Annotated in this window: 96 protein-coding genes and 1 tRNA gene (1 of these 97 running past the window's edge); 68 read left to right on the plus strand and 29 right to left on the minus strand. The window is 38.9% G+C overall.

All coding sequences use genetic code 11. The annotated features are described in order from the left end of the window. Positions 1-230 precede the first annotated feature (230 nt). Positions 231-2,747, minus strand: a complete 2,517-nt coding sequence (locus IQ31_RS11270; RefSeq protein ID WP_145328038.1) for a family 20 glycosylhydrolase — start codon at positions 2,745-2,747, stop codon at positions 231-233. A gap of 140 nt (positions 2,748-2,887) precedes the next feature. Between IQ31_RS11270 and IQ31_RS11275 the strand changes: the two genes are divergently transcribed. Beyond that, positions 2,888-2,959: transfer RNA gene (locus tag IQ31_RS11275), tRNA-Glu, on the plus strand. 121 nt (positions 2,960-3,080) lie between these two features. Here IQ31_RS11275 and IQ31_RS11280 read toward each other — a convergent pair. Further along, entirely contained in the window at positions 3,081-4,064 is a 984-nt protein-coding gene (locus IQ31_RS11280) for an ISAon1 family transposase (RefSeq protein ID WP_236586049.1), read from the minus strand. Continuing rightward, positions 4,057-4,410: an ISAon1 family transposase N-terminal region protein gene (locus IQ31_RS11285; RefSeq protein WP_070569066.1), complete on the minus strand. Its 354-nt coding sequence runs from the start codon at positions 4,408-4,410 to the stop codon at positions 4,057-4,059. The genes IQ31_RS11280 and IQ31_RS11285 overlap by 8 nt, the downstream gene beginning before the upstream one ends. Before the next feature lie 295 nt (positions 4,411-4,705). On the opposite strand from IQ31_RS11285, the gene IQ31_RS11290 reads away from it, so the two are divergent. Beyond that, a complete protein-coding gene (locus IQ31_RS11290) occupies positions 4,706-5,968 on the plus strand; it encodes a site-specific integrase (protein WP_145328039.1) in 1,263 nt (420 codons plus the stop codon). Between the two features lie 710 nt (positions 5,969-6,678). Here IQ31_RS11290 and IQ31_RS11295 read toward each other — a convergent pair. From IQ31_RS11295 to IQ31_RS11320, 6 genes are all read right to left on the minus strand, one after another. Then, positions 6,679-8,220 (minus strand): Fic family protein, encoded by a 1,542-nt coding sequence (locus tag IQ31_RS11295; RefSeq protein WP_070565846.1) that lies wholly within the window; start codon positions 8,218-8,220, stop codon positions 6,679-6,681. 512 nt (positions 8,221-8,732) lie between these two features. Further along, a complete protein-coding gene (locus IQ31_RS27650; RefSeq protein ID WP_115045974.1) occupies positions 8,733-9,050 on the minus strand; it encodes a hypothetical protein in 318 nt (105 codons plus the stop codon). Beyond that, entirely contained in the window at positions 9,043-9,315 is a 273-nt protein-coding gene (locus IQ31_RS11305) for a helix-turn-helix domain-containing protein (RefSeq protein ID WP_145328040.1), read from the minus strand. The genes IQ31_RS27650 and IQ31_RS11305 overlap by 8 nt, the downstream gene beginning before the upstream one ends. Positions 9,316-9,448: 133 nt before the next feature. Then, entirely contained in the window at positions 9,449-10,174 is a 726-nt protein-coding gene (locus tag IQ31_RS11310) for a TMF family protein (protein WP_070565849.1), read from the minus strand. A 749-nt stretch (positions 10,175-10,923) separates the two neighbouring features. Further along, positions 10,924-11,748: a class I SAM-dependent methyltransferase gene (locus IQ31_RS11315; protein ID WP_070565850.1), complete on the minus strand. Its 825-nt coding sequence runs from the start codon at positions 11,746-11,748 to the stop codon at positions 10,924-10,926. 69 nt (positions 11,749-11,817) lie between these two features. Continuing rightward, entirely contained in the window at positions 11,818-12,609 is a 792-nt protein-coding gene (locus IQ31_RS11320) for a helix-turn-helix domain-containing protein (protein ID WP_145328041.1), read from the minus strand. Between the two features lie 319 nt (positions 12,610-12,928). On the opposite strand from IQ31_RS11320, the gene IQ31_RS11325 reads away from it, so the two are divergent. The 3 genes from IQ31_RS11325 (at position 12,929) to IQ31_RS28230 (ending at position 13,916) form a co-directional block, all read left to right on the plus strand. After that, entirely contained in the window at positions 12,929-13,228 is a 300-nt protein-coding gene (locus IQ31_RS11325; protein WP_145328042.1) for a transposase, read from the plus strand. Positions 13,229-13,349: 121 nt separating this feature from the next. Further along, a complete protein-coding gene (locus tag IQ31_RS11330; RefSeq protein ID WP_262886153.1) occupies positions 13,350-13,592 on the plus strand; it encodes an IS3 family transposase in 243 nt (80 codons plus the stop codon). Positions 13,593-13,607: 15 nt separating this feature from the next. Further along, a complete protein-coding gene (locus IQ31_RS28230; RefSeq protein WP_145328146.1) occupies positions 13,608-13,916 on the plus strand; it encodes a DDE-type integrase/transposase/recombinase in 309 nt (102 codons plus the stop codon). Positions 13,917-14,109: 193 nt separating this feature from the next. On the opposite strand, the gene IQ31_RS11340 is transcribed toward IQ31_RS28230, so the two are convergent. Continuing rightward, a complete protein-coding gene (locus tag IQ31_RS11340; protein ID WP_070565854.1) occupies positions 14,110-14,517 on the minus strand; it encodes an Arm DNA-binding domain-containing protein in 408 nt (135 codons plus the stop codon). Between the two features lie 1,564 nt (positions 14,518-16,081). Here IQ31_RS11340 and IQ31_RS11345 point away from each other — a divergent pair. Together IQ31_RS11345 and IQ31_RS11350 are read left to right on the plus strand one after the other, a co-directional pair. Continuing rightward, a complete protein-coding gene (locus tag IQ31_RS11345; RefSeq protein ID WP_244294464.1) occupies positions 16,082-16,954 on the plus strand; it encodes a phosphotransferase in 873 nt (290 codons plus the stop codon). A 164-nt stretch (positions 16,955-17,118) separates the two neighbouring features. Next, a complete protein-coding gene (locus IQ31_RS11350) occupies positions 17,119-17,754 on the plus strand; it encodes a carbonic anhydrase family protein (protein ID WP_070565856.1) in 636 nt (211 codons plus the stop codon). A gap of 293 nt (positions 17,755-18,047) precedes the next feature. Here the strand turns inward: IQ31_RS11350 and IQ31_RS11355 are convergent, their stop codons facing one another. The 3 genes from IQ31_RS11355 to prfB form a co-directional block, all read right to left on the minus strand. Beyond that, a complete protein-coding gene (locus tag IQ31_RS11355) occupies positions 18,048-19,349 on the minus strand; it encodes a nucleotide sugar dehydrogenase (protein ID WP_145328044.1) in 1,302 nt (433 codons plus the stop codon). Between the two features lie 34 nt (positions 19,350-19,383). After that, positions 19,384-20,829 carry a glycosyltransferase family 2 protein gene (locus tag IQ31_RS11360; protein WP_201303443.1) on the minus strand — a complete coding sequence of 482 codons (1,446 nt, stop codon included), beginning with the start codon at positions 20,827-20,829 and terminating at the stop codon, positions 19,384-19,386. Between the two features lie 454 nt (positions 20,830-21,283). Continuing rightward, positions 21,284-22,367 (minus strand): peptide chain release factor 2 gene (gene prfB / locus IQ31_RS11365; RefSeq protein WP_112375267.1). Its coding sequence is split into 2 segments (ribosomal slippage): positions 21,284-22,306 and positions 22,308-22,367, totalling 1,083 coding nucleotides; the frame shifts between segments, so codons are not numbered across the junction. A gap of 218 nt (positions 22,368-22,585) precedes the next feature. On the opposite strand from prfB, the gene pgi reads away from it, so the two are divergent. Then, positions 22,586-24,256, plus strand: a complete 1,671-nt coding sequence (gene pgi / locus IQ31_RS11370) for a glucose-6-phosphate isomerase (protein ID WP_145328045.1) — start codon at positions 22,586-22,588, stop codon at positions 24,254-24,256. A gap of 111 nt (positions 24,257-24,367) precedes the next feature. On the opposite strand, the gene IQ31_RS11375 is transcribed toward pgi, so the two are convergent. Beyond that, positions 24,368-26,305 carry a heavy metal translocating P-type ATPase gene (locus tag IQ31_RS11375; protein ID WP_145328046.1) on the minus strand — a complete coding sequence of 646 codons (1,938 nt, stop codon included), beginning with the start codon at positions 26,303-26,305 and terminating at the stop codon, positions 24,368-24,370. Between the two features lie 261 nt (positions 26,306-26,566). Further along, the gene (locus IQ31_RS11380; RefSeq protein ID WP_088159802.1) at positions 26,567-26,908 is read right to left on the minus strand and encodes a phage holin family protein; all 342 of its coding nucleotides are present in this window, start codon (positions 26,906-26,908) and stop codon (positions 26,567-26,569) included. Positions 26,909-27,367: 459 nt separating this feature from the next. Between IQ31_RS11380 and IQ31_RS11385 the strand changes: the two genes are divergently transcribed. From IQ31_RS11385 to IQ31_RS11425, 9 genes are all read left to right on the plus strand, one after another. Beyond that, positions 27,368-27,793 (plus strand): DUF2147 domain-containing protein, encoded by a 426-nt coding sequence (locus tag IQ31_RS11385; RefSeq protein ID WP_145328047.1) that lies wholly within the window; start codon positions 27,368-27,370, stop codon positions 27,791-27,793. 154 nt (positions 27,794-27,947) lie between these two features. Next, positions 27,948-29,195 (plus strand): ABC transporter permease, encoded by a 1,248-nt coding sequence (locus tag IQ31_RS11390; RefSeq protein WP_088159803.1) that lies wholly within the window; start codon positions 27,948-27,950, stop codon positions 29,193-29,195. A 264-nt stretch (positions 29,196-29,459) separates the two neighbouring features. After that, positions 29,460-30,650: a glycine C-acetyltransferase gene (gene kbl, locus IQ31_RS11395; protein ID WP_075990514.1), complete on the plus strand. Its 1,191-nt coding sequence runs from the start codon at positions 29,460-29,462 to the stop codon at positions 30,648-30,650. A gap of 78 nt (positions 30,651-30,728) precedes the next feature. Further along, on the plus strand, positions 30,729-32,534 hold the full coding sequence (typA, locus tag IQ31_RS11400) for a translational GTPase TypA (protein WP_088159804.1): 1,806 nt from the start codon (positions 30,729-30,731) through the stop codon (positions 32,532-32,534). 223 nt (positions 32,535-32,757) lie between these two features. Next, positions 32,758-35,559: an excinuclease ABC subunit UvrA gene (gene uvrA, locus IQ31_RS11405; protein WP_070565864.1), complete on the plus strand. Its 2,802-nt coding sequence runs from the start codon at positions 32,758-32,760 to the stop codon at positions 35,557-35,559. Between the two features lie 140 nt (positions 35,560-35,699). Next, positions 35,700-37,343: an alkaline phosphatase PafA gene (gene pafA, locus IQ31_RS11410; RefSeq protein WP_088159806.1), complete on the plus strand. Its 1,644-nt coding sequence runs from the start codon at positions 35,700-35,702 to the stop codon at positions 37,341-37,343. Positions 37,344-37,434: 91 nt separating this feature from the next. Further along, positions 37,435-37,875, plus strand: a complete 441-nt coding sequence (locus IQ31_RS11415; RefSeq protein ID WP_046673766.1) for an RrF2 family transcriptional regulator — start codon at positions 37,435-37,437, stop codon at positions 37,873-37,875. Between the two features lie 218 nt (positions 37,876-38,093). After that, positions 38,094-40,880 carry an outer membrane beta-barrel protein gene (locus IQ31_RS11420; RefSeq protein ID WP_145328048.1) on the plus strand — a complete coding sequence of 929 codons (2,787 nt, stop codon included), beginning with the start codon at positions 38,094-38,096 and terminating at the stop codon, positions 40,878-40,880. A gap of 106 nt (positions 40,881-40,986) precedes the next feature. Then, on the plus strand, positions 40,987-41,781 hold the full coding sequence (locus IQ31_RS11425; RefSeq protein WP_244294458.1) for a GLPGLI family protein: 795 nt from the start codon (positions 40,987-40,989) through the stop codon (positions 41,779-41,781). A gap of 83 nt (positions 41,782-41,864) precedes the next feature. On the opposite strand, the gene metG is transcribed toward IQ31_RS11425, so the two are convergent. Continuing rightward, entirely contained in the window at positions 41,865-43,934 is a 2,070-nt protein-coding gene (gene metG, locus IQ31_RS11430; RefSeq protein ID WP_145328049.1) for a methionine--tRNA ligase, read from the minus strand. Between the two features lie 409 nt (positions 43,935-44,343). Between metG and IQ31_RS11435 the strand changes: the two genes are divergently transcribed. After that, entirely contained in the window at positions 44,344-45,246 is a 903-nt protein-coding gene (locus IQ31_RS11435) for a S66 peptidase family protein (protein ID WP_145328050.1), read from the plus strand. A gap of 53 nt (positions 45,247-45,299) precedes the next feature. On the opposite strand, the gene IQ31_RS11440 is transcribed toward IQ31_RS11435, so the two are convergent. After that, a complete protein-coding gene (locus IQ31_RS11440; RefSeq protein ID WP_145328051.1) occupies positions 45,300-46,130 on the minus strand; it encodes a universal stress protein in 831 nt (276 codons plus the stop codon). A 224-nt stretch (positions 46,131-46,354) separates the two neighbouring features. On the opposite strand from IQ31_RS11440, the gene IQ31_RS11445 reads away from it, so the two are divergent. Beyond that, positions 46,355-46,762 (plus strand): DoxX family protein, encoded by a 408-nt coding sequence (locus IQ31_RS11445; RefSeq protein WP_112375279.1) that lies wholly within the window; start codon positions 46,355-46,357, stop codon positions 46,760-46,762. A gap of 146 nt (positions 46,763-46,908) precedes the next feature. On the opposite strand, the gene IQ31_RS11450 is transcribed toward IQ31_RS11445, so the two are convergent. From IQ31_RS11450 to IQ31_RS11460, 3 genes are all read right to left on the minus strand, one after another. Continuing rightward, positions 46,909-47,739: a universal stress protein gene (locus tag IQ31_RS11450; protein WP_145328052.1), complete on the minus strand. Its 831-nt coding sequence runs from the start codon at positions 47,737-47,739 to the stop codon at positions 46,909-46,911. Positions 47,740-48,074: 335 nt separating this feature from the next. Next, entirely contained in the window at positions 48,075-50,195 is a 2,121-nt protein-coding gene (locus IQ31_RS11455; RefSeq protein ID WP_145328053.1) for a carboxy terminal-processing peptidase, read from the minus strand. Positions 50,196-50,403: 208 nt separating this feature from the next. Then, the gene (locus tag IQ31_RS11460) at positions 50,404-51,501 is read right to left on the minus strand and encodes a tetratricopeptide repeat protein (RefSeq protein WP_145328054.1); all 1,098 of its coding nucleotides are present in this window, start codon (positions 51,499-51,501) and stop codon (positions 50,404-50,406) included. A gap of 319 nt (positions 51,502-51,820) precedes the next feature. On the opposite strand from IQ31_RS11460, the gene IQ31_RS11465 reads away from it, so the two are divergent. Further along, on the plus strand, positions 51,821-53,101 hold the full coding sequence (locus tag IQ31_RS11465; protein ID WP_145328055.1) for a replication-associated recombination protein A: 1,281 nt from the start codon (positions 51,821-51,823) through the stop codon (positions 53,099-53,101). 189 nt (positions 53,102-53,290) lie between these two features. Next, positions 53,291-54,799 (plus strand): S41 family peptidase, encoded by a 1,509-nt coding sequence (locus tag IQ31_RS11470; RefSeq protein WP_145328056.1) that lies wholly within the window; start codon positions 53,291-53,293, stop codon positions 54,797-54,799. A 248-nt stretch (positions 54,800-55,047) separates the two neighbouring features. Here IQ31_RS11470 and IQ31_RS11475 read toward each other — a convergent pair whose 3' ends face one another. The 5 genes from IQ31_RS11475 to IQ31_RS11495 all read right to left on the minus strand — a co-directional run bounded on the left by IQ31_RS11475 (position 55,048) and on the right by IQ31_RS11495 (position 59,595). Next, positions 55,048-55,962: a hypothetical protein gene (locus IQ31_RS11475; protein WP_145328057.1), complete on the minus strand. Its 915-nt coding sequence runs from the start codon at positions 55,960-55,962 to the stop codon at positions 55,048-55,050. A gap of 177 nt (positions 55,963-56,139) precedes the next feature. Continuing rightward, positions 56,140-57,768, minus strand: coding sequence for an ABC transporter ATP-binding protein (locus IQ31_RS11480; RefSeq protein ID WP_145328058.1), 1,629 nt, complete (start codon positions 57,766-57,768; stop codon positions 56,140-56,142). A 1-nt stretch (position 57,769) separates the two neighbouring features. Beyond that, the gene (locus IQ31_RS11485) at positions 57,770-58,039 is read right to left on the minus strand and encodes a PqqD family protein (protein ID WP_145328059.1); all 270 of its coding nucleotides are present in this window, start codon (positions 58,037-58,039) and stop codon (positions 57,770-57,772) included. A gap of 182 nt (positions 58,040-58,221) precedes the next feature. Further along, a complete protein-coding gene (locus IQ31_RS11490; protein WP_145328060.1) occupies positions 58,222-58,680 on the minus strand; it encodes a S24 family peptidase in 459 nt (152 codons plus the stop codon). Positions 58,681-58,683: 3 nt separating this feature from the next. Beyond that, a complete protein-coding gene (locus tag IQ31_RS11495) occupies positions 58,684-59,595 on the minus strand; it encodes a DUF5106 domain-containing protein (protein ID WP_145328061.1) in 912 nt (303 codons plus the stop codon). A gap of 466 nt (positions 59,596-60,061) precedes the next feature. Here IQ31_RS11495 and gmd point away from each other — a divergent pair, with 466 nt between their 5' ends. The 10 genes from gmd to IQ31_RS11545 all read left to right on the plus strand — a co-directional run bounded on the left by gmd (position 60,062) and on the right by IQ31_RS11545 (position 72,008). Beyond that, positions 60,062-61,174 (plus strand): GDP-mannose 4,6-dehydratase, encoded by a 1,113-nt coding sequence (gene gmd, locus IQ31_RS11500; protein WP_145328062.1) that lies wholly within the window; start codon positions 60,062-60,064, stop codon positions 61,172-61,174. After that, positions 61,167-62,093: a GDP-L-fucose synthase family protein gene (locus IQ31_RS11505; RefSeq protein WP_145328063.1), complete on the plus strand. Its 927-nt coding sequence runs from the start codon at positions 61,167-61,169 to the stop codon at positions 62,091-62,093. The genes gmd and IQ31_RS11505 overlap by 8 nt, the downstream gene beginning before the upstream one ends. An 86-nt stretch (positions 62,094-62,179) precedes the next feature. Continuing rightward, positions 62,180-64,702, plus strand: coding sequence for an SLBB domain-containing protein (locus tag IQ31_RS11510; RefSeq protein WP_145328064.1), 2,523 nt, complete (start codon positions 62,180-62,182; stop codon positions 64,700-64,702). 4 nt (positions 64,703-64,706) lie between these two features. Continuing rightward, positions 64,707-65,726 carry a lipopolysaccharide biosynthesis protein gene (locus tag IQ31_RS11515; protein ID WP_145328065.1) on the plus strand — a complete coding sequence of 340 codons (1,020 nt, stop codon included), beginning with the start codon at positions 64,707-64,709 and terminating at the stop codon, positions 65,724-65,726. Next, positions 65,716-67,038 carry an oligosaccharide flippase family protein gene (locus IQ31_RS11520; protein ID WP_145328066.1) on the plus strand — a complete coding sequence of 441 codons (1,323 nt, stop codon included), beginning with the start codon at positions 65,716-65,718 and terminating at the stop codon, positions 67,036-67,038. The genes IQ31_RS11515 and IQ31_RS11520 overlap by 11 nt, the downstream gene beginning before the upstream one ends. Beyond that, positions 66,998-67,951 carry a hypothetical protein gene (locus IQ31_RS11525; protein WP_145328067.1) on the plus strand — a complete coding sequence of 318 codons (954 nt, stop codon included), beginning with the start codon at positions 66,998-67,000 and terminating at the stop codon, positions 67,949-67,951. The genes IQ31_RS11520 and IQ31_RS11525 overlap by 41 nt, the downstream gene beginning before the upstream one ends. Before the next feature lie 155 nt (positions 67,952-68,106). Further along, the gene (locus tag IQ31_RS11530; protein ID WP_145328068.1) at positions 68,107-69,063 is read left to right on the plus strand and encodes a hypothetical protein; all 957 of its coding nucleotides are present in this window, start codon (positions 68,107-68,109) and stop codon (positions 69,061-69,063) included. After that, positions 69,044-70,189, plus strand: coding sequence for a glycosyltransferase family 4 protein (locus IQ31_RS11535; protein WP_145328069.1), 1,146 nt, complete (start codon positions 69,044-69,046; stop codon positions 70,187-70,189). Before IQ31_RS11530 ends, IQ31_RS11535 begins: the two co-directional genes overlap by 20 nt. After that, positions 70,186-71,262: a glycosyltransferase family 4 protein gene (locus IQ31_RS11540; protein WP_145328070.1), complete on the plus strand. Its 1,077-nt coding sequence runs from the start codon at positions 70,186-70,188 to the stop codon at positions 71,260-71,262. Before IQ31_RS11535 ends, IQ31_RS11540 begins: the two co-directional genes overlap by 4 nt. Next, a complete protein-coding gene (locus IQ31_RS11545) occupies positions 71,259-72,008 on the plus strand; it encodes a glycosyltransferase family 2 protein (protein ID WP_145328071.1) in 750 nt (249 codons plus the stop codon). Before IQ31_RS11540 ends, IQ31_RS11545 begins: the two co-directional genes overlap by 4 nt. Positions 72,009-72,093: 85 nt before the next feature. On the opposite strand, the gene IQ31_RS11550 is transcribed toward IQ31_RS11545, so the two are convergent. Beyond that, positions 72,094-73,026: a UDP-glucuronic acid decarboxylase family protein gene (locus IQ31_RS11550; RefSeq protein WP_145328072.1), complete on the minus strand. Its 933-nt coding sequence runs from the start codon at positions 73,024-73,026 to the stop codon at positions 72,094-72,096. A gap of 489 nt (positions 73,027-73,515) precedes the next feature. Between IQ31_RS11550 and IQ31_RS11555 the strand changes: the two genes are divergently transcribed. From IQ31_RS11555 to IQ31_RS11580, 6 genes are all read left to right on the plus strand, one after another. Continuing rightward, complete coding sequence (locus tag IQ31_RS11555; RefSeq protein ID WP_145328073.1) at positions 73,516-74,637, plus strand: MraY family glycosyltransferase; 1,122 nt, start codon at positions 73,516-73,518, stop codon at positions 74,635-74,637. Between the two features lie 68 nt (positions 74,638-74,705). Next, positions 74,706-75,227, plus strand: coding sequence for a 3'-5' exonuclease (locus IQ31_RS11560; protein WP_145328074.1), 522 nt, complete (start codon positions 74,706-74,708; stop codon positions 75,225-75,227). A 108-nt stretch (positions 75,228-75,335) separates the two neighbouring features. Beyond that, positions 75,336-75,800 (plus strand): adenylyltransferase/cytidyltransferase family protein, encoded by a 465-nt coding sequence (locus tag IQ31_RS11565; protein WP_208734231.1) that lies wholly within the window; start codon positions 75,336-75,338, stop codon positions 75,798-75,800. A 36-nt stretch (positions 75,801-75,836) separates the two neighbouring features. Continuing rightward, on the plus strand, positions 75,837-76,259 hold the full coding sequence (locus tag IQ31_RS11570) for an adenylyltransferase/cytidyltransferase family protein (protein ID WP_145328075.1): 423 nt from the start codon (positions 75,837-75,839) through the stop codon (positions 76,257-76,259). Positions 76,260-76,264: 5 nt separating this feature from the next. Next, positions 76,265-77,263 carry a mannose-1-phosphate guanylyltransferase gene (locus tag IQ31_RS11575; RefSeq protein WP_145328076.1) on the plus strand — a complete coding sequence of 333 codons (999 nt, stop codon included), beginning with the start codon at positions 76,265-76,267 and terminating at the stop codon, positions 77,261-77,263. Between the two features lie 228 nt (positions 77,264-77,491). Next, entirely contained in the window at positions 77,492-77,989 is a 498-nt protein-coding gene (locus IQ31_RS11580) for a hypothetical protein (RefSeq protein ID WP_145328077.1), read from the plus strand. A gap of 62 nt (positions 77,990-78,051) precedes the next feature. Here the strand turns inward: IQ31_RS11580 and IQ31_RS11585 are convergent, their stop codons facing one another. Further along, positions 78,052-78,663, minus strand: a complete 612-nt coding sequence (locus IQ31_RS11585; protein WP_145328078.1) for a response regulator transcription factor — start codon at positions 78,661-78,663, stop codon at positions 78,052-78,054. Continuing rightward, positions 78,660-80,573 carry a 7TM diverse intracellular signaling domain-containing protein gene (locus IQ31_RS11590; protein WP_145328079.1) on the minus strand — a complete coding sequence of 638 codons (1,914 nt, stop codon included), beginning with the start codon at positions 80,571-80,573 and terminating at the stop codon, positions 78,660-78,662. Before IQ31_RS11590 ends, IQ31_RS11585 begins: the two co-directional genes overlap by 4 nt. 272 nt (positions 80,574-80,845) lie before the next feature. On the opposite strand from IQ31_RS11590, the gene IQ31_RS11595 reads away from it, so the two are divergent. The 30 genes from IQ31_RS11595 to IQ31_RS11740 all read left to right on the plus strand — a co-directional run bounded on the left by IQ31_RS11595 (position 80,846) and on the right by IQ31_RS11740 (position 113,407). Beyond that, positions 80,846-81,250, plus strand: a complete 405-nt coding sequence (locus tag IQ31_RS11595) for a hypothetical protein (RefSeq protein WP_145328080.1) — start codon at positions 80,846-80,848, stop codon at positions 81,248-81,250. Positions 81,251-81,472: 222 nt separating this feature from the next. After that, the gene (locus IQ31_RS11600) at positions 81,473-82,855 is read left to right on the plus strand and encodes a nucleotide sugar dehydrogenase (RefSeq protein WP_145328081.1); all 1,383 of its coding nucleotides are present in this window, start codon (positions 81,473-81,475) and stop codon (positions 82,853-82,855) included. Positions 82,856-82,939: 84 nt separating this feature from the next. Then, positions 82,940-83,446 carry a helix-turn-helix domain-containing protein gene (locus IQ31_RS11605; RefSeq protein ID WP_145328082.1) on the plus strand — a complete coding sequence of 169 codons (507 nt, stop codon included), beginning with the start codon at positions 82,940-82,942 and terminating at the stop codon, positions 83,444-83,446. Positions 83,447-83,590: 144 nt separating this feature from the next. Then, positions 83,591-84,712 (plus strand): non-hydrolyzing UDP-N-acetylglucosamine 2-epimerase, encoded by a 1,122-nt coding sequence (wecB, locus tag IQ31_RS11610; RefSeq protein ID WP_145328083.1) that lies wholly within the window; start codon positions 83,591-83,593, stop codon positions 84,710-84,712. Between the two features lie 8 nt (positions 84,713-84,720). Next, on the plus strand, positions 84,721-85,932 hold the full coding sequence (gene wecC / locus IQ31_RS11615; protein WP_145328084.1) for a UDP-N-acetyl-D-mannosamine dehydrogenase: 1,212 nt from the start codon (positions 84,721-84,723) through the stop codon (positions 85,930-85,932). 4 nt (positions 85,933-85,936) lie between these two features. Continuing rightward, positions 85,937-86,986, plus strand: a complete 1,050-nt coding sequence (gene rfbB / locus IQ31_RS11620) for a dTDP-glucose 4,6-dehydratase (protein ID WP_145328085.1) — start codon at positions 85,937-85,939, stop codon at positions 86,984-86,986. 1 nt (position 86,987) lies between these two features. Continuing rightward, entirely contained in the window at positions 86,988-87,536 is a 549-nt protein-coding gene (rfbC, locus tag IQ31_RS11625) for a dTDP-4-dehydrorhamnose 3,5-epimerase (RefSeq protein WP_145328086.1), read from the plus strand. Then, on the plus strand, positions 87,533-88,381 hold the full coding sequence (rfbD, locus tag IQ31_RS11630; protein WP_145328087.1) for a dTDP-4-dehydrorhamnose reductase: 849 nt from the start codon (positions 87,533-87,535) through the stop codon (positions 88,379-88,381). Before rfbC ends, rfbD begins: the two co-directional genes overlap by 4 nt. Positions 88,382-88,403: 22 nt before the next feature. After that, positions 88,404-89,264 carry a glucose-1-phosphate thymidylyltransferase RfbA gene (rfbA, locus tag IQ31_RS11635; RefSeq protein WP_145328088.1) on the plus strand — a complete coding sequence of 287 codons (861 nt, stop codon included), beginning with the start codon at positions 88,404-88,406 and terminating at the stop codon, positions 89,262-89,264. A 4-nt stretch (positions 89,265-89,268) separates the two neighbouring features. After that, entirely contained in the window at positions 89,269-89,847 is a 579-nt protein-coding gene (locus tag IQ31_RS11640) for an LbetaH domain-containing protein (RefSeq protein ID WP_145328089.1), read from the plus strand. Positions 89,848-89,854: 7 nt separating this feature from the next. Then, on the plus strand, positions 89,855-91,129 hold the full coding sequence (locus tag IQ31_RS11645) for an oligosaccharide flippase family protein (RefSeq protein ID WP_145328090.1): 1,275 nt from the start codon (positions 89,855-89,857) through the stop codon (positions 91,127-91,129). Positions 91,130-91,131: 2 nt separating this feature from the next. Continuing rightward, positions 91,132-92,043, plus strand: coding sequence for a glycosyltransferase family 2 protein (locus tag IQ31_RS11650; protein ID WP_145328091.1), 912 nt, complete (start codon positions 91,132-91,134; stop codon positions 92,041-92,043). Beyond that, positions 92,044-93,156 (plus strand): EpsG family protein, encoded by a 1,113-nt coding sequence (locus tag IQ31_RS28235; protein WP_145328092.1) that lies wholly within the window; start codon positions 92,044-92,046, stop codon positions 93,154-93,156. It begins immediately after the preceding gene. Between the two features lie 7 nt (positions 93,157-93,163). After that, positions 93,164-94,804 carry a DUF4838 domain-containing protein gene (locus IQ31_RS11660; protein WP_145328093.1) on the plus strand — a complete coding sequence of 547 codons (1,641 nt, stop codon included), beginning with the start codon at positions 93,164-93,166 and terminating at the stop codon, positions 94,802-94,804. Between the two features lie 86 nt (positions 94,805-94,890). Further along, a complete protein-coding gene (locus IQ31_RS11665) occupies positions 94,891-95,922 on the plus strand; it encodes a glycosyltransferase (RefSeq protein ID WP_145328094.1) in 1,032 nt (343 codons plus the stop codon). After that, positions 95,919-98,033 (plus strand): bi-domain-containing oxidoreductase, encoded by a 2,115-nt coding sequence (locus tag IQ31_RS11670; protein WP_145328095.1) that lies wholly within the window; start codon positions 95,919-95,921, stop codon positions 98,031-98,033. Before IQ31_RS11665 ends, IQ31_RS11670 begins: the two co-directional genes overlap by 4 nt. A gap of 3 nt (positions 98,034-98,036) precedes the next feature. Further along, positions 98,037-99,917 (plus strand): heparinase II/III family protein, encoded by a 1,881-nt coding sequence (locus IQ31_RS11675; protein ID WP_208734233.1) that lies wholly within the window; start codon positions 98,037-98,039, stop codon positions 99,915-99,917. Next, positions 99,917-101,161, plus strand: coding sequence for a glycosyltransferase family 4 protein (locus tag IQ31_RS11680; protein ID WP_145328096.1), 1,245 nt, complete (start codon positions 99,917-99,919; stop codon positions 101,159-101,161). The genes IQ31_RS11675 and IQ31_RS11680 overlap by 1 nt, the downstream gene beginning before the upstream one ends. Next, positions 101,154-101,768, plus strand: a complete 615-nt coding sequence (locus IQ31_RS11685) for a sugar transferase (protein WP_145328097.1) — start codon at positions 101,154-101,156, stop codon at positions 101,766-101,768. The genes IQ31_RS11680 and IQ31_RS11685 overlap by 8 nt, the downstream gene beginning before the upstream one ends. An 87-nt stretch (positions 101,769-101,855) precedes the next feature. Further along, positions 101,856-102,872, plus strand: a complete 1,017-nt coding sequence (locus IQ31_RS11690) for a 3-oxoacyl-ACP synthase III family protein (protein WP_145328098.1) — start codon at positions 101,856-101,858, stop codon at positions 102,870-102,872. 5 nt (positions 102,873-102,877) lie between these two features. Then, a complete protein-coding gene (locus tag IQ31_RS11695; protein WP_145328099.1) occupies positions 102,878-103,108 on the plus strand; it encodes an acyl carrier protein in 231 nt (76 codons plus the stop codon). 1 nt (position 103,109) lies between these two features. Further along, positions 103,110-103,844 carry an SDR family NAD(P)-dependent oxidoreductase gene (locus tag IQ31_RS11700; protein WP_208734235.1) on the plus strand — a complete coding sequence of 245 codons (735 nt, stop codon included), beginning with the start codon at positions 103,110-103,112 and terminating at the stop codon, positions 103,842-103,844. Then, entirely contained in the window at positions 103,822-104,463 is a 642-nt protein-coding gene (locus IQ31_RS11705) for an acetyltransferase (RefSeq protein ID WP_145328101.1), read from the plus strand. Before IQ31_RS11700 ends, IQ31_RS11705 begins: the two co-directional genes overlap by 23 nt. A 2-nt stretch (positions 104,464-104,465) precedes the next feature. After that, positions 104,466-105,602: a DegT/DnrJ/EryC1/StrS family aminotransferase gene (locus tag IQ31_RS11710; RefSeq protein WP_145328102.1), complete on the plus strand. Its 1,137-nt coding sequence runs from the start codon at positions 104,466-104,468 to the stop codon at positions 105,600-105,602. Between the two features lie 228 nt (positions 105,603-105,830). After that, on the plus strand, positions 105,831-106,613 hold the full coding sequence (locus tag IQ31_RS11715) for a polysaccharide biosynthesis/export family protein (protein ID WP_145328103.1): 783 nt from the start codon (positions 105,831-105,833) through the stop codon (positions 106,611-106,613). A gap of 1 nt (position 106,614) precedes the next feature. Next, the gene (locus IQ31_RS11720; RefSeq protein WP_145328104.1) at positions 106,615-109,017 is read left to right on the plus strand and encodes a GumC family protein; all 2,403 of its coding nucleotides are present in this window, start codon (positions 106,615-106,617) and stop codon (positions 109,015-109,017) included. Positions 109,018-109,148: 131 nt separating this feature from the next. Continuing rightward, positions 109,149-109,841: an outer membrane beta-barrel protein gene (locus IQ31_RS11725; protein ID WP_145328105.1), complete on the plus strand. Its 693-nt coding sequence runs from the start codon at positions 109,149-109,151 to the stop codon at positions 109,839-109,841. 27 nt (positions 109,842-109,868) lie between these two features. Beyond that, positions 109,869-111,164, plus strand: coding sequence for a T9SS ring complex lipoprotein PorK/GldK (gene porK, locus IQ31_RS11730; protein WP_145328106.1), 1,296 nt, complete (start codon positions 109,869-109,871; stop codon positions 111,162-111,164). A gap of 31 nt (positions 111,165-111,195) precedes the next feature. Then, positions 111,196-112,176 (plus strand): type IX secretion system ring subunit PorN/GldN, encoded by a 981-nt coding sequence (porN, locus tag IQ31_RS11735; protein ID WP_145328107.1) that lies wholly within the window; start codon positions 111,196-111,198, stop codon positions 112,174-112,176. 268 nt (positions 112,177-112,444) lie between these two features. Continuing rightward, complete coding sequence (locus IQ31_RS11740) at positions 112,445-113,407, plus strand: nucleotidyltransferase family protein (protein ID WP_244294459.1); 963 nt, start codon at positions 112,445-112,447, stop codon at positions 113,405-113,407. A 47-nt stretch (positions 113,408-113,454) separates the two neighbouring features. Here the strand turns inward: IQ31_RS11740 and IQ31_RS11745 are convergent, their stop codons facing one another. Further along, complete coding sequence (locus IQ31_RS11745) at positions 113,455-114,555, minus strand: nucleotidyltransferase domain-containing protein (RefSeq protein ID WP_145328108.1); 1,101 nt, start codon at positions 114,553-114,555, stop codon at positions 113,455-113,457. A 207-nt stretch (positions 114,556-114,762) separates the two neighbouring features. Here IQ31_RS11745 and IQ31_RS11750 point away from each other — a divergent pair, with 207 nt between their 5' ends. Further along, positions 114,763-115,343: the 5' portion of a polysaccharide biosynthesis protein gene (locus IQ31_RS11750; RefSeq protein ID WP_145328109.1), read on the plus strand. Its footprint extends 1,333 nt past the window's final position; 581 of the gene's 1,914 nt are visible here — the first part of the coding sequence; its start codon is at positions 114,763-114,765; the stop codon falls past the right edge of the window.

The raw sequence follows: 115,343 nt of genomic DNA on the forward strand, positions 1-115,343 counted from the left end.
AACAGTTCTGTGAAATAATCAACAAACAACTCACAAATCTATCGCATAGCCATATTTAATAAAAAAGCTGCCTCAATAAATTTGAGACAGCTTCTATTTTTATGCTATTTTCTTTTATCAGCTTAAGTATCCTTTCATCTAGTGGACGCTGGATCGACTGATGTTATTTTAGGCAGCTTTTTTTTGCGTTATCGACACCAATAGCGTTCACCATGATGAATCCCGATGAATTAATAGCTGATCACATCACCTGACCGTCCTTTGGCATCAAATACTTTAAATAAGTATTTTTTTCCGTTCTGGAAAGGTATCGGACCACTCACCAGTTTTGATTTCAATGTTGGCGTACTTCCATTATCGCTATAATAGACTTTAAACCCAGGATAATCGGTGTTGATAAGAAGCTGGTTACCCTCTTTCTTGATTCCAATTTTTGGAAGTCGATAGGTATAGCCCCCATTTACCCTATCCAGTTTTCTCAATTCATCCTCACCTAATTTTTTGATAAAGGCGGTATACGATTTGCGGTAAGTAGCTTCGTCGAAAGAATCCCCTTTTTCCCAGGCCTGTTCAGGTGCCCAAGCGCGATCGGCAATCGCTATTAATCGTGGAAATATCATTTCCTCAAGACGCTGGTCAGTGGATACCTTTTCTGCCCATAAAGCACCTTTAATACCAAGGAGATTTTTCTTCCCTTCAGCTGTAAGCTGTTCTTTATTGGTGTAAGCCTCTGGTTTAAGATCTTTTCCAGTATCATCCTTCCGTAGATTGATGAAGAAATTTTCAGGAGAGAACGAATAGGTTCTATTCAGATTAACCGTGCCTACCCAGCTGTGTCCTGGATCTGCAAAGTCACGGTCCCAAGACATATCGAGGTAGTTGTTTGCCGCACTCGTGTAAACAACTTTATAACCAGCATTTGCCAATCGATAAGCGAGGTCTTCCTGTCCTTGGCCAGGGAGATTGTTCCATACATTCAAATGGATGCCGGATTTTCCCAGATCGGCATTTACAACCATGCCTTTTCCTTTATTGCGCATACCCATTTCTTCCCATCCCGACATCGTCAATCCTTTTTCTTGAACAAGGCTATTAATTTTGGCAATATACAGTGGCCATACATCGAGTACATTGGCGATATTATTCTCCTTCATAAAGGCCAACACCTTGGGCGATTTCTCCCAAACACCACTTGGCGTTTCGTCGCCGCCCAGATCGATAATTTTCAACGGAACTCCAGCTTGATCATGTATTGCTTTGATTTCATCGATCACCTTGCTCAGGAAGTGATAGGTTGAAGGTAGGGCAGGGTTCATGACATTGTCATTCCAGTTTTGTGCAGAGTTGTAAACGGACTTGTCCTCTGCATCGTCCAGCAAGAACTCCTCTGCCTTCTGTTTATCGCCAAGTTTTGAATAATGGGCAAAACGCGCCCGCATTGCTTTAATCGCTGCACGCGCATGACCAGGAGTTTCTACTTCGGGTATGACATCGATATGTCTTGCCTGTGCATATTTTAAAATTTCAATATAGTCAGCAACACTGTAGAATTGATGCGATTTGGTGGTCGCTCCAGAACCATAAGCAGACTGTATCGCTTTTCCATCCTCAAAATTAGCCGAACGATTGGCTCCGATAGCCGTTAATTCAGGTAGCGAAGGAATTTCCAATCGCCAACCTTCGTCGTCAATGAAGTGGAAATGGAATTTGTTCAACTTGTAAGAAGCCATGAGATCCAATATTCTTAAAACCTCGGCTTTGCTATGGAAATTACGGGCAGCATCCAGCATAAATCCACGGTAGCCATAACGTGGACTATCTTCAATGTTACCGTATGGTAAAGCGATTGATTTTGTGGCTTTATTCCATTGATTGTGATTGATCAACGATTTTAAAGATTGTATGGCATAAAATGCACCGGCTTTATCGGAAGCTTCTATTCGTATACCTTTTGTACCAATCGTCAAGTGATAGGATTCCGGCTTTAAGTTATTTGCTTTGACAATCTCGATGCCACCCTGAGGGCTAGATGAAGCCGTTAGCTTAATACCTGAATATGCTGAAAAAAAGTTTGTCAGAAAGTTCGATTCGCTCGCAAAATCCTTATCGACAAAAAGTTTTGTACCTGTCGATAGATTGAATTTCTCGTTATTATTGATGCTGATATTACTTGGTAAAGGAATGACATGTTGTGCTGCTGTCCCCTCCACAAGCTTGTTTTGATCGTATTTATAAGCAAAGTAATCTGTTTTTTCAGCGTCCGACTGGGGAGCGATTTTAACAGCAGAATAATCCGAAATATTTGTTGCAAGCCCAGTTTTATTATTTTTTAGGTATAGACCAATTGGCCCATCCGTATAATTGACCAGTCCGGTTGTGATAAAATCAATGTGGATCGTATCTTGCGCATTTAATGAAAAGTTATTTTTCTTAAAGCTAACCTGAAAGAGATCCCCGTTTCGGTGGTCTATCGCAAAACGTTTGTCGACCTTATCGGGGTCGATAGATCGGATAAAATTAAACCAAAGGCTCCAGTCGTTGAGTTGAACAGCACTTTTCCCCTTGTTTTTTAAAATTAGGGTAGAAACCGGATTTTTACGGATATTCTCTCCGTCTTTGACCTTCCAGGTGAGCTGCAGTTGATCTGCGATTGCACTCGATTTCTGAGCATAGGCTTGCTGACTTAACAAAGCCAAGCCTAGTCCGGCATAGAGTAACGGTTTTTTGATTTTTTTTAAATTAGTCATGTTGGTTACTTTTTCAATGACTTTAAATATAGCTATTTTAGAGGGTTTTATGATCTATTTCAAAAAAAATGAATAAAAAAAAGATAAAAATTTTGACAGATTTATAAATATTTCTATATTTGCACACCGAAACAGAAAACGGCCCGTTCGTCTAGGGGTTAGGACGCAAGATTTTCATTCTTGAAACAGGGGTTCGATTCCCCTACGGGCTACAGATCTAAAAGTCAAAACGTACAAAAGCCTGCAAATTAAACATTTGCAGGCTTTTTTGTTTTTCAGTATCTACAAAACCTATAATAAAGGATCATACCGAAAGTTTGGGGGGTAAAGTTTTTAAGCATACAGTTTCATTACTCTATATAAGAAGAATGTGGTGTCTCTTACGCCCCGAAAGACACTCCTGAAAGCTTTGAGCTTTGCATTGAAAGATTCTGCTGAAGCATTGGTGCTTCTGTTGTCGAAGTAGTGTAGGATATATTGATGATGTGCCGCAATGGATCTTGCTACGCTCTCAAAAGAGGCGATGCCCGCATTCTCAACCTGATTATGCCACAGTCCCAGCTTGGTAAATGCTATCTTTTTGTCCCTGCATTTATTGAATATGTCACCCAGGGCAATTCCAAGGTCATAAGCGAGCTTTAGTTTGGGAAACCGCATGAACAACTGTTCAGCTCGGTATTTCTGGTTTTCGGACCATCGGCCTGGATGCTTGAACAAGAGGTGTCTGGATCTAGCCAGTAACTGTTTGAGCGTGTCTCCATTAGGCAACAACTCGGGTTCATATGGGGTTCCCTGCTTTCTAGAATAGGCCATCTTCTTGCTTTCTGCATCCAATACTTCCCAACGATACCTGATACGGAGTTCCTGCACTGCATCGTAAGCTAACTTTTGGACATGGAACCGATCGACCACACGCCTGGCATTCCTGAAACATCTACGGATTGCCTTAGCCATGTTCGGTGCCATATCCATGGTCACCTCCTTTACCTTATTCCTTGAACGTAAAGGTATTCGCTCAAGAACAGTCATGATATCCTCAGCCTTTGTGCCCCTGATAGTTGCCAAAATCGTCCCTTTACGCCCTTTTGCCGATTTACTGCTAACAATGGTATATAATTCACCGTTGCTAAAACTGGTCTCATCGATGCTCAAGCGTTCGGAGATATTCCCGGGGAAAAGAGTCCATCGCTCTGCATGTGGCTTTTGGCCCCAATCATGGAAGTCACTGAGATGGTTCTTGTATTGATCCTGAAGTTGCTTGCCGTCCATCTGGAAGAATAATCCTACCAATTGAGCACTTACAGGATAGTTATCCAAATATCTTCTTTAAAAAAAGCCCGAATTCAGTTGTCATTCGGGTACCTTCACGGACCAGGTTCCAATCTCTTGTGATAATCTGTCCCGTATCTAAGACTGTCCAGCGACGGCGGCGGATATGTAATGTGACTTTCTGACCTCTAATGGGAAAGTCGGAAATCTCTGTAGAAGGCATAAAGCCCTTTGACTCCAGCTTGCTGTTCTCATAGCCTGTTGGAGAAATATTAAGCTCATCTAAATAAATGTGGAGTTGATTGTCAACCTGATCGACTTCTAAAATCTGAAAGTATTCTAAAAGCCCTTCGGGCATCAATAGCGATAGTAATTTACGTTCGGCGTCTTGCAAGGGATATCTGTATTAAAGATGCTAAACTAGGAAATTTTTAATATTCCCCCAAGAAGTCTGCTTGATCCATAATAAATCCAAAGAAAAAAGTGAGTCATTCAGTGAGTCATTTTCGCTCATTTACTCACTCACTGAAATGACAATAACATTCTTATAATCAAGATGTTTAAAAATCAAACATCTTGATCTGTTTTAGTTGCAAGGCTAATTTTGCATCGCTGAAATTTGTTTTTCAGTGGTGATGCAGAGCTCGCCGCAAAGGCGGCTCGGTTTGTTTCACTTAAATGATGTTGTCATGAGTACAAATTATTCCTTGCTTTTCTATCTGAAGAAACCAAAAAATTATGTTAGCGGCCCCAAGTCGATCTACATGCGGATTACCGTAGATGGTATCCCAAAAGAAGTTTCCACTGGACGAGAATGCTATCCGTCCAAATGGAATTCTAAAGCCAACCGTGTGAAAGGCACAACAGAAGCTGTCAAGACCCTGAACAGCTATCTTGATACCCTCGTAACTAAAATAAGTACGATCCATACCGCTATGACGGCTGCCGCAGAGGAAATCACAGCGGAATCGATCAAACTTAAGTATCAGGGAAAGGATACTAAATGTAAAAATTTCTTAGATGTCTTCAGGGAGCATAATATGCAGATGGAAGCATTGCTCGGCAATGGATTCAAGCCCAATACACTCAAAGGATATAAAACCTCTTTATTGCATGTTTGTGAATACCTTGAGAAAGAATTTAGACTAGCAGATATCGACACAAGAAAGATTGACCATGCTTTTGTCACAGGCTACGAATTCTTTCTTCGTGCCACGATAGGCTGTTCAGCCGTGTCGGCAGCAAAATACATGAAGCACCTTCGCAAGATCATCAAGGTATGTATCGCGCACAGATGGATAACGGACGATCCATTTGCCTTTTATAAGATCAAGGTCAAAGCTAAAGAGAAGGAATTTCTGACAGATGCGGAACTTCGGAGGATAGAAGAAAAGAACTTCAAAATACCAAGACTTGCACATGTCCGCGATATCTTTGTCTTTTGTTGTTACACTGGACTTTCCTATGCAGATGTAAAGAAACTAAAATGGATTGATATTTCTGAAGGAGTGGACGGAAAACTCTGGATCTTCACCAGCAGAGAAAAAACCGAAACGTCGTCAAATATTCCACTACTTCCCAAAGCTCTTGAAATCATTGAAAGGTATCGTGATTATCCGCCGTGCATAGCCAAGGATATGGTTCTTCCAGTTCTCAGCAATCAGAAAATGAACAGCTATCTTAAAGAAATAGCGGATGTGTGTGAGATAACAAAAGAACTCACTTTTCACAAATCACGTCATACGTTCGCCACTTCTGTTACATTGGCAAATAGTGTACCTATCGAAACTGTTTCCAAGATGCTTGGACATACGGACATTAAGACTACGCAGCATTATGCGAAGTTATTGGACAATAGGGTCGCAATAGACATGGAAAAACTGGAAAGAACGATCGAGAATAAAACTGCGCCAACAGGTCATGCTAAAATCGCAGCGCTATGGGCCACCTAAGGTGCTTACTTTAATAAAGGCAAATCATAGTCGAAGAAATATTGCTTAATTCAGGAAGAAAGCGATGTTTTCATACATCGCTTTCATATTACATATTTGTAGTAAGAATTTAGAAATTTAGATATAATAGTTTATTTATCGCCAATTGCTCAACGAACCGACATGCCTGTACCTAGTACCGGATAAGCCTGATCAATCCTACAGGAGGTATTATCACTACCAGCCAGAAAATTGACGGGCCCTATCCGAGTGGATTACTATACGGAAGCTATCCATGCTGTTCAGCTGAGCGATGTTCTAGACCCATCTGATATGCCAGCAACAGTTAAAGAATCTTAACAAGGAACATAATAAACAAACTTTCGAATAGGGTACTAGGAAGATAAGCTATTGGGCAATATTGCTTTTATGCTATTAGGCTTGCCCTCCTGCTATCGAATCACGCTGTTTGGAACTGAGATTCGTTCTGAGTACAAAAAAATGAAGTGTTTTAATACGCGCAAGTTGTGTTTTCGGGGACCCCGAAAACCATCTTGCCTTTACTCTGCAATGCCTCAATTGGGGCATTGCAGGGTAAAGGGAGAACAACCTTCGCAACTCGGTCTTTCTTTCCAAATCTGGGGATAGCGCAAAATAGGATTTGCAAAATGCTAAAATGTGGTATTTTGTATCACCTATTCAACTAATTTTCTCAAGACTTATTTGAGAAATTAACGTCTGAGACTACTACCCCTGTCCTGTCCATCGTCATCCTGTTCCCATGGCTTTCGGTCTGGGGTAGCAATTCGAAGAATATACCCGTCGTCTTCTTTGAAAGCGTTACTCGCTTCAAGCACATGGTGCATAGCGGAGAGATCTTCTCCCTTAATCGTTTCGCTGAACAACTGTGCTCTTTGCAACATTCGGATAAAGGTATCAGGTTCCTGCCTGCGTGTCAATTGTCTGAGTGCGCCAAGGTAATCGTCCCGGAAAACGGTTGGTATAATGATCTTGGTCTGTCCCTGGCTGGTCAGCTCAGCATTCATCATCACTCTCGCCAATCTCCCATTTCCATCCAAAAAGGGATGTACCTCGCTGATCATAAACATCATGAATGCAGCTTTGGCAAAAGGGTGCCTTAATGCTCTGTAGAAATCAAACCCCTGTACCAATGTACCTCCAACAAGCTCATGGTCGACAAATTCAGTATCACCAGCCCGGTTGTTGCGGTCCTTGAACTCGCCCGGATTTTTGTCAGGTCTGGCAGTTAGCATGGTCTTATGCCGATAGCGAAGGATATGAATGAGCTCATCAGAATTCTTGGGGACAACCTGCATTTCCTCACGATTACTGACCATTTGGTAAGTTCCCAGTATATCGTGAGAATCTTCTCCCCTTGCGGGCAAGGGTTTTCCGCTATCAATGATCTTCAGAGCCTCTTCTACCTCAAAACGGGTACCCTCGATAAAGTTAGAGAAGTAGGCTTCGTAGAAGGCAAAATTGCGGAAGGCCCTGGTTGTTTGGTTTGCGTCATATATATCCGCAAACTCACGCTGCTGCAATTCCACAAAGAGCTTTTCGAAGAGGTCCAACCGTGCCGGATCATACGGATGCCCAAATGCCCGGGCAATGGCCACCGGGGATTTCAGGATACCCGAGGGCTTAGTCGACAGCATTGCGCCGACCATCCGGTTCAGCTTATCGAACTCCCTATCCATACCCAGCCTGGTACTGATTTCACTTGCACGGTCCCGCAATTCATTTAGTCCCTGTTCGCCTTTAACCCGTACGATCTGATCCAATTTTTCTTCTATCTGAGGAATTGTCCATGTTTTGGACTCCCCTCCAACTTTACGGGATTCCTGAAGATTCTCCAATAATGCACGGTCCTGTCCTGAGACATAGAGTCCATCGGAAAAAAGTAAATCTCCTGGGAGTGGCCCTTGTCCCTGCATTAAGTTCAACGTAAGGCCCGGGAGTTTGACCTTTCTATCATAGGAATAAGTTAGAAAGATATCACCAGTATCAGTAGGTTTAAATTCAAGGGCGGAGCGGTGACTGAGCAAAACACCTGGATATAGATGCCCGATGATCTTGAACCTATTCCGAAGCACGATAGCCTCCGGAGCTTCCTCCAAATTTGGGGTATATATCTTCGGTGCAATCTTCTTCAGTTTTCCTTCTTTGACAAGCTTGCCAATGGCTCTGCTTATGTTGGAATCGCTGGAAGAAAACAGTATCTCCTGTAGGTGTAATGGGATATCCTTGTCCATGATCTTTACAAACTTTTGAGATTAATTATAGTAATCAACATGTCAGCACAAATTTTTCAAACTAACAAAGTGTATTTATGCGAATTTTTCAAACTAATTTAAGTAAAAATACAGATTTTTCAGATTTGTATTGGAAAGCTATAATTACTTTTTTCAAAAATTTCCTACTAAACTCTTCAAAAAAGCTTTGGTCTACAAATTTTTCCGGATAAACCCGTCTGTTTTTACAAATTATTTTAATTATGGAGCGGTTAGCTCTCCTATCAAGGGGTACATAGGAACTCAGGGAGACCGGATTCCTGCTTTTGGAGAAAGGAAAGTATACGCCACTGTAAAGTTCATTTTTCAGCACCCCGTCATTCAGATCGGCAGTATCCTTTTTGATTCTATTGAAATAATTAAACATCTTTATCAGGAATAGAAGTTTTGTCCTGCCGAGTTTAGGGGAAAGATGTTCAAGTCTGCGATTCACTTCCATAGAGAAGCGGACGCGTCTTGTGTTTTCATTAGATCTAGCCATTGCTGTCAGAATTATTGTTAGCGATAAACCTAAATCTGCTGGCCCTGGTAGGGTGCCAGGAGGGGATGTACTCCAGATAGCCATATAAGACGAGTTCGGAAAGGCATTTATGATAGGTAGCGATTGAACGGATCCGCGAAAAATGCATCAGTTTCCTGCGGCTGGTATAGAAAAAATCATGAAAGCCGGGTTGCTTATGAAAATAAAAAAGTGCCATAACCAGTTCGATATGTGATGGCAGCAGTCTATTATCTTTTGCGATGTGCTCAAAGTAAACTTCAAAGTCATGGTCTTGTGTATTGTTATCCATTACCTTCTCCTCCTTCCATCATCTTATCCACATCGCTGGCGCGATAATAAATGCTACCGCCGATTTTCTTGAATGGGAGCGTGCCTGTGATCCGCAGGTTTTGTAGCGTACCCGGAGATATTTTCAGTTTCTTTCTTACCTCACGGCTGCGGAAGCATTCCCTTTCGGCGTCAGTTTTTTCGTTTGTTAGGATCTGTCTGATTTCTTCGAGCAGTTCTTTCTTGAACTGCGACAGGTCTTCTTTTGTCAGGATGTCTAATAGCATGGTATACCAATTTTGTGAACAATATGTACCCCGGTTATACGCGGGGCCACTGCTACAAAGTTGGGATCTGGCGATGAAGTTTGGATGACCAACTCGGCGCGATGGTCATGTTCAGGGATCAAACAGGATGGGATCAATCCTTCTTTTTAGGAACGATGACGAATAGTTGCCGATCTTCTGGAATTTTTACTTCCTTCTGTGAATTATCTTTACCTACAAAATAATTTTTAGCAGTATCTATACTGATCTTCTTTTTGTTATTGCTAAAATAATTGGACACAATTTTATAATAGGGACTGAGCATATCCTTTCGTAACAAGGGAGCGCCGTTAGGAAGCTTTAATTTTTGCATCTGTTGAAATAGGTCGATCACTGTGGTATGATAATCATCGTATATTTCGATCTTGCGCATTATCGTGAAATCGGATAGCTTTTTATTCTCCTCCTGTAGTTTTGCGATCAGTTCATCTTTTTCCTTGAGAAGAATATCATTTGGGCGAACATTCCACCTGTCCTTTGGTGATAGGAAATCCAGAAATCCGCTCAGCTTTTTGATATTGGAAACGTAAAGTGGATGTTTCTTGGAAAATGGGTTCTGGTGATTGAAGTAATCTATCCTGGTAGAAACGATGTACCAAAGGTGGGAAAAGAACTCCTTCTCTGTTCGGTCTCCAGCCGATAGATAATATTTTAGATGGTACCTATAGTAATCATCAAAAGATTTCTCTTTCATACCGTATATCTTCAGTAGGAAATGATTGTCTTCATAGCCCCTTTTAAGTCCCATGATAGTTCCCAGTTTAAATGGATGTGGATCGAAATCGAAAGCTCTTCTGGGTTTAAAGTAATATAATGCCATAACTCTAATTTAGCGAAAAAATATTTTCTTAATAAAAAGATGGATATGGCCTGTTTAGTGTAAGAAGTTATATTCGGCAAATCTGTCTGAGGTTTTCAACTTTTTTGTATATTAAAGAGAGAAAGGACGCCAAGGCGTTTCATCTTCTTTAATGAATTTTTTCATATTTAGGTTTTATAATGAAACTCCTGCTTTAGTCTCCCAATGACAGGCAGGAGTTTTTTATGCAGTCCCCTTATTAACTCCTCATATTTTTATATAGTTATCTGGCCTATTGTTAAGGAATCGCATATGATTTAAAGTATACTACTCAGTATACCAAAAATGAGCTTTACGATATTGTAGAGGCTATAGAGTATCCCCGGAGGATACTCTAAACCCCATTTGCAGGGTATGGGGCAAGAAAAGTAGGGCTCTGCCCAACTTCTGCTTGCTCTAATGACTCGTCCTGAAATAAGTTTACACATTTCTTTTAAAATTTAATCAATTTCCTGAAACAGCTTTACAGCTTAATGACCTGGACCAACTATTCGCTGTACCAGCAGGATCCGGAGGTGACGGCCAACAGTGCAGGCGACGCCTACTAGAACCAGTGTGTTGTGAATCTAGGAATCTAGATCAGCCTGTAGGCTAGATGCGCACTGGTATTGCGCAAGCATCAGGTAACTAAGCAGAGCGGCCTACCTCCGGGTATGTTTCCGGAAGGTAGTGTATGTAAAGGCTGCTTGTCAGCCATTGAGGCGGGGGACTTACCTCAGTCCCAGTTGCCAGGTCTCCTGGACTTTGCCCCGGCTTTTGAGTAGCTCCAGCTGTTCACCCGTGGCTGCCGCCAGTAGCTTGTGCAGGCTGCTGTATTTGTCAAATTCGGGCGGGTACTTTTCGAGCACCCGGAAGCCTTGATCATAAAAGAACTGCTCGGCCTGGTCGAAAGACTCGAAGTAGTTGGCGTGCACGTTGTTTTTCCGGAAGAAATCGTTCCATTGTCCGTCTCTGTCGCTTCCCACGGCATGGGTCTCATGCCGGATATAAATATCGGCGGTGGTCCAGGTGCCGCCCTGCCGCTCGAGCAGCCTGCGGATATGCTGTAGGATCTGCTTTTTGTCTTCATCGTCGAAATACAGCAGCAGCCCCTCATTGATGATGGCGAGGTCGCTGCTGGTCTCCGGATTGCTTTCGGCGTGCAGGACGTCGAGCGGCTGTAACTGCAGGTTTTGCGGGACAGCCTGCTGCATGGTACTCAGCATATCACTCTTCTGGCTGATGATGGCCGGCAGGTCCGTGTCGATGTAGCTGGCGTCGGGGTGCTTGCGGGCGTAGTCCAGACCGCGCAACGAGAAGCCCGCGGAAAGCTCGAGTACGGTAGGTGCTGAGGTCTTTTCCAGAAAGTAATCTAGGGAGCGGTACCGCATTTCGAAGTGCACCACGCTTGCCCAGAAACCAAAATCCTGTTGCGGAGCGGCAGGGATTTCGATGCCGAAATAGGCGGCTACCTCTTCCGCAAAGGGAATGGAGCCTGAGGCCGCTTTGAAGGCCAGCAAGGCGCTGGCGGTATCTGTTACTTTTTTTAATCTCATGATTGTGTGTTTTTTTCTGCAAAGTAACAGCACCCCGGGATGGCAAAATAGGAAAAAGTAGACCTATCGTTATTTGTTGAAGGCATTGCCCAGCTGGTTGGGGGCGCGCATGAACTGCCGGGGCCGCTGTGCGAATACCTTGCGGAAGTTTTGCAGGAAGTGGGATTCGTCATAGTAAAGGTCATACTGATGGTCTTTGTTTTCCCTTTGATGATCACGGATATAGAGGTTGTACATCGCCTGCAGGCGCACGATGGAAGCATATTCTTTCGGTGTCAGGCCGACCTGCTGCTTGAACAGCTTATTGAGATGTCTCTGCGAGCCGGGAATATTTTCGAATACCTCCCGGATTCGGATATTACCCTTATGCTGGTCGATGGCATCCACTGCACTGATGACGCGCCCATCGGCTGCAAACTGTATCCGCTCGGCCAGCAGCTGCAGCAGCGAACCGATACTGTCCGCAGGCAAACCAGTGCAGGAGTCCAGTACCATGCTGCCGTCCCGCTTCAGGCGGGAGATGGACGCTACCCTGTTGACTAATGTGGGCATGGCAGCACCTGCGATGGCATAATAGCCATAGGGCCTGAAGGTGATGCCGATGGAGCTGACCGGGACAGAACCGCGGAGCACAATATTTTTGTTGTGAGGGCCCACCAGATGCAGGTCGTACAGCGGATGATGAAAGACCGTGTCGTCCACGACATGCTCGTAAGTACTTTGGTAGTTCCACAGCAATACGCATTTACCGGTCGGGATCACTAGGGCCTGCTCGTGCTCGGGGAGCTGCTCCGGGCTTTCGAACGACCAGATGGACTCAATCAATGGAGATAAACTGTCAGGTACGGGATAATACTGCATGCCGGCATGTAAAAAAGCAAATATCGGAATAATGGGCCAGTCGCGCAACAGGGGCTTCGTGAATTCTGATAGCGGTAAGTTAACTTATTTTTTCCAACCTTTTTGTGTACAGGAGATGTTCAGACCGTAGCAATCATTCCCGAAAGGGGCTAATATCTCGATTCTTCGGCAATATTTTTAATGTCAGTTGACAAAAAGTCGAATACTAAGACTAACTTTCTGTAGGTAAATCTATATCAGTTGAATCATAGACAGCATCGTGTGGAGTTGCTACTTTTGGTGCGAGACAGATTTAATAAGTAATTTAAAATTTGTAGAGTTGCATAGAAGGTTTGATGATTCATTTAAGATAATGGCAGTGGATCTGAGCGTTGTTAGAGGGTCAGTGGCAGAAGTTGCAAAGGAGCTGGATATAGGACCCAGTTTGCTCAGTAAGAGGTGTAGAAACCCTCATTATAATGAGGATAAAGTTTTCCCTGATAATCCTAAAATTAGCACTGGGGAACAGGAGTTGAGGATTTTACGTAAAAAATTAAGAGATGCAGAGTTAGAGTGTGATATATTAAAAAAGGTCATAGCCATCTTCTCCAGGGGAGACGATACATATACCGATTCATAGAGGCTAACCGAGAGGTAAATTACGTAGAGAAGATGGCGAGGTATTGAACGTTAGCAGCAGTTGTTTTTACCGTTGGCAAGTTTCTCCCGAGTCACCTAGGGAACTGCAAAGTAAATCACTCGTGGATAAAATAAATCAGGCACACATGGATAGTAAGTATATCTATTGTAGCCCACGGATATCCGCAGAGCTGCACAAAAAAGGTGAAAAGGTGTCAAGAAGCTATGTTGAAGGGTTGATGAAGAAACATGGAATACGAAGTAAGGTGAAGAAAAAATTTAGGGTGGCCACAGATTCGAGCCATAGCTATAGGATAGCTGAAAATCTCCTCAAAAGAGATCTTTCGGCGGATTCCCTGTCGTAGAAATGGGATGGAGTCATTACTTACATCCATACAAGTACAAGATGGCTTTATCTAACAACAGTCATCGATCTAGCGGACAGAAAAGTGATCGGATGGTCTTTGAGCACTGACATGACCGCTACAAACACTACCGTAGAAGCCATCAGGATGGCTATTAGAAACGGAGGTGTCAAAGTTGGCCTTATCTTCCATTCGGATATAGGGATGCTATATGCTTGCGATGAATTCAGGAAGATAATTGTAGAAAACAGGATACTTCAAATCATGAGCAAGAAGGCGAATTGCTGGGACAACGTAGCAGCTGAGAGCTTTTCAAGACATTAAAAGCTGAAATTGTCTACCATAGAAAATTAATGGATCAGCAGTCAGCTAGATTGGAAATCTTTTGATACATTAAAGGGATTTTACAATACCCAAAGAATACATTCTGCTCTGCGGTATAAAACCCCTAAGCAGATCGAGGAGATGCTATTGGAAAGAGAAAGGGTCTGTAAAATGAACTGTGTCAAGGCTTGCTTCACCGCCCCACGGGGCGTGAAGTGACCATCTTTTCAAAATCCTCATTCTGTTCTTTAAATACTTTAAGAATGGCATCATCCATTACACCAACCCCTAAAAAGGACAGCTTTACTTTTTGTGCAGTTGCAAAGCCTTCATCCTTGAGCATATCATCGTAAATCTTGTTGATACGCACACGAATATTGTCCAATTTGAGATTGGTACCCAGGGCCTGGGCACTTTTACCTAAAACTCTTCCGTGCTTTAAATCCCAATTATTGGGGTTGATGTCCAGTTTGGTACTAAAGGATTTTGGTATTCCGTCAATAGTGATACGTCCCATAACAGGCACGTTTCCGTTCTTCTTAGGTTCATTCTTCTTCAGGTAGAAAAGCAGTTTGAACGTGGATCTTTTCTCTTGTTCCATAACTCAATTGTTTAACGTTTAAAATTAAATTTTATTGAGTTACAAGGGAATATGAAAATTTGTGTAAATGACTGAAATATAGATTGTTATATTATCATTCGGTTGGTTGTACTCAGTAACGATTTAGTAACCTAACCTTGTAATTTTAAGCCCAAAACTTGTCGGACACCTACTTCCAAATTTTGCCTCACGTTTTCTAAACTACTGTATATGAATGGTCTTAACCATTTTGCTTATTTTTGCTTTCTTCTAGTATTTTTTAAGAAAAAAAATGAACTGATATATCTTTTCTGTTGTTTTGGAGTCCAAAAACAACAGAAATTCCTTAGATAAACACTGTATATTTTTTTGATTTTCAGCGATACAAAGCAGACACTTTGCCTAATAACGTGAGACAAATAGTCAAAGGTTTTATCTTCGCAAGAATGCTGTTCTTATTTTCCTTCGGTTCCGGAATTTATAGTTACGCATCGATTCCTAATCCAATACATGCATATTATTCCTCGATGTGTACATGCAAGTGAAAATTATGACAATAATGCTCTAAATAAGTGAAAACTTTGCGTTCCACTGGCTGTACCTCAGTTCTTTCATCGCAATAGGAGGTCTAGTGACATTTCTCTGTTAGAGGTGAAGACTCTCTGGACAAGACAATCGACATAACGGTTGCGCATCTTCAGGTCAAGTGTATCCTTGTTTGTTGGCCGATAGATTTACACATTTTAAGTTATACGGACGAGGAATTCAATCGGTTTTTCTCTTAGCAACGCCAGATCAGCCTCTTGTGGCAGTGATTTTCGATGGTTCGAGCATCATCGAGCCTTTCTATACTTTTTTTCGTGAGACAAACACAATTGTACAAAAAATTTATTGGTTAACGTGTCCTTTAATATATCATCCGCATGAATTAAAAAAGGGAAAACACCCTTTTGCGAGGCCGGACTTTTCTGCATTTAATTCTCACATCTCAGTCCTTCAACATTCCCCTCAACCTTGTTTCAGATCGTCGACAACGAATTTCTCTGCAAAAAAATTTAGTGCCCAAGATCAATGTACCAAGTTTTGTAGCCTCCTATTCTTTCGGAAGAATCTGGCACATCTTAATTATTGGCTTTTGCACCGACATTTTGTTTCGAAGTGTTTGTTAGCCTCCTGTTTGAAAGATAAGGAGGCTTTTTTAAATTTTAACTTGCCAAGTTTAACGCAATTTGCCATATTTAAGTTGTATAGCAATTGCAGCTAAAACGTATGTCAAACCAGTGAGGGATTCAGTGAGTTGGGAAAACGAAAGTTTGTAAGACACTGATAAAGAGATTATTGCCCGAAGAGTGTTATTCCCCTACGGGCTACAGATCGAAAGATTAAAAACTTAAAAAAGCTTGCAATTCATATTGCAAGCTTTTTTTATCTTTGAGTATCTACAAAACCAATACGAACTTCCAGAAAAAAAATGACAACATTTCCTGTTATAGCTTCTACTCTTTCTGCCAAACAATTAGGCGATTTTGTGATAAATAGATATGGCCTAGACGACAAATACCAATGTTCCTTATTCAGAACAGGAATGAACCATACGTATTTTCTTTCCAACAGCGAAACGAAATACGTTTTGCGCATTTATAGTCATAATTGGCGGTCAAAATCCGAAATTATTGAAGAACTTGAACTTTTGAAATCATTGAAGAAGAATAATTTAAGCGTTTCTTTTCCAATTGAAGATAAAGACGGAGGGTTCATTCAAGAAATAAATGCGCCTGAAGGAATCAGATACGTTGTACTTTTTTCCTTTGCTCAAGGGGAGAAAATTCGATTTATGGACATCGAAACGTGCTTTCGGATAGGTTCTCTAATGGCAAATATTCATAACCATACCGAAAACAAGAACATTAACCGTGTGTCTTACAATAAGAAGTCGCTTATAGAATTACCTTATGCGTATTTACAACAATTCTTCTCAGACAAGTTGCCAGAAATGGAACTCATCAAGGAGTTTGGCAGAAATTTTCAAAATTCAGATTTTGATCATACGAAAACCGGAATTATACATATGGATATCTGGTATGATAATATGGCTGTTACAGACGAGCATGAGATTACCATTTTTGACTTTGACTTTTGTGGAAATGGATGGCAAATTTTAGACGTTGGATATTTCTGCAAACAGCTGTTTTTCATAGAATCAGATAAAGAGCAGTATGAATTAAAAATCCAAAGTTTCCTGCGTGGATACCAAAGTAATAGACCTTTATCTGAAAAAGAGCTCAGGTTAATACCGAAAGCTGGCGCTGCTATTTTTATTTTTTATCTTGGCGTACAGGCGCAAAGATTTGATTGGTCCAATATATTTTTGACAGAAAACTATCTTAAAATGTTTGTCGGAAGAATTAAAGCTTGGATGGACTATTACGAAAAGAAAGAAGTCACTGTGGTTAAATAAGGCAAGATTAAGGAATATTAATTCGGTTTTACGTTGAAGGCTGGAAAACAACTCTTGCATAAGCGTTGGGTGAAACTATAAACCAATTACAGGTATTTTGTCTTGTTGGTAATTAAAATGTAACGTATTAATTTTACCTTTACTATTCCAAATAATATAATTTTATGAAGGCACATACGTACGAAACACAATCAACAATTACCCCACAAAAGGCATTGGACTTCCTGAAAGAAGGAAACCAGCGCTTTGTTAATAACCTGAAAGCTAACCGCGATCTTCTCGAACAGGTGAATGCTACACGTGAAGGGCAGTGGCCATTCGCCGTGGTGCTAAGCTGCATCGATAGCCGTACTTCAGCTGAACTTATATTTGATCAGGGACTGGGTGATATCTTCAGTATCCGGATTGCCGGAAATTTTGTCAATCAGGATATTTTGGGATCGATGGAGTTTGGTTGCAATGTGGCCGGTTCTAAACTTGTTGTCGTTTTGGGGCATACCAAATGTGGGGCATTAAAAGGAGGATTGGATGCGGCGCAGATCGAGGGTATGGGAATGGATAACCTAAATCATTTGATTAATCATTTCGACCCGATCATCAATGAAGTGATCGAGCAGGGGGAAGAACGTTCTTCTAAAAATAGTGTACTGCTTGAAAAACTAAATCAACAGAATATTAAACATGCAATCCGTGACATTCGCAAACAGAGTTCAACGCTCCGGAAATTGGAAGAAGAGGGTAAAATTAAAATTGTCGGAGCGAACTATGACGTCGAAACTGGTAGCGTAAGTTGGCTATAAGCCGAAAGGTCGTGTATACTTTTTAAGAATAAAAAGCATGACGGTCATTTGCTTGAATCCATGCGAATAGTTCTGTGTCATCTAACTGTTTCATGATTACCGCAATTTGTGTAACATCCCTAGTTTAATTAGGTTAAATTATAATTGTGGTGTTGAGTTAATATTAAAAACAGAAATATAGTAATGTTTTTTTATCAAACGATTGCACAAAATGCCAGATACTAAAAATCCTGATCTGCTTAAATTTTTGACAAGTAGATCAGGATTTGAAAAAAGACAATTAGAACGGATCTTTATAAGCGGGCATCTACAAATTTTCTGTCGAGTATGCCCTTAATATCAAAAACAACGGATGGGTTCTTTTTTAAGTTATTGAGATCTAAATGTAAGAACTCTCGGTGTCCCACAGCTAGAATAACACTGTCATAATCTGCAGATTCGGGAAGATCCGATAATAGTTTTAAATTAAAATGTGATTTCACTTCATCTCTATTGACCCATGGATCATAAATGTCGACTTTTAGACCAAATTCTTGAAGATCCTGAATCATATCTATAACTTTACTATTTCTCATATCAGGACAGTTTTCTTTGAAGGTGATGCCCAATACTAACGCTTTTGCCCCTTCAAATTTGATGTTTTTCTGAATCATCAATTTCACCACTTTTGATGCGATGAAGGAGGCGATGTGATCATTCACCTCTCTTCCTGAGAGAATAACATGCGGGTGATAACCCAGCTGTGTTGCTTTTTGAGCGAGGTAGTAGGGGTCTACAGAAATACAATGACCGCCCACTAGTCCTGGTTTAAAACGTAGAAAATTATATTTTGTGCCCGCAGCATCTAACACATCCTGTGTATCTATTCCTACACGGTCGAAGATTAGCGCGAGCTCATTCATAAAGGAGATATTTACATCGCGCTGCGCATTTTCGATCACCTTGGCAGCTTCGGCAACTTTGATTGAGGGCGCCAAATGTGTCCCGGCTTCAATAATATTCTTATAAAGTCCATCTACCACCAATCCTGCCTCAGGTGTACTTCCAGAAGTCACTTTCATGACCTTTTGAAGTGAATTTACTTTATCGCCTGGATTAATACGTTCTGGTGAATAACCAACAAAAAAATCTTGGTTAAATTTTAATCCCGAGCAACTTTCCAAAACAGGTATACACTCTTCTTCAGTACAACCAGGATAGACGGTAGATTCATAAATAACCAAATCGCCCGGATTTAATAATCCGCCAATCATTTTAGATGCCTCCAACAATGGTGACAAGTCTGGTGAATTATAGCGATCTATCGGAGTTGGTACAGTGACTATGTATACGTTTGCATCAGCAATGTCTGCGGTAGAATTACTCGCATCATATCCCTTACTTTGGTTTGATGTGATAAATAGCTCTCTTGCACGTTCCAGTTCTTTTTTATCAGCTTCCAGTGTACGGTCAACACCGCGCCTAAGTTCATCAATACGTGTTTCATTAATATCAAATCCAATCACGGGGAAATAATCGGAAAATGCTATTGCTAACGGCAATCCGACATATCCTTGACCAATGATGGCAATTTTTTTTACCTGAAAATCTCTCATATATAGCTGTAAATATACGTTCTTTGCTTTAAATTTAACCTCTTGTCAACCAACCTCTGCGTCCAGCTGTTGCTATGGCATAGGGTGTAATCCAGAATAAACTGAAGGCGTAGAATATACTGTAACTATATGCCCAGAAAGCTTCTTTGGCATCCGAGTTTTTGGAAGCAAAGAAATAGGCCTGGACGCTGGAAAATATTAAGATACCGACCAATGTTGAGCTTAAGAACATCAATGGATAATGAAATACGGTCCATAACATCAGTAACATCATCGGATAAGACAATAACACTTTTTTCCATTGCATAAGCAATAAGATACGTGCTCCCCATTTAGGTCCCTGACGGAAATTCTTAAAGGCAAATTGACTCATCGCAATGTTTTCACGCACGTTGCTTCGTTCCCAACGGATAAACATCTTGTACAGATTTTTGTAACGTACAGGTGTGTCGGTATAAACGTATGCGTTGGATTGAAATAAAACATGATACCCCTGTTTCAGGATCATATTGGTCATCGCGCGATCTTCACCGATATCAGACGGTTGTCCCATAAAAGTCTGGTTAATCCAATCTTCCAAACAGTTCATCACAGCCTCTTTACGATAGCCAGATAATGCTCCTGGTGTACACATTACCGTACCCAACATACTTTGTGCAGAACGTACAAACTCAAAGCTGAATACGAAGCTCACATTTAACATACGCGGTATAATCGCTTTTTTAGTATTCAATACACGCACATTACCCGCAACTGCCCCACATTCCTTGTTTGTTACAAATGGACTCGCCATATTACGTATGGTATCCTTTTTAACAATAGAGTCACTATCAACCGTGATGAAAATCTCTCCCGTACCTAACTTAAATCCACGGTACAAGGCATGTCTCTTACCCATATTCTTGGGCTGCTGATAAATTTCAACACGATCGCCCAATTCCATTTTGGCACGTTGTATCCAAGCAAAGGTATTATCTTTACTACCGTCGTCGATTGCAATAATCTGCAATTTCTTCTCCGGATAATCGCTGCTAGCCAAACTATGTAAGGTATCATAAACTAATTGTCCTTCGTTATAAGCTGGAACGATAATCGTACAAGTCGGTAGCTCATCGTCCGATACTGAAGCAATGGGTTTATATTTACGATGCAGTACAATCAAAAAAATCAAAAAGCTGATAGCAACAACAGCAAGAAATATTCCCAACGCAATTAAAAATGTTCCGCCGATGCTGTCTAAACGTTGGAAACGTAATGCGTCAAAATCTGGTTGAAGCATGTATACGCCAAAAACTGACGCAAATAGTATAAAAAAAGTGGCTCCAAAAATACCATATTCTTTTGGTCCAAAGTTGCTTTCCTCGTTTTTGCTCACTGTGTGATCAGATCGCTTTTCTCCTGCATTTACATCATATACCGCAGGCTTCCATTGTTTGGCCATCTGCTTGGATACGATCGAGTTGTCTTTCATGTAATTCATAACCGTTCTATTTTAGATATACATTCTTTCGTTCAGTGTTTAAAGAGATACCGCTGTCGGTATCTTTTGTAATGAAAATATTACGATTCCATAAACGCAAAAGACATGCCTTTATTTCGTGCCAAAAATAAGCAATCCCTTCTAATTGTAACGTTCTTGATACAAATAATAAGTAATTAATCTGTTGATTTGTAGTGTTTTGTGATTTTATTGTAACAGAATTATGCCAAAATATAACGACGATCGATTCAATAGACTTTTAAGGTTTTTTAACATTTGCATGCAGATTGTTAAAAGAAATTGACAGTTTTTGTGACAAACTGTGTAGGAAAGGGGGCAATGTGCAGGTTGAAGAAATTCAGCTTAAGCCAAATAAAAAAAGCAAAGGATAGTACAAAAAAAAGACGCCTCCAAAGGGGGACGTCTTCAATATCATCAAGTTTCGGAATAGTCTTTATCCACCAAATTCCATTAGATAATTTTTTAGAAAATCATTTAGATCACCGTCCAGGACAGCTTGTGTATTGGAGGTTTCGTAATTGGTCCGTAAATCTTTAATTAACTTATAAGGATGGAGGACATAATTTCGAATTTGGGATCCCCATTCGATTTTCTTTTTGTTTCCTTCAATAGCAGCGGTAGCTTCCTGGCGTTTACGCATTTCAATCTCATATAACTGTGATTTCAATAAGCGCATCGCATTTTCTTTGTTTTGTAATTGCGATCTGGATTCCTGATTTTTAATAATAATGCCAGTAGGTTTGTGGTGTAATCGAACAGCTGTTTCCACTTTATTGACATTCTGACCTCCTGCACCACCCGAGCGGAAAGTATCCCATTCGATTTCTGAATCCTTAACATCAATCTCAATATTATCATCAATCAAAGGATAGACATAAACAGAAGCAAACGAGGTATGGCGTTTTGCATTGGAATCAAATGGAGAAATCCGAACGAGCCTGTGTACACCATTTTCGCCCTTCAGGTAGCCATAAGCAAAATCTCCGGATATCTGTAACGTTACACTCTTGATACCTGCAACATCACCTTCCTGCGAATCTTGTTCGGTCACTCGATATCCATTTTTCTCGCCCCACATAATATACATCCGCATCAGCATGGCAGCCCAGTCACAGCTTTCAGTTCCTCCGGCACCAGCTGTAATCTGTAAGATTGCATCCAGTTGATCTTCTTCGGCACTGAGCATGTTTTTGAACTCGAGCTCCTCGACTTTCTCTAAAGCTACTCTATATTGATCGTCCACTTCCTTTTCACTCGCGTCGCCAGATTGGAAGAACTCATACATGACATAGGCGTCTTCAACCGCCGCTGCAACTTCGTCGAAGTGGTCTGTCCATACCTTTTGGTTTTTTATGGCCAAGAGTATTTTTTCTGCAGCTTTGGAATCATCCCAAAAGCTTGCTTCAAGCGTAATAGCTTGATCTCTTTCTATTTCTTCTTTGCGTGCATCGATGTCAAAGATGCCTCCTCAGGGAAGTAACACGATCCCTCAAGTCTTGAATTTGTTCTTTTGTCATATCCGCTAAAGTAGAAATTTTAATTAATAAATTCGTGCTTCTATCGAATAACTTCGCGCCCAATATAGATTGTCCAATAGGGATAATTTGACCTTTTTTTTTTAGTTTTGGTATTGTCAACGGAATAAACCTTCATTTAAGGATCTACACAATGTGTAACAATGAAATACTGAAGGCTCTAATTGATGTTTAAAACAAATAATTTCAGTAAAAACAGTATGTTCCCAAAAATTAATTTTACAAAAACTGAGGCCTATAAGAATCTAGCGCAGCATTTTGGTTCTTTATCAGGTCTATCTAACAATAGCGGAAAAAATGATCTACGCGCACTTTTTGCCGCAGATCCCGAACGTTTTGAGAAGTTCTCGATCGCTTTCGAAGATATACTTTTGGATTACTCCAAAAATCGGATTACCGAAGAGACAAAAGCGCTCTTGATACAGCTCGCGAATGAATGTGGTCTTGAAGAAGCGATAGCCGCGATGTTCTCGGGTGAGCGCATCAACGTGACCGAAAACAGACCGGTGTTACACACCGCTTTGCGAAATCAATCCGATCAGCCCGTTTATGTGGACGGAAAGGATGTTATGCCCGACGTTAAACGCGTGCTGGCACAAATGAAAGCCTTCACGGAAAAGATTATAGCTGGTGAGTGGAAAGGATATACGGGTAAAGAAATTACAGATGTGGTTAATATCGGTATCGGTGGTTCAGATCTAGGTCCTGTGATGGTAACAGAAGCATTAAAAGCGTATAAAACGCGTTTAAATGTACATTTTGTCTCCAACGTAGACGGTACACACATTGCTGAAACATTGAAAGCTGTGAATCCTGAAACAACCTTGTTTCTGATTGCTTCAAAAACTTTCACAACGCAGGAAACTATGGCCAATGCGCATACAGCTAAGGACTGGTTTTTGGCTAGCGGAGCCCTTCAGGAGGATGTCGCTAAGCATTTTGCAGCATTGAGCACGAATACAGAAGCAGTACGTGCCTTTGGAATAGATACTCAAAATATGTTTGAGTTTTGGGACTGGGTAGGCGGGCGTTATTCCCTGTGGTCTGCTATAGGTCTTTCAATTAGCTTGGCAATAGGCTTTGATAATTTCGAGGAACTTTTGAAAGGTGCCTACGATGCGGACGTTCATTTTAAGGAAACTTCTTTCGAATCCAATATTCCCGTGATATTGGCTTTACTTGGTGTATGGTACAATAATTTTTTCCAGGCCGAAAGCCATGCAATTCTCCCTTACGATCAATATCTGCACCGTTTTGCTGCATATTTCCAACAAGGGGATATGGAGAGTAACGGCAAATATGTTGACCGTAATGGCCAGCAGGTGGACTATCAGACTGGACCGATTATATGGGGTGAACCTGGTACAAACGGGCAGCATGCCTTCTATCAGTTGATTCACCAGGGAACCAAATTGATTCCTTGTGATTTCATTGCGCCTGCCAATAGTCTTAATCCGATCGGAAACCACCACCAATTGCTATTGTCTAACTTTTTTGCACAGACTGAGGCTTTGATGAATGGCAAAACGGAGGAAGAGGTAGTTGCCGAATTCAAGAAAGCAGGCAAATCGGACCAAGAAATAGAAGCGCTTAAAGCCTATAAAGTCTTTGAAGGCAATCGCCCAACGAATTCCATCCTGTTCAAAATAATGACACCACGTACTTTAGGACGACTTATCGCATTTTATGAGCATAAGATTTTTGTGCAGGGTGTGATCTGGAATATTTATAGTTTTGATCAATGGGGGGTGGAGCTAGGTAAACAATTGGCCAATCAAATCCTTCCGGAATTAAGTGACGCCAATACGGTTACGAGTCACGACTCTTCTACCAATGGATTGATCAATGCATATAAAGCTTGGCGGGATTAAATTTCTAACTAGGATCTAAAAGAGATCCTTAATACAACAGGACTGCCCTCAGAAAGTATCTCACTTTTTGGGGGCAGTGCTTTTTTGGGGCATTACATGATCGCTCAGTTTTTAAACTTTTTTATGTTGGATCCGAATGGCATTTAAAATTGCCAGAAGAGCTACCCCCACATCAGCAATGACTGCTTCCCATAGTGTTGCAATGCCTCCGGCGCCCAGGATCAAAACAATGATTTTTATTCCCATCGCCAGGATGACATTCTGCCAGACAATACTTCGGGTTATTTTACCGATTTTTATAGCAGAAAGGATCTTGTGGGGCTCATCATTTTGGATCACAACATCAGCAGTTTCAATGGTTGCATCAGCTCCCAGTCCACCCATAGCAATACCTACATGTGCTAAGGCAACTACAGGGGCGTCGTTTACGCCATCGCCGGCAAAGGCAACGCGGCGTCCTTGGTCAATCAGCTGCTGTACATGGCTTACTTTATCCTCAGGAAGAAGATCGCCATAGGCTTTGTCAAGTCCAAGTTCTTTGGCGACTTCATCTACTACCGCTGTTTTATCTCCAGATAACATGACTGTGTACAAACCTTGAGCATGCATGGCTTGGATCACTGCCCTGGCATCTGGTTTAATTCGATCCGCAACAGTAATATAACCCGCATAGTGACCTTCGATGGCGAGTAATACAATGGAGTATGCCATTTGCCTTAGCTCTGCCGGATAGCCAATATCGAATTTGTCCAGTAATTTGCTGTTGCCCGCGAGTGTGGGCTTTCCGTTAACAGTGGCGAAAAGTCCGTGGCCTGCTATTTCCTGGATTTTCTCGGCTTCCAATGCGGCAGTGCCGGGATGATAACTGGCGATCGCCTTCGCAATGGGGTGCGTTGAATGTGCCTCAATGGCTTTCGCATAGTTCAGTAATTCCTCTGGATCTCCATTGACGGCAAAAACTTCCGTTACCTCAAAGACAGCAGCTGTAAGCGTGCCCGTTTTATCCATGATAACGGTATCGACTGAAGTGATGGCATCGAGGAAGTTCCCGCCCTTAAATAATATACCATTTCGGGAAGCTAAGCCTATACCGCCAAAATAACCCAGGGGAATGGAAACGACCAGGGCGCAGGGGCAGCTGATCACCAGAAAGACTAAACTCCGGTAGAACCAGTCCTTAAAACTATAGTCATGAACAAAAAATAGGGGTAAAATAAGGACCAAAAGCGCAAGGCCGAAAATAATAGGGACATATATTTTAGCAAATCTGGCGATAAACAATTGTGTTTTGGATTTACGTGCAGTGGCGTCCTGAACCATTTCCAGAATTTTGCTCAATTTGCTATCTTCAAATACGCTGGATACCTCGATTTGAACAACTGTTTCCAAGTTGATCATACCTGCAAAGACAGCATTACCGGAATATTTTGTATCGGGTTTACTCTCTCCAGTCAAAGCAGCAGTGTTAAATGCGGCTCTTTCCGTTTTCAATGTACCATCCAGAGCCACTTTTTCTCCAGCTTTTACAAGGATAATTTCGCCAATTTGGACAGTTTTTGGATTTATCTGCTGTTGCTGCCCATTTCGTATGACCGTTACTGCGTCAGGGCGGATATCTAATAAGGATTTGATTGATTTCTTGGCATTGTCGACGGCAGTATCCTGAAACCATTCTCCGATTTGATAGAACACCATTACCGCGACGCCCTCTTCAAATTCTCCAATAGCGAAAGCGCCCAATGTTGCAACGGTCATCAAAAAGAACTCATTAAAAATATCGCCACGGCTTGCCTTGCGCAATGCCATTTGAATAACGGGGATTCCGGCGAGAAGATAGGCGATGCTATTTAAGGTCAAGTTGATGCCAAAGGGAAGGCTGATCTTAAAAGCATATTTCAATAGGAGTAAAGTAAGTAGAATGACAAGAGCCATGAGGAGCTTACGTTGGGTAATCCACCAAGGACGCTCCTGTGTTGGAAGGCCGTGCTCCTGTGTTGGAAGGCCGTGCTCCTGTGTGTCATGGCTATGCTCGTGGTTGTGTTCGCACATATATCAGCGGTTCTTTTAAAGAATTAAATTTAGCGAATTATGTTGTAAAAAGCGAGGGAAATGAGGATGAACTCACCCATAAGGACGATTATTTTAGACGATTATTTAAAGGAATTGGAACAGCAAACAAGCTGTTTTTCAAACGACAGATGCTGTCCGTAAGGGAAGCTGATGTCAGCAAGGAAGGGGGACAATCGTTGAGCAATGAAAAGGCGTCCACATGTATTGATGCGGACGCCTGCTATTTTATTGAATGTATTTTTAATCTTTCGAAGTACTGCCAATAATCATTTCCAATATGGCAACGACAATGGCAAACAGCGCTGCGGTCCAAAATCCATGTACATCAAATTTGGATCCAAGTAGTGAATCGGTCAACAAGACCATTAATACGGTAATAATAAAGGAAACCAGACCAAGGGTAAGCCAATTCAATGGGAACGTAAATAACCTTAAAATCGATCCCACAGTCGCGTTGACAAATCCAATGACAAGTCCCGTAACGATAGCCCAACCGAAACCAGCAACTTCAGCACCAGGAACAACCCAGCAAGCAATTGCGACTACCAGACCAGTAAGTAAAAGACTAATAATAAATTTCATAATATGTGCTAATTTATAAAGAGTAAATAAAGTAATAATATAATAATTGTCGTACAAACCCGATGCCAAACTTTGTTTAGATTATCGCATTTAAATCTTTGGGATGGATGGATGGATGGATGGATGGATGGATGGATGGATGGATGGATGGATGGATGGATGGATGGATGGACCGTTAACTGGTATTAGTAAGCGGGGGCTGTTTGATAAATAGCAATACTGTAATAAAAAATATATGCAAGCATAGTAAATATTTTGTATATTTATTCAGAAGCTATGCATGCTATAGCCGTATGGTCATCAACGATTATGCGTGTCATGTATGACGGTTGCCGATGGTGGAAAAGAATTGAAAGACGTACTTAAGTCATTTAAACAGGTGATAGTCATTTAAACAAGCGGTCGGATCACCAATAGCAGGGAAAATTGAAAGAATTAAGTTCATAAAATAATAGACCCATGAAGAAAATTATGATGTCATTCATAATGCTGCTGACTACAGTCGCATTATTTGCGCAAACAGATCCCATCATCGGAAAGTGGGAAAACCCAAGCGGCGAAGGCCGTGTTGAAATTTACAAGAAAGGCGATAAGTTTTTTGGTAAGCTCTATTGGCTGAAATTTCCAAATAATGAAGCCGGTCAGCCGAAGAAAGATATAAAAAACCCAGATAAAGCATTGCAGGGCAGAAATGTGCAAGGACTCGAAATCTTGACCAATTTTAATAAAGATGGCAATACCTATGTTGACGGCAAGATCTACGATCCGAAGTCGGGCAAAACGTATAGCTGCAAGATGACCTTAAAAGGAGATAAGCTTGATATCAGAGGTTATGTGGGTGTGAGCTTGCTTGGACGCACCGAGACATGGAAAAGAATTAATTAAGACAGAAAATGGCCACAAAATCAACATAATCCGCTTGCATGGATAGGGCAGATTCCATCCAAAAGGCAATTTATTTCTTGGAAGTAAATTGCCTTTTTGGTTTTGTGCTGGAATTACAGTATTTTCATCCCTACAAATTATAAATACCAGCTCTATGGCCGTAAAAATGTCTTATGTTGAAAATGTCAAGCTTGCACTACAGTCCATTGTAGGGAATAAGCTGCGGACATTTTTAACAGCACTGATCATTGCCATAGGGATGATGGCATTAATAGGAGTATTGACCTCGATCGATGCTATGAAAAACTCGCTAACAGATTCCTTTTCATCCATGGGATCAAATTCCTTCAACATACGCAACCGGGGATTAAATGTCCGGATCGGTAATGAAGGGACTCGCTCAAAAGTCTTTGCTAATATTACCTATGCACAATCTGCAAGATTCAGACAGGATTTTCACTTTAATGCGTTGACATCAATCAGTGCCAATGTGAGTTGGAATACGACCGCAAAATATCAATCCAAAAAGACAAACCCCAATATCGGCCTGATCGGGACAGATGAAAATTATCTGCAGACATCAGGGTATGTTGTTAGCGAAGGCCGTAATTTTTCTACGCGGGAGGTTGAAACAGGTAGTGGCGTGATCATCATCGGTAGTGAAGTGAGTAAAATGCTATTCAACGAAATTATTGATCCCATAGGACAGTTTATTACGGTTAACAATATCCGCTATTTGGTGATAGGAGTCTTAAAAAGTAAAGGTTCCTCTGCCGGGATGGGCGGGGACAGAGCCTGCTTTATTCCCCTGATCAAGGCCAGGGCAGTGATGCAGGGTACCGAGCCTTCCTATGTGATCACTGTTTCTTCCAATGACCCCATGCGATTGGAAGCCGCAATCGGCGAAGCTACAATCGTATTTCGAAATATTCGCGGATTGGCATCACGGCAGTCCAATGATTTCGAAATCACCAAATCCGATGCGGTTGCCCAGATGCTGATGCAAAATATGGCCATGGTTACTTTGGGTGCAGTGGTGATCGCTTTTATAACCCTTGTGGGAGCTTCAATCGGATTGATGAACATCATGTTAGTTTCGGTCACAGAACGTACGCGAGAGATCGGTATTCGTAAGGCAATCGGTGCAACACCGAGTGTTATACGTAAACAATTTCTGATGGAAGCCATTGTGATCTGTATGATTGGAGGTGTCGCCGGGATCTTTATTGGTATCTTGATTGGTAATATTCTGGCGCTGCAGCTCGGCACATCTTTTATTATACCTTGGGGAGCGATTATTTTGGGTTTCGCGGTATGTGGACTCGTCGGTATGCTATCGGGCTATTACCCGGCCTCAAAAGCATCTAAACTGGATCCAGTCGATGCGCTTCGTTACGAGTAATTCACATTGACCCCCCTATCGCTCTATTTTTACATGCACCCTGCTTGCAGCCCGAAGATGTCTCGCGGTTGTCTCCCTGTTGGTCGCTATCAAAGCAAAAGGAAAAGTAGATCGATTGAAAAAAGGAATTTTATGCAATCGGTTTAATGTTACCAAATCATTGATTTGGGGTGAATTCTCCGTGAATAGCCCTTGTCTCGAAAGGTAAAGCAACTTATTCCAATGAAAAAACTGTAATATTGTATAAAAAAATAAAATCGAATTATGTACAATACATTACAACCAGTTTTAGAAAAGGAATTGGAAGCAATCAAAGAAGCGGGATTGTATAAACAAGAGCGAGTGATCGTTACTCCCCAAGGAGCAGACATCAAAGTGAGTACAGGACAAGAAGTTGTCAATTTTTGTGCGAACAATTATTTGGGTCTGTCTTCGCACCCAAAAGTAATCGAAGCTGCTAAGAAAGCGATTGATACACACGGTTATGGAATGTCTTCCGTACGTTTTATCTGTGGTACCCAAGATGTGCATAAAGAGTTAGAAGCAAAAATTTCTACGTTCCTCGGAACAGAAGATACTATTTTATATGCAGCGGCATTCGACGCTAACGGTGGGGTGTTTGAGCCATTATTTGGTGCCGAAGATGCCATCATTTCAGACGAATTAAATCATGCTTCTATCATAGACGGTGTTCGTTTGTGTAAAGCACAACGCTTCCGTTATAAAAATGCGGATATGGCTGATTTGGAAGCGCAATTGCAGGCTGCATCCGGTGCTCGACATAAAATCATTGTTACAGATGGAGCGTTTTCGATGGATGGATCTGTAGCTCCATTGGACCAGATCTGTGATCTAGCCGATAAATACCAGGCGCTCGTGATGATCGATGAATCGCATTGTACAGGATTTATCGGTGCAACTGGACGTGGTACGCACGAGCTTTTCAATGTAATTGATCGTGTAGATATCATTACAGGTACGTTGGGTAAGGCGCTAGGTGGTGCTTCCGGTGGTTTTACTTCTGGTAAAAAAGAGATCATCGATTTGTTACGTCAGCGTTCACGTCCTTATTTATTTTCGAACACCCTAGCCCCCGCAATTGCAGGAGCTTCTGTTGCGGTCTTGGACATGCTGAGTGAGACAACTGCATTGCGTGATAAACTGGAATCCAATACGATCTACTTCCGTGAAAAAATGACGGCTGCTGGATTTGATATCAAGCCAGGTTTCCATCCAATCGTGCCTGTGATGCTGTATGACGCGAAATTAGCGCAGGAGTTCGCAGCCAAGATGTTGGACGAGGGAATTTATGTGATCGGTTTTTACTATCCCGTTGTACCTCAGGGAAAAGCCCGTATCCGTGTGCAGATTTCGGCAGGACACGAAGTTGCTCACCTGGATAAAGCAATCGCCGCCTTTACCAAAGTAGGTAAAGAATTAGGTGTAATTAAATAAAATACACATAGTTATAAATTTTATGGTGCAAAATGTTTATCTTTGCACCCTAAAATTTTATAAAAATATTCTTGCTCAATGCAAAACATTAGAAACATTGCGATCATCGCTCACGTCGACCACGGTAAAACTACGCTTGTAGACAAAATTTTATATTTTACCAATCAATTCAGAGAAAATGAAAATGCTGGTGAATTAATCCTAGACAATAATGATTTAGAGCGTGAACGCGGGATCACTATTGTATCTAAGAACGTATCAGTGACATATAAAGGTGTTAAAATCAACATCATCGATACCCCAGGTCACGCCGATTTCGGTGGTGAAGTAGAGCGTGTATTGAAGATGGCCGATGGTGTAGTACTATTGGTCGATGCTTTTGAAGGCCCAATGCCTCAAACACGTTTCGTTACAGGTAAAGCTTTGGGATTAGGTATCAAACCTATCGTCGTTGTCAATAAAGTCGATAAAGAAAACTGTCGTCCTGAAGAAGTATACGAACATGTTTTTGACCTATTCTTCAACTTAGGTGCTACTGAAGAGCAATTGGACTTCCCAGTATTGTACGGTTCTTCAAAACAAGGATGGATGTCTACAGATTGGAAAAATCGTACTGAAGACTTCACCGACTTGTTGGAAGCCATCATCAAATATATCCCTGCACCAGAAGTCTCTGAAGGTACTTTGCAAATGCAGGTAACATCATTGGATTATTCGACGTTCGTAGGACGTATCGCTATCGGTCGTGTTGCTCGTGGTACAATCAAAGAAAACCAACCTGTTTCTTTGGTGAAACGCGACGGAAAAGTTGTGAAATCACGTGTAAAAGAACTACAGGTATTTGAAGGCCTTGGCCGCATCAAAGTGCCTGAAGTAAATGCAGGTGATATCTGTGCCGTAGTAGGTATCGAAGGTTTCGATATCGGTGATACCATTGCAGATTTTGAAAATCCAGAGCAATTGGAAGTTATCAGCATTGATGAACCAACAATGAACATGTTGTTTACCATCAATAACTCTCCTTTCTTCGGTAAAGAAGGTAAATTGGTAACATCACGTAACATTTACGATCGCTTACAAAAAGAGTTGGAGAAAAATTTAGCACTACGCGTCGTTCCTACTGAATCTCCAGATGCTTGGTTGGTATACGGACGTGGTATCCTTCACTTGTCCGTATTGATCGAAACAATGCGCCGTGAGGGTTATGAGTTGCAAGTAGGCCAGCCACAAGTTATCATCAAAGAAATCGATGGTCAAAAATGTGAACCTATCGAAGAACTTGTTGTTGATGTACCTTCTGATGTCTCAGGAAAAGTAATTGAGTTGGTTACACAACGTAAAGGTGAGTTGTTGATTATGGAAGCTAGAGGAGATATGCAACATCTTGAGTTTTCTATCCCTTCTCGTGGTATTATCGGTTTACGTAACAACGTGTTGACAGCAACAGCGGGTGAAGCTGTTATGGCACACCGTTTGAAAGGTTACGAGCCTTGGAAAGGTACAATTCCTGGTCGTTTGGCAGGTGTATTGATCTCTTTGGATACAGGTTCAACAACTGCGTACTCCATTGATAAATTACAAGACCGTGGTCGTTTCTTCGTAGATCCAGGTGTGGATGTATACGAAGGACAAATTTTAGGTGAACACATCCGTGATAATGATTTAACGATCAATGTTACTAAAGGAAAACAGTTGACAAATATGCGTGCTTCTGGTTCTGATGATAACACACGCATTGCACCGGCAATCAAATTCTCCTTGGAAGAATGTATGGAGTATATTCAAGCTGACGAGTATATTGAGGTGACACCACAATCAATGCGTCTACGTAAAATCTATTTGACTGAAAACGAGCGTAAAGTTAACGCAAAGAAATTCCAATAGTCAATAGCGAAACGCGCTATAAAAAAGCCCCCGAACATTGTTCGAGGGCTTTTTTTGATGATTTAAATCCTCCCCTTGGCAGTGCCTCAGGGAGATATCACGTTTTTTTGTTCTTTCCTCCCCGGTACAGTAAGTATCATCTGGCAGAAAACCGAATAGCTTTTTAATTCAAAGGAATATAATCAGCCAAGAATACGTAACTTTGTGTGAGATAAGGATTATTATGAGTAAACAGGTGGAGCACACTCCAAAAGAATATATTCAGATAAAGGGCGCAAGAGTTAATAACTTAAAGAATATTGACGTTGATATCCCTAAAAATAAATTAGTTGTTATCACTGGAATGTCGGGCTCAGGAAAATCCTCCTTAGCTTTTGATACGCTCTATGCCGAAGGACAGCGACGTTATGTCGAAAGTCTTTCTTCGTACGCAAGACAATTTATGGGACGGATGAATAAACCGGAGGTGGATTACATCAAAGGTATCGCCCCTGCAATTGCCATTGAGCAACGCGTCATTACGTCCAACCCCCGTTCGACGGTGGGGACATCCACTGAGATCTATGATTATCTGAAATTGTTGTATGCCCGGATCGGCAAGACAATTTCTCCTGTATCTGGTCGCGAGGTGACCAAAGACAGTGTGAGTTCAGTGGTGGATTTTGCCTTGAATTTGGAAGAGGGGACAACGGTGACACTTCTCGCGCCACTTATTCCTGCTCATGGACGTAAACTTAAGGAAGAACTGTCGCTCCTGTTACAGAAAGGTTTTGTGCGTGTCGTCTTTGGGGATAGCATGCAGAAAATCGAAGCTATTATCGATGATAAGGCCGTCGCCAATAAAGACCTTCAGGATGGTGAAGTGCTTATTGTCGTCGACCGGGTCCGTGTTGAACAGGACGATGATACAGTCAATCGACTTTCTGACTCTGTCCAAACAGGTTTTTTCGAAGGTAAGGGTGAGCTCTATATGGAAGAAAATGGTCAAAGACATCATTTCTCCCATAAATTTGAACTTGATGGAATAACATTTGAAGAACCTACACCAAATTTCTTCAGTTTTAATAACCCCTATGGTGCCTGTCGTCGATGTGAGGGCTATGGAAAGATCATTGGTATTGACCCTGATCTTGTTATTCCAGACAAAAGCCGCTCGGTCTACGATGGCGCAATTGCACCTTGGCGAGGAGAGAAAATGGGCGAGTGGTTACAAGTGCTTGTTAAAAGTTCGTTGAAATTTGATTTCCCAATACATCGTGCCTACATGGACCTGACTGCGGCGCAGAAAGAGCTGCTGTGGACAGGAAATAAATATTTCGCAGGTCTTACTCAATTTTTTGAAGAGCTCGAAGCTCAGACCTATAAAATTCAATACCGGGTGATGTTATCGCGCTACCGCGGGAAGACAGATTGCCCGGATTGCCGCGGTACCCGTTTACGCAAAGATGCGACTTATGTGAAAGTAGGGGGCAAGTCTATCACCGATATCGTTTTGATGCCGCTTGAGGAAGCCTTGGAATTCTTTAAAACCCTACCGCTGGTGGGTAATGAACTGGTCATTGCCAAAAGACTTCTTGCTGAAATTAATAATAGATTGCAATTTTTGTGCGATGTTGGATTAAGTTACCTGACCTTGAACCGGCTATCTAATACCCTTTCTGGAGGGGAATCACAGCGGATCAATCTGGCAACTTCATTAGGGAGTTCGCTCGTAGGTTCTATTTATGTGTTGGACGAGCCAAGTATTGGACTTCATCCACGTGATACACAGCGTCTGATTTCTGTGCTGAAATCCCTGCGCGATGTTGGTAATACGGTTGTGGTGGTCGAGCATGAGCAGGAGATGATGGAGGCGGCTGATTACCTGATCGATATCGGACCGGAAGCCGGGATCAATGGCGGCGAAATGGTCTTCGCGGGGACATATCAGCAGATTCTGAAAGATACAAAGAGCCTTACGGGGCAATACCTCAGTGGTAAAAGCCAGATTGAGGTACCCCAAAAGCGCCGCTCATGGTCCAATAGTGTGACCATTAAAGGAGCGCATGAGAATAACCTCAAAGGGATTGATGTACAATTTCCATTGAATACGTTTACTGTGGTGACAGGTGTTTCAGGGTCAGGTAAGACCTCCTTGGTCAAACGTATCCTTTACCCAGCATTGCAGAAGTCGATAGGCAATTACTCTGGTGAACAGACTGGGGTCTATGATGCGATCGAGGGGGATATTACCCATATAGAACAAGTTGAAATGGTCGATCAAAACCCGATCGGTCGTTCTTCGCGATCCAACCCGGTGACTTACGTGAAAGCCTGGGATGAAATCAGGGCCTTATATGCCAACCAGGCAGCAGCCAAAGCTGCTGGACTGAAACCTGCGGCATTTTCATTTAATGTTGAAGGTGGACGTTGTGATGTCTGTCAGGGTGAAGGTGAAGTTAAAATTGAAATGCAATTTATGGCCGATATCGTTTTGCCATGTGAGGCCTGTGGGGGCAAGCGATTTAAACAGTTTGTGCTTGATGTACACTATAAGAACAAGTCGGTAGCAGATGTTCTCGAGCTGAGTGTTGATGAAGCGATCGTATTCTTTGCAGACCAGCCTAAAATATTAGCGAAATTGCAGCCTTTACAGGACGTTGGACTAGGCTACGTTAAGCTCGGGCAATCGTCAAGTACATTGTCTGGCGGTGAAGCACAGCGGATTAAACTGGCCTCCTTCCTCATTAAGGGAAATAATAGCAAGAAGACACTTTTTATCTTTGATGAACCAACAACAGGCTTACACTTTCAGGATATTAAAAAGCTATTGAAATCATTTGATGCACTGATTGCCTTAGGGAACAGTATATTAGTGATCGAGCATAATATGGATATGATCAAATCGGCAGATTGGGTCATCGATATTGGTCCTGAGGGCGGTAATAAAGGTGGAAAGCTCGTCTTTGCGGGACTTCCTGAAGAACTTATTCATTGTAAAGATTCTTATACAGGTCAATTTTTAAAGACACATTTAAAAGATTAAATCCTACTTTAGCGAAGTGAAGTAATCTGTCTCAGGACAACGGAGCTGCCAATAAGTTCCGTTTATTGTTCCTTTTGTTAAGGTCTGATAGAATACTATACAGTAAATAAAAAACTAATATTTCAATACTTAATACGATTATGATTAAAAGATTTTTTTTAAGTGTCGTCCTTGGAATAGCGGCGCTTTCGTCCATGGCGCAACAACCGGAAAGACCAAAATTGGTTGTCGGCCTGATGGTGGATCAAATGCGTTGGGATTATTTATATCGTTTTGCAGATCGATATGGAAATGATGGTTTCAAACGACTTTTGAAAGAAGGATTCTCCTGTGAAAATACATTGATTAATTATATTCCGACATACACCGCTATTGGACACAGTTCGGTCTATACAGGATCCGTTCCTTCCATACATGGTATTGCGGGCAATGACTGGATTGAAGAACAGACGGGTAAAAATATGTACTGTACGCAGGACGATAATGTCGTTGGTGTAGGTACTACAGCCAAGGAGGGACAGCAGTCTCCACGTAATTTACTTGCATCGACCGTAACGGACCAATTGAAGCTCGCTTCTAACTTTAAATCCAAAGTGATCGGTATCGCGATCAAAGACCGCGGTGGTATTCTACCGGCAGGGCATTTTGCCGATGCAGCGTATTGGTTTGAAGCTAAATCAGGCGATTGGATCACCTCTAATTTCTATATGGATAAACTGCCAAAATGGGTGGTAGACTTCAACAAGAAAAAATTGGCCGAAAAATACCTGAAAGGCGACTGGAAACCAATGTATGATATCAGCAGCTATGCTGCCAATAGTATTGCAGATGATAACATCTACGAAGGTAAGTACCCAGGTGAAGAAAAACCGACTTTGCCGCGTGCAACTTCTAAGCTAATGAAAGACGAAGGCTATGAGCTGATCAAAACCACACCAATGGGAAATCAGTTTACGTTGGATCTGGCTATGGAAGCAATCAAAAATGAGCAGATGGGAAATAACCCAACTAAAAATACCGACTTCCTTTGTGTGAGCCTTTCTGCAACAGACTACGTTGGACACCGTTACTCATTGACAGCAGTGGAGATTGAAGATATCTATCTGCAGCTCGATAAACAGCTTGCCGATTTCTTCAACTACCTCGATAAGACCGTGGGCAAGGGTAACTACACGTTCTTCCTGACAGCAGATCATGGCGCTTCTTATAACTCTCGTTTCTTTATGGATATGAAAGGAAACGGTGGTTATTTCTATTCCCGTCAGATTATCACAGGACTTAACAAAACCCTTAAAGAGAAATTTGGACAAGAGAAGCTTGTTAAAAGCATGATGAACTACCAGGTGCACTTAAATAATCAATTGATTGATTCGTTGAACTTGGATCGTGATAAAATAAAAGAGACCATCATTCGTGAACTTCGCCATACCGAAGGTGTCGCGTATGTTGCTGATATGGAAAAAGGGGAAAGTCTGATGATCCCGGCGCCTATTCGCGAAAAAATGATCAACGGTTACAACTTTAAACGTAGTGGTGCTATTCAGATCGTTTGTGAGCCACAATGGTATGACGGCACGCCGCGCTCGACCGGGACAACACATGGTACCTGGTCTGGCTATGATTCCCATATTCCTTTGGTATTTATGGGTTGGGGAATTAAACCGGGTGTATCTAATACGGAGGTACATATTGTGGATATTGCACCGACAATTTCTTCACTACTCCACATCACTGAGCCCAATGGTAGCATCGGAAAACCGATCACGGCGGTATTGGGGCAATAAGGAGACTGTTGCTGCATGCGTGAAATCATGAAGGTTTTATTCTATTGAATAAAAAACGTAAATTTGCAATTCAACAGGGGGTTAACAAATTATGCTGTCCAAAAAGACAAAATATGCAATAAAGGCACTGATGGTGCTTGGTCGTAATTACGGTAATGAGCCGATGCAAATCGTGAAGATTGCGCAGGAGGAGAATATTCCAAAAAAATTCTTGGAACAAATTCTACTTGAAATGCGAAATGCCGGAATTCTGTATAGCAAAAAAGGTGCTGGAGGTGGTTATAGCCTCAATAAGGCTCCCGAAGATGTTTTTTTATCGCAGGTGATGCGCCTGATTGATGGCCCCATAGCCTTGCTGCCCTGCGTGAGCTTGAACTTCTACCGCTCCTGCGAAGAGTGTACACAAGAGCATGCCTGTGGCATACGCGATACTTTTGTCGAGGTGAGAAATGCCATGTTGCAGATTTTAAATGATACAAGTATTGCCCATTTAATCAATAAGGAAAAAGAATTGAACCTAAATGTAGATTAAAGGAAATAAAATATATTTTTCTATTTAGATTGGAGGCGTAACAAATAAGTTACGCCTCTTTTTTTATGCGGTAAAGTTATTGGTATAGCGTGAATTATCGTGTTTTATTTGACCGAGGTAAGTTTCATTTTTTAATTACATAATTATTTAACATTATTTTACGAATTTTCCGTAGCAACATTTATATATTTACGTCGACAATATATAAACGAAAATTTATGAAACTAACCTATTCCCTAGTTTTGTTTCTTTTATTTTCAGTCCTGAGTTCCAAGTCCTATGCACAACATAAACTTGTGGGATCGGTGGCAGATATCAAAGATCTTGCAAAACTACATCAAGCTTCAATCGCGCTGCTCAGCCCCAAAGATTCGATTTTGGTTAAATTCGGTCGGACGAAAGAAAATGGAACATTCCAAATTGCGAATCTCGACACAGGTACCTATAAAATGGTGGTTTCCTATCCGCAGTATGCTGACTTGGTAAAAGATATCCATGTGGCCGCCGAAGATCTAGATATTGGTATTGTAAAGCTATCCAAAGCAGCGCTACTATTGGAGGAGGTTCAGGTGAATGGCAAAATTCCTGTGGTTATTAAAGGCGACACCATCGAATACGATGCCGGTAGTTTTAAAGTAGAGAAGGATGCTAAAGTAGAGGACCTATTGAAGGTCTTGCCGGGTATTACGATGGATGGATCAGGCAAGATCATTGCTCAGGGCAAGGAAGTCAAAAAGGTATTGCTTGATGGGGAAGAGTTTTTTGGTGATGATCCAACCCTGATTACCAAGAATATTCGGTCAGATATGGTTAGCAAGGTACAAGTGTATGAGAAGAAATCAGATCTTGCTGTACGTACCGGAGTAGATGATGGCGAACGAACGCAGACAATTGATATTAAGCTCAAAGAAGATAAGAAAAAAGGAATGTTCGGCCAAGCTGTTGCGGGAGCTGGTACAGATAAATATTATGGCGGAAAAGTCATGCTCAATAAGTTTAAGGGATCGCAGAAAATTGCAGCTTATGGCATTCTCGCCAATGATGGAATGGTCGGATTAGGATTTGAAGATAGCCAAAAATATGGTGTGGGCGGAAGCAGCAATGTACAGATGATGGACGGCGGCGGCATTATGATTTCTTCTAGTGGTGATGGCTCCGACGGTGGATGGGATGGTAAATACTATGGTGGTGGCGTGCCTAAGGCCGTGAACATGGGCGCAAGTTATTCCGACAAATCCAAAGATGATAAGCATAAGATCAATGTCAACTTCAAACGGAATCAGATCAATGTCAATAATACAAGTACCTATAATGCGCAGAACAATCTTCCTGAACGTGCGCAGGTCGATAATAATGTGACAGCATCTGAAACCGAAACACAGGCCAATATCGCGAATTTAAGGTATGACTATAAGCTTGATTCGCTCGCAGACTTGACTGTCACTATGGGCTTTACCAAATCTAGCCGCGACAATTTATCCAATTCCGAAGCAGACCAGCGTAAATTGGATGGCACATTGATTACACGGACTTCGTCCAAGACAGATTTAAATAACGATCAGGATAAGTTTAATGTAAATGCGATGCTTACACGTCGTTTTAAAAAGGACCGCCGCTCCATTACTTTCAATGTCAATGCGAATACAGATCAAAATCGTAACAAGACACAGTATTTTTCGGAAAATTTCTTCCAAAGTTCCGGAGATACAACCTTGATCGATCAATATAAAAATGATAAGTTGGCCAACAATACGTATGGTGCTTCAGTAACCTATTCGGAGCCTTTGTCTAAAAGGTTGACTGCTGCAATAGGTTATGCATTCAATCAAAATAAATCGGAAACACTCAATCAGTCATTTGATAGAGATCCGGTTACAGGAAAATATACGGTATTGGACCAAGACCTGCTAAACGATTTTGATTTTAACAGTTTAAAAAATGGTGTCAACGCCTCCTTGAACTACAAGTCCAACACATTAACTGTAAATTTGAGCAATCGGGTTGATTTTGAGCAGGTCAAGAGAACCTATAACAACCTGAATACAATACTACAGCGGAACCAGACTTCTGTTGCTCCAGTCCTTTCCGTCAACTACAAAATCTCGAAAAGCAAAAATGTGAGCTTCCGATACAGCGGCCGCACGAGCCAGCCATCGTTGACGCAAATAGAGCCGTTGAAACAAAATGCCCAGCCACTCGTCGAGTATTTGGACAATCCAGATCTGGAAGCGGGCTTTAACAACTCCTATTCAATTAATTTCAACAACTACAAGCAGTTAAAAGACCAGAGTATTTATTTTTATGTCAGTGCAGATCAAGGAAAGAAAAGTATCAACAATAGCGTACGCTATGATCTAGATAAAGGTACGCAGCAAATTTCCTACGTGAATATTGATAAAGACAATTGGCGTATGTATGGCGGTGGAGGATACAGTTTTGTATTGAAGAAAAAATGGGGATTAAAAATGAACTTGGGTATGAACGCGCAGTATAACAGCCAGTTTAGCTATTTATCTACTTACAACGAAGATCCTGAGCTCAATAGAAATCAAACATGGAGTGTGGCGCCGAGCCTTGGCTTCAGTCGGTACAAGGCAAATAAAATGGATTTTTACATCTCCATGAGCCCTGGCGTGGAGCAGATGAATTCCTATTTGCAACCTGAGTTAAATCGCACGACTTTTAAATTCAGGACGTTCTCGGAGATTACCTATTATTTACCAAAAGACTTTAAAATTTCCCTGTCGACAAACCAGAATTATCAGGCCGCTACAAAAACGCTTGAATCCATTAATATCATTAATATGAATGGTTATGTTTCCAAGAAATTATTGAAAGATAAGTCCTTGGAGGTACAGGTATTTGTCAATGATATTTTAAACAAAAATAATGGAGTGTACCGTTATCAAAATGGAACTTCATTTATCCAGACCAGCAACGATGTACTGCGTCGTTATGGAATGCTAAAAGTAATCTACAATTTTACAACAATGAACCGTCCATGATTAAATTAACGATTTTGTTTTCAATGATTTCCATGAATTTAATCATGGTAAGCTCCATCTGGCCGATGGAAAAATTAAATTATTTACAGATGAAAGGAGATGCCAAATGAGTAAGTATATCAAGTTGATGGTCTGGGTATTATTGCTGAGCTCAGGAGCAGCCCATGCACAACACGCGTATTTTCCGAGCAGCGGAACAGTAACTTATGAACGGAAATTTCATGTGCAGAATTTCTTAAAGCGTAATTATCTCAGCAAGCCCGATTTAGATACCTGGGATAAGCTGATGGTCGACAATGCGGTGAAGAATGGGCCTGCAGAGGTGGTGACCCACCATATTCTGAAATTTTACGATAATGAAACCCTGTTTGAAACGGTGCAGGAAGATTATCCTGCAAATTATCGTCATGTGACTCACTATAATTCTATTCTTCCGGATTCAAAAACGTACATTAATTTCCAGAATCAGGAATTCTTAAAATTGCTCCCCTTTGGAGATGATCAGCTCTTGCTGAAAGATTCATTGCCTACTGTAAAATGGAAGTATACCGATGAATACCGCAATATTGCCGGATATGATTGTCGGAGAGCCAATGGAATTATTCAAGATTCGGTCTATGTGGTTGCGTTCTTTGCGGGGCAAATACCCATCTCCGGTGGTCCTGAACTTATACACGGACTCCCAGGCTTAGTGATGGGGATATCCATCCCAAGTATGAATGTCAATATGTTTGCAACAAAGGTGGAGATTACCAATACGCCAGTTTCAAATGTGCTGACCAAAAAGAAAAAAGTTGTTGCGGAATCCAGAGCGGAGATCATAAAGAAGCTGAAAGATACCGTCTATGACTATATGGATGAGAAGGCGTTTAAGAAACGGTTGCAGAGTATACTCTTTTAGCGGGTAATCGATGCTGTCTAGCTAATAAAAAAAGCCTGTTCAAACGAACAGGCTTTTTTTATAAAAGGAGGTAAGCTCTTATATTAACGTACCGTACTTCCGACTTTAATTGCTGTATCTGGTTTGACAAAATCCAATCGACCATCAGCGTCTTCTGCCATAAGGATCATTCCTTGTGACATAATTCCTTTTATTTCACGAGGCTCAAGATTGACTAAGATGGATACCTGACGGCCTACGATCTCTTCCGGACTAAAGAACTCTGCGATACCCGAAACGACCGTGCGTGTATCAATACCAGTATCGATTGTTAATTTCAACAATTTTTTTGTTTTGGCAACTTTTTCAGCGGCTGCAATGGTTCCGACACGGATATCCATTTTAACAAAATCATCGAAGCTAATATTTTCTTTTGCGGGAGCAACCTTGGCATTATCGGCTAGGTTTTTTGCTTTTGCTTCAGCAAGTTTGTTTAGTTGGAAGTCGACTTGTTCATCGGTTATTTTGTCGAATAACAATTGCACTTCACCCAATTGGTGTCCCGCTTGGATCAAAGCATCTGAACCTGCGTCGTTCCAGTTTCCTTGTGGAAAATTAAGCATTTCAAATAATTTGATCGCTGTTTTCGGTAAAAACGGTTGTGCAAGAACGGCAAGATTGGCAACGATTTGAGCCGCTACATTTAGGATTGTTTTGACACGTTCCTCATCTGTTTTAATGATTTTCCATGGCTCCTCATCGGCAAGGTATTTATTGCCCAGACGAGCTACATTCATAAATTCTGCCAATGCCTCACGGAAGCGGAATTGCTCCAAAGACGATTTGATAGAAGTAGGGTATGATTTTAGTTCATCCAGTACCGCTTGATCTACAGCTGTCAGTGGAGAGCCGTTCAATACTTTGCCATCGAAATATTTGTGGGAAAGTACCAAGACGCGGTTGACAAAGTTTCCAAAAATAGCAACGAGCTCATTGTTGATCCTAGCTTGGAAATCTTTCCAGGTAAACTCGGCATCCGAAGTTTCCGGTAATATGGATGTCAATACATAGCGCAATTCATCCTGTTTGTCAGGAAATTCCTGTAGGTATTCATGTAACCAAACCGCATGGTTTCTAGACGTGGACAGCTTATCACCTTCCAGGTTAAGGAATTCGTTGGCTGGAATATTTTCTGGTAAAATATAGTCGCCGTGTGCATGAAGAATCGCCGGGAAAATAATACAGTGGAAAACAATATTATCTTTTCCAATAAAATGGATCAGCGTAGAATCGTCTGCTGGGTTTTCATGGGTTTTCCAATAGTCTTCCCAGTTTTTACCATGGTCTAAAGCCCACTGTTTTGTTGCTGAGATATAACCGATAGGTGCATCTAACCAAACATATAGTTTTTTACCCGCTGCTTCAGCCAAAGGTACATCGACGCCCCAATCCAGATCTCTTGTCATTGAACGCGGCTGTAAACCGGATTTAAGCCAAGATTGACATTGGCCAAAAACGTTGGACTTCAGGATATTTTTCTTTCCTTCGATCAGCCATTTTTCAAGCCAAGGTTGGTATTTATCCAAAGGTAGATACCAATGTTTCGTTTCTTTCAAAACTGGCGTTTTTCCGCTCAATGTTGAAATTGGGTTGATCAGATCTGTTGGGCTAAGTGATGTCCCACATTTTTCACATTGGTCACCATAGGCGCCTTCGGACTTACAATTTGGGCAAGTTCCCGTAATGTAACGGTCGGCCAAAAACTGATGGTATTCCTCATCGTAGTACTGCTCAGAAAATTTCTCCACAAATTCACCTTTGTTGTAAAGGTTCAAGAAGAAATCCTGCGATAACTGGTGATGTATGGGCTCCGACGTACGGTGATAGATATCGAAAGAGATACCAAACTCCTCAAAGCTTTCTTTGATTTGTTTATTGTATTTGTCAATGATTTGTTGCGGGGTGATGCCCTCTTTTTTTGCACGGATGGTAATCGCCGCACCATGCTCATCTGAACCACATACATAGACTACATCTTTTTGATTCAGACGCAAATAGCGGACAAAGATATCCCCTGGGATATAAGCTCCGGCAAGGTGTCCAATATGTAAAGGACCATTGGCATAAGGTAATGCCGATGTGATGGTATAACGTTTTTTATCTAGAATACTCAATGCTTGAAAGTATATTAAAGTGTGTACTTGTTTTCTTTGGCAAACTTAGATAAATTGCTGTTTATATGCAATATAAATGCGTGTCATATCGAACAATTTATTCTTGAATTCTTGTTTTGGCTCATTTCTACGATTGTTTCAACTTGATTAAAATGCGCTTTCACTTAACAGCTTGTTATCGTAGAAATATTATTCAACATAGCGGTAGAAAACTTAGATAAATTTACGTTTATTTGTACATATAAGCACCATATATCAAGTATATTTCTAATCGGACTTTGCAATGTAGCGGTCCTTTTTTTTGAAATTGTTTGATGTTGTTGGCCAGAAAGATTCTTCAGTTCGCTTGCATAGCTGTTGGTGTCTTCGAAGCCATGAAGGTTTTGTTTGATCATTAGCGATAAAAAAGATGTCCAAAATACCTGATTTTCTGAAAGAAGGCGATAAAGTAGCTATCGTTTGTCCTGCGAGTTTTATACGAGGCTCTATTGATGTTGGCATAAAAACATTGGGGAACTGGGGGCTGGAAGTTGTGGTTGGGAAGACTGTTGGGACATCGTTCCATCAGTTTGCCGGAGATGACAATTTACGCGCTGCCGATCTGCAGTGGGCACTTGATGATCCGTCGATTAAAGCGATTTTTGCTGCGCGCGGAGGTTACGGTTGTGTTCGTATTGTCGATCAGATAGATTTTTCGAGCTTTGAAAAAGATCCCAAATGGTTGGTGGGTTTTAGCGATATTACCGTATTGCATAGTCATATTCAACGGAACTATAAAATTGCAACAATACATGGGCAGATGCCAAAGTCTTTTGAAACGGGCACAGAAGCATCGTTGGAAACGTTAAAAAATGCATTGTTTGGACATAATATGGATTTTGCCTACGAGCAAACGTTATTCCCCAATCGTGCGGGTAAAGGCGAAGGAAAATTGGTCGGTGGAAATTTAGCAATCTTACTATCTGTACTTGCTTCTAATTCGGATGTCAATTACAAGAATAAAGTTTTATTTATAGAGGATGTAGGTGAAGCCTATTATTCCGTAGACAGAATGCTAAGGGCATTGAAGCGCGCGGGGAAATTAAAAAAATTGAATGGTCTAATTGTAGGTGGCTTTTCTGCGATGAAAGACAATGATCCTGCTTTTGGGCAGCGTGTGGAGGAAATTGTGTGGGATATAGTTAAAGAATATGATTTTCCGGTAGCATTTGGCTATCCTGCCGGGCATATTGATGATAATCACGCCCTGGTATTTGGGCGAAAAGTAAAATTGCAGACTACAGCTGATTCTGTTCAGTTAACCTATTTGTAGGGGAAGCTGAACAGAATCTCGTTGTTTTATTTATTGATTATCCCGTTTATTGATTATCCCGAATGTACAGGGATGACCATCATGGCAGCCTGACTCTTCCAGGCCATCTTTTGCGCAATGCTCGTATTGAAAATTCGACTTAATAAGCCCTTGTCCCGATGGAAAGTGACCATCATGTCGATATGATTTTCGTTGATGTATTGGTTGATCCCTGCAGCAATGTCTGCATTGGGGATATAACTATAGATGGGATGATAAGGCGCCAGTAAATCCTGCATGGTTTTTATTTCGGCATTTACCGCCTTATTTGCAGGATCTTCTTTAGTCACATGGACGACATAGACCTCACTTTTCCGTAATACTTCGGACGCATTAACCAAAAGACGGTTTAATTTTAGTTTTACCTCTTTGAGATTGGTGGCGATTAACATTTTTTTGGGTACCCGAAATTCTGCTCGTGCGGGGACCACCAGTAATGGTGTGTGACAATTTTCGATCAGCTTGAGGGTATTGCTTCCAAGAAGCAGTTTCTTTAAACCACTTTTACCTGCAGTTCCGACGATAACAAGGTCAATTTCCTCCTCAGCACAGGTACGGTTTACGCCATAGCTCAGTTCATATTCTTCAAGAACTGATTTCCAGGCAATGCCCTCAGGGAAAAGCAACATCAGTTCCTGTTGCCAGGTATTGAGATCCTTTTGTTTTTCTTCCAAGATTTCTGAATTGCTGATGACAACAGGTTCAGTACCTACGGTAGGAATTACTTCGTAAGTGTGGTATAGGACAACTTTTTCAATGCCCCAAAGTGGAGCTAATTGTGCGGCATATCGAGCAGCAGCATAGGCATTGTCCGAAAAGTCTGTTAACAAGAGTAGGTTTTTCATCCTTTAGTTATTTGTTGATCCATAATCCGTGGCTAAGGTCTTTTACGCTGTCTTAGCCGTTCCAAAGCATTATAATCGGGTCTATAGTCATCAAATTACGCATTAAGTATTATAAATGCAATAGCTTTATTTATTATGGCGAGTACGGTGAGCTGTTCAATTTAAATAATTTCATTAATTTAGGGAGATCGGTAATTCAAGTTTTAATAAATTAAACGTTTTTTATGGCAATTTGGAATTCATTGGGTAAATATAGGGATACGGGACTTTTGGTCTTGCGTGTTGGACTTGGGGTGATGATGATCATGCATGGTCTGCCCAAATTGCAGGGCGGTCCTGAGCTCTGGGCAGGTGTCGGAAAATCAATGGGTAATATTGGTATTCATTTTATGCCTACTTTTTGGGGCTTTATGGCAGCTGCTACCGAAACTGTTGGAGGGCTATTTTTACTGCTGGGGCTCTTTTTCCGACCAGCGGCATTATTGCTTGCATTTACGATGGTCATCGCTGGATTAATGCATCTTTCTAAAGGAGATGGTATCGCTGGTGCATCACATGCGATTGAGCTTTGCTTTGTGTTTTTAGGACTTATCCTTATTGGGCCGGGTAAACATTCGGTTGACAAGAAATAAGAGATCTCTCGGCAAGAGACTTCCCGGAGGAACAACGATACGACAAAAACGCCGCAATTTAGCATACATTGCGGCGTTTTTGTCGTATAATTTGTTTCTATTGGACAAGGAGTCCATCGCTGTGGATATGTACAAAGCACAGATTTCTACAATCTATCCATCGGAATAACCAGTAAGCTGGCCGCGCCATTCCAGGCTATTTTTTTAGAAATGCTCGTTTTGAATAGGCTCGCTAATAGGCCTTGCTTTTTATGAAATGACAGTATGAGGTCTATGTGTTTCTCTTTGGCATATTCTTCAATACCTAATGCAATATCATCATGGCTAATGTAATCGTAAATCGGATGATATTTGTCCAGACGTTCATGGAGGTGCTTTAGTTCCTGTGCCAAGTCTGCCGCGGACCCTTCTTTTTTAGCGACATTCAACACATAAAGTTGTGCGTCGAATGCTTCCAACACCCGATCTAAATTGAATAAATCCAGCTTTCGGTCGACCTCTTTCAGATCGGTTGTCGCCAACACATTTTTGGGAACAGCTGGATTTACCTTGTGCGAAACAATAAGCATTGGCCTATTGCAGGTGTCCATCAGCGTAATGGCATTACTTCCGACCAGGATCTTCGCAAAACCTGTTTGTCCGGTAATACCCAATGCGACAAGGTCAATGTCGTGCGACATACACATGTCATTTACTCCCATCGGCAAATCAACATCTTCCATCTGATGCGTTAATTCCACTTGTGGGGGGAACAACAGTCTAATTTGGTCAAACCATGCTGTCAGTTCTTTCTCTTTGGTCTCTTTAACCTCATCATTGACAACAACAATCGGTTCGTTATCGACAAGGGTAACACTATTGTACGTATGGTAGATAATAACCTTTTGCGTTTTCCAGGCTTCTGTACACAGCGCCACTTGTTTTGCTGCCAGAAGAGCATTTTCTGAAAAGTCGGTTAGCAGGAGAATACGTTTCATGATGTTCTTTTTTATATGTTTAACTTCTATAACTGGGTTGATGCATTCTGTCCTGCCAAATCTTTAGCGTATGCGCTAAGGGAATCATTCGGACTTCAAGCCGTACCGGTATATGTCTAAAACAATGAATTTAGCGATAAGTTACAAAGAAAAGGTGAATTTAATGTTAAACTTGCCCTATTGTGATGAGTGTCATAAAACCTTCATTGCTTCGTAAGACACCAACAGCGATAAAAGCGAACTGAAGGTTCTTTCTAGCAAATAAGATCAGACACTTTCAGAAAAAAAAAGGCAACCGCAGTTACGGTTGCCTTTTTTAAGAGCGAGAATACGTTCTATTTTTTTGCTTGAAAGTTGATGATATAATCGGTCATCACTTTGGCACTTTCATCTTTCACAAAGTCCAGGTCAATTTTAGGTTGAGATTTTCCTTCTTCCCAAGCCGGTTTGCCCTGTAATTTCAATAAAGCGTTGATGCGGTCTCTATTTTTCTTGAGGTTGTCATCTTTCTCTTTCTTGAACTTGTTTAGCTCCAATGAAATTTTCACATCCTCATCTTTTTGAGCTTCTTCGATATCCTCTTTCAGATATTTATATTCAAGCGAGTTTTTAATGCGTGCCTCATGCATTGTTTCTAATTTTTTGTCAACAGCACTTAGATCAGCTACTTTTTTGAAGTTGCTCGATTGGATTTGATCCCAAGGGAGTGCTGATTTTTCGGAGCTCTCGCCAAATTTCTCTGCAGAGAATTGAGACGGGAATACGATATCAGGTGTAACACCTTTATGTTGCGTGCTGCTGCCATTTACACGGTAGAATTTACCCAATGTGATGTTGATCTGTCCATATTGAGGAGCACCTTCTGGGGTGTCCGGATCTTTTTCCCCTGAGGCTTTTAGCAATAAGCGGCTGGTTGGGCTGATAACGCGTGACATGTCGATTGCCGATTGCACTGTTCCTTTACCATAACTTTGAGATCCCAAGATAATACCTCTTCCATAATCCTGGATCGCTCCAGCAAAGATTTCAGAAGCCGAAGCCGAGAAGCGGTTGATCATGATGCCCAATGGACCATCCCAGGATACACCCGCGTTTTTATCTTCTTCGACATCGATGTTATTTTTTGTGTCTCTTACTTGTACAACTGGACCTTTGTCGATAAATAAACCGGTTAAATCAATGGCTTCCGGTAAGGAACCGCCACCATTGAATCGCAAATCGATAACCACAGCATCTACTTTTTCTTGTTTCAAGGTGTCTAAGATTAACCTAACGTCTCTCGTTGTGCTCTTATAGTTTGGATCGCGTCTTCTGTAAGCTTCAAAATCCATGTAGAACTTCGGAATATTGATGATACCCACTTTGTACGTTTTTCCATCGGCACCTTTGACGTTCATAATCTCTTTTTTCGCAGACTCTTCTTCAACAACGATTTTCTCACGTACTAAAGATACAATGCGCGGATGAGAGTTCATGGGCTGACCAGCAGGTATAATTTTCAGGCGGACAATGGTTCCTTTTGGACCTTTGATTTTTGCTACGGCTGCATCAAGTCTCCAGCCAATAATGTCTTCGAATTCACCATCTTTTCCTTGGGCTACAGCGATGATTTTATCATTGACATGAATGCTCTTGTCTTTGAATATTGGTCCACCGGGGATAATTTCAAAGATGCTTACCGCTTCATTATCGATCGATAATCTTGCACCGATCCCTTCAAACGTATTGGCCATTCCCTCATTAAACGCCTGGGCAAAGGATGGGTTAAAATAGGACGTATGTGGGTCAACAGCATCGGTCAATGCTTGCATGACCACCTGAAAAGCATCGTTTGCGTTGGTTTTTTTGGCCTGAGAGATCAAATTAACATAACGTTTTTTTAATGTTTCTACCTGTTTGGTTCGCGCACTGTCGGTCGATTTACCACTGGCAGTTTCTAAGTTAAGCAGGTCGTATTTCACCCGTTTACGCCATTGATCGTTGGCTTCATCTGCCGTTTTAAACCAGCCCAGTTTTTCACGGTTAGGTTGGTAATACTCATCCTTTGTATAATCCTGTTTCTTGTCAATTTCTGAAAGCGCATATTGCATTCTGTCCAGGTATCTCTTCGAATAGACATTAAAAATATGGAATGCCGCAGAAAGATCTCCATTTTTGATATCCTGCGCAAGATTGTTTCTGTACGCTTGAAATTCATCAATATCCGATTGAAGCAAGTAATTTTTTCCTTGATCCAAACTTTTGATCAGATTATCGTATATGATGCCCGATATCGAATCATTCATTTTGACCTTTTTGTAGCTCGCATTTTCCAATAATCCAGAGACTTCTTTAGCAATAATCTGATGTTGCGTGCTCGGTTTAAGCCCTCCATCATCAGGAAGCGCTACCCGTGGTTTTGAACCACAAGAAACAATGGATACAACAAAAAGTGCAAATATGAGTTTCCTAAACATATTTTCGACGGTTTTAATAATCATTTTTATTTAAAAAATATTCAGCTCTTATTGATAAGCGTGCTAAATTTAGTGAAATTCGTAGCACATTATCGCAGAATCTAAAAATTTATTTGATTTATCCTTCAATATTTACAAAAAGCTTAAAATCTCTTTGTAGACGGCTCTTTCAACAGACCATTAGAAGGGGTAGATTGTTTTAAATGTTTCAATTGTACAATTCATTTTTTAACTGCGTATAGGCTTTGTAGGTCTGATCAGCAGATGGATAATCTTTTAGCACAAGATATACTTCACCCAGTTTATCTAATATTGCCAGTGAGAGCTGTTTGTTATTTTCATCTGAAGCCAATTCAGCGGCCTGCACAAATTCTTTGATCGCCACCTTATAATTACCATCTTTTTGCTTGGATGAGGCCAGCAAATATTCGATTTCAGCGAGCTCGCTATATAGTTTTTTTGCATTGGCCAAGTCGCGAGCCTGTAGCAGAAACCACTGAGCCTCGGTAAATTTATCTTGCTTAAAATAAATTTCAGCAAGCATTTCCCATGCAAAAATCTTCCCCTCATAGGCTTTGGCCTTATTGAGTAAAGGGATCGCACTGCGGATAATATTGTTTTCGGCAGTTTTATAATTTCCCTGACCGGCTCGTGCCATAGCAATTAGAAGCCAGGCGTTGGCTTGGTCTGCATAGCTTTTGCTCTTCATGGCATAGGTATGATAATTTAGTGCGCTCTCTTCAGCACGTACAAAGTCTCCACGATACAGCTGGAAATTGCTGATGTTCATATTAATGGTAGCAATATCATCCCTGTTATCGGTACGATTTGCCAAGGAAAGCGCCTGATATAGAAATTTTGAGGCGTTGCTGCTATCGTTATTTTTAATTGAAAATAAGGCTGCTTCATTGGCAAGCGCATAGCCCGCAATCCAGTTTTCAGCTTTTGTTTGTGTCTCTATAGCACTATCCCAGCTATTTGCCGCAGTAGGCATGGGGTTCATCAAATATTGAAAATGGCCCACGTTATTGGTGCTCCGCAGTTGCAATAACAGTCGCTGGAGCAGAAGCTGCCTGGCAATTTCTTTGCTGAAAGACTTCTTGTCGGCATAATTCTCTGCTAGTATTTCATTGGCCGTTTTTGGAGGTGGTAAAAAGTAGACCTCTGGACCGATACCTTTAAAAGAAGCATCGTATTGTTTTATTGCGCCCGTATAATCTTTGGCGGTATGCTGTGCGATTACCTGACATGGTATATTCGTGAATGCAGTCAAAGCGGTAACTATAGCAATCCAGTATTTTGTCATTCTCATAAAATATTACGATATTATTAACGTCTACATAAATTTAGCTAAAGGACAATTTGAGCAATCTACTCCTTCATTCGATAAACCTGTACGGTCGGTTATGCGCTGCCAAAAGCAATTTACATATATCATAGCGCAAATATGACGAAAAATTGTGTGAAAAAATGTTAAAGTAATATCGAACGGCGAATGATGACCCTCAAAACTATGCGTGTGAAAGCTTGATGCTTATCGCTTTGCAGAAGTCTTCATCGAAAAGTTTGGATGAATAAAGCTAAAATATTTAGTTGCTATGCCGTTTAATTTTTAACTTTGTGTTATGGCGACACGAATTCCATTAGCAGAACGACTTAGACCGCGGCAATTGAGTGATTATGTGGGACAACAACATATTGTGGGCCCAGATGCGGTACTCTATCATGCGATCCAGCAAAAAAATATTCCATCCATGATTTTGTGGGGACCTCCCGGGGTTGGGAAAACAAGTTTGGCCTTGCTGATCGCAAGAGCGCTCGACCGGCCTTTCTTTTCATTAAGTGCAATTCAGGCAGGGGTGAAAGATATTCGTGAAGTTATCGAAAAAGCCGAACGGCTGATGAACTTCAACCAAGATCAACCCATTTTATTTATTGATGAGATTCACCGTTTTTCCAAGTCGCAGCAGGATTCACTTTTAGGGGCTGTTGAACGCGGGCTTGTGACACTGATTGGTGCAACAACAGAAAACCCATCGTTCGAGGTCATCTCGGCATTGCTCTCGCGTTGCCAAGTGTATGTATTGGAACATCTTTCGGAAGAAGATCTTATTGGATTAATTCAAAAAGCATTACATGAAGATGAATATTTACAGAAACAAGCGATTGTTGTCGAAGAATATGAGGCCTTGTTGCGGTTGTCTGGTGGCGATGCACGTAAATTGTTGAATGTTCTCGAATTGGTTGTGAATGCTGCAGTATTGCACAAAGAGCCAATTACTAATGCTTTTGTATTGAAGCAGGTACAGCAAAATATGGCCATTTATGATAAAGCGGGTGAGCAGCATTACGATATAATTTCGGCCTTTATTAAATCAATCCGCGGGTCTGATCCGAATGCCGCGGTCTATTGGCTTGCACGGATGATCTCAGGCGGGGAGGATCCATCCTTTATTGCACGGAGGTTGTTGATTTTAGCTTCTGAAGATATTGGCAATGCCAATCCGAATGCCTTGTTGTTGGCGAACAATTGCTTTCAGGCTGTCAATGTTATTGGGTGGCCCGAATCACGTATCATTCTTTCGCAAACGGTTATCTATTTGGCGACTTCAGTTAAAAGCAACGCTTCCTATGAAGCAATCAATAAAGCGCAGGCCTTGGTGAAACAAACTGGTGATCTGTCTGTACCGCTGAATATCCGTAATGCGCCGACCAAATTGATGAAGGACTTAAACTATGGGGCCGAATACAAATATGCACATGCCTATCCGGGAAACTTTGTCGTTCAGGAATTTCTGCCCAAAGAAATTAGTGGCGTCAAATTGTATGAGCCTGGGCAAAATTCACAGGAGGAAAAATTGAGACAGAGTTTACGGGACAAATGGAAAGAGAAATATAAGTATTAAATCAATATGTCATAAAAAACGGGCTTGGCGGGTATTTTTTGATTTTGTTAAAACTATCTTATGCCTTTGCTTGTTCTCCTAACGTTTTTCAATAGGTAGTAAACACGTTGGCACTCCCCATGGTCAGCGTGTTTTTTTTATTGTGGATCGGAGTAAATTAATTATGTTTGTTTTACAAATGTTTCAACTATGAACGTAGCGCCATTAAAACAAACAGGACGTTTGGCTATCCTAGCACTGACTGGACTTTTAGTTTTCTCTTGTAAAAAGGATAGCCCTGAACCTGAGCCTGAGCCTGAACCCGAACCAGTGGAGCGTACCGAAGCGCAGCTGATCAAAGATGATATCTATAAGTATTATAAGTTATATTCACTTTGGGACAAATCCATTCCTGATTATACCAGTGATCCTTCTCAATTCACCGATAAATATGGCTCAGCAGATTTGGTGCTCGACGCATTGAAGAAAATGACCCCAGCACATGCTTCTTATTCAGGAGGTGTATTGGACCGGTTTTCCTATATGTTGGGGCTAGATGGTTATAATACCGGAACAACAGCTTCTGGCAGGCTTAAAATGGATACGAACGACGGGTATGGCATCTATGTGCAATTGGGAACTGAAGATGGGAAGACAGCACAGCCTATCATCTATTTTGTCGAGGGCGGATCGCCTGCCCAAAAAGCGGGTTTCAGACGGTCTGATTTTATTACAGCTGTCAACGGCGATTCCGACTACTCCATTGCTGTTACCTGTACAGCAACTGGCTGCAGCATTGATGATGCCAGTGCTCGGGACAAGATGATGAACAAACTGAATGCAGCCTTGGACGCGGGTACACTTAAACTGCAGGTTAAACATCAGGACGGGACAACGATGAGCGAAGATCTTACTTACGCCAATGGTTATACGATCAATCCAATTTATAAAGATGAGGTCTACACCTACAATGGCAGTAGTGTTGGTTATTTGGCCCTGTCTTCGTTTGAAGAGATTGGCAGCAGTGCGACCAACAAAAAGAATATGGACGATGCCTTTACGAAGTTTCAAACTGCCGGTATTAAGAGCCTGATTGTTGATCTGCGTTACAATGGAGGAGGTTACGTCGAATCCTCCGTGTATGTTGCCGATAAAATCGCTGGAACCATCGGTGCGGATAAGCGATTGATGTTGACCTATGATGTAAACGATTACATCAAAAATGATGCACAGCTCAGCAAGGAATTTGCAAATACCTATTTCAGCGGGAGCAGTAGTCTCAATCTGACTAAGGTTTACTTTCTTGTGAGCGAGGGTACTGCCTCAGCGGCAGAGATGTTGATCAATGTGCTCAAACCACATCTGACCGTCGAGGTGATCGCTTCGGGTAGCCGAACCTACGGTAAGCCTGTCGGATTTTTTGAAGAAGTGATTCGTAATAAAGTCTCCTTTTGGCCAGTATCCTTTATGCTCCGCAATTCAAAAGGTGTATCTGAGTATTGGGACGGACTTAGTCCCGATAAAAGTAATGTTGATGATTATGTTTTTGTCGACTTTGGCGATAAGAAGGAGACGATGCTGGCTACGGCATTGAATGATGCTTTGCCCGGTATCACAACTAAGGCTGCATTAAGTACTGTGAGCAGCAAAAGCCGCAGAAGCATTAGCCAAGGGCTGATCAATCCCCGTCCCGAGCGCGGCATGTTCAAGAAACGTTAATCAAAAAAAGCTATAAAAAAATCCCCCAAAGGTCTCGTCGACAAATGGGGGATTTTTTATTTCATTTCTTCGCACGTTCTTCGTATTGTGTTCGGACCGCGTTCGGGGCTGATGAATACGTATAGAAATTTTGTGCAGGTACTGAACAGATAATTCCTGTTCGGGATCTGGTCAAGGTCTGTTGCCTATTGGGTCAAAGTCTGTCCGCATCCGAAGCAGGTACGAACAAAGTACGAATCTGATCCCTTTTATTCGTTCGAAAAAAGATAAGAATGGCACAGTTCTGCCGCAGCAGCATCCGGTAAGCATTTTAAGTAACCAACAGGAACCTGAGCGATAATCTTTTCCAAAATGGTATTCATGTTGGAAAATAATTCCTTGTTCCACCGGATAGAAGTACAGCTGGGTAATACCGCGATAAAGCCTTTAAGCCCCGTTTGCCACTCAAACTCATTCATTGGAGCCTGTTGCAGACGAACAAATCCTTGTAAGGGCAGTTGTTCATTTTTATAACAAGGCGTCTTGCCGCTCCATGGTGTTCCATAAATTAATACACCTTCATCAGTTATTCGAATGGCTGGATTATCGTCGTTGAGTAAAACGGTGTTTGGAATATGTTTTAACCACAATCGGCTATGCGTACTTTTTCCTGTACCACTCTTGCCAAGAAATGCCACACCTTTGCCTTCGTGGTTGACAACTGACGCGTGGATCATGATTGTATTGTGTAAAAGACTTGCTTGTCCGAAGATCATCATGGCCATCCAGGTAATAACACCGCCCTGTTCATCCGCTGAGCTTGTTGGGACATAAAGCGTTGAATGTTCAAAGTTGCGGTCACTTTGGAGGTACCAAAGTCCGTTTCCCTGTTCGTTGCTGATTGTTGTGATGAACGTATCCTCTTTTTCATAAAAGCGAAATCGATCTCCCCATGCAATAGATTCGTCAGTCCGAAGTGTGCCCAAATCCTCAGGTATTGGTGCTTTTGCCAGACTGACCGTGATGCTGATATCTGTTTTGTCGCTGGAGTCTAGCCATTGGAAATCCCGAAACGAAGGAAGGAGCTGTGCTAGCGGATAATTTACGGGATGATTAAACTCCAGTATTGATTCCGCGATGCGGTAGCGAGTCTGGGATAATTCGGATGATGTCGTCAAATTCATGTTTCAATAATTATTTCGTGGGCGCGCTATGCCCATGTTGTCTCTTAAAAATTTGTTCGAAAATCAGGCCTAAGTAGTTGCCGGTCATTTCTTTTTATCTCATAGCTGTTGTCAGCTACTTCTTTTCATTTGTCTATTGTGCAGTTATGTGTCTTATCGATCCGCTATGTTGAATTTTTATTCGAGATAAATACGTTGCTGGCATTGTTCGGCCAGGTGCAGGTCATGAGTTACAAACAAGCATATTTTGTGCTTTCCATGTTCCAATAGTCGATGAATTAACGTATCCGATGTCGTCTTATCCAATGCGGAAGTAACCTCATCGAAGAGCCATATGTCACCATCGTGCATGAGTGCGCGGGCAATCGCAACGCGTTGTGCCTGCCCTTCCGATAGGCCGATGCCAGATTCACCGACGACGGTATCGATGCCGTCGGGTAGGTCAAATACAAATTCCGCACAAGCCAGCCAAAGTGCTTTTTGCATGTCCATTGCGCCTTCGTCTTTGACATGAAGGAGTAAATTCTCACGAATGGTACCGCTGAATAGCGAATTTCCCTGCGGAATATAAGCGAGGTTGATCCGATGGCTGGCCGTTAACTCCCTTTCACCATCCTTATCTAACAGCGTAATCTGTCCTTTTTCAGCTTTTAGCAGTGCAAGCAGCAAACGGATCAATGTTGTCTTTCCTTTTCCACTCGGTCCGATGATAGCGGTGGGCTCACCCGCCTTTAAGGAAAGGTTTAAATTTCGTAACACCCATTTATCTTCATAGCGAAACGAGAGATCATTGATACGAAGTTCCGCTGTTTCATGGAGACGTTGCTGTGTCACTTGCGGCTCGATTTCTCCAGCTTGTAGTTCCAATAGACGGTCTGCGGATACCCGGAAACGCACAAAGCCGGGTATATAAGCAATCAGTGCGAGGATAGGCGATTGTATCCGTGCAACGAGTTGTAGGAAAGCGGTCATTGTTCCGAATGAAATCTGTCCCGCCTGTAATCGATAGATCCCCCAGATAAAAGCGATTAAATAACCCGCATTCATGGCTACTTTCATGGCTCCCTGAGTGTATGTGGAGAAGTTGAGCTGGCGTATTTTCAAGAATAATAATTGATGCTGGCTCGCTAGGAGTTTCTCTCTTCTTTTTGGGAAGATGCCCATGGCCCGAATGAGGAGTCGAAAACGAAGATTTTCCTGCAGCACCTTTGAAAAGTTGCTTTCCTCTTCCTTGACTTCCTTGCTAAGCTTACGCATCTTGCGGAAATACAATTTTGAAAATACAAAAAGAGGGGATATGGCCAGTATCATCAGCGCCAGCATCGGGTCCATGTACCAAAGAAAACCGACTGAGGCCAATAGCTGGATCGTGGTTAATATAAAAGACAAGAATGTATTGGCGATGGTATTGGCGACTTCTTCACAGTCCGTCTGGATGCGGATCTGGATATCGCCGGTATGCCAGTTTTTGACTAATTGCCATATGGAGAGCATTTGCGCGTCGAGCATCGTTCGTTGGAGCTGGAGCGTAAGCTTCAATTTGATCTGCTCCATCATGCGACCCGAATAGCCCTTGATTCCGACATTTAAGGCAATACTTCCCACGATGCCAATCAGTAGCCATTTCAGTGGTAAGCCCCCATGAGATGTGGCCGTGTCGACAGCTTTTTTGGATAAAAACACAAAAGCGAGGGAAAGGCCAATGCAGATCATTTCCAGTATGAAATAGAGGAACAGTTTGCTTCGGTATCCCTGGGTGATTGACCAAGCCCAACGCAGGTGTTGCTTCAAGCTATTGTTGTTCATTTCATTTTTCCAACAAACCCTGTTTTTGGAAGTCCTGAAGGAGGATTTCAGCATCAGATTTTGCCTGATCAATATCTACGTCGTAGTTTTCGCAAAGTAAGTCGACAATGGTGTCACTTGTGAATCCTTTTCCTTTGAGTTGCTCCCATAGCCATGCTGCAGAGCTATTTAAGGTGTATACTGTTGATAGATCAATCCTATCTTGGCTAGGATCCACAATCAAATGATCTGAACCGATTGTTCTCAAAACTAAATCTGATCTTAATTTCATATAATATAATGTGTTTTTTTTATTGACATTAGGAGTACCAAGGTAATACAGTGTTCAAACCGTCAAGATAGATGCTCCTTATGTAATTGTTATGCATAAAGTAAAGCATATTCTTTCAAATATATAAACGAATTTGTATGCTCTTTTTGTTCTTTTAAGTCAAAGTTAATGATTTTTTTGTCTCAGCGTTTCAATTTTGCGACAATGCGGCGAATCAGACGGAGATGGTACCAGCCTAAACCCCGTAATCTTGCCCAGTTGCGGTTGATGTCGACGGCCTCTCCTCCGGTTTGCGGATAGTGCATATAAGCAATAGCGATGATGGCTGTTGCTCCTATATATTCGCGGAGCACAAGATTGCCATCTCCCGCCAATACATATTGATTATTTTTCTTGCCTACAAAACGATGAAAGACAAATTTATCCTTGTCTTTGGCGAGTACATTGCAGCCTAAGGCCAAGCGTTCACCTTGATAAGCCTTTAGAAGCACAGTGTCTCCATCCTTGATAAATGGAAGCATACTGTTTCCTTTGATTCTGATGCGGACTTCCTTGCCGTCATTAAGAATGCGTTGTACCTCGGCAAAATAGTCTTCATTTGAAATAACCCGTGCTTTGCTGTCGTTTTTGTTTTCAGGCATCAGTTAAGGATTGGTTTTAACAAAATAGGCAATGACTTGCTGCAAATAAGTGTCTTTTAATACTACCTTTTTGTTTTCATCCAGGAGATAAATCGTTGGCGAAGCTTTTAGATCGTATAAGTTGAAAGACAATATTTTGCTCTCAGCATCAAAACCATTGATCCATTGGTCAGAAAGCTGTGACTGGTAGTTTTTCCATTTCGTACGATCACCCCATGGGTCGATTGCGAGTACCTGCACCTGAAGTTGGGCAAAGAGCTGTACCAACTGAGGTGTATCGCGAAGCTGATGGATGGTTTCTTTGCAATGTGAACACTCCGGATCGTAAAAAATCAAGAGGCTGTATTTTGATTTTGTATCCGATAACTTTTGTTTTTTGCCATTCGCTAGTTCATACGTAAAGTCTTCGGCAGTTTTTCCCTCTTTATTGCGGAGTACCAATTTATACGTTGGTCTGTAGGCTTCTTTTTCAAGGCCTGAAAGCAAATCTGTTTTGATCAGATAACGTAATACCGATTCGTACACGATGTCATTCCGCATGGGCGAATTGCCGTCGTATAGATAATGTTCATATTGTTTGATGAAATAATCAAAGCTTGTTCGATTGACTTTTGCCTTGTCCAACATGAGGTCAACTGCTTTATCCCTTGTCGCCGAATCTGGCGTCTGTGCCAAGAGCTGAATAAAATCAGCAAGCTGTTGTTCCCCTTTTTCTGGATTTTTTACCTGGGTGGTATCTTGCATGTCAAACTTGTCCCAAAAATGAAATAATGTGCTGTCAGCAGTGCTTAAAGATTTTTTGCCTTGTTGTGCAGTGTCGCTTTTTTGTTTTCCTTTCGTATTGTCCTTACAGGAGCAACAGAAAAGTATTATCACGCTTAAGAATACTAAAAGTGCAATCGTAGCATTTTTCATAGAATTAATATTCCAAAAAAAATAAGGTCAAAAAATAATACAAATTCGAATGCAATATAGTAAATGTTTTTTTACTATTATTTTTCCATTTTTAATTTTTCATGCAAAAAGTGTCATCTGTAAGTAGTGGCTAGTTTCTTTAAAAGTCGATAAATAATTTTCGTATGAAGATTGAATTATTGTATGTGTTTTAACTTGTTTTTTTTAGTGGTATTTATTTGTTTTTCTTTTTTGTTGTGTTAAAAGAAAATTCTGCCTAGTTTTGCGCTTAAATTTCTCTACTTTAAATGTCTAATTAAAAAGATGCCCTATTAATTTGGTTGCTAGCTTCCGTTTAGTGTTTTGGTTAGAATTAACAAAAAAAGCTTTTTAAAGAAATATGTATGTTTTCAGAAAGAGAAAGATATAGATTACCTCTAATATAAAAAGTATTGAAAGTAATTTTATGGAATAGCATTTATAATTTATGAAGAGAGCACTAATTACAGGAATAACAGGTCAAGATGGAGCCTATTTAGCCGATTTTTTATTAAACAAAGGTTATGAAGTTCATGGATTAAAGCGACGTAGTTCATCATTCAATACAGACAGGATAGATCACCTTTATCAAGATCCTCACGAAGATGAAGTGATGTTCAAATTACATTACGGAGATTTAAGTGATTCGACGAACCTCATACGAATAATACAGGAAGTTCAACCTGATGAGATTTACAATTTGGGGGCGATGAGCCACGTAAAAGTGAGTTTTGATACACCTGAATATACTGCCAATGCAGATGGCATCGGCACCTTACGTCTATTGGAAGCTTTAAGGATTTTAGGACTGAAGGAAAAGACTCGAATTTATCAGGCATCTACATCTGAATTATACGGTTTAGTACAAGCCGTTCCTCAAAGTGAGACTACTCCATTTTATCCTCGTTCGCCTTATGCTGTGGCTAAACTCTATGCGTATTGGATTACGGTGAATTATAGAGAAGCTTATGGTATTTTCGCTTGCAATGGAATTCTTTTTAACCATGAAAGCCCATTGAGAGGCGAAACTTTTGTTACGAGGAAAATTACCCGTGCTGTTGCAAAGATAGCATTGGGGCTGCAAAACAAAGTGTATCTGGGAAATCTGGATGCTAAAAGAGACTGGGGGCATGCTAAGGATTATGTGGAGGCTATGTGGCTTATTCTTCAACAGGAATATCCTGAGGATTTTGTGATAGCAACCGGCATAACGACTACTGTAAGGGATTTTGTAAAGATGGCTTTTGCTGAAGTCGGGATAAAAGTGGAATTTAGGGGAGAAGGAATTCAAGAGGAAGGATACGTTGTCTCCTGTGAGCAGGAAGAATATAGTGTGCCTTGCGGACAGGTCGTTGTGGCTATCGACGCTAATTACTTTAGACCAACGGAAGTAGATCTATTAATTGGAGATCCTTCTAAATCCAAGAAAAAATTAGGTTGGGAACCTAAATATAATTTGCAAGGACTTATTAAGGAGATGGTTGAAGCTGATTTAACGTTATTTCAAAAGGAAATTTTGTTGAAAAGCGCAGGATTCACTATTAAAAATCAACATGAATAAAACAAGTAAAATTTATGTTGCTGGACATCGTGGCATGGTTGGTTCTGCAATTGTTCGTGAGCTTAAGAGCAAAGGTTTTAATAATTTTCTTTTAAGAAGTTCTGCTGAATTAGATCTGAGAGATAGTTCTAAAGTTGCCGAATTTTTTGAAACAGAAGGTCCTGATTATGTTTTTTTGGCTGCGGCCAAGGTGGGGGGAATTGTTGCAAATAACAATCAACGTGCAGATTTTATATATGATAATATAATGATACAGAGTAATGTTATACAAGAGTCATATAGATCGGGCGTCAAAAAATTAATGTTTTTAGGGTCATCTTGTATATATCCTAAATTGGCCCCCCAACCTCTTAAAGAAGAATATTTGATGACAGGTCTTCTAGAGCCGACAAATGAGCCCTATGCAATTGCAAAAATAGCAGGAATAAAAATGTGTGATGCATATAGAGCACAATATGGTTGTAATTTCATCTCTGTGATGCCAACGAATTTATACGGGCCACATGATAATTATGATTTAAATAATTCGCATGTATTACCAGCTATGTTGAGAAAGTTTATTCATGCGAAGAAAAATAAATTGCCTGAAGTTGTTATTTGGGGTACTGGTACGCCTTTGCGAGAATTTCTCCATGCTGACGATTTGGCAAATGCATGTGTATATCTTATGGAAACCTATGACGAAGCCGGTGTTATAAATATAGGTGTAGGAAAAGATATCTCCATTTTAGATCTAGCCCATCTAGTTAAAGAAGTGGTTGGTTATGACGGTGAAATTGTCTTAGATCGTTCAAAACCAGATGGTACTCCTAGAAAATTAATGGATGTCTCAAAACTAAATGCGCTTGGGTGGTGCGCAAATATTTCTTTGGCTGATGGCTTGCGGAGCGTGTATAATGAGGTCAAAGACAAATTTTAATTCATATAATTAGGTTCTCCGGTACAATAGGATTCCTGTTTAATTAAATAGTTTTCGCTATTTTTGTTAGAAATATCAAATAAATAATGAAGAAAATCTTTATGCTGATCTGGATAGTAGGCCTTATTGGCAACTTGCAAGCACAGATCAATCCTACTAATATTAAGATTGATGAACTAACTGATTCTCAAATAGAACAATATGTTAAGAGAGCTGAGCTGATGGGATATTCAGAAAATCAGTTAGATGGGTTTGCTCGAGCTCAAGGCGTGTCAGCAGTTGAAGTCCAAAAGCTTAAAGATCGCCTTCAAAAGATCAAAAAAGATAAACAGAAGTCTTCGGGATCAAATAATCAAAAGAATAACAACTTTTCGAATTCAAGAAATGTGAAAGGGGGGTATCAAGCGGATTCCTTAGACAAAAAGAAGGATCTGCGAGACTCTTTATCTATCGATGAAAAAGAACTTAAGATTTTCGGTTCGGATCTCTTTAAAAATAATACAATCACCTTCGAACCAGATCTTCGAATGGCAACGCCGAGTAATTATATAATTGGGCCGGATGATGAAATACTATTGGACATAAGTGGTGACAATGAAGCATCGTATAAGCTTCCAGTAAGTCCAGATGGGACGATCAAAGTTGAATATGTAGGACCAATTACTGTATCTGGGTTATCGATTGCCGCTGCGAAGAGTAAAATTGAACAACGCTTGAGTGGAACTTATACGGCAATTCATTCAGGAAGAACGCAGGTTAGTGTTACCATAGGCAATATTCGCACCATACGTGTTACTTTAACGGGTGCTGTCACAAAACCGGGAACTTATAGTCTACCATCTCTAGCAACCGTATTCAATGCGCTTTATGCATCTGGAGGGCCCAATAAAAATGGTACTTACCGTCAAATCCAAGTAATCAGGGGAAATCGTATTGTCAGTACCATTGATATTTATGATTTCCTGGCCAATGGTATACAGCAAGGCAATATACGTCTTCAGGATCAAGATATTATTCATATTCCTGTATATGGAGCACGTGTGCAATTTGAGGGGGAAGTAAAGCGACCAGCAATCTTTGAAACCGTAACAGGGGAATCGCTCACCGATATATTACGTTACGCGGGTGATTTTACTGAGAATGCCTATAATGCTAAGATCAAAGTTTTACAAACAACAGGCCGTGAACGTAGCGTGCAAGATATCTATGCCGATCAATTTGCAAACTATGTGCCAAAAGGTGGCGATCGATATATAGTTGAGCCTATCTTGGAACGGTTTTCGAATCGAGTGAGTGTTTTGGGGGCAGTATTTAGACCAGGAATCTTCGGCCTAGAACCAGGCATGACACTGAAGCAAGTTTTAGAAATGGCTGATGGTGTGCGTGAAGATGCTTTTTTGGAACGTGGTTTGATCAATCGGCTGAAAGCTGATAATACCTCCGAATTGATCAATTTCAATGTTCGTGAGATATTAAGCAGTAGGGCACCTGATATTGTTTTAAAGAGAGAAGACAAAATTGAGATTGCTTCGATCTTTGATTTAAGAGAGGAATATAAGTTTACGGTTCAGGGAGAGGTTCGTTTTCCAGGTGATTTTCCTTTTGCAAGCAATGCTACATTAGGTGATATTATTCAGAAAGCGGGTGGAATTACAGAGGCGGCGAAAAATGCTCGTGTTGAGATTGCTAGAAGATTAAAAAATCTTGATGCCGCGGATCATCGCTCATCAACAACTATTTTAATAGACGTTAGAGATGGTGTTTTGACTGATCCAGCTATCATATTAGAACCTTATGATGTTATTTCCATTTTAGGGGATGCTGGTTTTCGGACTCAACGTCAAGTGAAAGTTGAAGGTGAAGTACTTTACCCAGGCTTTTATACCATTACTAGGGAAGATGAACGTATTTCGGATATTGTCAAACGAGCTGGAGGTTTGACACCCTATGCGTATACGGAAGGAGCATCGTTAAAACGCACTGGAATGTCTAAGCTGAAGGCGGAGGAGAAGAAAGAGAAAGAGCGTCTGAAAAGAGAACTGGAGAAGGATAGCCTAGAGGATGATGGCCGTAATAAGCAAAAAAATCAGCAAGATCAGGAATTTGAGGATGAAAATGGGGACAATTCCAAAGCAAAAAATAAAGCGCTCGCGAAGGTTTCGCAGCAGGGAGTGTCGGCCGCCGATGTTGAGCCCAGCGATCTTGTAGGGATTGAGCTAAACAAAATACTCGAAAAACCTTATCAGCGCGGAGATTTATTGGTTTTGGATGGCGATATTATTACAGTACCAAAGGAATTAGAAACAGTTAAAGTCGTTGGTGAAGTATTGAATCCTAATAATGTGGTCTATATAAAAGGCAAAAACCTAAAATATTATATAAATCAGGCTGGCGGATTTACTGATAATGCGTTAAAAAAACGTGTATTTGTACAATATGCCAATGGAGCCGTCAAAGGAAAAGATAGTGGTTATCCAGACATTAAACCGGGAGCAGAAATCATAGTGCCTAAAAGAGCCCCAAGAGAAAAACTAAGCTCCCAAGCATGGATTGGAATAGGGACAGGTATCGCATCTACTTTAGCAATTATCATAAGTTTATTTAAGTAATCGCATGACGAAAGAAGTAACGTTCAAGGAATTTTTAAAAAGAACGATAATTTGGAGTAGGTATTTAATGAGGCATTGGTATCTATTATTGGGATTGGGTATTTTGGGGTCAGCTTGTGGTTTTTTTTATGCTCAATCCAAACAAATCACTTATTTGGCAACAACCACCTTTGTTTTAGAATCATCAGAAAATAGCGGCATGGGACTTTCGCAATACGCGGGAATAGCCTCTATGGTCGGAGTTGATTTAGGCGGTTCAGGAGGAGGAATTTTTCAAGGAGATAATATTATTGAATTATATAAATCTCGTAAAATGATCGAAGCAGCTTTAATGCTACCTTCTACTTCTGATACTTCTAAATTATTGATGGATAGGTTTATAGATAGTGAGAAGGACTTGGGGAAATGGAGTTCAGAAAAAAAATCAGCTGCAGGAGAGAGGGCTAAAGATTCTATTGTACTGGAGGCCGTATCCAGAATCAATCGAAAATATTTAAGTGTTGTAAAGCCAGACAAGAAGCTTTCTATCATAAAAGTAGACGTTAAGTTTAATGATGAAATTTTTGCAAAAGAGTTTAACGAAGGTTTAGTAAAAGAAGTTAACGATTTTTATATTAAGACGAAAACAAAAAAATCCCTTAATAATATTGCAATTTTACAACACAAGACCGATTCTGTCAGGGCAGTGATGAATGGGAATATAGCAACAACGGCAATAATCATTGATGCTACACCAAACTTAAATCCTACACGGCAGGCACAAAGGCTAGTACCTTCCCAAAAATCTCAATTCTCTGCTGAAACTAATAAGGCTATTTTAGAACATCTTATACAAAATTTAGAATTGGCAAAAATGAATTTGTTAAAAGAAGCCCCATTGATTCAGGTTGTCGATATTCCAATTTATCCATTGCAAATTTTCAAAGTTTCTAAGATAATGTGTATAGCATTCAGTTTCATATTCTTCGTTTTTTTTGGCATGCTGTATCTTATTATAAAGAGGACATTAGCAGATGTTAAGTAAATATTTAAACACTATTGCCTTTGCATTTATTGACAATGTTTCAAAGGTATTATCAGTTTTGGTTGTTAATGCAATTATAGCGAGAATCCTTGATGTGTCTGCTTTTGGTCAATATAGTTATTATGTATTCTTATCATCCTTTTTTATAAGTATTTCAAAGTTTGGACTGGAAAATGTCATTCTGTTAGAATCTGCTAGATTAAAAAAGGATAAATTCCTGAATATATTAAACAGCAGTTTTGCATTGAGGGCAATTTTTGCCTTAGTTCTTTCTGTTATCGCTATTCTTCTTTATAATAGTTTAGCGATCCCTTTAAAATATATAGCCATAATTTCAATACCGCTTTTTTTGGGGATTTTTGATTTTTCGGAATTATATTTTTTAGCCAATCAAAAAAACAAAATCATCACAATAGGAAAATTTTTGCTTTCGATTTTATCACTTTTATTGAGGATTGCAGTATTCTTTTTAGAACCTCAATATAGCTTTGAGATTCTGGTATTCCTATATATATTGGATTTCTTGTGCATAATGATTTTGCATTGTTATATGTTAAAAAAGGAAGGGCTTTTAATTCGGTTGAGTTATGTCAATAGAACTACACTTATAATGCTATCCCGTCGGGGAGCATTACTGCTAGGAGCAGGCATGTCTATTTTTATCATTATGCGTATAAATACTTTTTTTTTAGAAAAATATTGTACTTTTTATGATTTGGGAATTTATTCCCCTGCGATAAAAATATGTGAGTTGTCCAATGCTTTTATTATTCTTATTATCAATGTTTTGACTCCGTTGATTGTTAACGATAGTTTGCAAGAAATTCATAAAAAAGGAATTTATTCATTTTTATTTTGGACCAGCTTTTTATGTATTCTACCGATATTTATATTTTCCGAGTTTTTTCTGAAAATTCTTTTTGGGGAAAAATATGTGGCTGGCGTAAATATTCTGAGAATTACAGTGTTATCTATTCCTTTTGTTGCGCTAGGTATGCTTCAGGGGCGATTTTTTATAAACCAAATGAAAGATAGGCTTAATTTTTTTAGGATGATTATTAGTGCGATTTTTAGTTTGGTCGTTTCATTTATCTTAATTAAAGCATATGGGATTATCGGAGCAGCATATGCATATTTAATTAGCCAACTATTTACGAGTTTTATCGTAGATCTCTTTTTTAGAGAAACAATTAAAGATTTTAAAACAAAATTACTCTCAATAGTTGGATTAATAAGTATGATTGATCTAATGAAGTTAATTATAAAGCATTATGGGAAAAGAAGAAATGAAGATCTTGTTAATCGGGTATAATAGATTGGATCAAATTAAAGTCGTTTTGGATGCGATAAAAGACCTACCAAACACAGACAAATTTGTTTTTATAGATGGCGCTCGAAATGAGAACGATAGTCTGGTTCAGGAAAAGATGGTCGATTATTTTTTGTCTTGCGGAATAGCTGAAAACCAAATTGTGCGTCCAGAAAGAAATTTGGGCATCAATCATTCAATTCCACACGCTATAAAGGCGGTATTTAATAATACTGTTGCAGAAAATATCTTGATTTTGGAAGATGATTGTGTTCCGTCTTTAGAAAGTATCAATTTAATTAAAGACCCTTTACTCCAACAATGCTTAGATAAAGGAATAATTAGCTTAACAAATTATTTTGATTTTATTTCAAATACAAAAAATGCGAGCTACATCATTAATATTAAAATTCCTACAATATGGGGGTGGGTCGTTACGAAAAAGGTATGGGACAGAATAGATATTTTTTCAACCTATAAAACTTTGCCCAATATTGGTGAAATATTAAGAGGAACAAATATAATTTTGAATTTATTTTTTCTAATTAAATTATTGATTACACGAAGGTATCATACTAAGTTAGATAAAAATTGGGGTACATGGGATAATTATTTGGGGCTCTCATGTCGAAAAAATAAGATTGATTGCTTTGTTCTACCAATAAATGGTGTATCTAATATAGGTTATGTAGGAACAAATACAAATGATAGCCTCTCTAGCCGCAATTTTGATAGAAAGAGAAGTTTATTAAAGTCTTGTCATAAAAACTTGGTGGTTTCTTCAGGTATGAGAAGTGCTGCTTATTCTACTTTATTATCTATCGTTCAGTTTTTATCACCGACAATAAAGCTCTCGATTTTCTATATTATAACCATTTTTAATTTTAAGAAAGTAGAGGATAAAAATTATTTGTAATGAATGTAGTCTTTAAAGCCATCCTAATCAATGTTTTTTTTCTCTTGTGCTTTACTTTGATATATAAAAAGTATGACATAGCACCATTAGTAATATATTACATGTTGGGGATAGTTTGTGTTTGTACTTCATGGATTTTACCTTTTCGGATTAAAATGAAAACATTTCCAGCGATAAAGAAAATGCAAATCAAGCCTTATATCGCTATTCTCATTTTTTTTGTGTTTTCTATATTTATTGCTAAAGTGAGAGGGATAAATATTTTTGACCTTCTTTCTGTATTTACTGATCGAGAAAGTTTTGTAGATACACAAGAGGGAATGGGAATAGTTTTTATTGCGTATTTTGAGATATTTTTTGGGTTTTGGTTAGCGAACTTTTTTTTGGAAAAGATTTCGATTTTTCATCTATTTTTAATTGTTTTAATATTTACACTTTTATCATTTAGTAGGGCCTATTTCTTTTATCTTCTTGTTGCTTATGTTGTAAGAATGCAATTTAATCTAAAGAATACCACTATTGTAGTTCTATTTTTTCTATTTTCATGTTCATTATTGTTGCTTAGATTCAATACAACTGATATTAATGTTTTGCTAGATAATCCCGTTGTAGTTGAGTTATTTACAAAATACCCATTTGTTGGTATTGCGAGGTTGGGTGTTGAGGAGAATCTACCGATTTCTTATTACAATTATTTTACAGGCTTAATAATGCCATATGATTTCTTATCATTTGGTACAGTAGAAAATATTCTCCATATGGAAAAGGGCTATTTTTCATATTCACGGCATGTAGGTGAGGCGTTGGGTGAATTTAAAGAATTACCAATTCTTTCTTCCGGAGAATTGAGTTCATTTAATGCTTTTGGAACATTGTTTTTTCCTTTCAAATTTTTTTCAAATCTTTCCCTTATTTATCTATTTTTGGTTTCTTTTATGAACGCCGTCGTTTTTCGCTTAGCTCGCGTTAAAATGGAACAGGCCTATAGGGTTTTGGCTTTTTTATTAGTCGCAGGTATTTTAATCTCCCTCTTTAGCACGCTATTATTAATAGGAATTTTGTTGGGATATTGTTTTTCTTTAAAGATACAAAATGATAGTAAATCTGTTTAAGAGGATCTTCTTGTTTCTATTCGTAAAGGATTATATAAAAAAAGCGGCTTCCGACAAATGGGTGTTTATATCCTATCTTTCGGAGCCATTTTATAAAAAATTAGATGAAACTTATTTGAATAGGCATCAGAATAGAAGAGAATCTATTATTATTGCGGACTGTTTTCATCAGTTAGGCTTTAACGTACACGTCAGTAGATTTGATAAACCGCTGATTTTCCGGAGAAGGAAGTATGATGTTGTGTTCGGTTTAGAACCGAATTTTGAAAAAATTTCCCAAGCAAATCATGATGCGATTAAAATCTACTATGCAACTGGAGCGTATTGGGAGTTTCAAAATAAGCAAATAGTAACTAGGACAGCGCAAGCTTCCCAAAGATTTAATTATCCATTCATCAGACATAGAATGGTTGCTCCGCATCAATCGGCGATAATTGCCGATCACATTATACAAATTGGGACACCCAATACTATAAAGTCTTATCCCAAGGAGATCAGGCATAAAATACATATTATAAGACAGTCTATAACAATTGCCAACGATCTATATCAAATAAAAACAGAAGGAAGCACAAATAAAAAAAACTTTCTTTGGTTCGGAAGTGGAGGAAGTATCTTGAAAGGTTTGGATTTACTGTTGATTATCTTTGAAAAATATGAAGAATTTACACTTCATATCGTAGGAAAAATGGATGATGATTTCCATTCAATGTATAGCGGACGAAAAGAGAACGGTAATATAAAATATCACGGTTATATGGAAATAACTGATCCATGTTTGATGAGTATTGTGAATGAATGTGCTTTTGTGATATTTCCTTCGGCGTCCGAAGGTATGCCAGGTAGTTTGTTAAATATGATGTATTTAGGATTAATTCCAATCACTACGTCAATATGTGCAAGTCCTGAGATGTATAAATTAGGAGCTATTGTAGATTTAGATCTAGACAGTATTGAAGGGGGGATGTTGAGATTGAACCAGCTTTCTGATGCTGAACTTATAGATCTTTCTATTCAAAATCGAAAGTATGTACTTGAAAATTTTAGTCTAGAAATTTTTCGATCAGATTTTTGTAACGCATTATCTACTATTTTCGTTAATCAGAAATTTAAGGACAGAAAATGAATGTTATTTATGATAATATAGTCTATAATCTCCAAAGAATAGGAGGTATCTCCATTTATTGGTATGAACTTACTCGAAGGTTGCTGGAGGAGAAAGGGGTTGATTTAAAATTTATAGAGACAGAAATGGGGAGTAACAATATTTGTCGTGATCAATTGGACCTGTCAAAAAATGCTGTTACTATTCTTAAACGTATTCATCTGCAATCGGAGAGGTTCCGTTCCGTTCCTCTAGATATTGTGCTTAGCGATTTTTTAGATCATACAATATTTCATTCCAGTTATTTTAGATTTCCTTCCCGAAAAGATCGAAAACACGTTAAGACTATTACGACAGTTCATGATTTTACGCATGATTATTTTTTTGGCGGCCCCCGTGTTTACCTTCATAATCGGTTAAAAAATAAAGCGATTGAATATAGCGATGCTATAATTTGTGTATCAGAGCATACAAAAAAGGATTTATTAAAATTTCATCCTTCGATAGAACCAACGAAGGTTCATGTAATCTATAATGGTGTTTCCGATGATTTTAGCATTTTACCAAGTGCTCACCATTCTCCAACAGATCGGTATCTATTGTTTGTAGGTTCTAGGGCCAAATATAAAAACTTTGATTATGCTTTAAAATTAGTGAAAGAATGCACAGATCTATCTTTATATATTGTAGGATCTCCGTTTACTAAAAAGGAAGCCGAAATACTTAATAAACATTTAAAACCAAATCGCTATAAACTTTTCGTGAATGTGTCTAATTCGGTACTTAACGAATTGTATAATAATGCTTTTGCATTTATTTACCCATCTTCCTATGAGGGGTTTGGTATACCTCTTTTGGAAGCAATGAGAGCGGGTTGTGTTCCAATATCGCTAAATAGTTCTTCTATACCAGAAGTAATGGGGAGAGCTGGTATCCTCTTGAATACGCTGGACATCGACGAGGGGCTAGTGGCTCTGAAAACGGTAGAACAAAATAAACAAGATTTACAAAAAAAGGGATTGGAGAGAGCTTCCCATTTTTCGTGGGATACGACTTTCAATAATACCTTAACTTTATACAATAATATGAAATGAAAATAACGATCATTACAGCTGTTTATAATAATCGTGATACTATCCAAGCGATGTTTGATTCTATTAGAGAACAAACTTATTTAGATATTGAGCATATAGTGATAGATGGAAATTCAAGCGATGGTACAAAGGATATTATAGCTGAAAATAAGTCTCATATTGCAAAGTATGTCAGTGAGAAAGATGCTGGATTGTATGATGCTTTAAACAAGGGGATCAATTTAGCATCTGGTGATGTTGTAGGAATTTTAAATGCAGATGATCTGTTGTCTGATAAATACACTATTGAGCGCGTTGCAAGCTCATTCAATCAGAATGATGAATTAGATGCAATTTACGGTGATGTGATTTTTTTTAATAAGGATGGAAAAGTTGTCAGGAAATATTCTTCGAAGTATTTTTACCCATGGATGTTTAGATTTGGTATGCAGCCCGCCCACCCTTCTTTTTATGTGAAAAGACATGTTTTCTCAAAATTAGGCCTGTATAATCCCAATTATAAAATTGCTGGCGATTTTGAACTGATGCTTCGTTATTTGAAGAATGCCAACATTAAATATAACTATATTCCTTTTTCATTTGTCAAGATGAGAATTGGAGGGTTGAGCACGTCTGGTGTGAAAAGTACAGTTTTGCTAAATAAAGAGATTCTCAGCGCATGCCAAAACAATGGGCTTTATACGAATCAGTTTTTATTATATTTAAAATATACGGTAAAATGGTGGGGTTTTGTATTTAAGAGATAGCTAATAGTTGGAATTATACAATTGTGGGTTTGCCCCGTTAAAATTATTCCGGGGCTTATTTTCACAACGTTAAATAGTCCGATTTTTATAGATTTTTAAAGTATTCGATTGTTTTCTTTAGTCCCTCCTGAAGCTGAATTTGTGGCTCCCAATCTAATGCTAATTTTGCTGCTTCGATATTTGGTTGACGTTGTTTAGGGTCATCCGATGGTAGGGGGAGCAAAATAATTTTTGATTTAGAATTCGTTAATTTGATGATTTCTTGAGCTAATTCTCTAATAGTAAATTCGTTTGGGTTTCCAATATTGATTGGGCCGATTATATCTTTTGGGCTTGCCATCATTTTTATCATTCCATCTACCAGATCGTCTACATATTGAAAACTGCGTGTTTGCGATCCATCACCATATAAGGTGATATCTTGATTTTTTAGTGCCTGAATTATAAAATTTGATACCACTCGCCCATCATTAGGATGCATATTAGGACCATAAGTGTTGAATATTCTGATTATTTTTATTTGAACATTATTCATCCGGTGATAATCCATAAATAAAGTCTCGGCACATCTTTTTCCTTCGTCATAACATGATCGTATACCTATAGGGTTGACATTTCCCCAGTAGGACTCAGTCTGTGGGTGAATCTCTGGGTCTCCATATATTTCACTCGTCGATGCTTGAAGAATTTTAACATTTAATCGTTTTGCTAATCCAAGCATATTTATTGCCCCCATAACAGATGTTTTAATAGTTTTTATGGCATTAAACTGATAGTGAATAGGTGAGGCAGGGCAGGCCAAATTATATATTTCATCTACTTCTATAAAATACGGATTTGTGACATCATGTCTAACGGCTTCAAAATAAGGATTGGCTAATAGAGGTGCTATATTTTGTTTTGATCCAGTAAAATAATTATCAAGTGATATTACTTCATTACCTTCTTCTAATAGTCTCTTGCAAAGATGAGAGCCTATAAATCCTGCTCCACCGGTGATTAATATTCTTTTTTTCATGTAACTGTAAAATTAAAAGGACAAGCACGAAGATATATATTTCAATTTTATAAGGCAAATTTGGAATAATTATTGCTTACTCAAAATGGCCAGGCATGAATTTATGGTTTGATTGAGAAGTAAATAAAGTTCTGATTAAAGCTTCTTGTCTATCCGTAGTTGTGAATTATTGTCATATGAAATATTGTTAATATTTCATTTTAATTGTCATGCGGTTGACGAATGAAAATTTTTCTTTGGATCTGATGTTAGACGAATTAAGCTGGCAAAGTAAATTTATTCTCTCTTCTTTATTCAAAAGAAGTATTACTGTTTAAATGGATACTAACGCGGAAAAAAGAAGGATTATTGAATCAGATATTTTATTTGGTAAATATTTATAGAAAAAATACACATAAGTGTAGCGTTTAAAACACAGATCACGTTTGTTAAATAAGAATTAATATTATTATATTTGCAAAGCTTTATTCGACTCACTAATTATATTTTATGGTTTATATTTTTACGTTTATATCTCTTTTTCTTCTGGAATTTCTCTATTTGAAAGTCGCTGATAAGTTTAATATCATAGATAAACCCAATGAACGCTCTTCACACACGAAGGTTACCATTCGTGGAGGGGGGATCATCTTTTTTGCCGCATCGGTTATTTATTTTATTTCATCCGATTTTCAATATCCCTGGTTCTTTTTGGGCCTTACTTTGTTAACCTATATTTCATTTTTAGACGATATCAGAGGTGTACATCCAAATTGGCGGTTAGCTGTACATTTTGCGTCCGTTTTGCTTATGGTGTACGAGTTTGGTGTCTTTAACTATCCTTGGTATTATTTGGTATTGGCTTTTGTCTTTACGATAGGTGTAATCAATGCCTACAATTTTATGGATGGGATAAACGGTATGACTGCTTTTTGCACGTTGGTGATGGGCAGTCTTTTAGCCTATGTCAATACCAAGATCAATTTTATCGAGCAGGACTTCCTTATCTATACGTTATTGGGAGTTGTGGTCTTTGGGTTCTTCAACTTTCGAAAAAAAGCGATGTGTTTTGCCGGGGATGTGGGGCCTGCTGTGTTATCTTTTATGTTATTATTTGCCTTGGGCAAATTAATTATGAAAACCGGAGATTTTACCTATATCCTTTTTTTAGCTGTTTATGGTATAGAAATAGGTTGGTCGGTAGCGCGCCGCGTTTATCAAGGTTACCATATTTTCGAACCACACCGCACGTTTTTGTTACATATGCTAAGTAACGAAGTGGGACATAGTAGCTTAAAGGTTTCTGTTGGATACGGCTTAGTTCAATTGGCTCTTGGTGCGGCTGTTATTTATATTGTACAGTTTGGGGCACCGGTACAGTGGGCTTTTGCCATCACGGTACTGTCTGCGTTAAGTGCATTTTATCTTACCTGGAAGCAACATATTTTCAATAATTATTATATCAAAGGGGAGGAGCGTTATGCCATTCGTCACCGTCGATTAAAGCAGCTTAAAGCGCATAGAAGGAGGAAAAAAGCTTTTGCACCCCAGATTAATTTGGCATCAGAAGCAAAAGTTATTGAAATGCCGCAAAAAGAGGTTTCAGGCACCTTAATGCAACGTGGCGTCTGATTTAGCACGCGGAGTTTGGGTAGAATTAAAAAAGTGTTAATTTTACCTCAACTTTAGAAGAGGGGACTATGCAATCAGGATTAAGTTTTACCGCAATAGATTTCGAAACAGCCACAGCGAATCAGAACTCGGCTTGCGCTGTTGGGCTGGTCGTTGTTGAGCAGGGAATTATTGTGGATGAATTTTATTCTTTAATACAGCCTCCTCAAAATCAATACATGTGGCAGACTACGCGTGTACATGGTATCCGACCTAAAGACACCGCACAAGCACCTACCTTTAAAGATATATTTCCTCAGATTTATCCGCTTATTAATAATCGCATTATGGTCGCACATAACGAGCTTTTTGATCGCGGGGTGCTTCGCAAAACCATGAATTATTACAATTTACCTTACGACCAACTTGGTTTGCAGGAAAAATGGGAATGCACCTTTAAAATTTACCAAGGTAAAGGATTTAAGCCCGCTCGTTTAAATGCCTGCTGTGAGGTACTTGGTATTGAACTCAACCACCATGAGGCACTTTCTGATGCGCGAGCTTGTGCGCACTTGTATATTCGGCATCATGAGATCGGAATGGTACTGTAAATAAACGAAAATTATTGAACCAAATATCCATCCGTTTGTTATTAGATATATCTTATCTTTGGTAAATGAATACAATAAATTTTCTATTCCATTAAAATCAATGTGACTATGATGAATATTCCAGAAAAAGGGATGCGTATAGGTATTACGTTCAGTGCATTTGATCTGCTGCATGCAGGGCATATCAAAATGTTGGAAGATGCAAAAAGACAATGTGACTATTTGATTTGTGGATTGCAGACAGATCCGACACTTGACCGTCCAGAAAAAAATAAGCCTGTTCAGACTGTAGTCGAGCGTTATGTACAGCTTAAAGGATGTAAATATGTGGATCAGATTGTTCCCTATGCTACCGAACAGGATCTCGAAGATATCTTACGTTCCTTTAATATTGATGTACGGATAGTCGGTGATGAATACCGCGAGAAGAACTTTACCGGGAGAGCATACTGCGAAGAGAAAGGTATCGAGCTTTATTTTAATAGCCGAGATCACCGTTTCTCCAGCTCTGGCTTACGTCGGATTGTGGCAGATGCTAGCACAGAACATGAACCTGCGCTAAAAACTATCTAATGCACGCGCATCAACCTTTTAAGAACAGATTGTAAGATGAAAATTGGAATTACCTTTGGCGTGTTTGATTTATTGCACGCTGGCCATATTATGATGCTTGAAGAAGCAAAAAGAAATTGCGATTACCTGATTGTCGGTTTAAATACGGATCCGTCAGAAGTCTTTCCAGAGAAGGCAAAACCTACACAAACAATTGTAGAACGTTATGTACAGTTGGAAGGCTGCCGTTATGTGGATGAAATTATCCCCTATGAGACCGAACAGGATTTGATTGATATCATCAAAGCCTTTCCGATTGATATTCGTATTATCGGTGAGGAATATCGCGATAAAGATTTTTCGGGGCGTTCTTATTGTGTGGAGGAAAATATCGATATCTATTATAATAAACGCACACACCGTTTTTCCAGCGCAGGCTTGCGCCGAGTGGTTGCTGAAAAAGAAAGTGAGAAAAAATAAAGATTATGAGCAATATTATACATGTTGTCTTAACCGGAGGTGTAGGCAGCCGCCTATGGCCGCTTTCTCGAAAAAGTTACCCGAAGCAATATCTTTCGCTATTTAAGGATGGATCGTTGTTTGAAATGACTGTAAAGCGCAATCAAACGTTGTGTGGACAGGTGATTGTGGTTGGAAATCGCGACAATCATACCTTGAGTAGAGAGGTAATGGAAAACAATAAGATTGATTACATCGATATTGTTGAAGCAACCCCGCGCAATACGGCTGCTGCAATTGCCTTTGCTGCCTTTGCGGCGCAACCAGACGATATTTTGGTGGTTACACCGTCTGATCATGTCATTGTAGGTGATGAAGCGTATGCTGCGGCCATAAAAGAGGGCGTTGAAAAAGCGAATAAGGGCTATATCGTTACCTTTGGGATTCAGCCAACCCGACCTGAAACCGGCTATGGCTATATTGAATATAAAGAGGACAAAGTATTGTCTTTCCGTGAGAAGCCAAACCAGGATACGGCAGAGGACTTTATCGAACGCGGCAATTTTCTTTGGAATTCGGGCATGTTCTGTTTTCGGGCGGATACCTTTTTGGCCGAACTCCAAAATTTTGAGCCTAAAGTGTATGCAACGGCTTATAACGCTTGGAAGCATCGTCAAAATGGCGAGCTCGATCTTCAGCTTTCGAAAGATATTCCATCGATTTCCATTGACTATGCAGTGATGGAGCGCTCCAAGAAAATTCGCGTTGTTGCTACCAGCTTCCAATGGTCAGATTTGGGCTCTTTTGAATCGATGTATGATTACTTGAAGCAGACAGGTCACCCTGTGGATGAGAACGGTAATATGGTTATCGGTACGGATATCTATACTGCATTTGTAGGTTTGCGCGATAGTATACTTGTTCATACCAAAGATGCGATCTTGGTATTGCAAAAGGAAAAATCGCAAGATGTTAAAAAGATTTACAATACGTTAGAACGTCATCAGTCGAAGTTGATTGATTAATGGGCGCCATTAGTTTCAATTTTCGAATTATATGCCCGTTTTTTTGTCAATTAGTTGAGCTAGCATAACAGCTGAAATCACTAAAAGGCCTGTTCCTCGGATAGGCCTTTTTTGCCCTTTTAAGGTCTGATTTGTAATTGTCCTCTTTTTGTCCCCGTCCCATTTTCGTGTGCTATAGACGATTACCTTATTTTTGGGTAACTATTCCTATTCATTAACTATTTTATTATGGCAACTTTTATAGCACTTACGGTACTTGTTTTGAGTTCCATTTATCTAATCTTAAAGACAAAACAAAAACAAAAGCAAAAGCTCTTTAACGAGGCTGTTTCGATGGAGGTCAATTACCTGTTTCAGGACAGACCGGGGCAGTATAGCGGCGACTATCGGACAAAAAGTGGCGTCTTTGTCTTTCGTACGGAACCCAAAGACAACGCACTTAAAAATTTGGTGATCAAAGACGTCAAACCCAGTCATCCTGCTTTGCTTGTTAATCTGGAACAGATTGTGGTGGTGCCTTTTGAAAAGAAAAAAGAAGGGAAATCAGACGTATCCGTCCGCTTTAAATTGCTCAAAAAGAAAGGAGAACTCAACACCTTGGAAGGAAAAGGAATCCGCGTATCGGGTGTGTTGAATTTTGGAAAAAGTAAACCAAAAACATTCAGTACCGTATTGAAGATCGGGGAACTTTATCAATCCAAAGATCCACTTGATCAGACGACATAATTTGCGTAATTCTTATTTTATGGGAAAGGGTTTGCTTCATTGCGAACCCTTATTTTTTTATCTCAAAATTTAAGCAGATGCTGATGTTCGATCGCCCAAGATAATAGGGCATTATTTTCTTCATTGAGATCAAGTTTTCGGCAGATGCGGTGTCTTGTATTTTTGATGGTATATGGACTGAGGAATAATGATTCGGCAATATATTTGGTGGTATGTCGGAGCGCAATGAGTTTAAGAATATTTAACTCGGCGGGTGTCAACGTCTTCAGCTTTTCCACGGCCTGATTTTTATCCTTTTGTTGCTGCAGGCGCTGGATCACCATATGCGTACCTGCATAGAGGCGATTTTCTCCCAATGGCTTAATGATATAGTTTTCTGGACGGAGGGCAGCTGCGCGATCTATGCTACCTTTAGATTGATAAGAAGTGATAAAGATTAGACTGAAATGCTTCGTTGCTGTATATTTCTCCATTAATTCAATACCATCCAGCCGGTCGTTGAGCTGTATATCGCAGAGCACCAAATCGGGTGTGTTTTGTTCCATATACTGATCCACTTCATCCACAGTAAGTGCAATGTGCAGCTCCAGACCGGTGTAAAGTGAATGCAATTGATATTCAATAAATCGGGCAATGATCATTTCGTCTTCTACAATTAATACTTTTAGGCTCATATGATATTGTTTAATTCAAATAAATATTTAAATCCGTTTTCCGGATGAATGGTCACTGTTCCTTTGATCTGCCTGGTCAGGTCCTTTACGAGGCCAATTCCGAAGGAAGCTGTAGGTGCAGGAGCTTTCGCACCGACGCCATTATCCTCAAACCGCATGGTCGTTCCCCATTCATTTTTGAGTATACTCAAGTAAATCGCCGGCGAATCGACTCTACCCTTCGGAAAAGCATACTTATAGCTATTTGTCAAAAGCTCCGTAATGATGAGCGCCAAGGGAATAGAGGTTTGGGTGGTGACCAGCCAGTCTTGGCTAACATCAACCTGAATCGCTATTGTTTCTTCGGGATCATGCATTTGTCTCAGGTAGTTAACAGTTTCCGCTACTAAAATATTCAGTTTCAGCTGACTATTCTGATTGTACACCAGCAATTGGTTTACCAGCATCATGGCATGTATTCTGTCCTGCATGGACTGTATGGGCTGCATATTTTGGTTGCCATGATCGGAGCGACACAGGCTCCCTAAACTATACAGCAGCTGGAGGTTGTTTTTAACCCGATGGTTGACCTCATCAATGAGGGTTTCGATATAATGGTTTTTCTGAAGCAATTGAATCTGCTGCTCATAGAGGGCATCATTGGCTTTTTTGAGCTCTGCTGTCCGCTCCAGTACAATGGTTTCGGTGGTTTGGTGATGTTCCAGTTCTGACTTGCGTATTTTCAGCCGAATGCCGATCAAGAGGATCATGGTGATGCATAAAACAAAAAACTGCGTCATGATAGACACATATTGGATGGACTGTTCCTTCAAGATCAATCCACAATAAATCAGTATGCTGACGCCGATGATGAGAAAAATTACCGAGTAGATCAGGAAGCGCTGCATCCTGTCTATCTTTTTCCAAAGCGATATGAATAAGTTCGAAAAGAAGAGGACATATACCACGCCGACAAAGAGGTTAATCGAATTGCTCTGTTTAAAATTGGCGAAACAATAGTTATTGATAAAGTTGAATATAGACGTCATTACGACCAGCAGAATGAGCCCAAGCATCAGCTTATAATATTGGGGGCTTATTTTCTTGAGATTTAAGAAGGCAATTGTCAACAGTGAGAAGCTAATCCCCGCCAGATTTCTAAATACCGATACCAGGCTCCACCCAAGTTGCGGATTATTGGGAAAGAAAATGTCTATAAATTGATTTTGCAGCCCATAACTATAAAATCCGATAAATAGTAAAAAGCAAAATATCCAGATATAAGGCCTATAGCGCGAAACGAGCCAAGCGAAAGCGATGTATAGAAGGAGTGCCGTTATGGCGCCTTCCATAAAAGCATAAATCAAATTTATATGTTGTTTCTTTTTTAGGTAATCCAGCGGTGTTTGTAGATGGAAGTTATATAGGGGATTATAGCCTTTTGTATGTTTGACACGGAGCAACAATGTGTATGGGGTTTCACTATCCAGATGGATTATAAAATGATCCCGCCCATCTTTAAGGGATAAATCTTTAGATTTTCGAAATAATCCTGCTTTCCTTTTAGCGATGACATTCCCCCATACATCCATCAGTGTAAGTTCAACATAAGTAAGATTGTCAAAGGATAGCACGTAATCTCCTGTTAAGAGACTATCTGCCAGAAAAATTCTTTTTTTTAACCAAAAAGTAGCTCTATGCTGATTTGTCTCGGCCCTGAACTGCGAAAGTTCTTGGAAAAGTTCCGGATTAGCCAAATAATAATGCGGGGAGGTGCAACTTTCTTTTTCTTGCGTTATTAAAGTGGGCGATTCATTGGCCAAATAGGTATTTTTTTGAATAGCATAATTTGCTACAATGGCGTCCCCACCAAATCGGATGGCAACTATGCTGAGCAGTAGTAAAAAGGTAAAAATAATATTCGGCTTCATCTGGCACACAAAAATGCATTATTTTTCGATAAATTAATCAATTTTTATTTGCCTAATGGTAAATAAGACCCTAGGGTCTCTATTTTCGTTCTTATTTACTTTTTACTTTTGCTTACGCCATTAGTCCCCTATCCTAGAACGCAAAATTGTTAAGGTTCAAGTAGAACAAAGAATTGATTATGGTTTTTATTTATATATTTCTATTTCTTGTAGTCGCATTTATTGTGTTCAGATTTTCCGCTTTTAAACGTAAAAAAACGGAGGATGTTTCCATGAATATGTATTATCGCATTCAGGAGCATCCGGGGCAGTACAGCGGAAGCCTACGAGCAACTCATGGGGCATTTATCTTTCGGGGGGAACGGTTTCGCGATGATATTATTAACATTGTGGTTAAAGATGTTCGCTGCATGGATCAAAAAGTGGAAGTAAAACTTCAGCAGATTCTTGTTCTCGCTTTTAAAGAAAATGCAAAGGCTTCTACGGAGGTTTCGGTACGTTTTCGAATTGGTTCTGATAAAGCTGGAAAAGTTGATCTAAAAAATTATAAGGTTAAAATAGACGCTGTCGTAAACTATCAGGGTGGCGAAAAGAAGGTTTTTCATGCTGTTTTGCCTATGTTTGGTTTGTATAATCATCACCATTCTAGCGAACAGAGTGATTCGATAAATAATTAATTACGTGTTTTTATTCCATATTATATGCCTATTTAACCCGAAGGGACCCTGCTTGCCGGGGTTTCTTCATTTTTTTGGTCATGTTCCACGTGGAGACAGGCATCTCTCGATTATTCAAATTTCTTTTTAACGGCTAATTCGCAGCATATTCCTATCTTTAACGGTATAAAGCTAGGGAAGAAAAAAAGCAAAATTGATAAATAATAGTTTGAGCTGGAATATATGAAAGAAATAATAAAGATAGCTTGCATTGGTGCAGGATACGTCGGTGGGCCAACGATGTCTGTGATTGCACAGAAAAACCCAAGTATTCAGGTTACCGTTGTTGACTTAAATCAGCAACGTATTGATGCGTGGAATAGTGAAGATCTTGCGCAGCTTCCGATATATGAACCGGGGCTAGATGCGGTGGTGGCAGAAGCGCGCGGAAGGAATCTGTTTTTTTCGACCGATGTTGAAAAGGCGATCGACGACGCCGATATGATTTTTATATCCGTCAATACGCCCACCAAAAACTATGGTAAAGGCAAGGGGCAGGCTGCAGATTTAAAATATATCGAATTGTGTGCGCGGCAGATTGCCCAAGTGGCCAAAGGGGACAAGATTGTGGTCGAAAAATCGACCCTTCCTGTCCGTACCGCTGCGGCGTTAAAGAGTATTTTGAATGATACGGGCAACGGGGTGAATTTTGATATTCTATCCAATCCGGAATTTTTGGCCGAGGGAACAGCTGTAGCAGATCTACACCATCCCGATCGTGTATTGATCGGTGGGGAGAGTGAAGAAGCGATTCAGGCGCTCGTGCAGATTTATCAATCGTGGGTGCCGCAAGAGCGGATACTCACCACAAATCTATGGTCTTCCGAATTGTCAAAATTGGTGGCCAATGCTTTTTTAGCGCAACGGGTTTCTTCGATAAATGCCATATCCGAGCTGTGCGAAGTGACAGGTGCCAATGTCGATGAAGTATCGCGCGCCATTGGGCACGATAGCCGTATTGGCCCTAAGTTCTTAAACGCATCGGTGGGTTTTGGAGGATCCTGTTTTCAAAAGGATATTCTCAATCTGGTCTATATTGCGCGAAGCTATAACTTGACCGCTGTTGCCGATTATTGGGAGCAGGTGATTATTTTAAACGATCATCAGAAACAGCGCTTTGCTGAAAAGATTATTCAGACCATGTACAATACGGTCAATGGGAAGAAGATTGCCTTTTTGGGCTGGGCTTTTAAGAAAGACACCAACGATACGCGCGAGTCGGCTGCAATATACGTAGCCGATCACTTGCTTGATGAGGAAGCGCAGCTTGTGGTGTATGATCCGAAGGTGAGTGCAGAGCAGATTTATAAAGACCTGGACTATCTAAAAACGCGATCTTCGGAAGATAATCGCCGTTTAGTAGCCGTGGTCAACGACCCTTATGTGGCGTTGCAAGATGCGCATGCAGTGGCTGTATTGACCGAGTGGGACGAATTTAGCAGTTATGACTGGAAGCAGATCAAGCAGCTAATGAAGAAGCCTTCGTTTGTATTTGATGGGCGGAAGTTATTGAATAGTGCGCAGTTGAAAGCCTTAGGTTTTGACTATTATGCGATTGGTAGTTAGTAAATTGATGATTGTTTAATATAAATTTAATTTGATAAATAAAAGCAGATTGAGTACTTTTGTTACTCAATCTGAACTATAACCATGCTAGACACGTTAATTACATCCAAGACTCGATTAAAGTTGCTGATCAAATTTTTTGTGTCGGCAAGTAATCAGTCTCATCTACGTGGATTGGCGGAAGAGTTTCAGGAGTCAACCAATGCCATACGAAAAGAACTGAACCAACTGTCCGAAGCGGGCTATTTAGAAAAAAGTACAGCTAAAAATAAAATACTATACCGTGCCAACACAAAACATTCGTTGTTTGCCCCTCTTCAAAAATTAATTCATACCTATTTGGGGATTGATGACATTGTAGACAGTATACTACATCAAGCGGGCGATATACAGGAAGTTAGTTTGGTTGGCGACTATGCAGAGGGCATAGATTCGGGAAAAATAGACGTATTAATTTTGGGGGGAAACCTAAATCAGGCATATTTATTGCTGTTAGCGGACAAGGTTGGGAAAAAGTTAGAACAATCAATCACTTTGTATACATCGGAATTTCCAGGAAAACATCGTATCATTTTATATTCTGTGAAATAAAACTCGTAAATAAAAAAGAAATAAATGCTTAGAATCAAATACCATAATGTAATTGCTTCGCTGCCCATAATAAATTTTTGACCTTAGATCTAGAGGATTGTTTAGAAGATCGCTTGTTGCTGCTAGATGGTAATATTTATATTTATGAAAATTAAAAATTTAATTGTATTTGGAACTAGACCGGAAGCTATTAAAATGGCCCCTTTGGTAAAAGAGTTCCAAAAAGACAAATCTTTCGAGACAAAAGTATGTGTTACTGCACAACATCGTGAAATGTTGGATCAGGTTCTGGAATTTTTTGATATTACGCCTGATTATGATTTGAACTTAATGAAACCAAATCAGAATCTCTATTCATTGACAGCGGATATTATCACTGAGATGAAAGCGGTGTTGGAAGTTTTTAAACCCGACTATGTTTATGTACATGGGGATACAACGACGACTATGGCGTCCAGTATCGCAGCTTTCTATGCTGGGGCGCAGGTTTGCCATGTTGAAGCTGGGCTTCGTACGCACAATAAGCGCTCGCCATTCCCTGAAGAGATCAACAGACAAGTTGCCGGACGTATATGCGACTTTCACTTTGCGCCTACGGAGGCGTCACGTCAAAACTTATTACGTGAAAATATTCAAGATGCCGACATTTTAGTTACGGGTAATACAGTTATTGATGCTTTATTTGAAAGCTCAAATCGTGTAAAGGATTTGGAAAATAGCGAAATTAATCGTTTGAAAAAGTTGGTTGACCCCGCGAAGAAATTGATTTTAGTGACAGGACATCGACGTGAAAACCACGGGCAGGGTTTTATCAATATTTGTCAGGCTTTAAAGGAAATTGCATTATCAAATACCGATTTGCAGATTATCTACCCTGTGCATTTGAATCCTAATGTGAAGAAGCCTGTTTATGAGATTTTATCTGAGGTGAATAATATTCATTTGATTGATCCTTTAGCGTATCCAGCGTTTGTATGGTTGATGAATGAGTCTTACCTGATTATTACGGATTCAGGTGGTGTACAAGAAGAGGCGCCTAGTCTTGGTAAACCTGTATTAGTTATGCGCGATACAACAGAGCGACCAGAGGCAGTTGATGCAGGTACAGTTATTCTTGTTGGTACCGATATTAACAAGATTGTTAAAGAAGCACAAGACCTTTTGAGTAATGTTGATCGATATCAACAAATGAGCGGATTACATAATCCTTACGGTGATGGTAAGGCATGTGAAAGAATTGTTAACTTTATTAAAAACTTAAAATAATCATATCAATGCAAGCAAAAGTAGTAACCGTTGGTTTAGGATATATTGGATTGCCTACTTCAGCATTAATCGCAAATAGCGGCATCGCTGTGCATGGAGTAGATATCTCTCAACATGTTGTTGACACAATCAATGCGGGAAAAATTCATATCGTTGAGCCTGACCTTGACAAGGCGGTCGCGGAAGCAGTTAGTAAAGGATTTTTAAAAGCTGGAACTAAACCTGTTGAAGCAGATACTTACTTAATTGTAGTACCAACTCCATTTAAAGGAGATCACCAGCCTGATATCTCTTATGTTCAGGCAGCTACAGAAGGTATTATTCCTTTGTTGAAAGAAGGCGATTTATATGTGATTGAATCAACTTCCCCGGTCGGAACTACGGAAAAGATGATGGCTTTAATTTTTTCAAAACGTCCTGAATTGGAAGGTAAAATTTCGCTTGCTTACTGTCCTGAACGTGTTCTCCCTGGAAACGTAATGTACGAACTGGTACATAATGACCGTGTTATTGGTGGGGTAAATGAGGCTTCCACTCAAAAGGCATTGGCATTTTATGGTCAGTTTGTAAAAGGAGAGTTGCATCCAACAAATGCGCGTACTGCCGAGATGTGTAAATTGACAGAGAACGCATCAAGAGATTCTCAAATTGCTTTTGCAAATGAGCTTTCTTTGATCTGTGACAAAGCTGATATTAATGTTTGGGATTTGATCCGCTTGGCTAATAAGCACCCGCGTGTTAATATTTTACAACCTGGATGTGGTGTTGGTGGACACTGTATTGCAGTTGATCCTTACTTCCTGACAGCAGATTTTCCGATGGAATCACGTATGATTGCACAAGCTAGAGAAACAAATAATTATAAATCTTTCTGGTGTGCCGAAAAAGTGAAAACAGCACGTTTGGAATTCGAAATTAAAAACGGTCGTCAACCTTCAATTGCAATTATGGGCTTGGCCTTTAAGCCAAATATTGACGATTTAAGAGAATCGCCAGCCATCCATATTGCAGAACGAGTTTTACAGGATTCTGGAGATGCAGATATGTATATTGTTGAACCTAATGTACACGAACATAAAGTTTTTAAGCTAACTGATTATCACGAGGCTATTGCTAAAGCTGACATTATTGTGTTCTTAGTAGCACATAATGAATTTAAAACATTGGAAATTCCGGAAGAAAAAGTTGTGCTAGATTTTTGTGGAGTTACAAATAAATAAGCGTATGAGTACAATAATAATCACTGGAGGTGCTGGTTTTATAGGTTCACATGTCGTTAGGGAGTTTGTGCTTAAATATCCCAACTATAAGATTGTTAACTTGGATGTTTTAACCTATGCTGGAAATTTAGCGAACTTGAAGGATATTGAGCATCATGCTAATTATACGTTCGTTAAAGCAGATATTACCGATGCGAACCATGTTCTGCAAATATTTGAGCAGTATAAGCCCGATGGTGTTATTCACCTCGCTGCAGAGTCCCATGTTGATCGCTCTATTGTAGACCCATTGGCATTTGTTATGACAAATGTTATCGGTACCGTTAATCTTTTAAATGCTGCAAAAACTATATGGAAAGGTGATTTTGAAGGAAAACGTTTTCACCATGTCTCTACCGATGAGGTCTATGGTACTTTGGGTGAGGTCGGTTTATTTAAAGAAGATACAGCATATGATCCACATTCTCCTTATTCTGCTTCAAAGGCATCGTCAGATCATTTTGTAAGAGCATATAATGATACTTATGGTCTGCCAGTTGTTTTAACCAATTGTTCGAATAACTATGGGCCAAATCATTTTCCTGAGAAGCTAATTCCACTTTGTATTCATAATGTTTTAACCAATAAGCCTCTACCGATTTATGGTGATGGAAAGTTCACGCGCGATTGGTTGTTTGTAATCGATCATGCACGTGCGATCGATTTGGTGTTCCATAAGGGGAAAAATGGCGACTCGTATAATGTCGGAGGTTTTAACGAGTGGCAAAACATTGATTTGGTTAAGGAATTGTGTAAGCAAGTCGATGAGAAACTGGGAAGGGAGCAGGGAACGGCTGCATCGCTAATCACTTTTGTTAAGGATCGACCAGGGCATGATTTACGCTATGCTATTGACGCAAGTAAAATCAACCAAGAGCTTGGGTACAAACCTTCAGTGACTTTCGAAGAGGGGTTATCCCAAACTATTGATTGGTATTTAAATAATCAAGACTGGTTGGATCAGGTAAGTTCTGGAGAATATCAAAATTATTATAAAAAACAATATCAAGGTTAATATGAAAGCCACGGAAACTAAATTGAAGGGCTGTTTTATTGTGGAGCCGACGAAATATGGAGATAGTAGGGGATATTTTTTTGAAAGTTTTAATGAGCAAGCTTTTAATAACTTGACAGGATCCCAAGCACATTTCGTACAAGATAATCAATCATTTTCAACAAAAGGCGTATTGCGTGGACTACATGCCCAAGCGGGTGAATATGCTCAAGCAAAATTAGTACGAGTTCTAGAAGGTAAGGTTATCGATGTCGCTGTTGATGTACGGCCAAATTCACCTACATTCGGCGAATATGTTGCGGTGGAACTTTCTGCCGAAAATAACCTACAGCTATTTATTCCTAGAGGTTTTCTACATGGATTCGTGGTTTTAAGCGAGACAGCTACATTTTTTTATAAATGTGATAATTTCTATAATAAAGAGTCAGAATGTGGAGTGTATCCATTAGATCGAGACTTGGCCGTTGATTGGACGATTCCCGTTGAGGAAATGATATTGTCTGATAAAGATAAGGAAGCCTTGCGCTTTAAAGAAGTCTTTGGTATATGAAAATAGTTATTACAGGTGCTAATGGACAGTTGGGCTCCGAGCTAAAAGATTTATTAAAGTTAGATGCGACTAAAGAATGCTTTTTTTTGGATCGTAAACAGCTTCCTTTGGATCAGGTTAGTATTATTCAAGATATACTTGCCGTGTATCATCCCGATCTTATTATTCATACTGGAGCTTACACGGCTGTTGATAAAGCAGAGTCTGAGCAAGATCTAGCAGATGCTGTGAATCATTTGGCGACAGAGGAAATAGCACAATATTGCCGGCTGAATAATGTTCGGTTAATTGCTATATCTACGGATTATGTTTTTGATGGTACTTCAGATAAACCTCTTCTTGAAAGTGCTGTGGTTGATCCAATTAATACTTATGGTTTGACTAAATTGAAGGGAGAGCAAGCCGTACAAAAATGGTTGCCTGATGGTATAATTATTAGAACCTCATGGGTGTATTCGGCGTATGGTCATAATTTTGTGAAAACTATGGTGCGTCTTATGAGTGAAAGAGAGGAAATATCAGTTATAAATGACCAAATTGGTTCACCTACTTATGCTAGAGATTTAGCACAAGCTATATTATATATTGTTGATAATGCTCACTGGTCTGGTGGTATTTATAACTATAGCAATGAAGGTGAAATTTCATGGTACGACTTCGCTAGGGCTATTTGTGAAATTAAGAATCTTAATTGTAAGATTCAAGCTATTCCTAGTACTTCATATCCAACACCTGCGAAAAGGCCGCACTATTCTTTGTTGGATAAAATGAAAATAAAGGAGACCTACAATGTCTCTGTTCCATATTGGAAAGATAGTCTGACTGAGATGTTAAATAAAATTTAAATTAATCTAAAATCGATATCGAATGAAAGGTATAATCTTAGCTGGGGGATCCGGAACAAGACTTCATCCATTAACATTGGCTGTTTCTAAACAATTAATGCCAGTGTATGATAAACCTATGATCTATTATCCGCTATCAACTTTGATGCTGGCTGAAATCAATGAGATTTTAATTATCACTACACCTCAAGATCTATCAAATTTTAAGAAGTTGCTTGGGGATGGTTCGCAGATCGGATGTCGATTTGAATATATTGAACAACCAAGTCCGGATGGACTTGCACAAGCATTTATATTAGGAGCAGAGTTTATCGGAAATGATAAAGTTGCACTTATATTAGGAGATAATATTTTCTATGGCTCGGGTATGTCGAAATTACTTCAATCTTGTGCTGACCCTGATGGAGGTGTAGTTTTTGCATATCCTGTCCATGATCCCGAGCGATATGGTGTTGTTGAATTTGATGAAAATAAGCACGTCGTTTCGATTGAAGAAAAACCTAAAGTGCCGAAATCAAATTACGCTGTTCCTGGTATATATTTTTATGACAACGATGTTGTTGAGATAGCGAAGAATATCCAACCATCATCCCGCGGTGAACTGGAAATTACAGACGTCAATAGAGAATATTTAAAAAGAGGCAAGCTAAAGGTTGGTGTGTTCGACCGTGGAACAGCTTGGTTAGACACAGGCACAATTCAGTCATTGATGCAGGCAGGTCAATTTGTCCAGGTGATCGAGGAAAGACAGGGCATGAAGATTGCAGCAATAGAAGAGGTGGCATACAGAATGGGTTTCATCGATAAGTATCAACTGGATCAAATCGCAGAGCCACTTCGTAAAAGCGGTTACGGTGAATATCTTTTAAATCTTTTAAAATAGAATTATGATAAAGATATTTAAATTTTTATTTGCGATAATTAGATTTAGCATTTATAAGCCTTTTTTTAGAAAATCTTCCTTTTTTGTTCTAAACTCTAATTCTCTAATAACGGGTTTAAAGAGAATTGAGCTAGGAAGGCAATTTTATGCAAATAAATTGTTGAGAATGGAGGTTTTTGCTGGTGGGTATTTGAAAGTTGGAGACAATGTTAATTTGGGGCAAAATGTTCACATAGGAGTCTTAAATTATGTAGAGTTAGGAAATAATGTTTTAATTGGATCGAATGTGTTAATTACAGATCATAATCATGGTAAATATAATGGAATTGATCAAGATTCGCCTGAAAGTGCACCTAATAAAAGAAAAATATATAGTCCAGGAAAAGTCATAATTGGTGAAAATGTCTGGATTGGGGATGGAGTTGTTATCTTGCCAAATATAGTTATAGGAAGTGGCTCAATAATTGGTTCTAATTCTGTTGTTTCCAAAGATATACCTCCAAATGTTATTGTTGGTGGGAATCCTCTAAAAATAATAAAATATTTTGACGAGAAGAATAATGTCTGGTTGAAAGATATTTAAATATTTTATGAAATCAAGTGAGAACAAAGGGCAATTAAAAGAAGCGATTAAGAATGGAGGATACCTGATTGCGGTGCAAGCGGCAAATTATATACTTCCATTTCTAACTCTTCCATATTTATTAGCAGTTCTAGATGGAAAATCATTTGGAATTTATATTTACGCATTAGGTTTTGTACAGATTTTGATGATAATTTCTGATTTTGGTTTTAATCTTACGATAACAAAGAAAATAGCCGAAGTACAAGATAGCCCTAAAGAAGTGGCGAGTATCTTTTCATCGGTAATTTTTATAAAATCATACATTTTGATTGTTTTGACTGTTATATTCTTTCCTGTTTTTTTCTTTGTTGGTTTTTTTGAACATTACAAAATTGCGTTAATTGTTTCATGGATTGGTCTAATTGGTTCCACTTTTTTTCCTATTTGGTACTTTCAAGGGATGAATGACATGAAGACATTTAGTTTGATCAATACTTTTTCCAAATTTGTCACTTATCCATTTATTTTTGTACTTGTCAAATCTTCCAACGATTATTTATGGGCAGCATTTCTTCAAAATTTAAGTTGGATTGTGTCAGCTGCCTTATCTTTTATTGTTATTTCGAAACATAAAGTCTATAGGGAGATGAACATAAGTCCTCCCTCCTATCTATGTATTAAACAAGAAATAAGATCGGCGTGGCCTCTATTTTTATCAAATTCACTAACTTCACTAATATCGACAAGTTTCACCGTTATTTTGGGTTTTTTCTCAACAACGTTTGTTGTAGGAGCGTACGGAGCAATTGAAAAATTAGTAAAAGCCTTATGTTTTAGTATTTATTCTCCAATAAGTCAGGCATTTTTTCCACTTATTGCCAAAATGAAGGTTAACGAATTCTCTAGCGCTAAGAGATTGTTTAGAAATTCTATTTTTATAGTGACAGGCTTGATGCTGATAATTATTTGTGGCTATTTTATCTTTGAAAATTTTATAATACAAAAAGTATTCAATGATTATAAACAGTTTATACTATTGCTGAGAGTTTCAGTTTTTTCTATTCTGCCAATAGCATTGGGTGGAGTATTTGGACAGTTAGGGCTAATTGCATTGGGTGATAACGTATCAAAAAATGCTTTTTCTAAAGTATATGTGTATACAAGTGTATTCTCTTTCCCAATATGTGTGTTAATGATTTGGATTTTTGGAATAAATGGAGCAGTTGTTAGCTTTGTATTGACTCAATTAGTTATTTTTCTTTTAATGTTTTTAAACGTAAAAAAATATAATCTTTTGTAGAAATGGAAAAACCGTTGGTAAGTGTAGTAATGGTTACTTACAATCAAGAAAATTATATTGAGCAATCAATAAGAAGCGTCTTAAATCAAAATACCGATTTTTCTATCGAATTAGTAATTGGAGAAGATTGTTCAACTGATAATACAAGAACAATTTGCGAAAAGCTGAGTTTAGAATTTCCTAATACAATTGTTTTGTTGGAAAAACAGCCCAATCTCGGTCTCTTTAAAAATTATCAACGATGCTTTGAAAATTGTAGAGGGGAGTTTATTGCAATTCTTGAAGGTGATGATTATTGGATAGATGAATTAAAATTGCAAAATCAGATAGAATTAATTCAAGAAGATAGTGCGGTAGGATTAGTGCATTCCAACTATAAAACTTCGAGAGGACATAATAATATCGTTGGTTCGGTTTCTCAAAAATTAAATGATAAATGTATAGAGCTGCAAGGTAAAGGACTTTATGCGGAAGTTTTATTGGCCAACTTTATTTGTGCGGGAACTGCATTATTTAGAAGTGAGTATCTTAAAAATATTAATTTTAAATATTTTATAGATAAACATTGTAATACAATAGATTTCATCCTTTGGTTAGAAATTTCACAACATGCTGCAATTAAGTATTTAGATAGACCTACATTAATGTATCGTATATTAGATACCTCAATTAGCAATAATAAATCATTTGCTAAGTTGGAATCTTTTTATTGTACTAAATTTAATATAGTAGAATATTATTTAGCGAAATATCCTTTAGTAGATGTTTCAATTACAAAAATTAGATCTATGTATGATACTTTTTTGTTTTTCAAAGCTGTTAAAATCGGAAAATCCATGGACGTAATTAAATACCTGAGGAGATTAACTTTTATTGGTTTAAGACATACTTTTAAAGCATGGAGGATTAATTAAATGGATTTAATTCTTTATACAGTATTTTTAGTTATTTCGACGGTTTTAGCTTTTATAGAACAAACTTCGAAAAAACGGTTATATTTTTTCGAAATAAGCGTTATTGCTTGTTTTTTTCTAATAGTCTGCACACGGGAGGTTAACGGCTCGGCCGATACATTTGCATATGTGGACGACTTTTATAGTGTTACCTTAAATAAACTCTATAACTCATCTAATTTAGATACTAAATATAAATTTGAAATAGGTTATTCGATTTTTTGCCAAATATGCAAGTTTCTTACAGGTGATAATATTGTATTGTTTTTTTTCCTAATCGCTTTTATTCAGTATTTTTTAATAAAAATTTCAGTTAGAAATTTCCTATTGGCATACAAGATTTCAGAGGTTCCCAATAATCTTAACTATCTCCCTTTTTTTCTTTTATATATCTCATTATTTGGATTTATGTATAATGGAATAGTACTTAGGGCAGGCTTGTCTATTAGCTTTTTCATTTTTGGGACATCATATTTGTTGAGGAGGAAAGTAATTTATGGTGCACTGTTCGTTTTCATTGCTTTAAGTATGCATCGATCTAGTTTCTTCGGCTTTTTTGCTTGGATTCCTCTTTTTTTTAAGGCTACAATTAATAAAAATAAGGCATTGGCTTTATTATCAATAGTCTTAGTATTTTATATATTTAAAGTCCATGTATTGATATCTTCATTTGTCTCTCAGTATTTTATAGGACTTTTGGGAGATATTCAAGATGTCAGAAGTCAGAAGTTTAGTAATTATTTAGGGAATGTCAATTCAAACTTATCCTCTTATTCAATAGTTATTTTTTTTAACTTTTTTTTGAGTTACTTCATTCAGATGAATACTGATAATAAACCTTTGTTCGTGAAAAAATTTGCTACGATAAATGCTTACTCAACTTGCTCATTGGCATTAATGTCCGCAATTCCTGCAGTTTCTCGAATTTTCGATTTTTATATCATATATACTTTAATATTGGTTTACTACCTTATTTTTGTTGATTTTAGTTTAAAAAGTAGGATAGCGTTTTTACTGACAGTACTTGTATATTCAATAAATTTTTACAGACTAGCGATTTTACCATTTCAATAAATTCACTATGAATATTAAAATAATTTTTGCGGTATTTTTTCTGATTATTGGAATGCACGCAAATGGGGCTATAAAAATTGTCGTAAATAATAAGGCCAACGCTATACTGGTCGTAGCTGATCAGACCCCTTTCATGAAGAGATATAGTGAAAATTTGAACAATTATATCTTCAAAATAAGTGCAACGAAATTAAATGTAAATCGTACGGTGAGTAACAATTCGAATAATATTATTATTCGATTGGACCCGCTAGATAAGTATCTTCAAAGCTGTCCGAAAGATGCATTTAGGTTTGTCTCTAATGGAAGGAATTTTTATATTGTCGGCAAAACGGCGATCGGGCTTGAGTTCGGAATATATCAGTTTTTAGAAGAATTTTTGAATGTTTCTTGGCTTATGCCAACTGAAATTGGTGAATATATAGAAAAGAAGAACTCTATTGAAATTCCAGAGATTGACAAAATATATTCTCCAGATTTCAAAGCAAGGCTACTTTCGCCAATTAATCCATTGGCTAATGATATTTTAGGGATTTGGGGAAGGAGGAATAAATTATTTGGTGAAATTCAATTTCACCATAATATGGATAAAATATCTGGAGCCAAATTTAAGGGAACTAATCAACCTGATTTCGGAAGTCAAGAGTTTTATAATAGTTCTTATAAAAATATTGATGGCATACTAAATCAATCAGAGGTGACCTCTTTTTCCCTGGGAATTAACGATTCGAAGGAATTTAATTTTAAGAATAATCAAATTAATTCGTTAGGACTAAGGAGTTATTCCGATACATATTATTCTTGGGTAAGCAATGTTGTTAATGCATTAAACAAGAAACATAAGAATATTACGTATGGTTTATTAGCTTATTATAACGTTTTTGATCCTCCAACAAATATTTCTTCTCTTCCTTCTAATGTAATACCCTATATTACCGTGGAGCGTAGTAGATGGGGTGATAAAAACTTTTTAAATAATTACAAGAGGGCGATAGATCTTTGGAAAACCAAAGCTAAAAAATTGGGAATTTATGACTACAACTATGGTTATTGTTATTTGTTACCTAGAATTTATACAACTTCTTTAGAAGAATCAATACAATATCATTACCTTAATAATTTTGAATATTATTATAGTGAGGCTTATCCTAATTTTATTGAGGGACCTAAATATTGGATTTTGGCAAAAATGTTGTGGAGCACTAAATTAGATGCTAAAAGCCTTGAAGAAGAGTGGGCAAGAAAGTGCGTCGGTAAAAATAGCTCGGTATATTTGCTACAATTTTATAAAGTACTGGAGGATTACTGGTCTATTGTATTTAAAGAGTACAATTATCAATCCACTTTTTTGCCATTTAATGATTTAACATATTTGAATGATATTAATGAGTCAACTTTAAAAAAATTAGACTTCCTTTTACAAAAGACTTTAAACTCAACCTCTAACGATTCAGAAAAAGCTAGAGCTACTGTTCTTATTAAAATGTGGGATTTTCAACGTGTCTCTATCAAATTGGCCAAAGATGGAAATATTAAAACTTTTATGGGAATGAAAGGGAATGCAACTTTTAAAAAAAATATAAATGATCTCAATGATCCAATTAATTCTATCACTGCGAGATATTTTAGAGCTGGATTGGGGATGTAAAACAACTTTAATTCCGTATTGAGATAGCTCATAGGTTTAATAAATGTCTTCATGTTCCTTGATAATAGTAATATAAAAGAAAAAAAATGGGAAAAAAAAGAATTGAGTTATGGGGCAGTTTACCAGAGCCATATGGTGGTGTTTCAGTTCATGTTCAAAGATTGATTCAAGCATTGTCTGGTTTTGATAACATCAGTCTTTTAAATTTTAGTAAAGGAAGACAAATTATAGCACAATCGAACATTCGACACTCTAAAGGGTTTATTGCCGATTTTTTATCCGTATTGCTTGATCGTAATGTAATTGTACATCTACATACGAATAGACTCATGGTGCTAAAGCTTTTTTCTTTTTTTATTAAAAATAGATTTTTAGTAACTTTGCACAATAAGAGGTTCCTCAACACTATAGATCAAAGTAAATTTTTAAATACATTAAAATCTGCATTATATGTGTTTTCTAACGATGATGAGGTGTGTCAAATTCTTAATAAGAATAACATTAATTTTGTTAAAGTTCCAGCATTCCTGCCTCCTATAGGAAATAATCAAATTATTCTTCCAGAGGAGTTTATTGAATTTAGAAAAAGAAATAAATTGATTTTTTCCATGAGTATTTTTGGCTTTAATTACCTATCCTCTGACGATTACGGAATAGAAAAGCTATTATCTATTTTAAAAAAATATAGACATTTTGATTTTGGTGTGTGTTTATGTATAAGTCAACCTAATGAAAAAGATTTAACAAGCTTTAAAAGCAAATTAGAAGAGTTAGATCTCAACAGCAAGGTTCTTTTCTTAATAAATAAAGTAGCAAATGGTTCTGATATCTGGGGTAATTCTGATGGTTTTTTGAGGTTAAATAATACTGATATAGAGGGATTTAGTGTGAAGGAGGCTTTGGTTTTAAATACGCCAGTCTTGGCTTCTGATGTTTGCTCACGTCCTTTAGATACATTATTATATGAGTCATCAAGACAAGAGGACTTAGAATTAAAGTTCCTTAAACTTTTGAATGAAAACGACCAATTGAAAACACAATTAATTAATTCTGATAAGGCTGATATCATCAACGCTATTGATATTATAAAACCAATTTTTAAAAATATTTTACAATGAAACAAATAATTCAATCCTTTAAAACAGGAGAAACAATATTAGAAGAGGTTCCTGCTCCTCAAGTTGGAAAAGGTAAAGTTCTTATCCAGACGACGAGAAGTCTTGTATCATTAGGAACAGAGCGCATGCTAGTGGAGTTTGGTAAATCAAATTTAATCTCGAAAGCACGCCAGCAACCCGATAAAGTCAAACAGGTTCTTGACAAAATTAAAACTGATGGTTTAATGCCAACCCTTGAGGCAGTATTTAATAAATTAGGAGAGCCATTACCTTTGGGTTACTGTAATGTTGGCCGTGTGATAGCTGTGGGAGACGGGGTGGATGATTTTAAAGTTGGTGATCGAGTTGCTTCAAATGGCCAACATGCCGAATTTGTTTCCGTACCGAAAAATCTAGTTGCTCATATTCCTGATAATGTTACAGATGAAGAGGCTACCTTTACAGTTATAGGATCAATTGGATTGCAGGGAATTCGACTTTTAAATCCAACTTTGGGAGAAATAGTGGTGGTTGTTGGGTTGGGATTGATTGGACTTTTGACAGCACAGCTTTTAACGGCGAATGGATGTAAGGTTATCGGCGTAGATATTGACGATTCGAAATTAAAGTTGGCAGAATCTTGGGGGATAGTACCATTTAATCCAAAAAACGGAGATGTTGTGAAATTTGTTGAAGAACAAACTGAAGGGGGGGCTGACGGTGTAATTATTACAGCATCGGCAAAAAACAATGAAATTATTTCTCAGGCTGCACGCATGAGTCGGAAGCGGGGAAGAATTATTTTAGTAGGGGTTATTGGATTAGATATAAGTCGTGCGGAGTTTTACGAAAAAGAGCTTAGTTTTCAAGTATCGTGTTCTTATGGACCAGGACGTTACGATGATGATTACGAACAGAAAGGTATAGATTATCCCCTGCCGTTTGTAAGATGGACTGAAAAGAGGAACTTTGAGACAATTTTGCAAGCCATAAGTCTTCAACGTCTTCACGTAAAAGAAATGGTGACAGAAATTGTGGCATTGGATGATTATCAAAATATTTATGGAGAAATCGGTCAAAGTAGATCGATTGCATCAATTCTTAAATATAACGAGAAGTCTCAATTGAACCCTAGCCGTAATGTAGAACTAATTCGTGCTGATTTTTCTAATTCTAAGGGAGTATTGGGGATTATTGGAGCTGGTAATTTCACAAAAATGACCATGCTGCCTGCGTTTAAAGATACTGGGGCGCATTTAAAATATATAGCTAGCAATGGTGGTGTGAGTGGCACTGCATTGGCTCAAAAATATGGTATCTCCAATTCAACTACGGACTATAGGACAATAATTAATGACCCTGAAGTTGATCTTATTTTAATTACGACTCGGCATAATATGCATGCTTCTATGGTTAAAGAGGGGTTGTTAGCAGGCAAGAATGTTTTTGTCGAAAAACCGTTAGCGCTTAATCAAGAGGAGCTTCAAGTAATTATAGACGCCCAACAGAAATCAGGAAAAGTCTTAACTGTTGGATTTAATAGAAGGTTTTCGCCACATATTGAGCAAATAAAAAAGACAATTGGAAACGGACCAATGAATGTTATAGCAACCATGAATGCTGGTTTTATCCCTTCAAACGTATGGATTCATGATATGAATGTTGGTGGGGGAAGAATTATCGGGGAGGCTTGCCATTTTATAGATCTTATAACTTATTTGACTGGAAGTAAAGTGAAATCAGTTTGTATGAATGCTATGGGAGTAACTCCAGAAGAAAATACAGATAACGCATCAATTCTTTTAAAATATGAAAACGGTTCAACAGGAGTTATAAATTATTTTGCTAATGGATCTAAAGCATATTCGAAAGAAAGAGTTGAAGTTTATTCGCAGGAGAGAACTATAATTATGGACAACTTTAGAAAGACAGAAGGGTTTGGAACAAAGGGCTTTACGAAGTTAAAAACTTCCCTGGATAAAGGACATAAGAAGCAATTTTCTGAACTTGTAAAAAGGACTCAACAAGGAGGAGGGGCGTTAATCCCATTGGAAGAGTTAATAAATACAACTAGGGCCTCTTTTGCAGCGGTAGAGAGTTTGAAAAAAAATGCATGGATAAATATTGATTAGTTAATGAAATTAAAACTAGCAATACAGTTATGCAAAAACATGGGCGTGCGATATGTTTCATATCGGGTCAAACATGAATTTGAAAAAAGATCGGGAATACTAAAACGTAGACATCCTTTAGATTTTAAACTTGGCAGTCAATTTTTTCTTTCGCAATGGAAGGAAGCTGTCTGTAAGAATTATGCAATCCTTGACCCTACTTTGAATATTGAAAGGAAAGAGTCCGAGGAACTCAAAATGAAGGCGGAACGGATCTTAGCAGGAGATATTCCTTTCTTTAATGCTGAATGGATAAGTTTAGGTAAGAACTACAATTGGATTACTAATCCCTCAAATGGTTATCTTTACGATATTAACAAGCACTGGTCAGAAATACCTGATCTTTCGGTAGAAGCAGGAGATATTAAATATGTTTGGGAAAAATCACGATTTTCATGGGTACTTACATTAATTCGTTATGATCATCATTACAATAACGATCTTGCAGAATTTGTTCTCTCAGAGATAGATTCTTGGATAGAACACAATCCAATAAATAGGGGGCCTAACTGGAGATGTAGTCAAGAGATATCTTTAAGAATATTTAATTGGTATTTTGCTTTAGTTTATTATCAAAATCATCCTGCTTTAACGGAAAATCGTTGGAATCGAATTGTAAAAGTAATTTATGCTTCGCTTCATCATGTATATAATCACATCGATTTTTCAAGAATAGCCGTACGAAATAATCACGCTATTACGGAGACATTATTTCTTACATTAAGCGAATTTCTTTTTCCTTTTATTCCAGAAACAAAATTATGGTCAAGAAGAGGACGAAAATGGTTTGAAAGAGAAATCGACTATCAGGTTTATGATGACGGAACATTTCTACAGTTTTCAATGAACTATCACCGTGTTGTTGTTCAGTTGTTAACTCTTGGTATATCAATCTCTGAACATGCGGGGGCCCCTTTTTCTAAGACAGTTTACGAGCGGGCTTATAAATCCTTAGATTTTTTATATCAATGTTTGCAGGAAGAAAATGGTTGGCTTCCTAACTACGGTTCCAATGATGGTGCATTGTTTTTTCCATGGTCAGATACTAATTATAGAGATTATAGACCTCAATTAAACTCTTTACATATACTGCTAACAGGAGAATCATTATATGATTCAGATTTATATAAAGAGGAAGCCGCCTGGTGGAATATCCCTAAAAGTGAGACTTATTCCTTTCCCATAATGAAGAAGTTTTATGGTATTAAAGAATATTCCACCGGAGGATATACTATAATTCGTGATGGTAGTTGTTTTACCCTTTTGCGATGTGGCTCCCATAAAGACCGTCCTGCTCAAGCTGATAATTTGCACATGGACGTTTGGGTGGATGGGAAAAATATTCTAAGAGACTCAGGAACTTATAAGTACAATACAGATTCCCATCATTTGGATTATTTTATGGGGACAGTCTCCCATAATACAGTATTAGTAGATGGGAAGTCACAGATGTTAAGAGGAGGACGTTTTATATGGTATTATTGGACTCAAAAAGTATCTAGTAAAATAGCAGAAACAGAGAGCGAATATGTCTTTAATGGAAACATTAAAGCTTATCAGTTTCTAAGCTCCAATGCACGTTTAATACGTTCAGTTCGAAAATTAAAAGGAGAGAAAGTGTGGATAGTAACAGATGAGGTCGTGAATTTAGACGGCTTTAAGAAAGAACAGATATGGCATATTAATGATTTGCAAATTGAGTTTATTGCAAAAGAGAACGATATTTTGGTATCGAAAACGCGGGGTATGTCATATAACTCTGATTATTATGGAGTAATAAATGACGGAGAAAGTATTAGTTTCTCCTTTGATAAAAAAATAGAAACAAAAATTATTGTTAAATAATGAAAATTTTACTGTTACATCAATATTTTTTGGAAGAAGACGATCCAGGAGGATCGCGTTGGAACGAGATAACAAAGACATGGACTGAGATGGGGCATGAGGTTGTTGTTATTGCTGGAATGATGCATGCCCATGGAAATAAGAAGCGCTCAGAATACAACGGAAAGTATTTTGTAAAGAAAAAACAAGGAAAAGTTACTGTTCATAGAACTCATGTTTCTGAATCTTATAATAATGGATTTTTAGGGCGACTTTGGGGCTATTTCTCCTTTATGTTTTCGTCTTTGTGGGCAGGGTTATTTAAAGTCAAGGGAAAGTTCGACGTAGTAATTGTAACCTCGCCTCCGTTATTTGTTGGAATTTCGGGTTATTTGATCTCATTTGTTAAACGTTTACCGATGGTATTCGAGATTCGAGATTTATGGCCTGAGTCTGCAATAGATACAGGTGTTTTAACTAACAAGTGGGTTATAAAACTAGCTTATGCAGTTGAAAGATTTATATATAAAAAAGCTACATTGATTAATGTTTTAACCCCTGCTTTTTTTAATGCCCTAAGAGATAAGAAGGGTATTCCCGTGAATAAATTAATCATGATCCCTAATGCAGCGGACTTCTCGTTGTCGGAAAATATTATTAAAACTTTTAATAAAGAAGACTTTAGACGACAACATGATTTACAAGATAAGTTTGTTGTAACATATGTTGGAGCACATGGTGTAGCAAATCATCTTGATCAATTATTAGATGCAGGTAAGTTATTAGAGGATACTCCCGTTCTTTTTCTTCTTATTGGTCAGGGAATGGAAAAAGAGAGGCTAAAGAAAAAAGCTGAACAAATGCAGGTAGTCAATGTTCGTTTTCACGATCCTGTGCCAAAACAGGAAGTATTTAAATTTATCTTAGCTTCTGATATGGGAGCATCTGTTCTTAAAAAAGTTGACACCTTTAAGACTGTTTATTCGAATAAAACGTTTGATTACTTTTCCTGTCAAAAACCTATACTTATGGCTATTGATGGTGTTTCTAGAGAATTGGTGGAACAAGCACAAGCAGGGACATATGTTGAACCTGAGAACGCTTCTGAATATAATCGAGTTATTCGAACTTATTTAGCTGATCCAGATCTTTTATTGAAGCAGGGGCAAAATGGTTATAAATATGCAAAAGAAAATTTTGATAGGAAGCTCTTAGCAGAACGTTACTTAATTGAGATAAAAAAAATAACAAATAATAATGTATAAAGATTCAATTAAACGTCTTCTAGACTTTTTTATAGCTTTCTTTGGTTTATCGCTACTTTCGCCAATATTTGTTCTGGTTACTGTTGGCCTATTTATTGCAAATAACGGCAAGCCCTTTTTTTTTCAAAAGCGACCTGGGAAGAATGGACGAATATTCAAAATTATAAAATTTAAAACCATGAATGACAAAAGAGATGAAAAAGGGACTCTTCTGTCAGATGCAGATCGACTTACTCTGATTGGCGCTATCGTCCGTAAGACCTCGTTAGATGAGATACCGCAATTACTTAATGTAATCATAGGAGATATGTCGTTAATTGGGCCTCGACCATTGTTGGTGCAATATTTGCCCTTATACAATGAAGTTCAAAAAAGACGTCATGAAGTACGTCCTGGAATTACTGGTTGGGCTCAAGTTAATGGTAGAAATGCTATATCTTGGGAGCAAAAATTCGAATATGACGTCTGGTATGTAGATCATATTTCTTTCATATTGGACTTTAGAATTTTTTTCTTAACCATAAAAAAAGTTTTTGTACGGGAGGGGATATCTGCAGAAGGGCAGGCTACAATGGAAGCTTTTAAAGGTAATAATATAAAATATTAAGTAGTTTTCTTAGTTTAGTATAGTTTATGGCTGGATAATTCTAAGATATTATAAATAAAACAACGGTAAATATTAAACGAAATAATTATGGGCGTTAAAATACAAGCACTAGAATATTATTTTCCAGAAAATAAAGTTTCAAATGAAATGCTTCGCGAGCGTTTCCCCGATTATGATTTTACGAAATTTGAATCTAAAGTTGGAATTATGTCTAGGTATTGGGTTGATTCCAATGAAACAGCATTAGATTTGGCAGAGCAGGCATGTTTAAAGTTATTTGAAAATATTGACAGAACACAGGTTGAATATATAGTTTATTGCACGCAGAGCCCAGAGTATATTTTGCCAACCACAGCGTGTCTCTTACAAGAAAGATTAGGCCTTTCTCGAACTGTTGGAGCTTTTGATTTCAACCTAGGATGTTCAGGATATGTATATGGACTGAGTCTAGCAAAAGGATTAATAGAAAGCGGGCAAGTCAATAATGTTCTTCTTGTAACTGCTGAAACATATTCTAAATATCTTAATGAGGAGGACAGGTCAAATAGAGCAATATTCGGAGATGCAGCCACTGCGACATTTTTGATTAAAAGTAATAGGGAGGGACTGAAACAGTTTGCTTTTGGATCGGATGGTAGCGGTGCGGAAAAACTAATTATAAAAAATGGCGGCACTAAAAATTCTTGTATTTTAAATCCTGAAACAAAAGTGTACGGATCGGACAACCAATATACCGACAATAATTTGTATATGAACGGTCCCGAGATCTTTAATTTTACAGCTGAGAATATTCCAGATTTTACGAAAAAAGTATTGGAAATTAATAAGATGGAACTTCAAAATCCGGATTATTTCATCTTTCACCAAGCAAATTCGTTTATGCTTGAGTTTTTACGGAAGAGGATAAAAATTGAGAAGGAAAAATTTTATATAAATATGGCCGATGGAGGGAATACAGTTTCCAATACCATACCGATAGCCTTGAAACGATTAGCCAATGATTTGGGAAATATCGCTGCCCCCTTATCTGTAGTTGTTGTTGGGTTTGGGGTTGGATTATCATGGGCCGGCGGAATAATTGAAATTGATAACAGTTTAATATAAAAGTTATGAACACAGCAAAATTTTTAGAATTAGTAAGAGACGAATTAGAACTAGATTCTGATTTACATGTTTCAACAAACTTGAAAGAGTTAGATGAATGGGATTCCATGGCAGCGATGGTATTAATTGGTCTTGTGTCAAATGAATTTGACGTTAATTTGACAGGAGATGATATCAATTCTATCACTACTGTTCAATCCTTAATAGAGAAAATTGGAACAGAACGGTTTGAATAATATGTCTATAAAGAAAAATATATTAATTACCGGAGCAACTTCCGGTATTGGCAAAGCTTTAGCATGTCTTCTTGTAAAGGATTTGAATACTTGTGTTTATGGAATAGGAAGGGATGAAGAAAAAATACAAGATCTATTAGGATACGAGAATTTTATATTTTTAAAATTTGACTTATTTAAAGTTGAAGAAATTGAAGAACTCTTCAAGTCTTCTCTAGGAGATATTAAATTTAGTGGCTTTGTACATTGTGCAGGTTTAGAAGAAACATTACCAATTGGACTATATACTGTTGATAGAGTTCAGCAAGTTTTCACTGTGAATGTCTTTTCGGCGATAGAGATAGTAAGAAATTTATCAAAGAAAAAATACTCATTGGATCAAGCAAGTTTTATTTTGTTATCTTCAGTAATGGGCGAACTTGGTCAACCTGGAAAAATCGGATACTGCGCTAGTAAATCTGCATTGTTAGGCTTTGCTAGATCTTTGGCATTGGAGCTAGCTAAGAGGAAGATTCGTGTAAATTGTGTTTCTCCCGGCATCGTTGATACTCCGCTAACTCAAAAACTTTTTCAGCAAATAGAGGAAGAGAATAAATCTAGAATCGTTGGTATGCATCCGATTGGTATCGGCGAGCCAAATGATGTCGTGTATTTAATAGAATATTTATTAGGTGACAAGTCTAAGTGGCTCACTGGACAAAATATTAAAATAGATGGAGGTTACTCAATTCAATAAAATAGAGGTAGATGTCATAGGGGCTGGTGGGTTAGCTCGAGAACTACTTTCATGGATAAATAATGATAAAAATTCAAATCTCATAGTTAAAGGTTTTTGGGACGATAATCTCGATGCATTAGTTCCATATAAAATGAAACATAATGTTTTTGGCAATATTTCAAGTTTTAAATCTGGAAATGTATTGATTGGAATTATGTCTCCTCAAGTGAAGCAAAAACTATTAGAAGAATTTACAGCAAATAGCTCAATTAACTTGTTACGCTTTATACATTCTTCTGTAATAGTAGGTGAGAGAACAAACATTGGAAAAGGAGTTGTTTTATTTCCAAATGTAATTATTTCTTGTGACGTAAATATTGGAGATGGAACATTTATTAATTTGGGATCGCAAATTGGCCATGACGTAACAATTGGTAGAAACGTTAGTATTATGCCTAATGTAGATATTGGGGGTGGTTGCGTTATGGGAGACAATGTTTTTATTGGGTCAGGAGCAACCATATTACCCGGAGTTAAGATTGAAGGGAACACGAGGATAGGTGCAGGTTCTGTGGTTTTAAAGACAATTAAGAAAGAGGGGACCTATTTTGGAAATCCCGCAAAGAAAATTTTCTAGTTATGAAAGATAAAATATGGCTTTCTTCCCCTCATATGGGGGGCAATGAATTAAAATATATTCATGAAGCGTTTGAAAATAATTGGGTGGCTCCATTAGGGCCTAATGTTAATGGTTTTGAGCACGACTTAGAAGTATTTTTAAACGCGGATATTAAAGTCGCGGCTCTATCTGCTGGCACCGCAGCGTTGCATTTAGCTTTGATTGAATGTGGTGTAGAATTTGGTGATGAAGTGATATGTCAGTCCATGACTTTCTCTGCATCGGCAAATCCAATTGCTTATCAAGGGGCAAATCCAATTTTTGTCGATTCTGAGAATGAGACATGGAATATGTGCCCAGTCGCTTTAAAGGAGGCTATTAAAGATCGACTAGAGATAGGTAAAAAACCTAAGGCTATTATTGTAGTCCACCTGTATGGTATGCCCGCCAATATGGAAGAAATTCTCTCTATTGCACATGAATTTGATATACCTTTGATTGAAGATGCTGCTGAGGCATTGGGATCAACTTACAAAGGGAAATGTTGTGGTACGTTCGGTCGTTTTGGGATTTTGTCCTTCAATGGAAATAAGATAATCACAACATCAGGTGGAGGAGCATTAGTTTGCCACTCTCAAGAAGACAAAGATAGAGCAGTCTTCCTATCTACTCAGGCAAGAGACGATGCCCCCCATTATCAACATTCTTATATAGGATATAATTATAGAATGTCTAATATTTGTGCAGGTATTGGCCGTGGACAGATGGAGGTGTTGAAAGATCGGGTTGAGTCAAGGCGAGCGATGGCAACTTTCTATAGAGATATATTTGCCAAAATAGATGGCGTAAGCGTTTTGACCGAACCGTCATCAGATTTTTATTCTAATCATTGGTTATCAGCAATAACTGTCGATAGTGATAAAACAGGTATTACACGTGAAAATTTAAGACTCGCACTCTTAGAAGATAATATTGAGTCACGGCCATTATGGAAACCGATGCATTTACAACCTATATTTGCAAATTCGCCATACTATGGAGGCGAGAATGCTGAAAATTTATTTAATAATGGTCTTTGTCTGCCTTCGGGATCGAATTTGACGCAAGATGAAAGAATACGTATTGAAGCAGCAATAAAACGTGCCTTTACAATATAGGTCGTTAATATTGAATTATTAATTTATTTGAATGATAAGATAGAGGCTGAGTAAATTATTTAGCCTTATCTTTTCTAATTAAAAAATGTCGATATTTTTAGGCATAGATTTTGATGGTTCGATACATTCTTTCTTGCTTAATTTTTTAAATGTCATTTTATAGATAATTCGATGGGAAAAATTATTTTTGTCAAGAAAGAAGAACAATCAATTTACATTAAATAAGAAATGCGATTAATTTCAAAGTATGCTTTAACATTAGCACTGTGCTCAGTGATCCTAATGATGTTTAATTCTTGTGGTTCAAGGAGGAATATGGTATATTTCCAGCAAGACTCAAGTCAGGTAAATACCTTGTATGAACAATATGTTCCTAAGATTCAACCAAGTGATATTTTAACAATTGTCGTTACTGCTGCTGACCCTAAAGTTACCGCTCCTTTTAATCCAATGAGTACTTTGATAGGAGGGAATTTGACGCAACAAACTGATATGGCACTACGCCCGACATACACTGTTGATGAAAAAGGAAACATTGTTATGCCGATGCTTGGTGAAATTCATATTGCTGGTTTGACACGTACCCAAGCTATAGAAAAATTGCGTATGGATTTAAGTCAATATATTAAAGACCCGGGTGTAAATATAAATTTCAATAATTTTAGAGTTTCAGTCCTAGGAGAAGTTGCTCGGCCGGGGTCATTTGTTGTGCCAACAGAAAGACTAACTGTGTTAGATGCTTTGGGAATGGCAGGAGATTTAACAATTAGAGGGGTACGGGAGAATGTTATGTTGATAAGAGAAATTGATGGTAAAAAGAGTATACAAAGGCTAGATCTTACTAAGCAAAATACATTAAACTCACCCTATTATTATTTGATGCAAAACGATGTAGTTTATGTAGAACCAAATAAATCTCAAATTAATAATTCAAAACTAGGTGCAAATACAAATGTTATCATTTCTATTGCTAGCCTATTAATCACTGTAATTTCAGTATTGACCCGATAATATGATGGAACAACAACCTCTACGAATAAAGGAAAACAAAGTAGAAGAAATAAATTTAAGACAACTATTTGAACAATATTTTTATTATTGGAAATGGTTTGTTATTTCAATTGTATTGACTTTCGGTATTGCAGTAGTTTACCTCAGATATGCACATAAATTTTATAATACATCAGCAAAAATTCTATTAAAAGATGAGAAGAGTGCATCGGCTGGCGAGCTGGCTGGAATAGCCGAACTGACAAGTGGGATTGGTTTTGGAGGTACAAGATCAGCTTATGTTACAGATCAGATTGAAGTCTTATCCTCCCGTCGTTTAATGCGGAAGGTTATCGACCGGCATAATTTGAATGTAATATATACAGTAAAAGGGAAGATACTTACTTCTGAGGTCTTAGAGACTGATATGCCGTTTGTTTTTCAACCAGAAGGAGACCAAGATAGTATATCATTGAATATAAAAGTAAGGACTATTGACAATAATATATTAAATATTGTCGATTTGAAATCTGGAGAAAAAGTGACAGCTTTCTATAATAAAGTTTTTAGAATTGGAAAGGCGAGAGGAGCATTTAGAAGAAATTCCAATAAGAAATTACTTCCTAATGGAGATTATGAGGTGCATGTGATTTCTAAAGATCAAGCAGTAGATATAAATTTAAAGTCAATTAGTATCTTCCCCAGTAAAGAGACTCAATCCTACATTGTAAATTTCTCTATGGGATCGGAGTTAAGTAAAAAAGCGGAAATTATTTTGAACTCACTAATAGAGGTCTATAATGCCGATTTAACAAATGATAAGCTGAGGATGACACGTGCGACTTCAGATTTTATTAATAAACGTTTACTACTAATTTCAAAAGATTTATCGGGAGCAGATGAAGAAGCCGCAGAATTCAAATCAGCTAATTCTATGGTAGATATGGCTACTGAAGCTGGAGTGTTTTTAAATACAGCATCGGATAATGATAAGAAAGTTTTGGAGTATAGAACTCAATTGCAATTGGTTGACCATATGAATGATTATTTGAAAAACCAGGAAAAAGGTAAACTCTTGCCTTCAAATATCGGTTTACAGGATCTATCTATTGGAAGTTCAATTGAGGCTTACAATAAATTAGTGTTGGAGAGAGATGACCTATTAAAATCAGCATCTGAACAGAATCCTACAGTTATTGCTCTCAACGAAAATATTTCAGAAAGTAGTGATAATATTCGTAAGTCATTGCAAAACTATCAGCGAGTTACTAAATTGGCTTTGAACAGTATTGAGCGTAAATCAAACGAAATAAGGGGAAGAATTAGTTCAATTCCCAGCCAAGAGCAGGGCTTTAAGAAGATTTCGAGACAGCAACAAATTGTAGAATCATTATATCTTCTTTTGCTACAAAAGAGAGAAGAGAGCGAAGTAAAAGCGGCAGCTACTCCTGACAATTTGAAGATTATTGATGCAGCATATGGGAATGGTGTTCCTGTAGCTCCAAAAAAGGGAGTTGTGTTACTTGGAGCTGTGATTTTAGGACTCCTTATTCCTTTTGGAATTTTATATTTAAAATTTTTGCTGGACAATAAAATTCATTCCCGTAAAGATATCGAAGATATTGTCAAGGTGCCGGTACTTGGTGAAATTCCAACTGCCGTAGATACCATTGTGCATTTAAATGATCGTTCATCCCTTGCCGAAGCATTTCGGATTTTGCGAACCAACATGAGTTTTATGTTTGGAGCTGATAATAAAGATGCTTCTAAAGTGGTATTTGTAACGTCCACGATTTCTGGAGAAGGGAAATCTTTCGTAACCACCAATCTTGCTCAGATTTTATCTATGTCTGGTAAAAAAGTGGTTTTAATCGGCGCTGATATTCGTAGTCCTAAAGTCTTAGATTACCTCGGATTGTCTCACCTACAGCATACAAACGTGGGTATTACCCAATTTTTGATTAATCCAGATATGGATGTTGACAATATCATTATCAAAAAGCCAGGTAATTACGATTTCGATGTGGTCTATTCAGGTTACATTGCACCTAATCCTGCGGAATTATTAATGAATGGACACTTTGATGACGTAATAAAGTATACGCGGGAGCACTACGATTATGTATTGGTGGATACAGCGCCAGTAAGTTTAGTAACTGATACGCTATTAATAGCTCATAATGCAGATCTGACGTTGTATGTGTCTCGCGTCAATTATCTTGACAAACGCTTACTGCAAGTGCCACGAGAATTGTATATTGACGGAAAATTAAAGAATCTTGCTTCCGTAGTCAATGACGTGGACTTCGCTCGCGGTTATGGCTACGGTTACGGCTATGGTTATGGCTATGGCGACAAAGGAACTAAGAAAACTGGTCTTGCAAAAGTTTGGCAAGACCTAAAAGATCGCTTAAATATAAAATAAAGGTCTATATTAACTAACTTTGGCCTTATTGTTGTTGAATCCCAAGTCGTAGAAAACGGCTTGGGATTTTTTATTTGATACTATTATAAAGGCTAAGCCGTTCTTATTAATATCTTAATACATTCAACCAAATGAAAAAACTTCTATTATTTAGTTTTATTGCTGTATGTTGCCTTATATCCAGTTCTGTTTCTGCACAATTCTCCAAGCCGATCAGCATTGGAGCAGGTGCTGGAGGTACCTTTAATCTCACCGATCTAGGAAATGTTGAGTCTAAATTTGCTTTTTATGGGGAGTTGGATTATCTCATCACACCTTTTATCTCTGTCGGACTACATGGCGAAAAAGGAACCTTGGCAGGCAATGGTTATGAAAGCGACTTTAAGAATCGATATTTCGCTGGAAATATCAACGGTAAAATCCGGGTAGGTCAATTTTTGGATGGAGCGAAGAATTACAGTTATTATACCTTGCAGGCAAATACCTTATCACGTATTCTTTCTAATGTGTACGTGGGCGCTGGAGCCGGATTGGTTAAAAATCGTATTTCAAGAAATATTTCAACGCTATATGCCAATTACCTGGAATCTTCAGGAGGTGAAATAGCAAAAGATCCCGGTGAAATTCATTTTGTGGTGCCTTTAGAGGTAGGGGTTGATATTCCTTTTGGACGTACTTTATACGGGCCACAATGGGCAATTAATGTTAACTATCAACATACACTAACCTTTAACGATAATCTGGATGGTATTATCAATAAGAATAACGATCAATATGGTTTTGTCTCTGTAGGTGTGAAATATGCATTGTTCAATCGTAAATAGGCCAGTTTAAATCTAAATAGAATAATAATGAACATACTAAAAAGTTATAATGGGAACCGTTTCTTCGCACTTTTTTCTTTAGCTATATTAATCGGTTTCACAGCGTGCAAGTCGAATACAGCGATGTATAAAGCACCGAAAGTAAATGCGTTTAAAGGCGGAAAGTTACCGCCCCCTCCTGGAATGGTTTATATTCCGTCGGGAACTATTTTGTTCAAAGGATCATTGGATAGCGGCAACGTCGGGAAAAATGTGAGCGTGAGTGCATTTTTTATTGATGAAGCGGAAGTAACCAATAAACAATACCGTGAATTTGTTAATTGGGTAGCAGATTCGGTTGCTGTAACGGATTATCTAAATGACGATCAATATTTTATGGACGTAGCAGGTGAACAGGTAGGACAAAAGCGGATCAACTGGGCGAAAGTAAAAAAAATATCCCCAATTTGGAGAAGCAATGATCCTGCGATCCAAGAGCGTATTGCTCCTATGCTTGAAATGCAGGGCAATAGACGAGCACTCAATCCAGAGATGATCAAATATCGTTTCTCTTACCTTCAGTCGAAAGGGAATGTGAAAAAGAAATATGTGACCGATACGGTAGCCGTAATGCCCGTTGAAGATATTTGGACAAAAGATTTTCCGAATGCGCAACTTGCATCGTTAGATGCGAATTACTTTACCCACCCTTCGTTTGATTTTTATCCCGTAGTGGGGGTTACTTGGAGGCAGGCGCGTGCATTTACCGACTGGCGTGCAAATGAGATGGCCGCTACCGTATTGAAAAATTCCTATCTCAATGGCTATCAGCTGAGCTTGAGCCTACCCACGGAAGCACAATGGCAATATGCGGCTTCTGGTAAATTGGATCCTCAGGATACGATTGCAGGATCGCGTATGACCATTGATGGTGCGGAAGGTAAAAAGAAATTGGCTGTCAATTTTAAACAGGGTGAAGGAACGTATTCGCGTGACGGTGCCACGTTTACGCTTCCAGTGAAATCGTATATGCCGAATGCGTTTGGTGTGTATAATATGGCTGGTAACGTGTCTGAATGGACCCTCGATGCGTATAGCCCCTCTGCAGTGGTTTTTGTGAATGACTTAAATCCAGCGCTACTGTACGACGCTGATGAAAAGGATGGCGATGCTTTGAAACGTAAAGTGGTGCGCGGCGGATCTTGGAAAGATAACGGTGAACAGTTAAATAGTGAAACCCGAAATTACTCGGTAGATTATGAACCACATTCTTACATTGGTTTCCGTTGTGTGATGTCGGCATTTGAAATGCCAACCGTTCAAAGTAAAACACGTAAATATTAATTCGCTGTTGTATATATAAAAATCGATAACAATGAAAAAAGAAATAATATTGATAGCGGCGATGGCTTTTGGAATTGGGTCATTGTTTGCGCAACAGGAAACCACAATAGATACTGTACCTGCGCAACAGCGCATGTTGCAAACGGGTGCATCAACGCCTATCCCTTCGGGGGAGGTAATCCAGGATACCATTCCATTAGAGGATGGCTTTTTCCAGGCGAATAGTATGGAAGATGCCGTACCTTTTGCTTACCCAGAGGTGAATAAAAAGAATATCCGCTTTTACAAACGTGTGTGGCGCGATATTGATCTCAAGGATGAAAAGAATAATCTATTGGCCGTGCCGGGCAATTCATTGATTGAAGTAATCATGAAAGCCATTGAAAAAGGAAAACTTTCACTTTATAGTCCGGATGATGATTCGTTTAAAGGGCGGTTAAGTGCCCAAGAAGGGATGGCTCGCTTTGCAGATAGCGTGCTGGTTCCAATTTTTGATGGTGAGGGTAATCAGATCGACTCGAAGATGGCGCTGAATGAGTTTGATCCGGCACGCGTGACTAAATTTAGAGTAAAGGAGGATATTTTCTTTGATAAGCAACGTAGCCGATTGGAGACACGTATTATTGGTGTGGCACCTTTAATGAATATCACCACATCAGCTGAGCTTGCGGAATCTGTCGGTGCAACGCCGGCTTTTTGGTTGTATTTCCCACAATTGCGTTACAGTTTGATACAGGTCGATATTTCTGATCCGGATAAAGGACTTTATGATATGACCATGGACGATTTCTTTGTACAGAACAAATTTGCAAGTACAATTGTGAGGGAATCTTCCCCTGGTATGTTGCAAAATCTGAAAGATACCGAAAATGGAGGACAGCAGCTGGACGGTAAAAAAGTGGAGGAGAAGCTAGATGCCTATAAAAAGAAACTATGGAGTAATCCGAAAGGCGTAAAGGCGGAGGAGCTTGAGGGAAATAAGGCTGAAGGAGAGACAAAAGAAGAGAAATAATAATAAATACGATAAAGTAGTAGTGGTGCCTCTCCTTAGAAAAGATGAGGCATCACTATTTTAGGGTCCTATAGGGTTCTTTTTAATCAATTCTTCATGGTTTGTTCATGGGAAAGGATAAATAATGGCATATGTTTTGTTATTTTATGCTTCTATTTTCCTATAAATTCTCGAACGCAAAATATGAAATTAGTCCTTCAACGTAAGAAGGAAAGTATCTTTTAAGGCATATTTAAAACAACAAACAAACAGATAAGATCAAATAGTCATGTTAAGAAATGAAATGTATTCGCAAAAACCCATTCTAGTCATCTTGGCTGCAGGAATGGCCAGCCGTTATGGTTCTGCAAAACAGGTAGAATGCTTTGGCCCCTTTGGAGAAAAAATTATAGATTATTCAATTTATGATGCGATAAAGGCTGGCTTTGGAAAAGTCGTTTTTGTCATTCGGGAGGAGTTTTTGGAGGTGATGAAAACCAATGTAGGGGATAAACTGCCTGATTCCGTTGAAGTTGCATACGCTTATCAGGATTTTGACTTGAAAAAATTTGGTGTGGATCGCGTCGTCGAACGTCAGAAGCCTTGGGGAACAGGACATGCTGTAATGAGTGCCGAGCAAGAGGTGGATAGGCCATTTTGTGTGATCAATGCGGATGACTTTTACGGCTATGATGCCTTTCAGAAAATGGCTACTTTTTTACAGCATCAAGCCAATGATACGGAAATGGCATTGGTTGGATTTGAGGTTGGAAATACCCTTTCAGACTTTGGCTATGTCTCGCGTGGTGTATGTGAAGTAAATGCTACGAATCATTTACAAAGCGTTACGGAAAGAACTAACATTTATCGAAAAGACAGCGATATCGTCTACGCGCAGGAAGAGAAAGAAACTATATTACCTGGCAATACACGGGTGTCGATGAATTTTTGGGGATTTACGCCTAAAATATTTGAAGTAGCACGCGCATTATTTCCTGATTTTGTGGAGCAAAATCACGAGAACCCGAAAGCAGAGTTCTTTATTCCCGATTTGCCGGATTATATGGTAAAACAAGGCATTGCGAACTTCTCTGTACTTCCAACCGATGCAAAGTGGTTTGGTGTGACGTATAAGGAAGATAAGGATCAGGTTCAACAAAGTATTCATCAATTGATTGAGTGCGGAGATTATCCGCAACGCTTATGGCCGGAGAAGAAGGTGGTTGATGAAAGTATTTATTTAGATTTTTAATACAAATGATAGCGTCTCTAGTTCTAATTTTAGATCGGAGACGCGTTTTAATCACTATCTTTTCCTAGAAACTTGGAGTATGCTTGAACGAAGGGAAATGCGATAGCTTCCTGTGGAGCATATTTAAGATACCTTTTAAAATTTCCCCAAAGACGTTTACCAGAATCTGGTCGATAGAAAAACTTTGATTTTTCCCCCTGCTCAAATCTTTCATCATTGAATCCAAAATTTCCGGAATACCATACTTCATCTAGCATCCAATCGACACGGGTATCTTTGGGGTAAGGAAATGGAATCGCAGTGTGTGGAAGCCCAATATATTCGACAAGCAATTTATGAAGCAAGTGAGTCCATTTGAGCATTCCGGTTTTCTTATAAATCGCATACAATGCCTGACCATCAATATTGGGAAGTACACTATAATATAATCTCGCGGAATCGCAAAACTGACGCAAGCTAATACCGTAAGTAATCAGATGTTTCAAAATATGAATATTGACCTGCAGTATTTGAAGCTCTGGAGCCAGCACTCGAACGTGGACGTTGTTTATCGTCACTATTTGCTGTCGATCTTTATATAGAGATAAGAGTTTCTTTAGATAACTGCTTTTTAATGGACTTCTAAAATCAAATGTTTTCTTGTGATGCTCAATATGAATATTTTTCCAATAGTAATGAAGACTGAAGCCTGCTGTATCCTCAAAATCAAGATGATTTTCTTTGAGGTAGTTTCTTGCTTGACTATAATCATCTTCTTCAAAACACCAATCAATATCTCCACTGATCCGATGCGGAGGAATGCGGTAATAGGATGCGACACCCTGCCCCTTTTGTAAAATCGGGCGGATACCATTTTGCGTAAACAACGAAAACTGTTCGGCAATCACTGCATTCATCTTTGCATTATGACGTTCGATCTTGTCCACACGGATAGCCCATTTTAAACGTAAAGAAGCTGGTGGTAATTGATCTTCTGTTAAAATTGTAAAACTGTCATAGATAATCCCTTCAACAGTGTGGTTGTTCGCATATTTTAGGATGCTATTCCAATTGTCATCGGATAAGGGTGTGTTGAGGGAAAGCTTCCCTTCTCCCCAAAGACCGATTCGCAATAACTGAAAAAAAATATCTCTTAGTTGATTGTTCATTTGGTTTTGCAAATAGAGGTTATTCCAAATATAATAATTTATAGGCTATACTTAATGAATTACGCGTAATAATTAAATGCAATTTAGTGCCAAAAAATCTCCTATTAGCGAGATCTCGAGTAGCAAAATATTTTTATTAAACATCGCTTTTATTTTGCTACATTTACGCAAACTTGAACCTCGAAAGGGAACTTTAATGCATTTTCAATGAGTAATTTATGGAGGGAGGGCTTGTCCGTTAACAAGCCGCGTTGGGTCATTCTTTTAATAGATATGATCATAGTAGTGGTGTCCTTTCTTGCCAGCTATGTGCTCATCTTTAAACATAGGGGCGGCGTTGAGCTGGATGCGTTGGGCATACAACTCATTTTGGTCTCCACCATTTATCTGATCTGCTTTCTTTTACTGGGAACATTTAAAGGGGTTATACATAAAACCGGCCTCCGCGAATTACAACGGATGGTGTTTGCGATCGGACTGGGCTATTTTTCTTCTGTCCTTGTATGCAAGCTGTTAGAGTGGACGCAGCCTTCTTTCTTGCATGAAGCCTTTCCTTTCTCTGATACCCAGCTGCTTTTTCATGCGCTGATAGCGGGATTTGGAATGACGTTTAGCCGCGTGCTTTATCGGGCATTGTACCATGAGCTGATGTGGGGAGGTAAAGACAACCGTATTCCCGTGATCCTTTTTGGCGCCGGAAATATGGGCAATACCACCTTTCACTTTATCCATACAACATCGCGCACCAAATACCGCATTGTAGCCATTATGGACGATAATCCGCATCG

The sequence above is a fragment of the Sphingobacterium siyangense genome, assembly GCF_007830445.1.
Classification (GTDB): Bacteria; Bacteroidota; Bacteroidia; order Sphingobacteriales; family Sphingobacteriaceae; genus Sphingobacterium; species Sphingobacterium siyangense.

Bases quoted from the DNA above. Each gene is read 5' to 3' on its own strand.
- IQ31_RS11270 (WP_145328038.1), bottom strand. From the start codon at position 2,747: ATGACTAATTTAAAAAAAATCAAAAAACCGTTACTCTATGCCGGACTA.
- IQ31_RS11290 (WP_145328039.1), top strand. From the start codon at position 4,706: ATGAGTACAAATTATTCCTTGCTTTTCTATCTGAAGAAACCAAAAAAT.
- IQ31_RS11295 (WP_070565846.1), bottom strand. From the start codon at position 8,220: ATGGACAAGGATATCCCATTACACCTACAGGAGATACTGTTTTCTTCC.
- IQ31_RS27650 (WP_115045974.1), bottom strand. From the start codon at position 9,050: ATGGATAACAATACACAAGACCATGACTTTGAAGTTTACTTTGAGCAC.
- IQ31_RS11305 (WP_145328040.1), bottom strand. From the start codon at position 9,315: ATGCTATTAGACATCCTGACAAAAGAAGACCTGTCGCAGTTCAAGAAA.
- IQ31_RS11310 (WP_070565849.1), bottom strand. From the start codon at position 10,174: ATGGCATTATATTACTTTAAACCCAGAAGAGCTTTCGATTTCGATCCA.
- IQ31_RS11315 (WP_070565850.1), bottom strand. From the start codon at position 11,748: ATGAGATTAAAAAAAGTAACAGATACCGCCAGCGCCTTGCTGGCCTTC.
- IQ31_RS11320 (WP_145328041.1), bottom strand. From the start codon at position 12,609: ATGCAGTATTATCCCGTACCTGACAGTTTATCTCCATTGATTGAGTCC.
- IQ31_RS11340 (WP_070565854.1), bottom strand. From the start codon at position 14,517: ATGGAACAAGAGAAAAGATCCACGTTCAAACTGCTTTTCTACCTGAAG.
- IQ31_RS11345 (WP_244294464.1), top strand. From the start codon at position 16,082: ATGAACCATACGTATTTTCTTTCCAACAGCGAAACGAAATACGTTTTG.
- IQ31_RS11350 (WP_070565856.1), top strand. From the start codon at position 17,119: ATGAAGGCACATACGTACGAAACACAATCAACAATTACCCCACAAAAG.
- IQ31_RS11355 (WP_145328044.1), bottom strand. From the start codon at position 19,349: ATGAGAGATTTTCAGGTAAAAAAAATTGCCATCATTGGTCAAGGATAT.
- IQ31_RS11360 (WP_201303443.1), bottom strand. From the start codon at position 20,829: ATGAATTACATGAAAGACAACTCGATCGTATCCAAGCAGATGGCCAAA.
- pgi (WP_145328045.1), top strand. From the start codon at position 22,586: ATGTTCCCAAAAATTAATTTTACAAAAACTGAGGCCTATAAGAATCTA.
- IQ31_RS11375 (WP_145328046.1), bottom strand. From the start codon at position 26,305: ATGTGCGAACACAACCACGAGCATAGCCATGACACACAGGAGCACGGC.
- IQ31_RS11380 (WP_088159802.1), bottom strand. From the start codon at position 26,908: ATGAAATTTATTATTAGTCTTTTACTTACTGGTCTGGTAGTCGCAATT.
- IQ31_RS11385 (WP_145328047.1), top strand. From the start codon at position 27,368: ATGAAGAAAATTATGATGTCATTCATAATGCTGCTGACTACAGTCGCA.
- IQ31_RS11390 (WP_088159803.1), top strand. From the start codon at position 27,948: ATGGCCGTAAAAATGTCTTATGTTGAAAATGTCAAGCTTGCACTACAG.
- kbl (WP_075990514.1), top strand. From the start codon at position 29,460: ATGTACAATACATTACAACCAGTTTTAGAAAAGGAATTGGAAGCAATC.
- typA (WP_088159804.1), top strand. From the start codon at position 30,729: ATGCAAAACATTAGAAACATTGCGATCATCGCTCACGTCGACCACGGT.
- uvrA (WP_070565864.1), top strand. From the start codon at position 32,758: ATGAGTAAACAGGTGGAGCACACTCCAAAAGAATATATTCAGATAAAG.
- pafA (WP_088159806.1), top strand. From the start codon at position 35,700: ATGATTAAAAGATTTTTTTTAAGTGTCGTCCTTGGAATAGCGGCGCTT.
- IQ31_RS11415 (WP_046673766.1), top strand. From the start codon at position 37,435: ATGCTGTCCAAAAAGACAAAATATGCAATAAAGGCACTGATGGTGCTT.
- IQ31_RS11420 (WP_145328048.1), top strand. From the start codon at position 38,094: ATGAAACTAACCTATTCCCTAGTTTTGTTTCTTTTATTTTCAGTCCTG.
- IQ31_RS11425 (WP_244294458.1), top strand. From the start codon at position 40,987: ATGAGTAAGTATATCAAGTTGATGGTCTGGGTATTATTGCTGAGCTCA.
- IQ31_RS11435 (WP_145328050.1), top strand. From the start codon at position 44,344: ATGTCCAAAATACCTGATTTTCTGAAAGAAGGCGATAAAGTAGCTATC.
- IQ31_RS11440 (WP_145328051.1), bottom strand. From the start codon at position 46,130: ATGAAAAACCTACTCTTGTTAACAGACTTTTCGGACAATGCCTATGCT.
- IQ31_RS11445 (WP_112375279.1), top strand. From the start codon at position 46,355: ATGGCAATTTGGAATTCATTGGGTAAATATAGGGATACGGGACTTTTG.
- IQ31_RS11450 (WP_145328052.1), bottom strand. From the start codon at position 47,739: ATGAAACGTATTCTCCTGCTAACCGACTTTTCAGAAAATGCTCTTCTG.
- IQ31_RS11455 (WP_145328053.1), bottom strand. From the start codon at position 50,195: ATGTTTAGGAAACTCATATTTGCACTTTTTGTTGTATCCATTGTTTCT.
- IQ31_RS11460 (WP_145328054.1), bottom strand. From the start codon at position 51,501: ATGACAAAATACTGGATTGCTATAGTTACCGCTTTGACTGCATTCACG.
- IQ31_RS11465 (WP_145328055.1), top strand. From the start codon at position 51,821: ATGGCGACACGAATTCCATTAGCAGAACGACTTAGACCGCGGCAATTG.
- IQ31_RS11470 (WP_145328056.1), top strand. From the start codon at position 53,291: ATGAACGTAGCGCCATTAAAACAAACAGGACGTTTGGCTATCCTAGCA.
- IQ31_RS11475 (WP_145328057.1), bottom strand. From the start codon at position 55,962: ATGAATTTGACGACATCATCCGAATTATCCCAGACTCGCTACCGCATC.
- IQ31_RS11480 (WP_145328058.1), bottom strand. From the start codon at position 57,768: ATGAACAACAATAGCTTGAAGCAACACCTGCGTTGGGCTTGGTCAATC.
- IQ31_RS11485 (WP_145328059.1), bottom strand. From the start codon at position 58,039: ATGAAATTAAGATCAGATTTAGTTTTGAGAACAATCGGTTCAGATCAT.
- IQ31_RS11490 (WP_145328060.1), bottom strand. From the start codon at position 58,680: ATGCCTGAAAACAAAAACGACAGCAAAGCACGGGTTATTTCAAATGAA.
- IQ31_RS11495 (WP_145328061.1), bottom strand. From the start codon at position 59,595: ATGAAAAATGCTACGATTGCACTTTTAGTATTCTTAAGCGTGATAATA.
- gmd (WP_145328062.1), top strand. From the start codon at position 60,062: ATGAAGAGAGCACTAATTACAGGAATAACAGGTCAAGATGGAGCCTAT.
- IQ31_RS11505 (WP_145328063.1), top strand. From the start codon at position 61,167: ATGAATAAAACAAGTAAAATTTATGTTGCTGGACATCGTGGCATGGTT.
- IQ31_RS11510 (WP_145328064.1), top strand. From the start codon at position 62,180: ATGAAGAAAATCTTTATGCTGATCTGGATAGTAGGCCTTATTGGCAAC.
- IQ31_RS11515 (WP_145328065.1), top strand. From the start codon at position 64,707: ATGACGAAAGAAGTAACGTTCAAGGAATTTTTAAAAAGAACGATAATT.
- IQ31_RS11520 (WP_145328066.1), top strand. From the start codon at position 65,716: ATGTTAAGTAAATATTTAAACACTATTGCCTTTGCATTTATTGACAAT.
- IQ31_RS11525 (WP_145328067.1), top strand. From the start codon at position 66,998: ATGGGAAAAGAAGAAATGAAGATCTTGTTAATCGGGTATAATAGATTG.
- IQ31_RS11530 (WP_145328068.1), top strand. From the start codon at position 68,107: ATGAAAACATTTCCAGCGATAAAGAAAATGCAAATCAAGCCTTATATC.
- IQ31_RS11535 (WP_145328069.1), top strand. From the start codon at position 69,044: ATGATAGTAAATCTGTTTAAGAGGATCTTCTTGTTTCTATTCGTAAAG.
- IQ31_RS11540 (WP_145328070.1), top strand. From the start codon at position 70,186: ATGAATGTTATTTATGATAATATAGTCTATAATCTCCAAAGAATAGGA.
- IQ31_RS11545 (WP_145328071.1), top strand. From the start codon at position 71,259: ATGAAAATAACGATCATTACAGCTGTTTATAATAATCGTGATACTATC.
- IQ31_RS11550 (WP_145328072.1), bottom strand. From the start codon at position 73,026: ATGAAAAAAAGAATATTAATCACCGGTGGAGCAGGATTTATAGGCTCT.
- IQ31_RS11555 (WP_145328073.1), top strand. From the start codon at position 73,516: ATGGTTTATATTTTTACGTTTATATCTCTTTTTCTTCTGGAATTTCTC.
- IQ31_RS11560 (WP_145328074.1), top strand. From the start codon at position 74,706: ATGCAATCAGGATTAAGTTTTACCGCAATAGATTTCGAAACAGCCACA.
- IQ31_RS11565 (WP_208734231.1), top strand. From the start codon at position 75,336: ATGATGAATATTCCAGAAAAAGGGATGCGTATAGGTATTACGTTCAGT.
- IQ31_RS11570 (WP_145328075.1), top strand. From the start codon at position 75,837: ATGAAAATTGGAATTACCTTTGGCGTGTTTGATTTATTGCACGCTGGC.
- IQ31_RS11575 (WP_145328076.1), top strand. From the start codon at position 76,265: ATGAGCAATATTATACATGTTGTCTTAACCGGAGGTGTAGGCAGCCGC.
- IQ31_RS11580 (WP_145328077.1), top strand. From the start codon at position 77,492: ATGGCAACTTTTATAGCACTTACGGTACTTGTTTTGAGTTCCATTTAT.
- IQ31_RS11585 (WP_145328078.1), bottom strand. From the start codon at position 78,663: ATGAGCCTAAAAGTATTAATTGTAGAAGACGAAATGATCATTGCCCGA.
- IQ31_RS11590 (WP_145328079.1), bottom strand. From the start codon at position 80,573: ATGAAGCCGAATATTATTTTTACCTTTTTACTACTGCTCAGCATAGTT.
- IQ31_RS11595 (WP_145328080.1), top strand. From the start codon at position 80,846: ATGAATATGTATTATCGCATTCAGGAGCATCCGGGGCAGTACAGCGGA.
- IQ31_RS11600 (WP_145328081.1), top strand. From the start codon at position 81,473: ATGAAAGAAATAATAAAGATAGCTTGCATTGGTGCAGGATACGTCGGT.
- IQ31_RS11605 (WP_145328082.1), top strand. From the start codon at position 82,940: ATGCTAGACACGTTAATTACATCCAAGACTCGATTAAAGTTGCTGATC.
- wecB (WP_145328083.1), top strand. From the start codon at position 83,591: ATGAAAATTAAAAATTTAATTGTATTTGGAACTAGACCGGAAGCTATT.
- wecC (WP_145328084.1), top strand. From the start codon at position 84,721: ATGCAAGCAAAAGTAGTAACCGTTGGTTTAGGATATATTGGATTGCCT.
- rfbB (WP_145328085.1), top strand. From the start codon at position 85,937: ATGAGTACAATAATAATCACTGGAGGTGCTGGTTTTATAGGTTCACAT.
- rfbC (WP_145328086.1), top strand. From the start codon at position 86,988: ATGAAAGCCACGGAAACTAAATTGAAGGGCTGTTTTATTGTGGAGCCG.
- rfbD (WP_145328087.1), top strand. From the start codon at position 87,533: ATGAAAATAGTTATTACAGGTGCTAATGGACAGTTGGGCTCCGAGCTA.
- rfbA (WP_145328088.1), top strand. From the start codon at position 88,404: ATGAAAGGTATAATCTTAGCTGGGGGATCCGGAACAAGACTTCATCCA.
- IQ31_RS11640 (WP_145328089.1), top strand. From the start codon at position 89,269: ATGATAAAGATATTTAAATTTTTATTTGCGATAATTAGATTTAGCATT.
- IQ31_RS11645 (WP_145328090.1), top strand. From the start codon at position 89,855: ATGAAATCAAGTGAGAACAAAGGGCAATTAAAAGAAGCGATTAAGAAT.
- IQ31_RS11650 (WP_145328091.1), top strand. From the start codon at position 91,132: ATGGAAAAACCGTTGGTAAGTGTAGTAATGGTTACTTACAATCAAGAA.
- IQ31_RS28235 (WP_145328092.1), top strand. From the start codon at position 92,044: ATGGATTTAATTCTTTATACAGTATTTTTAGTTATTTCGACGGTTTTA.
- IQ31_RS11660 (WP_145328093.1), top strand. From the start codon at position 93,164: ATGAATATTAAAATAATTTTTGCGGTATTTTTTCTGATTATTGGAATG.
- IQ31_RS11665 (WP_145328094.1), top strand. From the start codon at position 94,891: ATGGGAAAAAAAAGAATTGAGTTATGGGGCAGTTTACCAGAGCCATAT.
- IQ31_RS11670 (WP_145328095.1), top strand. From the start codon at position 95,919: ATGAAACAAATAATTCAATCCTTTAAAACAGGAGAAACAATATTAGAA.
- IQ31_RS11675 (WP_208734233.1), top strand. From the start codon at position 98,037: ATGAAATTAAAACTAGCAATACAGTTATGCAAAAACATGGGCGTGCGA.
- IQ31_RS11680 (WP_145328096.1), top strand. From the start codon at position 99,917: ATGAAAATTTTACTGTTACATCAATATTTTTTGGAAGAAGACGATCCA.
- IQ31_RS11685 (WP_145328097.1), top strand. From the start codon at position 101,154: ATGTATAAAGATTCAATTAAACGTCTTCTAGACTTTTTTATAGCTTTC.
- IQ31_RS11690 (WP_145328098.1), top strand. From the start codon at position 101,856: ATGGGCGTTAAAATACAAGCACTAGAATATTATTTTCCAGAAAATAAA.
- IQ31_RS11695 (WP_145328099.1), top strand. From the start codon at position 102,878: ATGAACACAGCAAAATTTTTAGAATTAGTAAGAGACGAATTAGAACTA.
- IQ31_RS11700 (WP_208734235.1), top strand. From the start codon at position 103,110: ATGTCTATAAAGAAAAATATATTAATTACCGGAGCAACTTCCGGTATT.
- IQ31_RS11705 (WP_145328101.1), top strand. From the start codon at position 103,822: ATGGAGGTTACTCAATTCAATAAAATAGAGGTAGATGTCATAGGGGCT.
- IQ31_RS11710 (WP_145328102.1), top strand. From the start codon at position 104,466: ATGAAAGATAAAATATGGCTTTCTTCCCCTCATATGGGGGGCAATGAA.
- IQ31_RS11715 (WP_145328103.1), top strand. From the start codon at position 105,831: ATGCGATTAATTTCAAAGTATGCTTTAACATTAGCACTGTGCTCAGTG.
- IQ31_RS11720 (WP_145328104.1), top strand. From the start codon at position 106,615: ATGATGGAACAACAACCTCTACGAATAAAGGAAAACAAAGTAGAAGAA.
- IQ31_RS11725 (WP_145328105.1), top strand. From the start codon at position 109,149: ATGAAAAAACTTCTATTATTTAGTTTTATTGCTGTATGTTGCCTTATA.
- porK (WP_145328106.1), top strand. From the start codon at position 109,869: ATGAACATACTAAAAAGTTATAATGGGAACCGTTTCTTCGCACTTTTT.
- porN (WP_145328107.1), top strand. From the start codon at position 111,196: ATGAAAAAAGAAATAATATTGATAGCGGCGATGGCTTTTGGAATTGGG.
- IQ31_RS11740 (WP_244294459.1), top strand. From the start codon at position 112,445: ATGTTAAGAAATGAAATGTATTCGCAAAAACCCATTCTAGTCATCTTG.
- IQ31_RS11745 (WP_145328108.1), bottom strand. From the start codon at position 114,555: ATGAACAATCAACTAAGAGATATTTTTTTTCAGTTATTGCGAATCGGT.